The sequence below is a fragment of the Rhodomicrobium lacus genome, from assembly GCF_003992725.1.
GTDB classification, from domain to species: Bacteria; Pseudomonadota; Alphaproteobacteria; order Rhizobiales; family Rhodomicrobiaceae; genus Rhodomicrobium; species Rhodomicrobium lacus.
Window position 1 is genome coordinate 1,080,032 of record NZ_RZNF01000012.1, and the last position, 112,442, is coordinate 1,192,473.

Annotated in this window: 111 protein-coding genes and 1 other RNA gene (2 of these 112 running past the window's edge); 40 read left to right on the top strand and 72 right to left on the bottom strand. The window is 62.1% G+C overall.

The window, feature by feature from the left end:
* From lepA to EK416_RS14465, 7 genes are all read left to right on the top strand, one after another.
* On the top strand, positions 1-522 hold the final stretch of the coding sequence (gene lepA / locus EK416_RS14435; protein WP_127079799.1) for a translation elongation factor 4. It extends 1,290 nt beyond the left edge of the window; the window shows 522 of its 1,812 coding nt (coding positions 1,291-1,812); the start codon falls outside the window, past its left edge; it ends in the stop codon at positions 520-522.
* A 257-nt stretch (positions 523-779) separates the two neighbouring features.
* Positions 780-1,946, top strand: a complete 1,167-nt coding sequence (locus tag EK416_RS14440; RefSeq protein ID WP_127078681.1) for a glycosyltransferase — start codon at positions 780-782, stop codon at positions 1,944-1,946.
* A complete protein-coding gene (hpnC, locus tag EK416_RS14445; protein ID WP_127078682.1) occupies positions 1,943-2,824 on the top strand; it encodes a squalene synthase HpnC in 882 nt (293 codons plus the stop codon). Before EK416_RS14440 ends, hpnC begins: the two co-directional genes overlap by 4 nt.
* Positions 2,821-3,675 carry a presqualene diphosphate synthase HpnD gene (hpnD, locus tag EK416_RS14450; RefSeq protein WP_127078684.1) on the top strand — a complete coding sequence of 285 codons (855 nt, stop codon included), beginning with the start codon at positions 2,821-2,823 and terminating at the stop codon, positions 3,673-3,675. The genes hpnC and hpnD overlap by 4 nt, the downstream gene beginning before the upstream one ends.
* A gap of 157 nt (positions 3,676-3,832) precedes the next feature.
* Positions 3,833-5,158: a hydroxysqualene dehydroxylase HpnE gene (hpnE, locus tag EK416_RS14455; protein WP_127078686.1), complete on the top strand. Its 1,326-nt coding sequence runs from the start codon at positions 3,833-3,835 to the stop codon at positions 5,156-5,158.
* Between the two features lie 3 nt (positions 5,159-5,161).
* Positions 5,162-7,201: a squalene--hopene cyclase gene (gene shc, locus EK416_RS14460; protein WP_127078688.1), complete on the top strand. Its 2,040-nt coding sequence runs from the start codon at positions 5,162-5,164 to the stop codon at positions 7,199-7,201.
* Between the two features lie 420 nt (positions 7,202-7,621).
* Positions 7,622-8,329, top strand: coding sequence for a phosphorylase (locus tag EK416_RS14465; protein WP_127078690.1), 708 nt, complete (start codon positions 7,622-7,624; stop codon positions 8,327-8,329).
* Between the two features lie 240 nt (positions 8,330-8,569).
* Here the strand turns inward: EK416_RS14465 and hpnH are convergent, their stop codons facing one another.
* The 6 genes from hpnH to apbC form a co-directional block, all read right to left on the bottom strand.
* On the bottom strand, positions 8,570-9,712 hold the full coding sequence (hpnH, locus tag EK416_RS14470; RefSeq protein ID WP_127078692.1) for an adenosyl-hopene transferase HpnH: 1,143 nt from the start codon (positions 9,710-9,712) through the stop codon (positions 8,570-8,572).
* 91 nt (positions 9,713-9,803) lie between these two features.
* A complete protein-coding gene (ispH, locus tag EK416_RS14475) occupies positions 9,804-10,760 on the bottom strand; it encodes a 4-hydroxy-3-methylbut-2-enyl diphosphate reductase (protein WP_181952144.1) in 957 nt (318 codons plus the stop codon).
* Between the two features lie 490 nt (positions 10,761-11,250).
* Positions 11,251-11,832, bottom strand: coding sequence for a L,D-transpeptidase (locus EK416_RS18120; protein ID WP_127078694.1), 582 nt, complete (start codon positions 11,830-11,832; stop codon positions 11,251-11,253).
* A gap of 279 nt (positions 11,833-12,111) precedes the next feature.
* On the bottom strand, positions 12,112-12,666 hold the full coding sequence (locus tag EK416_RS14485) for an SspB family protein (protein ID WP_127078696.1): 555 nt from the start codon (positions 12,664-12,666) through the stop codon (positions 12,112-12,114).
* 38 nt (positions 12,667-12,704) lie between these two features.
* Positions 12,705-13,082, bottom strand: a transfer-messenger RNA (tmRNA) gene (ssrA, locus tag EK416_RS14490).
* Positions 13,083-13,153: 71 nt separating this feature from the next.
* Positions 13,154-14,245: an iron-sulfur cluster carrier protein ApbC gene (gene apbC / locus EK416_RS14495; RefSeq protein WP_127078698.1), complete on the bottom strand. Its 1,092-nt coding sequence runs from the start codon at positions 14,243-14,245 to the stop codon at positions 13,154-13,156.
* Positions 14,246-14,499: 254 nt separating this feature from the next.
* Between apbC and EK416_RS14500 the strand changes: the two genes are divergently transcribed.
* The gene (locus tag EK416_RS14500) at positions 14,500-16,359 is read left to right on the top strand and encodes an MFS transporter (protein ID WP_127078700.1); all 1,860 of its coding nucleotides are present in this window, start codon (positions 14,500-14,502) and stop codon (positions 16,357-16,359) included.
* 290 nt (positions 16,360-16,649) lie between these two features.
* Here EK416_RS14500 and frdD read toward each other — a convergent pair whose 3' ends face one another.
* From frdD to rpsL, 35 genes are all read right to left on the bottom strand, one after another.
* Positions 16,650-17,021, bottom strand: coding sequence for a fumarate reductase subunit FrdD (gene frdD / locus EK416_RS14505; RefSeq protein ID WP_127078702.1), 372 nt, complete (start codon positions 17,019-17,021; stop codon positions 16,650-16,652).
* Positions 17,021-17,419: a fumarate reductase subunit C gene (locus tag EK416_RS14510; protein ID WP_127078704.1), complete on the bottom strand. Its 399-nt coding sequence runs from the start codon at positions 17,417-17,419 to the stop codon at positions 17,021-17,023. Before EK416_RS14510 ends, frdD begins: the two co-directional genes overlap by 1 nt.
* A complete protein-coding gene (locus EK416_RS14515) occupies positions 17,416-18,171 on the bottom strand; it encodes a succinate dehydrogenase/fumarate reductase iron-sulfur subunit (protein WP_127078706.1) in 756 nt (251 codons plus the stop codon). Before EK416_RS14515 ends, EK416_RS14510 begins: the two co-directional genes overlap by 4 nt.
* Positions 18,164-19,951 (bottom strand): fumarate reductase (quinol) flavoprotein subunit, encoded by a 1,788-nt coding sequence (frdA, locus tag EK416_RS14520; RefSeq protein ID WP_127078708.1) that lies wholly within the window; start codon positions 19,949-19,951, stop codon positions 18,164-18,166. The genes EK416_RS14515 and frdA overlap by 8 nt, the downstream gene beginning before the upstream one ends.
* Before the next feature lie 425 nt (positions 19,952-20,376).
* Positions 20,377-20,799 carry a 50S ribosomal protein L17 gene (gene rplQ, locus EK416_RS14525; protein WP_127078710.1) on the bottom strand — a complete coding sequence of 141 codons (423 nt, stop codon included), beginning with the start codon at positions 20,797-20,799 and terminating at the stop codon, positions 20,377-20,379.
* Between the two features lie 57 nt (positions 20,800-20,856).
* Positions 20,857-21,873 (bottom strand): DNA-directed RNA polymerase subunit alpha, encoded by a 1,017-nt coding sequence (locus EK416_RS14530; RefSeq protein WP_127078712.1) that lies wholly within the window; start codon positions 21,871-21,873, stop codon positions 20,857-20,859.
* A gap of 157 nt (positions 21,874-22,030) precedes the next feature.
* The gene (gene rpsK, locus EK416_RS14535) at positions 22,031-22,420 is read right to left on the bottom strand and encodes a 30S ribosomal protein S11 (RefSeq protein WP_013420576.1); all 390 of its coding nucleotides are present in this window, start codon (positions 22,418-22,420) and stop codon (positions 22,031-22,033) included.
* A 90-nt stretch (positions 22,421-22,510) separates the two neighbouring features.
* Entirely contained in the window at positions 22,511-22,879 is a 369-nt protein-coding gene (rpsM, locus tag EK416_RS14540) for a 30S ribosomal protein S13 (protein WP_127078714.1), read from the bottom strand.
* A 206-nt stretch (positions 22,880-23,085) separates the two neighbouring features.
* On the bottom strand, positions 23,086-23,742 hold the full coding sequence (locus EK416_RS14545) for an adenylate kinase (RefSeq protein ID WP_127078716.1): 657 nt from the start codon (positions 23,740-23,742) through the stop codon (positions 23,086-23,088).
* Positions 23,739-25,061, bottom strand: a complete 1,323-nt coding sequence (gene secY, locus EK416_RS14550; protein ID WP_127078718.1) for a preprotein translocase subunit SecY — start codon at positions 25,059-25,061, stop codon at positions 23,739-23,741. The genes EK416_RS14545 and secY overlap by 4 nt, the downstream gene beginning before the upstream one ends.
* A gap of 138 nt (positions 25,062-25,199) precedes the next feature.
* Positions 25,200-25,751 carry a 50S ribosomal protein L15 gene (gene rplO / locus EK416_RS14555; protein ID WP_127078720.1) on the bottom strand — a complete coding sequence of 184 codons (552 nt, stop codon included), beginning with the start codon at positions 25,749-25,751 and terminating at the stop codon, positions 25,200-25,202.
* 33 nt (positions 25,752-25,784) lie between these two features.
* Entirely contained in the window at positions 25,785-26,006 is a 222-nt protein-coding gene (gene rpmD / locus EK416_RS14560) for a 50S ribosomal protein L30 (protein WP_127078722.1), read from the bottom strand.
* A gap of 11 nt (positions 26,007-26,017) precedes the next feature.
* Positions 26,018-26,599, bottom strand: a complete 582-nt coding sequence (gene rpsE / locus EK416_RS14565; protein ID WP_127078724.1) for a 30S ribosomal protein S5 — start codon at positions 26,597-26,599, stop codon at positions 26,018-26,020.
* Positions 26,600-26,646: 47 nt separating this feature from the next.
* The gene (gene rplR / locus EK416_RS14570) at positions 26,647-27,009 is read right to left on the bottom strand and encodes a 50S ribosomal protein L18 (RefSeq protein ID WP_127078726.1); all 363 of its coding nucleotides are present in this window, start codon (positions 27,007-27,009) and stop codon (positions 26,647-26,649) included.
* Between the two features lie 9 nt (positions 27,010-27,018).
* Positions 27,019-27,552 carry a 50S ribosomal protein L6 gene (gene rplF, locus EK416_RS14575; protein ID WP_127078728.1) on the bottom strand — a complete coding sequence of 178 codons (534 nt, stop codon included), beginning with the start codon at positions 27,550-27,552 and terminating at the stop codon, positions 27,019-27,021.
* A gap of 101 nt (positions 27,553-27,653) precedes the next feature.
* Positions 27,654-28,052 (bottom strand): 30S ribosomal protein S8, encoded by a 399-nt coding sequence (rpsH, locus tag EK416_RS14580; RefSeq protein ID WP_013420567.1) that lies wholly within the window; start codon positions 28,050-28,052, stop codon positions 27,654-27,656.
* Between the two features lie 13 nt (positions 28,053-28,065).
* A complete protein-coding gene (gene rpsN / locus EK416_RS14585) occupies positions 28,066-28,371 on the bottom strand; it encodes a 30S ribosomal protein S14 (RefSeq protein WP_127078730.1) in 306 nt (101 codons plus the stop codon).
* A gap of 17 nt (positions 28,372-28,388) precedes the next feature.
* Positions 28,389-28,961, bottom strand: coding sequence for a 50S ribosomal protein L5 (gene rplE, locus EK416_RS14590; protein ID WP_127078732.1), 573 nt, complete (start codon positions 28,959-28,961; stop codon positions 28,389-28,391).
* Positions 28,954-29,280: a 50S ribosomal protein L24 gene (gene rplX / locus EK416_RS14595; RefSeq protein ID WP_127078734.1), complete on the bottom strand. Its 327-nt coding sequence runs from the start codon at positions 29,278-29,280 to the stop codon at positions 28,954-28,956. The genes rplE and rplX overlap by 8 nt, the downstream gene beginning before the upstream one ends.
* Positions 29,280-29,648: a 50S ribosomal protein L14 gene (gene rplN / locus EK416_RS14600; protein WP_037232763.1), complete on the bottom strand. Its 369-nt coding sequence runs from the start codon at positions 29,646-29,648 to the stop codon at positions 29,280-29,282. Before rplN ends, rplX begins: the two co-directional genes overlap by 1 nt.
* Positions 29,649-29,697: 49 nt before the next feature.
* Positions 29,698-29,952 carry a 30S ribosomal protein S17 gene (gene rpsQ / locus EK416_RS14605; protein ID WP_127078736.1) on the bottom strand — a complete coding sequence of 85 codons (255 nt, stop codon included), beginning with the start codon at positions 29,950-29,952 and terminating at the stop codon, positions 29,698-29,700.
* A gap of 11 nt (positions 29,953-29,963) precedes the next feature.
* A complete protein-coding gene (gene rpmC, locus EK416_RS14610; protein WP_013420561.1) occupies positions 29,964-30,167 on the bottom strand; it encodes a 50S ribosomal protein L29 in 204 nt (67 codons plus the stop codon).
* Positions 30,168-30,174: 7 nt separating this feature from the next.
* The gene (rplP, locus tag EK416_RS14615) at positions 30,175-30,606 is read right to left on the bottom strand and encodes a 50S ribosomal protein L16 (protein ID WP_127078738.1); all 432 of its coding nucleotides are present in this window, start codon (positions 30,604-30,606) and stop codon (positions 30,175-30,177) included.
* Between the two features lie 59 nt (positions 30,607-30,665).
* On the bottom strand, positions 30,666-31,430 hold the full coding sequence (rpsC, locus tag EK416_RS14620) for a 30S ribosomal protein S3 (RefSeq protein WP_127078740.1): 765 nt from the start codon (positions 31,428-31,430) through the stop codon (positions 30,666-30,668).
* The gene (gene rplV, locus EK416_RS14625) at positions 31,430-31,810 is read right to left on the bottom strand and encodes a 50S ribosomal protein L22 (protein ID WP_013420558.1); all 381 of its coding nucleotides are present in this window, start codon (positions 31,808-31,810) and stop codon (positions 31,430-31,432) included. The genes rpsC and rplV overlap by 1 nt, the downstream gene beginning before the upstream one ends.
* A 2-nt stretch (positions 31,811-31,812) precedes the next feature.
* Complete coding sequence (gene rpsS / locus EK416_RS14630; RefSeq protein ID WP_127078742.1) at positions 31,813-32,091, bottom strand: 30S ribosomal protein S19; 279 nt, start codon at positions 32,089-32,091, stop codon at positions 31,813-31,815.
* A gap of 8 nt (positions 32,092-32,099) precedes the next feature.
* The gene (gene rplB, locus EK416_RS14635) at positions 32,100-32,933 is read right to left on the bottom strand and encodes a 50S ribosomal protein L2 (protein ID WP_127078745.1); all 834 of its coding nucleotides are present in this window, start codon (positions 32,931-32,933) and stop codon (positions 32,100-32,102) included.
* A gap of 28 nt (positions 32,934-32,961) precedes the next feature.
* Positions 32,962-33,255, bottom strand: a complete 294-nt coding sequence (locus EK416_RS14640; protein WP_127078747.1) for a 50S ribosomal protein L23 — start codon at positions 33,253-33,255, stop codon at positions 32,962-32,964.
* On the bottom strand, positions 33,252-33,872 hold the full coding sequence (gene rplD / locus EK416_RS14645; RefSeq protein ID WP_127078749.1) for a 50S ribosomal protein L4: 621 nt from the start codon (positions 33,870-33,872) through the stop codon (positions 33,252-33,254). Before rplD ends, EK416_RS14640 begins: the two co-directional genes overlap by 4 nt.
* The gene (gene rplC, locus EK416_RS14650; RefSeq protein ID WP_127078751.1) at positions 33,873-34,583 is read right to left on the bottom strand and encodes a 50S ribosomal protein L3; all 711 of its coding nucleotides are present in this window, start codon (positions 34,581-34,583) and stop codon (positions 33,873-33,875) included. It abuts the gene before it with no gap.
* A 160-nt stretch (positions 34,584-34,743) separates the two neighbouring features.
* Positions 34,744-35,052: a 30S ribosomal protein S10 gene (gene rpsJ, locus EK416_RS14655; RefSeq protein ID WP_013420552.1), complete on the bottom strand. Its 309-nt coding sequence runs from the start codon at positions 35,050-35,052 to the stop codon at positions 34,744-34,746.
* Positions 35,053-35,116: 64 nt separating this feature from the next.
* Entirely contained in the window at positions 35,117-36,307 is a 1,191-nt protein-coding gene (gene tuf, locus EK416_RS14660) for an elongation factor Tu (protein WP_127078753.1), read from the bottom strand.
* Positions 36,308-36,382: 75 nt separating this feature from the next.
* Positions 36,383-38,458, bottom strand: a complete 2,076-nt coding sequence (fusA, locus tag EK416_RS14665) for an elongation factor G (RefSeq protein ID WP_127078755.1) — start codon at positions 38,456-38,458, stop codon at positions 36,383-36,385.
* Positions 38,459-38,485: 27 nt separating this feature from the next.
* Complete coding sequence (gene rpsG / locus EK416_RS14670; RefSeq protein ID WP_127078757.1) at positions 38,486-38,956, bottom strand: 30S ribosomal protein S7; 471 nt, start codon at positions 38,954-38,956, stop codon at positions 38,486-38,488.
* Between the two features lie 18 nt (positions 38,957-38,974).
* Entirely contained in the window at positions 38,975-39,346 is a 372-nt protein-coding gene (gene rpsL, locus EK416_RS14675; protein ID WP_013420548.1) for a 30S ribosomal protein S12, read from the bottom strand.
* Between the two features lie 404 nt (positions 39,347-39,750).
* Between rpsL and EK416_RS14680 the strand changes: the two genes are divergently transcribed.
* Positions 39,751-39,969 (top strand): hypothetical protein, encoded by a 219-nt coding sequence (locus EK416_RS14680; protein WP_127078759.1) that lies wholly within the window; start codon positions 39,751-39,753, stop codon positions 39,967-39,969.
* On the opposite strand, the gene EK416_RS14685 is transcribed toward EK416_RS14680, so the two are convergent.
* Entirely contained in the window at positions 39,951-40,622 is a 672-nt protein-coding gene (locus tag EK416_RS14685; protein WP_127078761.1) for a phosphatase PAP2 family protein, read from the bottom strand. The two genes, EK416_RS14680 and EK416_RS14685, sit on opposite strands and share 19 nt — an antisense overlap.
* Positions 40,610-41,452 carry a DUF1345 domain-containing protein gene (locus EK416_RS14690; RefSeq protein WP_127078763.1) on the bottom strand — a complete coding sequence of 281 codons (843 nt, stop codon included), beginning with the start codon at positions 41,450-41,452 and terminating at the stop codon, positions 40,610-40,612. The genes EK416_RS14685 and EK416_RS14690 overlap by 13 nt, the downstream gene beginning before the upstream one ends.
* A 177-nt stretch (positions 41,453-41,629) precedes the next feature.
* On the opposite strand from EK416_RS14690, the gene EK416_RS14695 reads away from it, so the two are divergent.
* The 3 genes from EK416_RS14695 to EK416_RS14705 all read left to right on the top strand — a co-directional run bounded on the left by EK416_RS14695 (position 41,630) and on the right by EK416_RS14705 (position 44,041).
* Complete coding sequence (locus EK416_RS14695; protein WP_127078765.1) at positions 41,630-42,469, top strand: SDR family NAD(P)-dependent oxidoreductase; 840 nt, start codon at positions 41,630-41,632, stop codon at positions 42,467-42,469.
* Positions 42,466-43,254, top strand: a complete 789-nt coding sequence (gene kdsB, locus EK416_RS14700) for a 3-deoxy-manno-octulosonate cytidylyltransferase (RefSeq protein ID WP_127078767.1) — start codon at positions 42,466-42,468, stop codon at positions 43,252-43,254. Before EK416_RS14695 ends, kdsB begins: the two co-directional genes overlap by 4 nt.
* 139 nt (positions 43,255-43,393) lie before the next feature.
* Entirely contained in the window at positions 43,394-44,041 is a 648-nt protein-coding gene (locus EK416_RS14705) for a histidine phosphatase family protein (RefSeq protein WP_245434102.1), read from the top strand.
* Here EK416_RS14705 and yddG read toward each other — a convergent pair.
* The 7 genes from yddG to EK416_RS14740 form a co-directional block, all read right to left on the bottom strand.
* Positions 44,038-44,970: an aromatic amino acid exporter YddG gene (gene yddG / locus EK416_RS14710; RefSeq protein WP_127078771.1), complete on the bottom strand. Its 933-nt coding sequence runs from the start codon at positions 44,968-44,970 to the stop codon at positions 44,038-44,040. The two genes, EK416_RS14705 and yddG, sit on opposite strands and share 4 nt — an antisense overlap.
* A 253-nt stretch (positions 44,971-45,223) precedes the next feature.
* Entirely contained in the window at positions 45,224-45,886 is a 663-nt protein-coding gene (locus tag EK416_RS14715; protein WP_127078773.1) for a ParB-like protein, read from the bottom strand.
* 301 nt (positions 45,887-46,187) lie between these two features.
* Positions 46,188-47,861, bottom strand: a complete 1,674-nt coding sequence (locus EK416_RS14720; protein WP_127078775.1) for an acyl-CoA dehydrogenase family protein — start codon at positions 47,859-47,861, stop codon at positions 46,188-46,190.
* A gap of 410 nt (positions 47,862-48,271) precedes the next feature.
* Positions 48,272-50,143 (bottom strand): hypothetical protein, encoded by a 1,872-nt coding sequence (locus EK416_RS14725; RefSeq protein WP_127078777.1) that lies wholly within the window; start codon positions 50,141-50,143, stop codon positions 48,272-48,274.
* A 53-nt stretch (positions 50,144-50,196) separates the two neighbouring features.
* Positions 50,197-51,504, bottom strand: a complete 1,308-nt coding sequence (gene ccrA, locus EK416_RS14730; protein WP_127078780.1) for a crotonyl-CoA carboxylase/reductase — start codon at positions 51,502-51,504, stop codon at positions 50,197-50,199.
* A 452-nt stretch (positions 51,505-51,956) separates the two neighbouring features.
* Entirely contained in the window at positions 51,957-53,537 is a 1,581-nt protein-coding gene (serA, locus tag EK416_RS14735) for a phosphoglycerate dehydrogenase (protein ID WP_127078782.1), read from the bottom strand.
* 135 nt (positions 53,538-53,672) lie between these two features.
* The gene (locus tag EK416_RS14740; RefSeq protein WP_127078784.1) at positions 53,673-54,833 is read right to left on the bottom strand and encodes a phosphoserine transaminase; all 1,161 of its coding nucleotides are present in this window, start codon (positions 54,831-54,833) and stop codon (positions 53,673-53,675) included.
* A gap of 333 nt (positions 54,834-55,166) precedes the next feature.
* On the opposite strand from EK416_RS14740, the gene EK416_RS14745 reads away from it, so the two are divergent.
* Together EK416_RS14745 and EK416_RS14750 are read left to right on the top strand one after the other, a co-directional pair.
* On the top strand, positions 55,167-55,535 hold the full coding sequence (locus tag EK416_RS14745; protein ID WP_127078786.1) for a PepSY domain-containing protein: 369 nt from the start codon (positions 55,167-55,169) through the stop codon (positions 55,533-55,535).
* A 336-nt stretch (positions 55,536-55,871) separates the two neighbouring features.
* Positions 55,872-56,804: an alpha/beta hydrolase gene (locus tag EK416_RS14750; RefSeq protein ID WP_127078788.1), complete on the top strand. Its 933-nt coding sequence runs from the start codon at positions 55,872-55,874 to the stop codon at positions 56,802-56,804.
* Here EK416_RS14750 and EK416_RS14755 read toward each other — a convergent pair.
* The 6 genes from EK416_RS14755 to EK416_RS14780 all read right to left on the bottom strand — a co-directional run bounded on the left by EK416_RS14755 (position 56,801) and on the right by EK416_RS14780 (position 63,685).
* Positions 56,801-57,403, bottom strand: a complete 603-nt coding sequence (locus tag EK416_RS14755) for a cysteine hydrolase family protein (RefSeq protein ID WP_127078790.1) — start codon at positions 57,401-57,403, stop codon at positions 56,801-56,803. The two genes, EK416_RS14750 and EK416_RS14755, sit on opposite strands and share 4 nt — an antisense overlap.
* A 182-nt stretch (positions 57,404-57,585) precedes the next feature.
* Positions 57,586-58,092, bottom strand: a complete 507-nt coding sequence (locus EK416_RS14760) for a CYTH domain-containing protein (RefSeq protein WP_127078792.1) — start codon at positions 58,090-58,092, stop codon at positions 57,586-57,588.
* A 69-nt stretch (positions 58,093-58,161) separates the two neighbouring features.
* Positions 58,162-59,715: a SpoVR family protein gene (locus EK416_RS14765; RefSeq protein WP_127078794.1), complete on the bottom strand. Its 1,554-nt coding sequence runs from the start codon at positions 59,713-59,715 to the stop codon at positions 58,162-58,164.
* Entirely contained in the window at positions 59,715-61,013 is a 1,299-nt protein-coding gene (locus EK416_RS14770; RefSeq protein ID WP_127078796.1) for a YeaH/YhbH family protein, read from the bottom strand. Before EK416_RS14770 ends, EK416_RS14765 begins: the two co-directional genes overlap by 1 nt.
* A gap of 10 nt (positions 61,014-61,023) precedes the next feature.
* A complete protein-coding gene (locus tag EK416_RS14775; protein ID WP_127078798.1) occupies positions 61,024-62,964 on the bottom strand; it encodes a PrkA family serine protein kinase in 1,941 nt (646 codons plus the stop codon).
* Positions 62,965-63,472: 508 nt separating this feature from the next.
* Positions 63,473-63,685 (bottom strand): cold-shock protein, encoded by a 213-nt coding sequence (locus EK416_RS14780; protein WP_127078800.1) that lies wholly within the window; start codon positions 63,683-63,685, stop codon positions 63,473-63,475.
* A 654-nt stretch (positions 63,686-64,339) separates the two neighbouring features.
* Here EK416_RS14780 and EK416_RS14790 point away from each other — a divergent pair.
* Positions 64,340-64,966, top strand: a complete 627-nt coding sequence (locus tag EK416_RS14790) for a DUF2076 domain-containing protein (RefSeq protein WP_127078804.1) — start codon at positions 64,340-64,342, stop codon at positions 64,964-64,966.
* A gap of 72 nt (positions 64,967-65,038) precedes the next feature.
* On the opposite strand, the gene EK416_RS14795 is transcribed toward EK416_RS14790, so the two are convergent.
* Positions 65,039-65,338, bottom strand: coding sequence for a 4a-hydroxytetrahydrobiopterin dehydratase (locus tag EK416_RS14795; RefSeq protein WP_127078806.1), 300 nt, complete (start codon positions 65,336-65,338; stop codon positions 65,039-65,041).
* Between the two features lie 385 nt (positions 65,339-65,723).
* Between EK416_RS14795 and hisC the strand changes: the two genes are divergently transcribed.
* From hisC to rlmH, 7 genes are all read left to right on the top strand, one after another.
* Positions 65,724-66,824, top strand: coding sequence for a histidinol-phosphate transaminase (gene hisC / locus EK416_RS14800; protein ID WP_127078808.1), 1,101 nt, complete (start codon positions 65,724-65,726; stop codon positions 66,822-66,824).
* Complete coding sequence (locus EK416_RS14805) at positions 66,821-67,753, top strand: prephenate/arogenate dehydrogenase family protein (RefSeq protein WP_127078810.1); 933 nt, start codon at positions 66,821-66,823, stop codon at positions 67,751-67,753. The genes hisC and EK416_RS14805 overlap by 4 nt, the downstream gene beginning before the upstream one ends.
* A 91-nt stretch (positions 67,754-67,844) precedes the next feature.
* On the top strand, positions 67,845-68,459 hold the full coding sequence (locus EK416_RS14810; protein WP_281023885.1) for a gamma-glutamylcyclotransferase: 615 nt from the start codon (positions 67,845-67,847) through the stop codon (positions 68,457-68,459).
* 20 nt (positions 68,460-68,479) lie between these two features.
* Positions 68,480-69,187 carry a class I SAM-dependent methyltransferase gene (locus tag EK416_RS14815; protein ID WP_127078812.1) on the top strand — a complete coding sequence of 236 codons (708 nt, stop codon included), beginning with the start codon at positions 68,480-68,482 and terminating at the stop codon, positions 69,185-69,187.
* A 67-nt stretch (positions 69,188-69,254) separates the two neighbouring features.
* Complete coding sequence (locus tag EK416_RS14820) at positions 69,255-69,947, top strand: TetR family transcriptional regulator (protein ID WP_164730043.1); 693 nt, start codon at positions 69,255-69,257, stop codon at positions 69,945-69,947.
* 247 nt (positions 69,948-70,194) lie between these two features.
* The gene (gene rsfS, locus EK416_RS14825) at positions 70,195-70,509 is read left to right on the top strand and encodes a ribosome silencing factor (protein WP_425376127.1); all 315 of its coding nucleotides are present in this window, start codon (positions 70,195-70,197) and stop codon (positions 70,507-70,509) included.
* A gap of 36 nt (positions 70,510-70,545) precedes the next feature.
* On the top strand, positions 70,546-71,022 hold the full coding sequence (gene rlmH / locus EK416_RS14830; RefSeq protein WP_127078816.1) for a 23S rRNA (pseudouridine(1915)-N(3))-methyltransferase RlmH: 477 nt from the start codon (positions 70,546-70,548) through the stop codon (positions 71,020-71,022).
* A 48-nt stretch (positions 71,023-71,070) separates the two neighbouring features.
* On the opposite strand, the gene EK416_RS14835 is transcribed toward rlmH, so the two are convergent.
* The gene (locus EK416_RS14835) at positions 71,071-72,171 is read right to left on the bottom strand and encodes a glycosyltransferase family 4 protein (protein WP_127078818.1); all 1,101 of its coding nucleotides are present in this window, start codon (positions 72,169-72,171) and stop codon (positions 71,071-71,073) included.
* A 227-nt stretch (positions 72,172-72,398) separates the two neighbouring features.
* Here EK416_RS14835 and EK416_RS14840 point away from each other — a divergent pair, with 227 nt between their 5' ends.
* The 7 genes from EK416_RS14840 (at position 72,399) to ispG (ending at position 79,258) form a co-directional block, all read left to right on the top strand.
* The gene (locus EK416_RS14840) at positions 72,399-72,902 is read left to right on the top strand and encodes a Fur family transcriptional regulator (protein ID WP_164730044.1); all 504 of its coding nucleotides are present in this window, start codon (positions 72,399-72,401) and stop codon (positions 72,900-72,902) included.
* Complete coding sequence (locus EK416_RS14845) at positions 72,896-73,723, top strand: ATP-binding cassette domain-containing protein (RefSeq protein ID WP_127078821.1); 828 nt, start codon at positions 72,896-72,898, stop codon at positions 73,721-73,723. Before EK416_RS14840 ends, EK416_RS14845 begins: the two co-directional genes overlap by 7 nt.
* A gap of 21 nt (positions 73,724-73,744) precedes the next feature.
* Positions 73,745-74,542: a metal ABC transporter permease gene (locus EK416_RS14850; RefSeq protein WP_127078823.1), complete on the top strand. Its 798-nt coding sequence runs from the start codon at positions 73,745-73,747 to the stop codon at positions 74,540-74,542.
* A 102-nt stretch (positions 74,543-74,644) separates the two neighbouring features.
* Positions 74,645-75,664, top strand: coding sequence for a glycosyltransferase family 4 protein (locus EK416_RS14855; RefSeq protein ID WP_127078825.1), 1,020 nt, complete (start codon positions 74,645-74,647; stop codon positions 75,662-75,664).
* Positions 75,645-75,812, top strand: coding sequence for a hypothetical protein (locus EK416_RS17775; protein ID WP_164729955.1), 168 nt, complete (start codon positions 75,645-75,647; stop codon positions 75,810-75,812). The genes EK416_RS14855 and EK416_RS17775 overlap by 20 nt, the downstream gene beginning before the upstream one ends.
* Positions 75,813-76,018: 206 nt before the next feature.
* Entirely contained in the window at positions 76,019-77,779 is a 1,761-nt protein-coding gene (locus EK416_RS14860) for an AIPR family protein (protein WP_127078827.1), read from the top strand.
* A 213-nt stretch (positions 77,780-77,992) separates the two neighbouring features.
* Positions 77,993-79,258 (top strand): flavodoxin-dependent (E)-4-hydroxy-3-methylbut-2-enyl-diphosphate synthase, encoded by a 1,266-nt coding sequence (ispG, locus tag EK416_RS14865; RefSeq protein ID WP_127078829.1) that lies wholly within the window; start codon positions 77,993-77,995, stop codon positions 79,256-79,258.
* A 207-nt stretch (positions 79,259-79,465) separates the two neighbouring features.
* Here the strand turns inward: ispG and EK416_RS14870 are convergent, their stop codons facing one another.
* Positions 79,466-79,894 carry a type II toxin-antitoxin system PemK/MazF family toxin gene (locus EK416_RS14870; RefSeq protein WP_127078831.1) on the bottom strand — a complete coding sequence of 143 codons (429 nt, stop codon included), beginning with the start codon at positions 79,892-79,894 and terminating at the stop codon, positions 79,466-79,468.
* A gap of 246 nt (positions 79,895-80,140) precedes the next feature.
* On the opposite strand from EK416_RS14870, the gene EK416_RS14875 reads away from it, so the two are divergent.
* Complete coding sequence (locus tag EK416_RS14875; RefSeq protein WP_127078833.1) at positions 80,141-80,473, top strand: hypothetical protein; 333 nt, start codon at positions 80,141-80,143, stop codon at positions 80,471-80,473.
* Between the two features lie 106 nt (positions 80,474-80,579).
* Here the strand turns inward: EK416_RS14875 and EK416_RS14880 are convergent, their stop codons facing one another.
* Positions 80,580-83,705, bottom strand: coding sequence for an Rne/Rng family ribonuclease (locus EK416_RS14880; protein ID WP_127078835.1), 3,126 nt, complete (start codon positions 83,703-83,705; stop codon positions 80,580-80,582).
* A 629-nt stretch (positions 83,706-84,334) separates the two neighbouring features.
* Between EK416_RS14880 and EK416_RS14885 the strand changes: the two genes are divergently transcribed.
* From EK416_RS14885 to EK416_RS14900, 4 genes are all read left to right on the top strand, one after another.
* Positions 84,335-85,570 carry an N-acetylmuramoyl-L-alanine amidase gene (locus tag EK416_RS14885; RefSeq protein WP_164730045.1) on the top strand — a complete coding sequence of 412 codons (1,236 nt, stop codon included), beginning with the start codon at positions 84,335-84,337 and terminating at the stop codon, positions 85,568-85,570.
* 215 nt (positions 85,571-85,785) lie between these two features.
* Positions 85,786-88,539, top strand: a complete 2,754-nt coding sequence (locus tag EK416_RS14890) for a penicillin-binding protein 1A (protein WP_127079805.1) — start codon at positions 85,786-85,788, stop codon at positions 88,537-88,539.
* 355 nt (positions 88,540-88,894) lie between these two features.
* Positions 88,895-90,026 (top strand): peptide chain release factor 2 gene (prfB, locus tag EK416_RS14895; RefSeq protein WP_127078839.1). Its coding sequence is split into 2 segments (ribosomal slippage): positions 88,895-88,963 and positions 88,965-90,026, totalling 1,131 coding nucleotides; the frame shifts between segments, so codons are not numbered across the junction.
* On the top strand, positions 90,026-90,697 hold the full coding sequence (locus EK416_RS14900; RefSeq protein ID WP_127078841.1) for an HAD family hydrolase: 672 nt from the start codon (positions 90,026-90,028) through the stop codon (positions 90,695-90,697). Before prfB ends, EK416_RS14900 begins: the two co-directional genes overlap by 1 nt.
* Here the strand turns inward: EK416_RS14900 and pyrF are convergent.
* Positions 90,692-91,408: an orotidine-5'-phosphate decarboxylase gene (pyrF, locus tag EK416_RS14905; protein ID WP_127078843.1), complete on the bottom strand. Its 717-nt coding sequence runs from the start codon at positions 91,406-91,408 to the stop codon at positions 90,692-90,694. The genes EK416_RS14900 and pyrF overlap by 6 nt on opposite strands.
* A 220-nt stretch (positions 91,409-91,628) precedes the next feature.
* On the opposite strand from pyrF, the gene EK416_RS14910 reads away from it, so the two are divergent.
* Both EK416_RS14910 and EK416_RS14915 read left to right on the top strand, forming a co-directional pair.
* Positions 91,629-92,786: an acyl-CoA dehydrogenase family protein gene (locus EK416_RS14910; protein ID WP_127078845.1), complete on the top strand. Its 1,158-nt coding sequence runs from the start codon at positions 91,629-91,631 to the stop codon at positions 92,784-92,786.
* A gap of 2 nt (positions 92,787-92,788) precedes the next feature.
* Complete coding sequence (locus EK416_RS14915) at positions 92,789-93,586, top strand: enoyl-CoA hydratase/isomerase family protein (RefSeq protein ID WP_127078847.1); 798 nt, start codon at positions 92,789-92,791, stop codon at positions 93,584-93,586.
* Positions 93,587-93,592: 6 nt separating this feature from the next.
* On the opposite strand, the gene EK416_RS14920 is transcribed toward EK416_RS14915, so the two are convergent.
* The 5 genes from EK416_RS14920 to EK416_RS14940 form a co-directional block, all read right to left on the bottom strand.
* A complete protein-coding gene (locus tag EK416_RS14920) occupies positions 93,593-95,380 on the bottom strand; it encodes an aminopeptidase P family protein (protein ID WP_127078849.1) in 1,788 nt (595 codons plus the stop codon).
* Between the two features lie 108 nt (positions 95,381-95,488).
* Positions 95,489-96,364, bottom strand: coding sequence for a 50S ribosomal protein L11 methyltransferase (locus EK416_RS14925; protein WP_127078851.1), 876 nt, complete (start codon positions 96,362-96,364; stop codon positions 95,489-95,491).
* Between the two features lie 156 nt (positions 96,365-96,520).
* Positions 96,521-97,876 (bottom strand): TMEM143 family protein, encoded by a 1,356-nt coding sequence (locus EK416_RS14930; RefSeq protein ID WP_164730046.1) that lies wholly within the window; start codon positions 97,874-97,876, stop codon positions 96,521-96,523.
* Positions 97,877-97,954: 78 nt separating this feature from the next.
* Positions 97,955-98,557 (bottom strand): hypothetical protein, encoded by a 603-nt coding sequence (locus EK416_RS14935; protein WP_127078855.1) that lies wholly within the window; start codon positions 98,555-98,557, stop codon positions 97,955-97,957.
* Positions 98,558-98,632: 75 nt separating this feature from the next.
* Positions 98,633-100,390, bottom strand: a complete 1,758-nt coding sequence (locus EK416_RS14940) for a beta strand repeat-containing protein (RefSeq protein ID WP_127078857.1) — start codon at positions 100,388-100,390, stop codon at positions 98,633-98,635.
* Positions 100,391-100,686: 296 nt separating this feature from the next.
* Here EK416_RS14940 and EK416_RS14945 point away from each other — a divergent pair, with 296 nt between their 5' ends.
* The gene (locus tag EK416_RS14945) at positions 100,687-103,020 is read left to right on the top strand and encodes a Tex family protein (protein WP_127078859.1); all 2,334 of its coding nucleotides are present in this window, start codon (positions 100,687-100,689) and stop codon (positions 103,018-103,020) included.
* A gap of 105 nt (positions 103,021-103,125) precedes the next feature.
* On the opposite strand, the gene EK416_RS14950 is transcribed toward EK416_RS14945, so the two are convergent.
* Positions 103,126-104,121, bottom strand: a complete 996-nt coding sequence (locus tag EK416_RS14950; RefSeq protein WP_164730047.1) for a response regulator — start codon at positions 104,119-104,121, stop codon at positions 103,126-103,128.
* Between the two features lie 133 nt (positions 104,122-104,254).
* Between EK416_RS14950 and EK416_RS14955 the strand changes: the two genes are divergently transcribed.
* Positions 104,255-105,667: a sensor histidine kinase gene (locus EK416_RS14955; protein ID WP_164730048.1), complete on the top strand. Its 1,413-nt coding sequence runs from the start codon at positions 104,255-104,257 to the stop codon at positions 105,665-105,667.
* On the opposite strand, the gene cqsA is transcribed toward EK416_RS14955, so the two are convergent.
* Both cqsA and EK416_RS14965 read right to left on the bottom strand, forming a co-directional pair.
* The gene (gene cqsA / locus EK416_RS14960; protein ID WP_127078865.1) at positions 105,625-106,884 is read right to left on the bottom strand and encodes an alpha-hydroxyketone-type quorum-sensing autoinducer synthase; all 1,260 of its coding nucleotides are present in this window, start codon (positions 106,882-106,884) and stop codon (positions 105,625-105,627) included. The two genes, EK416_RS14955 and cqsA, sit on opposite strands and share 43 nt — an antisense overlap.
* A 437-nt stretch (positions 106,885-107,321) precedes the next feature.
* Positions 107,322-108,224 carry a DMT family transporter gene (locus tag EK416_RS14965; protein WP_127078867.1) on the bottom strand — a complete coding sequence of 301 codons (903 nt, stop codon included), beginning with the start codon at positions 108,222-108,224 and terminating at the stop codon, positions 107,322-107,324.
* Between the two features lie 136 nt (positions 108,225-108,360).
* On the opposite strand from EK416_RS14965, the gene EK416_RS14970 reads away from it, so the two are divergent.
* Positions 108,361-109,293, top strand: a complete 933-nt coding sequence (locus tag EK416_RS14970) for a LysR substrate-binding domain-containing protein (RefSeq protein WP_127078869.1) — start codon at positions 108,361-108,363, stop codon at positions 109,291-109,293.
* Positions 109,294-109,330: 37 nt separating this feature from the next.
* Here EK416_RS14970 and EK416_RS14975 read toward each other — a convergent pair whose 3' ends face one another.
* The 3 genes from EK416_RS14975 to EK416_RS14985 are packed head-to-tail and all read right to left on the bottom strand — an operon-like array spanning position 109,331 to position 111,208.
* Positions 109,331-109,642 carry a hypothetical protein gene (locus tag EK416_RS14975; protein WP_127078871.1) on the bottom strand — a complete coding sequence of 104 codons (312 nt, stop codon included), beginning with the start codon at positions 109,640-109,642 and terminating at the stop codon, positions 109,331-109,333.
* A complete protein-coding gene (locus EK416_RS14980) occupies positions 109,629-110,267 on the bottom strand; it encodes a nucleotidyltransferase domain-containing protein (protein ID WP_127078873.1) in 639 nt (212 codons plus the stop codon). The genes EK416_RS14975 and EK416_RS14980 overlap by 14 nt, the downstream gene beginning before the upstream one ends.
* Positions 110,264-111,208 (bottom strand): pentapeptide repeat-containing protein, encoded by a 945-nt coding sequence (locus EK416_RS14985; RefSeq protein WP_164730049.1) that lies wholly within the window; start codon positions 111,206-111,208, stop codon positions 110,264-110,266. Before EK416_RS14985 ends, EK416_RS14980 begins: the two co-directional genes overlap by 4 nt.
* Before the next feature lie 251 nt (positions 111,209-111,459).
* Here EK416_RS14985 and EK416_RS14990 point away from each other — a divergent pair, with 251 nt between their 5' ends.
* Positions 111,460-112,442: the 5' portion of a YcjX family GTP-binding protein gene (locus EK416_RS14990; protein ID WP_127078877.1), read on the top strand. It continues 487 nt past the right edge of the window; 983 of the gene's 1,470 nt are visible here — the first part of the coding sequence; it begins with the start codon at positions 111,460-111,462; the stop codon falls past the right edge of the window.

Sequence of the window (112,442 nt, forward strand, 5' to 3'; positions counted from 1 at the left end):
CGGCGCGGGCGCCAGATCGACCTGTCCTATGCCGGCAACCGCGCCATGGTGGTCTACGAACTGCCGCTCAACGAGGTAGTTTTCGACTTCTACGACCGGTTGAAATCCGTATCGCGCGGCTATGCGAGCTTCGATTATCAGCTCATCGAATACCGCGAGGGCGACCTCGTGAAGATGTCGATCCTCGTCAACGCCGAACCGGTGGACGCGCTTTCGATCATCGTGCATCGCGGTCGCGCGGAGATGCGCGGGCGCATGATGTGCGAGAAGCTGAAAGAGCTGATCCCCCGCCATCTGTTCCAGATCCCGATCCAGGCTGCCATCGGCGCGAAGATCATCGCGCGCGAAACGCTCTCGGCACTCCGCAAGGACGTGACCGCGAAGTGCTATGGCGGCGACGTCAGCCGCAAGCGCAAGCTGCTCGACAAGCAGAAAGAGGGCAAGAAGAAGATGCGGCAATTCGGCCGCGTCGAGATCCCCCAAGAGGCCTTCATCGCCGCGCTGAAGATGGACGCGAACTAGCCCTGTTGCGTGCACAAGCAAGGGGTATTCGTATAATTTCCGTGCTCAAATAAAGAATTACGGCATCTCCCGCGCGCAGAATGGAAGGTGGGCCTGAAACCCATCCGGGGGACCGGGGACTTGTCCTGCCGAGAAGACGAACAAAAACAATAGACTCCAAGGTCCTTTCTCTTCTATTCGAAGCGACAGGGTACTTAGGGCGGATGCTGGTTGCAGTGGGGCACCGCGGCCGGCATCGATAAAGCAAGAGTCTGGGCATGACGGTCGAGTTGACTTTGGGCGGCGTCGCGCTTGCGGCGTGGGTGTTTCTGTTGGCTGCTCGCGGGGGGTTCTGGCGAGCCAACGTTCGGGAAGAAAGCGAGCGCGCAATCGCGCCGGCGACATGGCCCTCGGTGACGGCAGTCATCCCGGCACGGAACGAGGCCGACGTCATCGACCGGTGCATCTCGTCGCTCCTGGCGCAGGATTACCCCGCGCGGCTCGACGTGGTTCTCGTGGACGATCAGAGCGATGACGGCACGTCCAAAGTCGCGCGCAAGGCCGCCGAAGCGCTCGGCGCCAGCGACCGCCTCACGATCATCTCAGGCCAACCCTTGCCGCGCGGCTGGACAGGCAAGCTCTGGGCCGTCAACCAGGGCATCGCCGAAGCCTCGTCGCGTCCGGTTCCCTCGCGCTACCTGCTCCTCACCGACGCCGACATCGCCTACGATCAGGGCGTGGTGCGCCGCCTTGTGGCCCGGTCGGAGGGGCGCGGCCTCGTGCTCAACTCGCTGATGGTCAAACTCCGTTGCGAGAGCTTCGCCGAGCGGATGCTGATCCCCGCCTTCGTCTTCTTCTTCCAGATGCTCTACCCATTCTCGTGGGTGAATCGCCGCGACCATCCGATGGCGGCGGCGGCGGGGGGCTGCATGCTCGCTCGCCGCGACGCGCTTGAAGCGGCGGGCGGCATCCGGGCCATCCGCTCCTCGCTGATCGACGATTGCGCGCTGGGCCGCGCCATGAAACGCAAGGGACCGGTCTGGCTCGGCCTCACCGACAGTGTCCACAGCCTGCGCCCCTACCCTCATTTCGAGGATATCCGCAAGATGGTGGCGCGCTCTGCCTACGATCAGCTCAATTATTCGCCCCTGTTGCTCGCCGGCACCGTCATCGGAATGATGCTGACCTATCTTATTCCGCTCTGGCTCGCTGTTTTCGGCACAGGTTTAGCGCAAGCAGCTGGCGCGATAAGCTTTGTCTTGATGACGGCGGCTTTCTGGCCGATTGTCCGCTTCTACAGGCTTTCGCCGTTGTGGTCGGCTGCGCTGCCTGCCATCGCGGTTCTCTACATTACGTTCACGGTCGACTCCGCGCTCCAGCAGTGGCGCGGCAAGGGCGGCCTTTGGAAGGGGCGCGTTCAAGCGCAGCGCGCGGAGGCATCATGACGGCGGGTCCGGTCTGGGAAGCAGGCGAGAAGACGCATCGGGACGAAAACTTCCCGGTCGCGTCGCATCTCGTGTCGAAGCGGCATCGCGCGCCGATCATGGCGTTCTACCGTTTCGCGCGCGCCGCCGACGACGTCGCCGACGATCCGAACCTTTCCGAAGACGAGAAAGTGTTCACGCTCGACGCGTTCGAGGCGACGCTGCTCGGACAGACCGACGCCATCGCGCACGCCTTGCCCCTGCGGGCCGCACTCGCCGAGCGTGGGCTGTCGCCGCAGCATGCCCAGGATCTCCTGATCGCGTTCCGCCGGGACGCGCGCAAGACCCGCTACACCGACTGGAACGACCTCATCGACTATTGCCGCTATTCCGCCATGCCGGTCGGGCGCTTCGTGCTCGACGTCCACGGCGAAAGCCGCGACACCTGGCCCGCGAACGACGCACTGTGCGCCGCGCTTCAGATCAACAACCACCTTCAGGATTGCGGCGCGGACTACCGGCGCCTCGACCGCGTTTACATCCCGCTCGACCTGCTCGAAGCGCGCGGCATCCCCGTAGAGGCCCTCGCCGCGCCCAAAGCCTCGCCCGCGCTGCTCGACGTCATTCATGACCTGGCAGCGAAAACGGAAGCGCTTCTCGGCTCGTCGCAGCTTTCGCGCGGCATCCGCGATACGCGGCTCAGCCTCGAAGTCGCCGGTATCGAGCGGCTCGCTCGGAAGATCGTGCATCTCCTCAAGGAACGCGACCCGTTGAGCGAGCGCGTCCATCTGTCGAAGGCCGCATCTGCGTCGAATCTGATTGCGGCGGCGGGCCTTGAGCTTGCGCGGCGGCTTTTCACACCCGGCGCGGCTCAGCCTGCGTTGCGAGGTGGCAAATGACCGCCGAAGTTCTTGACGACCTCCAGCACCCCGAGGACGAAGCGTCGAAGCGCGCGCTCGGCAGCTCGTTCTACGCCGCGATGCGCATCATGCCGCCCGGCCAGCGCGAGGCGATGTTTGAAATCTACTCCTTCTGCCGCGCGGTGGACGACATCGCCGACGACATCGAGGGAGATGCCGAAGCCCGCCTGCGCAAGCTCGATCTCTGGCGGCGCGACATCGATGCCGTATACCGGGGCGAGCGCGTGCGCGGGCTTTCCGGCCTCGCCGTCGCCGTGCGCGATTTCGGGCTTGAGCGAGAGGACTTCCGCGCCGTGATCGACGGCATGGAAACCGACGTGCGCGGGCCGGTGCGGGCACCGAGTTTCGACGAACTCGACCTGTACTGCGACCGCGTGGCGAGCGCCGTGGGCCGTCTGTCGGTAAAGGTATTCCGCATGCCGGATCACGAAGGCCGGGAGCTTTCCGAACATCTCGGCCGCGCGCTCCAGCTGACCAACATCCTGCGCGACCTCGACGACGACGCCGCCATCAACCGGCTCTATCTGCCGCACGAGTTTCTCGTCGACGAAGGCATCGAAAGCATCGACCCCGACACGGTGCTCGCGCATCCGGCTCTGGAGCATGTCTGCAACCGCATCGTGAAGCTCGCGCGCTGGCACTTCGCGGAAGCCGACCGCATCATGAAGGCGCACCCGCGCCGCATGGTGCGCACGCCGCGCGTGATGTCGGAGGCCTACAAGGCCATCCTCTCCGGCCTCGTCAAGCGCGGCTTCAAGCCGCCCCGCACGCGCGTCAAGCTTTCCAAGCCGCGCATAGTGTACATCGTCCTGCGCCACTGCGTCGTCTGATGGAGCGATTTTGACATTTTAGGGCCGTTTGCACCCAGCTCCCGCCCCAATGTCAGCCCCACTGGAAGAATTGGCATCAGGTGCGTCCTTGCGATTCCGACATTTGCTCGCGAGGACGCCTCAATCGGCTGCAAATGTCGGAATCGGACCACGAGCGATGGATCAGGCCGACTCGACACAGACCCGCCCTGAAAGCGGGGCCGCGCAAGGTTTGCCCGAAGCGCCAGCCGCCAGAAGCAGCGGCGCGCCGCTGACGCATGTCGTCGGCGCGGGGCTGGCGGGCCTGTCCGCAGCCGTTCGCCTCGCGGAGCGGGGTCATCCCGTGGCGGTTTATGAAGCGGGCATTCACGCTGGCGGCCGCTGCCGCTCCTATTACGATGCGACGCTCGATCAGGTGATCGACAACGGCAACCACCTGCTGCTGTCCGGCAACGACTCCGCCTTCCGCTATCTCTCGCTGATCGGCGGCGCGGACAAGATGCACGCTCCGGCGAAGGCGGAATTTCCGTTTGCCGATCTCGTCACGGGCGAACGCTGGACGCTCAGCATCAATGACGGCCGGCTGCCGCTCTGGCTGTTCGACAGGGCGCGGCGCGTGCCGGGCACCAGCCCGCTCGACTATCTCGGCGCGGCGCGGCTGATGTGGGCCGGAGCAGACAAAACTGTAACTGATGTCATCGCGCCCAAAGGCACGCTTTATGAGCGGCTCTGGCTGCCGCTGATGATCGCCGCGCTGAACACCGATCCGGCCGAGGCGTCGGCAAGGCTCGCGGGCACGATCATGCGCGAGACGCTGGCGAAGGGCGGCGAAGCCTGCCGTCCGATGGTGGCGGAGGGGTTGTCCGCGGCGTTCATCGATCCGGCGCTCGACTATCTGCGCGCGCGCGGTCACAACGTGACATTCGGTCGGCGGCTGAAACGCCTCGCCTTCGCGGAGGGCCGCGCGACCTCTCTCGACTTCGGAGACGGCGAAATTCCGGTGGCGGACGGCGAAACGGTCATCCTCGCCGTGCCGCAGTGGATCGCGCCGACGCTCGTCCCCGGCCTCAAAGCGCCGACCGAGGTTCGCTCAATTCTGAATGCGCATTTTCGCGTCGCGCCGCCGCCCGGCTTCCCGCCGCTGCTGGGCGTGGTGCGGGGCACGATCGAATGGATCTTTGCATTCGAGAACAGAGTCTCTATTACCATCAGTGGCGCGGATCGGCTCGTTGACCGCCCGCGCGAAGACCTCGCCGCCGATCTGTGGCGGGAGGTCGTTACAATTACGGGGCTTCCGGCTGAACTGCCCCCGTGGCAGATCGTCAAGGAAAAGCGTGCTACGTTCGCCGCCACTCCCGCCCAGGATGCCATGCGACCGGATGCGACAACGCAGTGGCGCAATCTTTTCCTCGCGGGCGATTGGACGCAGACCGGCCTTCCCGCGACCATTGAGGGGGCGATCCGCTCCGGCGAGCGCGCCGCCCTGCTGACGATGAGGGTTTAGAGTATGATGGATATGACCGGCCGCAACGGCCTCGATTTCGCCGAAGGCAGCGCCGAGCGCTTCGACTTCGACCGCACCCGCTTCGATCGTACCCACGCCAGCATTGCCGACCGCGCCTTCCTCGAAGAACGCATCAATGCCGCGTCGACGGCGCTCCTGTCCTATCAGCGCGAAGATGGCCACTGGTGCTTCGAGTTCGAGGCGGACGCCACGATCCCGGCTGAATATGTGCTGCTGGTGCATTATCTCGGCGAAGAGCCGAACCTTGAGCGCGAAGCGAAGATCGCCAACTACCTTCGCCGCATCCAGGGCGAGCACGGCGGCTGGCCGCTCTTCCACAAGGGCGCGTTCGACATGAGCGCCAGCGTGAAGGCCTACTTCGCGCTGAAGATGATCGGCGACGATATCAACGCGCCGCACATGGTGCGCGCCCGCGAGGCGATCCTGTCGCGCGGCGGCGCCGAAATGGCGAACGTGTTCACGCGCATCCTGCTCGCGTTGTTCGGCGTCGTCACGTGGCGCGCGGTGCCGGTGATGCCCGTCGAGATCATGCATCTGCCGCGCTGGTTCCCCTTCCACATGTCGAAGGTGTCCTATTGGGCGCGCACGGTGATGGTGCCGCTGTTCGTGCTCGGCGCGAAGAAGCCGGTCGCAAAGAATCCGCGCGGCATTTCGGTAGACGAGCTTTTTCATGCAAACCCGAAGAAGGTCGGGCCCCGCCCGCGCGCCGAAGGCCAGAGCCGCTCGTGGTACACGTTCTTCGCGGCTGTTGACGCCTGCCTGCGCGTGGTCGATCCGATGCTGCCGAAGCGCTCGCGCAAGAGCGCCATCGACAAGGCCGTCGCCTTCGTGAAGGAGCGGCTCAACGGCGAGGACGGGCTCGGCGCGATCTTCCCGGCCATGGCGAACAGCGTGATGATGTACGAGGCGCTTGGCGTGCCGGAAAGCGACCCGGACCGCGCCATCGCCCGCTATTCCATCGAGAAGTTGCTCTTCGAGACGGAGAACGAAATCTATTGCCAGCCCTGCGTCTCGCCGGTCTGGGACACCGGGCTTGCCTCGCATGCCCTGTTGGAGACGGGCGGCGAGGCAGAGCGCGAGGCCGCTGAACGTGGACTTGCGTGGCTGAAGCCGCTTCAGGTGCTCGACGTGAAAGGCGACTGGGCCGACCAGAAGCCGGACGTGCGGCCCGGTGGCTGGGCCTTTCAGTACGCCAATCCGCATTATCCCGATGTCGACGACACGGCGGTGGTGGCGATGGCGCTCGACCGCGCGGCGAACCTGCCCGACAGCCGCAACGATAACGGTGAATCCATCGCGCGCGCCAAGGAGTGGGTTTCCGGCCTTCAGAGCAGAAACGGCGGCTGGGGTGCGTTCGACGCGGACAACACGTATTACTACCTGAACAATATCCCGTTTTCGGATCACGGCGCATTGCTCGACCCGCCGACGGTGGATGTCAGCGCGCGCTGCGTTTCGATGCTGGCGCAGCTCGGCGAGAAGCCCGAAACCAATCCGGTCATGAAGCGCGGCATCGATTACATCATTTCCGAGCAGGAGAAGGACGGCTCGTGGTTCGGCCGCTGGGGCAGCAACTATATCTACGGCACGTGGTCGGCGCTGTGCGCGTTGAACGCGTCAGGCGTTGCGCACGATTCCGCTGCGATGCGCCGGGCGGTGGCCTGGCTCGTGTCGATCCAGAACGAGGATGGCGGCTGGGGCGAGGACGGCTCCAGCTACAAGCTCGACTACAAGGGCTATGAGAAGTCTCCCAGCACGCCGTCGCAAACGTCGTGGGCGCTCCTCGGTCTGATGGCGGCGGGCGAGGTCGACAATCCGGCTGTGAAGCGCGGCATTGCGTGGCTCGTCGCGAACCAGGACGAGGCGGGCACCTGGAAGGAAGATCGGCACAATGCACCCGGCTTCCCGCGCGTGTTCTATCTGATCTACCACGGCTACTCGAAATACTTCCCGCTATGGGCGCTGGCGCGCTATCGCAACCTCACGAGCGGCAACCGCGCGCCCGTGATGCACGGGATGTAGAGAACGGCGGCGCTGCCCAGCCGCGCGGCTGGGGCGCGTGCTGGGGCGCGCCGCGTTGTGCATCCTTTGGCGTGAGCGCAAGAGCGCGTGTCAAAAGAGCGGGAAAGGTCGGCGCGACTTGCCGGGGCGTGCGTTCGAGCCGCCGCAATCGCCGCCAATCGATAAACGCAAGCGCAAAAATTTCCCGCGAGCCTTAACCTCGTCTTCAAGGTTTCTTGCCCTCGCGCGCCCGCTCGGCTAACTTTGCCCAATCGACGTTTGTCGCGGTGGGACGATCGGCTTGCCGCCGCGTGGTAGGCGTTAACGGCGCCCATCCTGCGAAGCTCGCGCGGTGGCGCAACGCTTCGATGAGAAGGTTGCCGCAGTTCGCAATGCAAGAATGATCCGGCGCGGCAACTGCGCCCTTCTTGGGAACACTCCATGAAAATGCTGGCCGACAGGCCCGTCATTGTGGCGACCGGAATGGACTTCGAAGCGCGCCTCGCCGAAAAACACGGCGGCGCGCGCGCCGTTTACGGACAGAACCGCCCCAGACTTTTCCGCGAATTGCACACGCATGCTCGGGCCGGAGCGCGTGGCATTCTGAGCTTCGGCACGGCTGGCGGGCTTCTGCCTGCTCTGAAACCGGGCGACATCGTCGTCGCGACGACCGTGCTGACGGCGGAAGGCGTTTTCGACACGGACGCACGCTGGACGCAGTCGCTCCTGAGAGCGCTCCCGCATGCCTACGCCATGCCGGTTTACGGATCGGAAGCCCCTGTCGTGTCGGCGCTCGAAAAGGAGACGCTCGCATCGAGCACGGGCGCGGCAGCCGTGGACATGGAATCGCAGGTAGCCGCCGCGGTCGCCGCGGATCACGCTCTGCCTTTCGCCGTTCTTCGGGTGGTGATCGATCCCGCCGAGCGCGCGGTTCCGGTGAGCGCGATCGCGGGCGTCCGGGAAGACGGAACGACGGATGTCGGCGCGGTTCTGCGCTCGCTTCTGCGTCATCCGGGCGACATTCCCGGCATCATTCGCCTCGCGGGCGACAGCCAGAAGGCCAGGCAAGCGCTGGCCGACTGCCGGAAGACGCTGGGCCCGCTGTTTGGCCTGCTCGACCCGGTGGAAGTGCCGCAACCCATCGAGTAAGCCGTCGCCATTGCGACTGCCCTGCGCTATCCGGCGCGCTTCGCCGTCGCTCCGCAGGCAGCCGACTGCCGCATGTGAGAAGGGCGACCGCGCGCATCATGCGGGGAGCCGACGCGCGACCGCCGGAGAGCGGTCATCCGGTCATCGCACCTCGCCTGTGGGCTCGGGTAGGTCGGAAAGTGACACTGGCCTTCGCGCAAGCTGTCTTCGCCCCGCGGCATGGCCGCGAGGCAATCGACGTTATTCGGCCGCCGAAAGACGCTGCGGCTTCTCGTCTTCATCCGCGATGCGCTTCAGTTCCTGCTCCACGTGGAGTGAGTGCACGTAGGCAGCGGGGCGCTGGTCTGCCAGCGAGATTTCCGGCGCGAACGGCCCTTCCGTGCGGATGCCCGTCCACATGAGCTTCAGCATGCGTAACGGGTTCGCGATGCTGGCATGCGCCGCCGTCGGCTCGTATCCGCAATGCGCCATGCAGTTCGCGCACTTCTCGTAGCGGCCCGTGCCGTAGGAGTCCCAGTTCGTGGTCTCCATCAACTCGGTGTAGGTCCGGGCGTAACCCTCGCCGATGAGATAGCACGGCTTCTGCCAGCCGAAGATGTTGCGCGTCGGCATGCCCCACGGCGAGCAATGAAATTCCTGATTGCCCGCGAGGAAGTCGAGGAACAGCGGCGAATGCGTGAACGTCCAGCGCTTGCCCTTCCCGAGCGCGAAGACCTTGCGGAACAATTCCTTGGTCTTGCGACGGTTCAGGAAGTGCTCCTGATCGGGCGCGCGTTCGTAGGCATAGCCGGGCGAGATCGAGACGCCGACGCCGAGATCCTTGCAGAAGTCGAGGAAGCGCGCGAGTTCCTTCGGGTCGTAGCCGTCGAACACCGTGGAATTGATGTTGACCTCGAAGCCCTTCGCCTTCGCCAGGCGGATTGCATTGAACGCGCGATCGAACACGCCCTTCTGGCAAACGGACGCGTCGTGATGCTCGCGCAGGCCATCGAGGTGGACCGAGAAGAAGAAATAGGGCGACGGCTCGAACAGGTGCAGCTTCTTCTCAAGCAGCATCGCGTTCGTGCAGAGCGAGACGAAGCGCTTCTGCGCGATGAGCCCTTTCACGATCTGATCGATCTCGCGGTGGATCAGCGGTTCGCCGCCCGGGATCGCCACCATGGGGGCGCCGCATTCTTCGGCGGCGTCGAGACATTCCTGCACCGACAGCCGACGGTTCAGGATCTGATCGGGATAGTCTATCTTTCCGCAGCCCGCGCAGGCAAGGTTGCAGCGAAAAAGGGGCTCCAGCATCAGCACGAGCGGGTAATGTTTCCGGCCCTTGAGTGTCTGCTTGAGAAGATAAGCCCCAATCCGTCTTTCCTTGAAAAACGGCAATACCATCGTACGCTGCTCCCACTCATCGTCGCGCGACCGCGCGTTTGGCATATTGTTATTGATCGAGAGACCGGCTTAGCCTCGATCACCTGGAATCTCAAACGGCGTGTAACTGAACGGGGAGGCGGAACTCCACGTTTTCTTCAACGCCTGGTAAATTTGTCACGTCGACCGGGCCAAGCTTGCGCAGGGCTTCGATCACATCCTGCACCATCGCTTCGGGTGCAGAGGCTCCCGCAGTGAGGCCGACGATTTGTGCACCGCGCACCCAATCGGGCTTCAGCTCGCTGCCATCCGCGAGAAGATAGCTCGGCACACCAGCTTCCTCGCCGATCTCGCGCAGACGATTAGAATTCGAACTGTTCTTCGCGCCGACAACGAGGATGACATCCGCGATCTTCGACAACTCCCGCACCGCCGTCTGGCGATTTTGAGTGGCATAGCAGATGTCGTTCGTTCCCGGGCCGACGACATCCGCGAAACGCCGCTTGATGGCGTTTATGATGCCCCGCGTGTCGTCGATGCTCAGCGTCGTCTGGGTGATGTAGGCAACCGGAGTATCGGGCGAGATGGGCAATGCTGCGACATCGTCTTCCGTCTGCACAAGATGGACTGGGCCGGGAATCTGGCCCATTGTACCCTCGACCTCCGGATGTCCGGCGTGGCCGACGAGAATGAGAGTGCGCCCCTGCCCGAGATATCGTTTTCCTTGCAGGTGAACCTTGGTAACAAGCGGGCAAGTTGCGTCGATAACGGGAAGGCCGCGTTCCTCGGCGGAGATTTCGACGTCCTTGGCGACGCCGTGCGCACTGAAAATGGTCACCGCACCTTCCGGGATCTCGTCGATCTCATCCACGAAACGGGCGCCTTTGGCCTTCAGGTCGTCGACCACGTGCTTGTTATGAACGATCTCATGCCGGACGAATACCGGGGCATCGTATTTCTCAAGAGCACGTTCGACGATCGATATCGCCCGGACGACGCCGGCACAAAACCCCCGCGGTTGAACCAGAACGACTTGTATGCTGCCAGCGTCGCGAGCGAGTTTCTGCATCCCGGTCACCCCGTATCGATGACGTGGCCCATTTTCCACGCAAACCACTATAATTGCCTCTCGCCAAACAAGCCGCTTGCACTCATCGTTCCGAAGCCGGCCCAATAAACGGCAGTTCGATTGACACTTTTTGACAGTGCCTGTCCAGCTATCAAGATCAAACGCCTCTTTTCTCGGGACGCATCTCGAAACTGTGTTTCCCCAGTGACACGCCGTCTCTTGGCTAGCACTTGCCGGGCCAAGAGATGTTGCCTGAATGACACACCGATGATGGGTGCGAGCTTTGATTATGCCCGAGCTGCCCTGATGAAAGTCTAAACCCCCTGCCCATGTCAGACGAAGCCCCAGCGTGATGTTCACTCACTGAACAACGGCGAAAATTTGCCCGGCCAACAAGGCGAATACGGGGCATGCGGTCTTCGCAGAGCCCGCGAAATAAAAAAGGCCGGGGCAAACCGGCCTTTCATACCAGCATCGTGTCTCGCTTGAACTACATCGTCCGCATGCGATCCCAGGTCACAACCACCTTAGCGCCAACTTTCGCGCGACGGTAGAGATCGGCGGCGTCCTCATTATACATGCGGATGCAGCCATGAGACACCTGCTGACCGATCAGCCAAGGTGCGTCCGTGCCGTGGATACGGTACAGGGAGTCGCCGAGATAGAGCGCGCGGGTGCCGAGCGGATTGCGCGGATCGCCACCGGGGACGTAAGCCGGAAGCTTGGGATTCTCCTTGCGCATGTCGGCGGTAGGCGTCCAAGTCGGGTTTTCGCGCTTCTGGCTGACATAGCTCACGCCAGACCATTTGGCTTCGGCCTTCGGAATCGCAATCGGATAGCTGTAAGCGACAGTCTTCGACTCGATGTAGTAGAGGCGGCGATCGCCAAAGCTGACGATGATATCGCCAACATTGTAGTTGCCCTGAACCCTGACGACCTGACGGCCCTGCGGGCTCATCGGACCGAAAAGATCACTGAAAAAGCTGTCGAGAAACCCGGCTGCGTTAACGTTCGACGTGGCGACTGTCAGTGCAAGGCTGGCAATCGCAAATTGCTTCATGAGGCGTGACATTCAAATCCCTCCGGCGTCTCACCAATCTCAAGTTCAACGAAGAAGCCTCAGCTTGCTCTCTGAACGGAGAAGCAGAGCCGCGGGTTCCCCATCGCTAACGGCTTTTCGAAGGCCACAACTTTCGTTTGTGAGAACATACTCAACGCGGGACTTTGCGTCAGCCCCTAAACCGCCGCCTTCTTGCCGCTTTGCGCGATCGATGTTGCGAAGATGACACGTATCGATGACTGGCAAATTAATGTGAGCGGACAGTCAATCGGATGTTTCAACTGTAGCCGATCACTTTTTGCGGAACTTGTCCAGACTTACAACTTCCGCCGTCTTCCGGTGGGTTTCTGCGGTGTCGTCGTCACCCTCATTCGCCTCTCGGACTATCTCCGGTTGCGAATTGTCGTGATGCGGGACGGCCTGAACCTCCGGTTCTCCGAGCGGCGCAGGAACCAGGGAAAGACCTTCCTCAGCCTTGGCCAGCTCACCCTCGGACGCACGCAGACCGAGCGCGAAATGAACGCTCGGGTCCTGGAAGATCCTCACCGCACTGAACGGAATAACCAGCCGCTCGGGGATATTGTTGAAGGAAAGACGCACCTCGAAGCGATCCTCGGTCACAGCGAGATCCCAGAACTGGTGCTGGAGGACGATCGTCATCTCGCTCGGATACTGATCCTTGAGACGCTTGGAAAGACCGACGCCGGGAGAGCGCGTGTCGAACGTGATGTAGAAGTGGTGATCGCCGGGAATGCCGCGCTTCAGAACACGCAGAAGAACGGACCGGACGACCCCGCGCAGGGCTTCTAGCACGAGATCGTCGTACGGAATGGTATCTTCGGGCATGTTCTGCTTCTACACGATGGGCCAACGGCCATGAAGGAAGTGGCGGGCTTCTGTTGCCCGGCGCCGCCAGCCGCGCCTGACAGCAGCTACGCCGTCAGGACTTTAGGTCGGTGCAGTTACGCCGCAATCGCGACGGGACGAGCACCAGCATAGTTGTCATTCGCAACTATCATTTTGGCCCAATACGGCGGTACCATGCCGAGCGAAAGACTACCTTTTACACCCTCGTCGATCCTATTTCGCCCCCATCAAAAACCGTCGCCCTTACAGCTTGGGCTTCGCCTTTCGACGGCTTTTGGTGGAGGCGCCGGGTACCGCCCCCGGGTCCGATAGGCTTATTACGATATCCGTTTATCGCCATAGCTGGCGAACCAGCAAAAGGTAATATAGAGAGTCTCCAGCCCGTTGGAAAGACGGCGGTGCGAGAATGTCTCCATGCGCAGCATGTATGTCACGCCGGCGCCGCAGATTGCCGCCCGATGGCCGTCTACTCGATCACGATTTTCGGGCCCTGAACCGTGGCGGCGCCGGAAAGGGCGCTCCAGACCGAAGAGGCGATCTCGCGGTAGAGCTTCGCATGCAGCGACGCGGGGTCCGAAACGACGATGGGCTGGCCCGAGTCGGATGTCTCGCGCACGGCCATATGGAGCGGAACCCCGCCCAGGAAGGGCACGCCCAGCCTCAGTGCCTCGTCTTTAGCGCCGCCATGGCCGAAAATGTCCGACCGCTCCCCGCATTTCGGGCAAACGAAATAGCTCATGTTCTCGACGATGCCGAGCACGGGCACGTTCACGCGCTTGAACATCTCAAGGCCCTTGCGCGCATCGATCAGCGCCAGATCCTGCGGCGTCGAAACGACGACCGCGCCCGAGAGCGAAGCCTTCTGCGCCATGGTGAGTTGCGCGTCGCCGGTGCCCGGCGGCATGTCGACCACGAGCACGTCGAGTTCGCCCCATGCAACATCGTTCAGCATCTGCGTCAGCGCCGAAATCACCATCGGGCCGCGCCAGATCATCGGCGTTTCTTCCTCGACGAGGAAGCCGATCGACATCGTTTCAAGACCGTATTTCTCGATCGGAGCGAGGATATTGTCGCCGATCAGATCCGGCTTTTCCCGAATCGCGAGAAGCCTCGGCACCGACGGACCGTAAACATCCGCGTCCAGAAGCCCAACCTTCAGGCCGTTCGCGACAAAGCCGAGCGCGATGTTGACCGCCGTCGTCGATTTGCCGACCCCACCCTTGCCCGAAGCCACCGCGATGATGTGACGGACGCCGCCGATCCCGCGCCCGATGGCCGCGTCGGCCTGCTTCGCGGCCTCGCCTTCTTTCGCATCGGCCGTGAGAACCACCGTCGCGCCCGCCACGCCCGGCAATCCGCGGACCGTGTCTTCCGCCTCGCGCCGCACGGTTTCGTAGGCGCGCGCGTCTCTCGGCGGCACGCTCAGCGCAAAATACACCTTCCCCTTCACGATGGCGATCTCGGAGAGGATGCCTGCCGAGACGAGATCCACGCCCCCTGGCGTTCGCACGCTCCTGAGGGCAGAGAGGATATTTTCTTTTGTCGGGATATCGGGCATCGGGAGGAACCGTAGGGCTTAGGTGTGAGAATGGATTTTGTCTTAATCTAGGATGCGCAGGGTCGACGGGAAAGCGCCTTTACTCAAAACTCCCGGCAGAAGAGCACGAGGCAGCTCCGCCGAGTTTGTTCGCGGCGCGAAAAGCGCGGCCTTCACCAAACGTTCACTCACACAAAGTCGGCGTTCGACTTAAATTGTTTGACGTACTCCTCATATAAGATGGGCGCATCGTGTCGAGTTCTGGCGGGGAAATCATGGCGCTTCCGGCTCAGCGTGACAGCTCCTATTCACCCCTGATGATCCTGCTCCTCGCGGGGCTTTCCATCCTTGCCTGGATTTCGACCTATTCAGGCATGCTCTACCTGATCGAAGCGGGTTCCGGCGAGATCGGGCTCGGGGCGAAGGTCGCCATCGCCTTCGCCGTCCTCATGCTTCAGGGCATGATTATCTATATCCTCGACGCACTTTTCTCAGGCCAGCTTCGCCTTTCCCTCTACCCGCTCTACATCCTCGGCTATGTCGTCCTGTTCCTGATATCGGTGGCCTTCGCCTTCGGCTTTTACTGGCGTTTTCTCGAAGCGGGTGCGCAGACGTCGCAGGCAGCCGGCGCGTCGGTCTATCAGGTGCAGCGGTCGCTTCAGAACGGCCAGAGCCGCCTCGAACTGTTGCAGACGGCGCTGTCGACGCTCGCCACCGTTTCTTCCCAGAAGGCGCAGATCGAGCGGACGGCGGGCGGGACATGCCCCGCGAGCCGCGCGGGCGACGGACCGCGCCGCCGCTTGCGCGAAAGCGACGCGCAGCGCTTCCAATTTGCCAATGATCTGATCGCGTCGCGAACCAGCGCCGTAAAGTCCGACATCGCGGATCTCAACACGGACCTTCAGCGCATTCTGAAGAAAGATCCGGCGACCATCGATCCGCAAACCGGCACGCGCACCGCTTTCATCGAGGGTCTCGACCGCAAGCTTGGCCTCGTGACGGAGCGCTTCAACGCTCTCAGAACCGATCCGCAGCTTCGTCAGCTCCGCGATGAGCTGCAAGCTCGCGGCAGGCAGACATCGTTTACGGACGAGCGCGGCTTGGCTTTTTCTTGTCCGGACGGCCAGCTCCAGACAGCGCTGAACGGTGTCGTGCGTTCTATCGACGAGCTTCCGCAGTTGCAAAAGCCGGAGCTTCGCTCGGTGGAGGGCTCCGAGGCCGTGACCGAAGCGTTCCGCCGGCTGTCGAACACAGCGACGGGGCTCGTCCTGCATGGCAAGGCCCCACCGTCGCCGGAGCGCATCCGTACCGAGCAGGCCGCGAACCCGACGGCTACCGTCAGTCAGGACGAGGCGGGGCTCAGCGACCGCGACTACATCCCGCTTCTGATCGCGATCTTCGTGGACGTCTGCATTCTGCTCGTTTCGATCAACCGTCCGTTCGGCCCGTTTTTCAATCTCGGTCAGGATCTGGCGCGGGCGCAGGCGCGCGGGCCGATGCGCGGCGTCCTCAACACGTTCTATCGCGTGTTCCAGGATCAGTTCGAGGCGCAGACGCCGCCGACGCCCGCCGAGCTTGTCGCACCGCTTCAGGACGTCGTCTTCGATCATGGCGGACAATATTACGCGGCGGTGCCCCTCGATTTCCGCGAGGAAAACTACGACCTGTGGGCGCGCGCGCGTGTCAACGCTCCAAGCTTCGAATCATCGCGCGCGCTGGAGCGCTCTCGCTATCTCGCGGCCGTCTTCGCGATCCTCGAAGGCGAAAAGCTGGTGCGCCTGCTGGGCGTCGAGCGGCGCAGCCGTTTTCGCCGCGATGAGGTGGACGGTCTCGATGAGGAGGCGGTGCGCCGGAAGCTCGACCGGCAGGGCAGCATGTATGCACAGGCCGACGCCTTCCGAATCTACCGCTTCCGCCCCGGCAAATGGGCGGAACTGCTGATCCAGGCGGTTGGCAGCATCTCGGGGCGAGGAGCGGCGCAAGGCGGTCTTCCGCTTTCGCTCAGGCGGCTGCCCGCCGATGCCGCATCCGGCGCCGAGCAGAAGGCGCTTCCCGAGACGAACGAACCCGCCGCCCTTCCCGGCAGCGATGTGGAGCCGCCCCGCCGTCTCCCCGATCGTTCGCGAGTCGAGTAGCGGCGGAGCGCGATGCGCCCGTTTGGGTGCGATCGGGCGCAACGCAGCTCTGATCGAATTTTAGGCAATTGGCCAGCGGACCAGTCGCCGCATGCAAACGCAAGCGACGGGACCGGCATGCGACGCACGCGGATCGCCTGCGGATCACATCCGCCGCCGACCTTCAATAAAGGACCGTTCTGCCGATCTGATTGCGATCAATCAGATCGGAACGCGTTCAAGAGCGGCTCATGACTATGAAATCGGCAACGCGCTCACCACAACAGTGAGGCCGATTGCAAATCCCCGCTCTAAAACCCGATGGCGAGGAGAAGCCCCGCCGTCACGGCCGTTACCAAAGCTGCAACGCCGTAGGTCAGAAGCCGCCGCCCCGTGTCGCTGAACACATGCATATCCTTCAGCGTGAGGTAAAGCCGCTCGGCCGCGTGCCAGAAGAACAGCGAGATCACCGCCCAGATCACGGCCTTGCCGAGCCAGTTTTGCGTGAACGCAAGCGCGTTTTCGTAACTCAGCGCCTCGGGCGCAACGCCGATGCCTTGCGGCGCGAGGAAGCCTGTCACGAGGATCAGGCCGACGCCAAACAGCGCCGACAGCGTGCCGCCTGCGCCGAACAGAAGCCAGAAGATCGGCGCGTTGCTGCGCTTTTCGGGGGCGTGCGGCATCAGAACGGCCTCCACAGAACGAATGCGACGAGCGCCGTCGAGCAGACGATGGCGACGGATGTCCCGATCAGCGTGATGAGCCTTTGCGGCACGGGCGAGCCTCCGACGACAAGCTTCGGCATCGTCTTCGGCAGAATCTGGAACCACGTTCGCAAGTGCCAGATCATGGCAACGAGCAACACGGCATGCAGCACGAGCGATGCGGGCGAAGCGAGCCAGCCGCGCCAGATCTCCCAGGCCGCGGGGCCCTGCAACAGCGCGACGAGACCGGAGAGCAGCACGGCGGCATAGATCGCGATGGTCACGCCCGAAAGCTCGCGGATGGTGTAATGCCGGAATGGCCGGCGCGCCCACCAGTCGCGAGGCATGGGGCGCACATAAGGGCGGCGGTCGCTCATTTCGCGTCCCTTTTCTTCAAGAAGCGCAGGAAGTAATCGAGCGCCGTGTTCATCTTGTTCTGGTTGACGGCGTGCATCGGGTCCACGGCCTTCGGGCAGACATCGCTGCATGCGCCGACCGCCGTGCAACCCCAGACGCCGTCTTCCCCGTGCACCGCATCGATGCGCAGCGCGCTCCCGTCGTCGCGCGAATCGCCGTTGTAGCGCTGGAGGATCGCCATCGCGGCCGGACCGACGAATTTCGGGTTCTCGCCATATTGCGGGCAAGCCGCGTAGCAGAGCATGCAGTTGATGCAGGCGCTGAAGTTTTCATACGCTTCAAGCTGAGCGGGCGTCTGATTATAGGGCCCCTCCGAAACCGGCTTCGGGTGCTTGGGAATGAGCCAGGGCGTGACGCTCTCGATCTTCTTCACGAAGTCGTCGACCGTCACAACGAGGTCGCGTTCGATGGGGAAATGAGCAAGCGGCTCGACCGTGACAGGCCCCGGCGCGAGGTCGCGCAGCAGCGTATGACAGGCCAGTTTCGGCTCGCCGTTTATCATCATGCCGCAGCTTCCGCAGATCGCCATGCGGCATGACCAGCGGAATGTCAGGCTGCCGTCGACGGTGTCCTTGATCCACTGAAGCCCCTGCAACACCGACATGTCGCGCGTGTACGGCACGGTGAAGCTCTGATGATGAGGCTTCTCGTCCGTCTCCGGATTGTAGCGCAGCACGCTCAGCTCGATGGTTTTATCCGCGCGCTCAGTCATGCTTGTGCGCCTTCGCTTCTTCGAGTTTGACGCCCGCTTCGCCGTAAGCGCGCTGGCCCGGCGGCGACTTGGTGATGGTCACTGGCGCATAGGTGGTTTCCGGCGCGGCACCATCGCGATAATGCGCGAGGCTGTGCGCGAGGTAATGCTCGTCGTCGCGGTTTTCGTAGCCGTCGAGCCGCTGATGCGCGCCGCGCGACTCCTTGCGCTCCAGCGCCGAGTACGCGATGGCCTCCGCCACGTCGAGCTGAAAGCCGAGTTCGATGGCGGTGGTCCAGTCGGTGTTCCAGACGCGCGTGTGGTCGTCGAGCACGACATCCGCATAGCGCTTTTTCAGGTCGGCGAGCGTATCGCAGGTTTGGCGCGTCTCGTCGCCGAGCCGATAGATGCCGCAGCCTCGCTCCATCGCGGACGCCATCTCGTCGCGCAGCGCGGCGTGTCGCTCACCTTTGCCCTTCCGGTTCAGAAGCGCGAGCGCCCGGTCTTCCGCCGCGCGCGCCTGATCGAGAAGACGGCCACGGTCGCCGTTCGATGAGCCTTGCGCAAACGTCGCCGCCTGCTCGCCCGCGAGTCGTCCGAACACCGAAAGTTCCGCGAGCGAGTTGGAGCCGAGCCGGTTCGCGCCGTGAATACCGACGCTGGAGCACTCTCCGGCCGCGTAAAGGCCGGGGAGCGGCGCAGCGGTTCGGCCATCCACGAGAATGCCGCCCATCGTGTAATGTATGGCGGGTCGAACCGGGATCGGCTGCTCCGCCGCGTCGACGCCCATGTAATCCTTCGCAAGGTCGTAGATTTGCGGCAGTCGTTCGAGGATCTTGTCGCGGCCGAGATGCGTCAGGTCGAGCAGCACGGCGTCGCCATGCGGCGTCTCGATGGTGCGCCCCTTGCGCTCCTCATGCCAGAACGCCTGGCTGACACGGTCGCGCGGGCCAAGCTCCATGAACTTGTTGCGCGGCTCGGGCAAAGCCGGGCCGAGGCCGTAATCCTGCAAGTAGCGATAGCCGTCCTTGTTGCGCAGGAAGCCCCCTTCGCCGCGCGCCCCCTCCGTGAAGAGCACGCCGCTACCCGGCATACAGGTCGGGTGGTACTGCATGAACTCCATGTCGCGCAGGGGCACGCCGTGCCGGAATGCCAGCGCCATGCCGTCGCCGGTGACGATGCCGCCATTGGTGTTCTGCGGGTAGACGCGGCCCGCGCCTCCCGTCGCGATGATGACGGCGCGCGCGGTGACGGCGGTGAATTCGCCGGTGGAGAGGTTGAGCAGCACCGCGCCCTGTGCGCGGCCATCGTCCACCAGAAGGTCCGTACAGAAAAACTCGTCCAGCCGTTTGATGGACGGGTACTTCATGGATGTCTGATACAGCGTATGAAGGATGTGGAAGCCGGTGCGATCGGCGGCGAACCAGGTGCGCGCGATCTTCATCCCGCCGAACCGCCGCACCGCGATATCGCCATCCGGCTTGCGGCTCCAGGGGCAGCCCCAATGTTCGAGCTGGATCATCTCCGGCGTGCAGTGCTCGACGAAATACTCAACCACGTCCTGTTCGCAGAGCCAGTCGCCGCCTGAAACGGTGTCGTCGAAATGAGCCTGAAGACTGTCGGTATCCTGCAGCACGCCAGCCGAGCCGCCTTCCGCGGCGACGGTGTGGCTTCGCATCGGATAGACCTTCGACACCAGCGCAATCGACAAACCCGGCGCGGCTTCGGCGGCTGCGATTGCCGCACGCAGGCCGGCTCCCCCCGCGCCCAGTATCAGTATATCGGCTTCGATGTGCTCCACTCGGAGTTCTCCCTCCCGCGCGAGACTGTTTCCTGCCCCAGCTTCTCTTCACAAGATAATGATTGGCGGGCGAATTCGCTCGCCGCGCCGATGGCCGCGCCGAAGATAACCGATCCGTGATGAAAGATCGTGGGCTCTGTGTCGCCAAAATGTATCTGATTTTGCGAAAGTGGCACGAAGTCCGCACACGGATCGCCGGAGCGCCTCGACGGTTACGCACCCCCGCCTCGCTCGGTCGGGACGCGCGTCCGGCACGCTCGGAACGTGCCATGGCTGCACCCATTTCCCGGGCGCCCGCCTGCCTGCTGTGTAAAGGCGCGAAACAAAAAAGCCGCGCTTCACAGCGCGGCCCGGAATTCCTTTTGATCGAGGTGCGTTCGCGCCAGCCCGATTGCGTCGAGCTTCCGCGACAAGCCGCGCGAAGCTTACGCCGCTTCGGCTTCGTCCTCGGCGTCCTGAACGGGACCGGAGTCCAGTCCCTTGGCGTTGACGTCGCGATCCACAAGCTCAATGACCGCGAGCGGGGCATTGTCGCCATAGCGGAAGCCCGCCTTGAGAACGCGTGTATAGCCGCCCGGACGGTCCGCGTAGCGCGGAGCGAGCGTCGCGAACAGCTTCGCTACCTGCGTCTCGTCGCGAAGCCGCGAGGCAGCCACGCGGCGGGCATGAAGGTCGCCGCGCTTCGCAAGCGTGATAAGCGCTTCCACGACGCCGCGCAGATCCTTCGCCTTCGGCAGGGTAGTCACGATCTGCTCATGCTTGATGAGAGCAGCCGCCATATTGGCGAACATGGCCTGACGGTGGCTCGCCGTACGATTGAATTTACGACCGGATCTACGGTGACGCATTGTCTCGTCCTCAAAACTTCGCCGCGCCGGACTGCGCCCCGCGGTCTGATTGGTCTGTTAGTAATGGTCCTCGAAGCGCTTCGCCAGTTCTTCGATGTTCTCCGGCGGCCAGTTCGGGACTTCCATGCCGAGATGCAGCCCCATGCCGGCAAGCACCTCTTTGATTTCGTTCAGAGACTTACGCCCGAAATTCGGCGTGCGCAACATCTCCGCTTCGGTCTTCTGGATGAGATCGCCGATGTAGACGATATTGTCGTTCTTCAGGCAGTTCGCCGAACGCACCGAAAGCTCGAGTTCGTCGACCTTCTTGAGCAACGCCGCGTTGAATTCGAGTTGCGGGATACGCTCCTCGGCGACTTCCTTGCGCGGCTCTTCGAAATTCACGAAGATCGACAGCTGATCCTGGATGATGCGTGCCGCTAGCGCCACCGCGTCTTCCGGAGAAACGGCGCCGTTTGTTTCGACGTCGAGCGTCAGCTTGTCATAGTCGAGGATCTGGCCTTCGCGCGTGTTGGCGATGCGGTACGAGACCTTCTTGACCGGACTGTAAAGGCTGTCGACCGGGATAAGGCCGATCGGCGCGTCGTCGGGGCGATTGCGCTCGGCGGGCACGTAGCCCTTGCCGATGGCCGCAGTCAGCTCCATCCGGACCGTTGCGCCCTCGTCGAGCGTGCAGAGAACGAGATCGGGATTAAGGATTTCAACGTCCGGACCGGCATCGATGTCGCGCGCGCGAGCCACGCCGGGCCCCTCCTTGCGCAGCACCATCCGCTTGACGCCCTCGGAGTGGATGCGAAGGGCAATCTCCTTGACGTTCAGCACGATGTCCGTGACATCCTCGCGAACGCCCGGGATGGACGAAAATTCGTGCAGCACGCCGTCGATGTGAATGGTCGTGACCGCGCCGCCCTGAAGCGACGACAGCAGAACGCGGCGCAGCGCGTTACCGAGCGTCAGGCCGAAACCGCGCTCAAGCGGCTCCGCGACGATGGAAGCCACGTATTTCGGATTCGCCCCGGGGATCACGTTGATCTTGCCCGGCTTGATGAGATCCTGCCAATTCTTGTTAAGCACGTTTCATTCCTTATACGGCGGCATCAGGCGCGAGGTTCCCCGCGCCCGCTCAACTCAGGCGAGACCTGCCCTAGCCTCGCGTCGCGCGCGCCAAAGCGGCGGCGCGACGGAAATCGAAAATACGGTCGCCCTGCCCGGATGACCGGAACGGCGATCTTTATACGCGGCGACGCTTGCGCGGGCGGCACCCGTTGTGCGGGATCGGCGTCACGTCGCGGATCGACGTCACCTGGAACCCGCAAGCCTGGAGCGCACGAAGGGCCGACTCACGTCCCGAACCGGGGCCGCTGACCTCGATCTCGATGGTACGCATGCCGTGTTCCTGAGCCTTGCGGCCCGCGTCTTCGGCGGCCACCTGCGCTGCGTAGGGCGTCGACTTGCGCGAACCCTTGAATCCCATCGCGCCCGACGACGACCACGAAATCGCATTGCCTTGCGCGTCCGTGATCGTGATCATCGTGTTGTTGAAGCTCGCATTCACATGCGCAACGCCCGATGCAATATTTTTCTTCTCGCGGCGTTTGACGCGCGCTTTTTCCTTCGCCATCGTCCCAGTCCCAAAAAATCGAAGCTACAGCGCGATCCACAGATCCGGCGAAACGCCGAGCGCGGACCGCGCCACCTTCAAAGCCAGCCCTTACTTCTTTTTACCGGCGATGGGCTTGGCCGGACCTTTCCGCGTGCGCGCGTTCGTATGCGTCCGCTGACCGCGCACCGGCAGGCCGCGACGATGCCGAAGGCCGCGATAGCAGCCCAAATCCATCAGCCGCTTGATGTTCATCGCAACTTCGCGACGCAGATCGCCCTCGACGACGTAATCGCGGTCGATGACCTCACGGATTTGCAGGATCTCCGCGTCGCTCAGCTCGTTGACCCGGCGTTCCACCGGGATGCTGACCTTGTCACAGATTTCCTTCGCGAATTTCGGGCCGATGCCATGAATGTAGCGAAGGCCGATTTCAACGCGCTTATTGGAAGGGATGTTCACACCCGCGATACGTGCCACGTGGTCCTCGTCGTGTTGCTAAGTTCGAGCGGGTGTCCGCTCATACCGAAAATAAGACAACGGCGCCTGTGAGGCAAAAACCTCCAGACCACCGCAGATCATGAGCCAAGGGCGCCAATATAGTCACCCTTTGCTAATAAGTCCAGACGCGAATGCGCAAGAAAGTCTGCGAACGATCTTGCGCCCCGAATTGATGCGCGAAGGCATCAGCCCGCCGCCCCCAGGATGTCATTCATCTGACGCGTCACCGTTTCGATGGGCGCGTCGCCATTCACCGTCTTGAGCTTTCCCTGCGCCTTGTAGAAGTCGACCAGCGGCTTCGTCTGGGTGTGGTAGACCTCAAGACGCTCCTTCACCGTTTCCGGCTTGTCGTCAGAGCGCCGCTTGAACGCCGTGCCGCCGCAACGGTCGCAGGTGTTCTCGATTTTCGGCAAACGAAAGAAGTCGTTGTAGACCTCGCCGCAGCTCCCGCAGGTGAAGCGCCCCGCGATGCGCTTGACAAGCAGGTCGTCCGGCACATCCACGAGGATCACGGCGCCGATAGTCTTGCCGTGCTTCGTGAGAAACGCGTCGAGTTCCTCGGCCTGCTGATTCGTCCGCGGGAAACCGTCGAGAATGAAGCCCGGCTTGTCGGCGGGAAAGTTCTCAAGTGTCTCGAAGACGACGCCCATCACGACCTCGTCCGGTACAAGCTGGCCGCTCTCCATATAGGATTTCGCCAGCTTGCCGACTTCGGTGCCGTTCGCCACGGCCGCCCGAAGCATGTCTCCCGACGACAGCTGCTTGAGGCCGAAATTATCCTCCAGATACTTCGACTGCGTGCCTTTGCCAGAACCGGGAGGGCCAAGCAAAATGATGTTCATCGACGTTTCGCTCCCCTAAGCTTCGCCTTCTTGATGAGGCCCTCGTATTGATGTGCCAGCAGATGGCTCTGCACCTGCGCAACCGTATCCATCGTAACACTGACCACAATGAGAAGCGAAGTGCCGCCAAAGTAGAACGGCGCCTGCATCTGATAGGACAGGATTTCAGGCAGGATGCACACCGCCGAGACATAGGCCGCGCCGACGAGCGTGATGCGAGTCATCACATAGTCGATGTATTCCGCCGTTCGCTGGCCGGGACGGATGCCGGGGATGAACCCGCCATACTTCTTGAGGTTCTCGGCCGTATCCTTCGGATTGATGACGATCGGCGTGTAGAAGAAGCAGAAGAAGACGATCAAAGCCACATAGAACAGGATGTGCAACGGCTGCCCCGGCCCGAACAAGGTAAGCACCTGGTTCAGCGTCTCGGAGGACTTCCCGACGATCTGCTCGATCGTCGCGGGCAGATAAAGCAGCGTGGACGCGAAGATGGGCGGGATCACGCCGGAGGCATTCAGCTTCAGCGGCAGATGCGAGCTGTCGCCCTGGAACATGCGGTTGCCGACTTGCCGCTTCGGATACTGGATCGTCAGCCGACGCTGCGCCCGTTCGAAGAAGACGACCACCGTAATGACCGCGACCATCATCACGAACAGCCCCAGGATGACCGCCGGAGAAAGCACGCCGCTGCGGCCCTGTTCGAGGATGCGATAGAGCGCCGTGGGCATTTCGGCCACGATACCGGCAAAGATGATCAGCGACGCACCATTGCCGATGCCACGCGCCGTAATCTGTTCGCCGAGCCACACGAGGAACATCGTGCCGCCGACGAGCGAGACGACGGTCGTCAGCTGGAAGAACCAGCCGGGTTCGAGCGCCGAGCTGTTGAGCCCCTGCGCGGTGAGCGTCGCCTGTACCGTCGCAATCACGACCGTAAGGTATCGCGTATACTGGTTGATCTGCTTGCGGCCGGACTCGCCTTCCTTCTTCAGCGCTTCAAGCGTCGGAATAACCGACGTCAGCAGCTGAATGATAATCGATGCCGTGATGTACGGCATGATGTTCAGGAGGAAGATCGCGGAACGGGAAAGAGCGCCGCCCGAAAACACATTCAGCATCCCGAAAACAGTGTTCGGGGCGCTTTCGAACAGTTTCGCGAGAAGCGCTGTATCGATACCGGGCAGCGGAATGAACGTGCCGAGCCGATAGATCAGCAGGGCGCCGAGCGTGAACAAAAGCCGCTGCTTGAGTTCACCGGCCTTTGCAAACGTCGAAAATTTGAGGTTAGCGGCGAGTTGTTCCGCTGCGGAAACCATGACTGCGACTCCGGTTGCGGCGCTTGGGGCGCGGGGGCGCCCGGAGCGTCTGCGCGAGTTTAGCTCGTTAATTCGTCACTGTTTAAGCTCACAGAGCCGTGCGAACGATCCGGTGTCGTGGAACGTAGCGCGGCCAAATCAGTCTGCCTTGGGAGCGCGGGCTTCGCGCTTGGCCAGCGCCTCGCGGCGACGCACGGCACGCTTGCCGTCACCGGCGAGACGATCTTCGCGCGGCAGGGTGATTTCCACCGATCCGCCCGCAGCTTCGACCGCCTTCACCGCCGCTTCGGAAGCCTTGGCGACCTTGAAGGTCAGCTTCGACTTCACTTCGCCGCGCGCAAGAAGCCGAACGCCATCGCGCTCGCGACGAAGCGCGCCGCTCTGGACGAGTGCCTCGGCGTCGATCACCTTCGAGGCGTCGAGCTTCCCGGCGTCGATGGCTTCCTGAACGCGGTCGAGGTTGATGTGCGCGAATTCGAGGCGGAACGGGTTGTTGAAGCCCCGCTTCGGCAGACGCATGTGGATGGGCATCTGGCCGCCTTCAAAGCCCTTGATGGCCACGCCCGAGCGCGCCTTCTGACCCTTGACGCCGCGGCCGCCCGTCTTGCCCTTGCCGGAGCCGATGCCGCGACCGACGCGGATGCGGTCCTTCGTGGCGCCAGGATTATCTCTCAACTCGTTCAGCTTCATAATTCCGTCTCCGGTCGGCGCGTTGCGCTTCCCTTATCGCTTTTTTGCGTCCACCGGCACACCGTTTTCTTCAACGATGCGCACGAGATGCGAAACCTTGTTGATCATGCCGCGGATGGCCGGATTATCGGCCACGACCTTGCGGCGGTGCATCTTGTTCAGGCCGAGGCCCACCAGCGTCTCGCGCTGGTCGAACGGCCTGCGGATCGGGCTGCCGATCTGCTCGATGGTGAGCGTCTTCTTCGCTTCCGCCATGATCGCCTCCCTTACGCCTCAGCCTGAGCGGAGGCCTGGCCTTCCGCGCCGTCGCGACGACGGGTGACGATCTCGCTCACCTTCTTGCCGCGACGCGCCGCGACACCGCGCGGGCTGTCTTCATGCTTCAGCGCATCGAACGTCGCGCGAACCATGTTGTACGGGTTCGACGTGCCGATCGACTTCGCCACGACGTCCTGCACGCCGAGCGTCTCGAAGACGGCGCGCATCGGGCCGCCCGCGATGATGCCGGTGCCGGGAGGCGCCGCACGGAGGAACACCTTGCCCGCGCCGTGATGACCGTGCACGTCGTGATGCAACGTGCGGCCTTCGCGCAGCGGAACGCGGATGAGGTTGCGCTTCGCGGAGTCGGTCGCCTTCTTGATGGCATCCGGCACTTCGCGCGCCTTGCCATGCCCGAAGCCGACCCGGCCCTTCTGGTCGCCAACGACGACGAGTGCTGCAAAACCGAAGCGACGACCGCCCTTCACCACCTTGGCGACGCGGTTGATATGAACGAGCTTGTCCACGAATTCGCTGTCGCGATCATCGCGGTCCCGTTCCTTGCCTCTTTCACGTGGATCACGAGCCACGAGCGTACCCTTTCATTTGTCTCAGACCGGAAGGCCCGAGGCGTATATTAGAAGTTCAACCCAGCTTCGCGAGCGGCGTCTGCGAGCGCCTTTACGCGGCCGTGATACATGTAGCCGCCACGATCGAAGACGACATCCTTGATGCCGGCCTTGATCGCGCGTTCGGCGACGAGCTTGCCAACGGCCGCAGCCGCAGCGACATCGGTGCCTTTCGACAGGCTGCTCTTGAACTCGGCGTCGAGGCTCGAAGCCGAAGCAAGTGTGTGCCCCTTGGTGTCGTCGATGATCTGAGCGTAGATATTCTTCGACGAACGGAACACGGACAGGCGAGGACGGTCGCCCTGCGCCCGGCGCAGGCTGCGACGAACGCGAGCCTTGCGGCGATCGTAACTGGAGAGCGGAGAGGCCATCGTTCGTCCCTACTTCTTCTTGCCTTCTTTGCGCTGAATGTACTCGCCCTGATAGCGAACGCCCTTGCCCTTGTAAGGCTCGGGACCGCGGAAACCGCGAATTTCAGCCGCTACCTGGCCGACCTTGTCTTTCTCGATGCCGGTGATGGTAATCTCGGTCGGCTTCGGGACGGCGATGCTGATGCCCTCCGGCACGGGATACAGCACATCGTGGCTGTAGCCGAGCTGAAGCTTCAGCGCCTTGCCGTCAAGCGCGGCACGATAACCGACGCCCGTGATTTCGAGCGTACGGGTGAAACCATTCGTCGTGCCGACCACGAGGTTTTCCACGAGCGAGCGCGACATGCCCCACATAGAGCGGGCACGCTTGGAGTCGGTTCTGGGCTTGACGGAAATAGCACCGTCTTCCAGCTTCACCTCGACGTCATCGACGAGCGTGAGCGAAAGCTGACCTTTCGGCCCCTTCACCGTCACTGTCTGTCCTTCAACCGTCGCCGTCACGTTCTTCGGGACGGGGACCGGCTTCTTGCCAATTCGGGACATCGTCCAAAACCTTCTTCTTCTTCCTGCTGCTCCGGCCAAGACCGCCTATCAGGGTCTCGCCGGCCGTTCAGAAAACTTCGCTGTCGTGCTCCAGCCTTCGCTTAGAACACGCTGCACAAAATTTCGCCGCCGACATTCTCGGCCCGGGCTCGCGTATCCGACATCACGCCTTTCGGTGTGGAGAGGATCGCAACGCCGAGACCATTCGCGATGGTCGGCAAATCCTGCACGCTCGAATAGACGCGGCGGCCAGGGGTCGAAACGCGCTTGATATCACGAATGACGGGAGCGCCATCATAATATTTCAGCTCGATCTCGAATTCTGTCTTGCCGCCGCCGTATTCGATTTCGGCGTAGCCGCGGATATAGCCTTCTTCCCGAAGAACGTCGAGGACGCGCGCGCGCAGCTTCGACGCAGGGGTCGAGACTTTGGGCCTGCTACGCATCTGCGCATTGCGAATCCGCGTCAGCATATCGCCCAGTGGATCGGAAACCGTCATTGCTCTGTGATCCCTACCAGCTCGACTTCACCAAACCGGGGATAAGTCCCTGATTGCCCAGTTCACGCAGCGAAATACGCGACATCTTCAGCTTGCGGTAGAAGCCGCGCGGACGTCCCGTCACCTCGCAGCGATTGCGGATGCGGGTCGGCGAACCGTTCCGCGGAAGCTGCGCAAGCTTGAGGCGGGCCGCGAAGCGCTCCTCGATCGGCAGATTCTTGTCGTTCGCAATCGCCTTCAGCTCCAAGCGCTTCTCCGCATCGCGCGCTGCTATGCGCCGACGCTTGTTGTTGCGCTCGATCATGCCTGTCTTAGCCATAGTGCTCCTCCCTCGCCCTACTGCCGGAACGGGAAGTTGAATTGTTTCAGGAGTGCGCGAGCCTCGTCGTCCGTCTCGGCCGTGGTGCACACGATGATGTCCATGCCCCAGATCTGCTCGACCTTGTCGTAGTCGATTTCCGGGAAAATGATGTGCTCCTTGACGCCAAGCGCATAGTTGCCGCGCCCGTCGAAGCTCTTCGCATTCAGGCCGCGAAAGTCCTTGACGCGGGGCAGCGCGATGGTGACGAGCCTGTCGAGGAACTCGTACATGCGCGCCTTGCGAAGCGTGACCTTGACGCCGATCGCCATGTTTTCGCGCAGCTTGAAGCCCGCAATGGACTTGCGCGACTTCGTCATCACCGGCTTCTGGCCCGCGATGAGCGTCATGTCGCGCAGCGCCTGCTCGACCTTCTTGCGGTCTGCCGTCGCCTCGCCGATGCCCATGTTGAGCACGACCTTGGTAATCTCCGGAACCCGCATCGGGTTGGAGTACTTGAACTGTTCCATCAGGGCCGGACGCGCGACCTCGACGTAGCGTGTCTTGAGCCGGGGCACGTACCCGTTCGTGGCTTCCGCTTGCTTAGTCATCGATCGTCTCGCCCGAGCGCTTGGCGACCCGCACCTTGCGCCCGTCTTCCAGGATTTTGAAACCGACGCGCGTAGCCGATCCGTCCTTCGGATCTTCCAGCGCGATATTCGAGATGTGGATCGGCGCTTCCTTGGCGACGATACCGCCTTCCTGCGCTGCCGACTGCTTCTGGTGACGCTGCACGACGTTCACGCCCTGGACGACGGCGCGATTTTCGGTCGGAAACACCTTCACGACCTCGCCGCGCTTGCCCTTGTCGCGCCCGGCCAGAACGACGACCTTGTCGCCCTTTTTGATTTTCAGCTTAGGCTGCGTCATTACAGCACCTCAGGCGCAAGCGAGATGATTTTCATATGCTGCTTGGCGCGGAGTTCGCGCGGCACCGGTCCGAAGATGCGCGTACCGATCGGCTCGCGCTGATTGTTGATGAGAACGGCGGCGTTCGAGTCGAAACGGATCACGCTGCCGTCGGGACGGCGCACCGGAAACGACGTGCGCACGATCACCGCCTTCATCACCTGGCCCTTTTTCACGCGGCCCTTCGGGATGGCTTCCTTCACGCTGACGACGATGACGTCGCCGATCGTGGCTGTCCGACGCATCGAGCCGCCGAGCACCTTGATGCACATGACCCGGCGCGCGCCGCTGTTGTCGGCGACATCCAGATTAGTTTGCATCTGTATCATTGCAGTTCACCTTTCAGACGAGGAAGCTCTTGGCCTGCCCCGCGTTCAATCACTCAGACGATGGCCCGGATGTCGCCGGATCGAGGACGACCCACCGCTTGTTCTTCGAAATCGGAGCACTTTCCTGAATGCGAACCACGTCGCCCTCATGGAAGGTGTTGTTCTCGTCATGCGCGTGATACTTCTTCGTCAGGCGCACTGTCTTCTTCAGAACCGGGTGCGTCAGACGGCGCTCGACCTGCACGACAACGGTCTTGTCGTTCTTGTCCGAGACCACCACACCCTGCAAAACGCGCTTCGGCATTTTCTTCTTCCTTAACTTTGCGCTTCGGCGACGCGCTTCTCGCGCTCGACCGTCTTGATTCGCGCAATGGTGCGCCGAACGTCTCTGACGCGCGCCGTGTTGTTCAACTGCGACGACGCCTTCTGAAAGCGAAGGTTGAACTGCTCGCGCTTGAGCTTGATGAGTTCGTCTTCAAGCTGGTCCAGCGTGAATTTGCGAATGTCTTCGAGTTTCATGGCCGCCTTATTCCTTCACAGCCGCGATTTCGCCGAGACGCACAACCACGCGGGTGCGGATCGGCAGCTTCGCCGCGCCGAGACGCAGAGCCTCGCGAGCGGTTTCCTCGCCGACACCATCGATCTCGAACATGATCTTGCCCGGCTTGACGCGCGCCGCCCAGAATTCCGGCGAGCCCTTGCCCTTACCCATACGAACTTCGGTCGGCTTCTTAGAAACCGGCAGGTCCGGGAACACGCGGATCCAGACACGCCCCGCGCGCTTCATCTGGCGGGTGATCGCGCGGCGAGCCGCCTCGATCTGCCGTGCCGTCACGCGTTCCGGTTCCAGAGCCTTCAGGCCGTAGCTGCCAAAGTTAAGCGAGGTGCCGCCTTTGGCATTGCCATTCATCCGGCCTTTGAAAGCCTTCCTGAACTTTGTTTTCTTCGGTTGCAGCATCGCTCACACCATGATCCAAAGCCGCGCCAACAAGGCTGCGGGTCTTATGTCTTTTCCGTTTAGCGGTCGCGATCGCGTCCGCCGCGTTCCCGATCACCGCGGTCACGACGCGGTCCGCGCCCTTCCGGACGACCACCGCCCGGACCGCCGCTCTCCTGGCTTTCCATGGACCGACGCTCCTGAGCCATCGGATCGTGTTCAAGGATCTCGCCCTTGAAGATCCAGACCTTCACGCCGATCACGCCATAAGCGGTCTCCGCCACGGCCGTACCGTAGTCGATGTCGGCGCGCAGCGTATGCAGCGGAACGCGGCCGTCGAGATACCATTCCATGCGCGCGATTTCAGCGCCGCCGAGGCGACCCGAAACGTAGATGCGCACGCCTTGAGCGCCGAGCCGAAGCGCCGACTGCGTCGCGCGCTTCATGGCGCGGCGGAACGCAACGCGGCGTTCGAGCTGCTGGGCGATGCCCTCCGCAGCGAGCGTCGCGTCAAGCTCGGGCTTCCGAACTTCGACGATGTTCAGATACACCTCGGACGTGGTGAACTTCGCAAGCTGGCCGCGAAGCTTCTCGATATCCGCGCCCTTCTTGCCGATCAGGATGCCCGGGCGAGCCGTATGCACCGTCACGCGGCACTTCTTGTGCGGGCGCTCGATGACGACCTTCGAAATGCCCGCCTGACGGCGCTGCTTCATGATGAACTCGCGGATGCGGAAGTCTTCGTGCAGAAGCTTGCCGTATTCGCCCTTGTCCGCATACCACCGGCTGTCCCAGGTGCGGTTAATGCCGAGCCGCAGCCCGATCGGGTTGACTTTCTGCCCCATTAGGCCTGCTCCTGAACTTCTCTCACAACCACGGTGAGTTGCGAAAACGGCTTCTCGATGCGCCCCATACGGCCGCGGGCGCGGGCATGAAAGCGCTTCAGCACGAGGTTCTTGCCCACATAGGCTTCGGCGACGATGAGCTGATCGACGTCGAGATTGTGGTTGTTCTCAGCATTCGCGATGGCCGACTGAAGCGTCTTCTTCACGTCCTGCGCGATGCGCTTGCGCGAGAAGGTGAGGTCTGCGAGAGCCTTGTCCACCTTCTTGCCGCGAATGAGTTGGGCGACGAGGTTCAGCTTCTGCGGGCTCACGCGAAGCGAACGCGCGACCGCCTGAGCTTCGTTATCCTTGATCCGCCGCTCTGTTTTCGGTTTCGACATGGCTACCTCTTCTTCGCCTTCTTGTCGGCGGAGTGGCCGTAATAGGTGCGCGTGGGCGCGAACTCGCCGAACTTGTGGCCGACCATGTCCTCGGAGACGAGCACCGGGATATGCTTCTGGCCATTGTGAACGGCGAAGGTCAGGCCGACAAACTGCGGCAGGATCGTCGAACGCCGGCTCCAGATCTTGATCGGCGCGTTGGATTTCTTATCGCGGGCGGCATCCGCCTTGGCGATCACATAGCCGTCGACAAACGGCCCTTTCCAGACTGAGCGTGTCATCGCGGCCTCTACTTCTTCTTCACGTGGCGGGCGCGGACGATAAACTTATCCGTGCGAATGTTCTTACGGGTACGATTGCCCTTGGTGCCCTTGCCCCACGGGGTGACGGGATGACGGCCACCGGAGGTGCGGCCTTCACCACCGCCGTGCGGATGGTCAATCGGGTTCATGGCGACGCCGCGAACGCTCGGGCGCTTGCCGAGCCAGCGGTTGCGGCCCGCCTTGCCCAAATTCTGGTTCGAATTGTCGGGATTCGAGACGGCACCGACGGTCGCCATGCAATCCGCCTGAACCATGCGCATCTCGCCGGAGTTGAGGCGAAGGATCGCCATGCCCTGGTCGCGGCCGACGAGCTGAGCGTAGCACCCGGCGGAGCGCGCGATCTGGCCACCCTTGCCGAGCTTCAGCTCGACATTGTGGATGATCGTGCCGATCGGCATGTTGGCCAGCGGCATCGCGTTGCCGGGCTTCACGTCGACCTTCTTGCCGGAAACGACCTTGTCGCCGACATTCAGGCGCTGCGGCGCCAGGATGTAGGCCAGCTCGCCGTCTTCGTACTTGATCAGCGCGATGAACGCCGTGCGGTTCGGATCGTATTCGAGCCGCTCGACCGTCGCAACGACGTCGAACTTGCGCCGCTTGAAGTCCACGATGCGATAGTTACGCTTGTGGCCGCCGCCGCGACGCCGCGAAGTGATGCGACCGTGCACGTTCCGACCGGCGCTCTCGGCGCGCCCCTCGGTCAGCGCCTTCACCGGCTTGCCCTTCCACAGCTGGGAACGGTCGACCAGGACGAGCTGGCGAAGACCCGGCGTTATGGGGTTGAATGTCTTTAATGCCATGGCGAATGCGCCCTTACCGAAGTCTGCCTTACAGCGTTGTCGTAATGTCGATCGATTGGCCCTCTTTCAGGGTCACGATCGCTTTCTTGAAATCGCTCTGCTGGCCCTTGACGCCCTTGAACCGCTTCACCTTGCCCTTGCGGATCAGGGTGTTGACGGCAACGACGTTGACATTGAAGAGGCGCTCGATGGCCTCCTTGATGTCCGGCTTCGTCGCGTCGATCGCCACCTTGAACACCACCTGATTGTTCTCGGAAACCAGCGTGGACTTCTCGGTGATGATCGGCGAGCGGATCACGTCGTAGAGTTCTTCTTCCCTCATTTGAACCGCTCCTCCAGCGCTTCGAGCGCCGCGCGGGTCAGCACGAGCTTATCCCGACGCAAGATGTCGTACACGTTGATGCCCTGAACCGGCAGCACATCCACGTTCGGGATGTTGCGCGCGGCGAGCGCGAAATTGTCCTGCAGCGCGGCGCCATCGATGATGAGCGCGTTCGACAGGCCGAGACCGGCGAACTTGCCGCGAAGCTGCGCGGTCTTCGGCTCGGCGACTTCCGCCTTGTCGAGAACGACGAGCGCATCCGCCTTCGCCTTGGTCGAAAGCGCGTGCTTCAGAGCGAGCGCGCGGACCTTCTTCGGCAGATCGTGCGCGTGGCTGCGCGGAACCGGACCTGCGGAGCGACCGCCACCGCGGAACTGCGGCGGCTTGTCGTTGCCGTGACGGGCCTGACCTGTGCCCTTCTGCTTGTAGATCTTCTTGTTCGGACCGTTCACTTCGCTGCGCGCCTTGGCCTTGTGCGTACCGGCCTGGCGCTTCGACAGCTGATAACGGACCATGCGTTGCAGGATGTCCGCGCGAGGCTCCAGCGCAAACACTGCGTCGTCCAATTCCACGCTTCCCGCATTGGAAGCGTCAAGGGTGATGACTTCCGCCTTCATTTATGCCCCCGCTCCCGCAGCCGCGGTGTCGTTGTTGGCTTTGCGGAACGCACCCGGCTTGGGGGCGTCCTTCGGAAGAGGCTTCTTCACGGCGTCCTTCACGAGCACCCAGCCGCCCTTTGCGCCGGGAACGGCGCCGCGGATGAGCAGAAGGCCGCGCTCGACGTCCGTCTTCACCACCTGCAGATTCTGCGTGGTGACGCGGTCGACGCCCATGTGGCCTGCCATCTTCTTGCCCGCGAAGGTCTTGCCCGGATCCTGACGGTTACCGGTCGAACCATGAGAGCGGTGCGAGATCGAAACACCGTGAGTCGCGCGCAAGCCGCCAAAGTTCCAGCGCTTCATCGCGCCTGCGAAGCCCTTGCCGATGCTCGTGCCGATCACGTCCACGAACTGACCTTCCAGAAAATGATCTGCCGTCAGCTCCGCGCCGATCTCGATGACATTTTCCGGCGTCACGCGGAACTCGACCACCTTCGCCTTCGGCTCAACCTGAGCCTTTGCGAAATGGCCGCGCTCAGCGCGCGTCACGTTCTTGACCTTCCGCGACCCCGCGCCGACCTGAATCGCCGTGTAACCGTTCGCTTCCTGCGTCCGGTGCGCGATCACCTGGCATTGATCGAGCTTCAACACCGTTACGGGCACATGCTCGCCCGCTTCGGTGAAGATTCGCGTCATGCCAACCTTCTGTGCCAACAATCCCGATCGCATCGGTCTGCCTCAGTTTCCTTCGCCGCTATCGAAGCGGCTGAATCCTTTGTTCAACTCCCGCCATCCGCTCCTGCGGCCGGCGCATCCAACGTGCCGCGCGGGCCCGGCCCGAATTCCCCGCAAACGGGGCGCAGCGTCATAAAACCTTCAGCGACACGCGCTAAAGCTTGATCTCAACATCCACGCCCGCCGCGAGGTCGAGCTTCATGAGCGCATCAACCGTCTGCGGAGTCGGATCGACGATGTCGATCAGGCGCTTGTGGGTGCGCATCTCGAACTGCTCGCGGCTCTTCTTGTCGATGTGCGGCGAGCGGTTCACCGTGTACCGCTCGATGCGTGTCGGGAGCGGGATCGGCCCGTGCACATCCGCGCCCGTCCGCTTCGCGGTATTGACAATCTCCTTCGTGGAGGCGTCGAGCACGCGGTGGTCGAACGCCTTCAGCCGGATGCGAATGGTTTGGCCTGCCATATCAAACTCCCAATAGAAGAGGCGCTCCGTTTTTGGAGCGCCCGCTCCGTCGTCCCCGTATTATTTACTTAATGATGCTGGCAACCACGCCGGCGCCGACTGTACGGCCGCCTTCGCGGATAGCAAAGCGAAGCTTTTCTTCCATGGCGATCGGCACGATCAGCTCGACTTCCATCGAGACGTTATCGCCCGGCATGACCATTTCCGTACCTTCCGGCAGCTTCACCACGCCCGTCACGTCGGTCGTGCGGAAGTAGAACTGCGGACGGTAGTTGGTGAAGAACGGCGTATGACGACCGCCTTCTTCCTTCGTGAGGATGTAGGCCTCGGCCTTGAACTGCGTGTGCGGCGTCACCGAACCGGGCTTGCAGAGAACCTGACCGCGCTCGACGGCTTCACGGTCGATGCCACGGAGCAGACAGCCCACGTTGTCGCCGGCCTCGCCCTGATCGAGCAGCTTGCGGAACATTTCGACGCCCGTGACGATCGACTTGACGGTCGGCTTGATGCCGACGATCTCGATTTCCTCACCGACCTTGATCACGCCGCGCTCGATACGGCCCGTCACCACCGTGCCGCGACCCGAGATCGAGAACACGTCTTCGATCGGCATCAGGAAGGGCTGGTCACGCGGACGCTCCGGCAGCGGAATGAACGCGTCAACTTCTTCCATGAGCTTGAGAATGGCTTCGCGGCCCAGCGCACCGGCATCGCCATCGAGCGCGGCCTTGGCCGAACCCTTGACGATCGGAATGTCGTCGCCCGGGAAGTCGTACTTCGACAGCAGCTCGCGGATTTCGAGTTCAACGAGTTCCAGCAGCTCCGGGTCGTCCAGCAGGTCGACCTTGTTCATGAACACGACGAGCGCCGGGACGCCGACCTGACGGGCGAGCAGGATGTGCTCGCGGGTCTGCGGCATCGGGCCGTCGGCGGCGGAAACGACGAGGATAGCGCCGTCCATCTGAGCCGCGCCGGTGATCATGTTCTTGACGTAGTCGGCGTGGCCGGGGCAGTCGACGTGCGCGTAATGGCGGTTAGCGGTCTCATATTCGACGTGGGACGTCGAAATCGTGATGCCGCGTGCCTTCTCTTCCGGCGCCTTGTCGATCTGGTCGTAAGCCGTAAACGTCGCGCCGCCGGTCTCAGCCAGCACCTTCGTGATCGCGGCCGTCAGCGACGTCTTGCCATGGTCCACGTGACCGATGGTGCCGATGTTCAGGTGCGGCTTGCTGCGCGAGAATTTTGCCTTGGCCATGTGGCTCTCCGTTCTTCCTCTTTCATCCCGACCTAGAGACTAGCCCGGTATAAAGCTCCTACTTTGTTTGCCTTCTCAGGCGAATTTCGCCTGAACCTCTTCTGCCACGTTCTGCGGAACCTGCGCATAGTGGTCAAACTGCATGGTAAACTGCGCACGCCCCTGGCTCATCGAGCGAAGAGTGTTCACATAACCGAACATGTTCGCGAGCGGAACCATGGCGTTGATCACCGTGGCGTTGCCGCGCATTTCCTGGCCGAGGATCTGGCCACGGCGGCCGGTCAGGTCGCCGATGACGCCGCCGACGTAATCTTCCGGCGAAACGACCTCGACCTTCATGATCGGCTCGAGCAGCTTCGGACCGGCCTTCTGGGCACCTTCGCGGAAGGCGGCGCGCGACGCGATTTCGAACGCGAGAACGCTCGAGTCCACTTCGTGATACGCGCCGTCGATCAGCGACACCTTGATGTCGAGCATCGGGAAGCCCGCGAGAATGCCGTTGTCCAGCACGCTCTTGACGCCCTTTTCGACGCCCGGAATGTATTCCTTCGGAACCGAACCGCCGACGATCTTCGATTCGAAAGCGAAGCCCGCACCCTGTTCCTGCGGCTCGATCACGAGCTTGACGCGAGCGAACTGGCCAGTACCGCCGGTCTGCTTCTTGTGGGTATAGTCGATTTCCTGCTTCCGCGTGATCGTCTCGCGGTAGGCCACCTGCGGCGCGCCGACGGTCGCCTCCACCTTGAATTCGCGACGCATACGGTCGACGATGATTTCGAGGTGAAGCTCGCCCATGCCCTTGATGATCGTCTGGCCGCTTTCGACATCGCTCGAAACACGGAAAGACGGATCTTCCTGAGCGAGGCGGTTCAGCGCCATGCCCATCTTTTCCTGATCGGCCTTCGTCTTCGGCTCCACCGCAACCTCGATCACAGGTTCCGGGAACTCCATGCGCTCCAGGATCACCGGCTTCAGCGGATCGCACAGCGTGTCGCCCGTGATCACATCCTTCAGCGACGCGATGGCGACGATGTCACCCGCATACGCTTCCTTGATGTCTTCGCGGCTGTTCGCGTGCATGAGAAGCATGCGACCGATACGCTCTTTCTTGTCCTTGACCGTGTTGATGAGCTGCATGCCCGTCTCGACACGGCCCGAATAGATGCGGCAGAACGTGAGCGAGCCGACGAACGGGTCGTTCATGATCTTGAACGCGAGCATGGAGAGCGGCTCTTCGTCGGACGACTTGCGAACGGTTTCCTCGCCCGTCTTGACGTCGATCGCCTTGATCGGCGGAATGTCCACCGGCGACGGGAGGTAGTCGAGCACGCCGTCCAGAAGGGGCTGCACACCCTTGTTCTTGAACGCGGAACCGCAGAACACCGGATAGAAGGCGCTCGAAATGGTGCCGCGACGAATCAATTCCTTCAGCTTCGCCTCGTCCGGCTCATTGCCTTCGAGATAAGCTTCCATGGCTTCGTCATCGAGTTCGACAGCCAACTCCACGAGCTTGTGGCGATAATCCGCAGCCTTCTCCACGAGATCTGCCGGGATATCGGCGTCGCGGAAGCTCGCGCCGAGGACGTCTTCGTCCCAGATCACGGCCTTCTGGCGGATGAGGTCGACAATACCCTTGAAGTCGCTTTCCGAACCGATCGGGAGCTGCAGAACCAGCGGCTTCGCGCCGAGACGGTCGATCACAGACTGCACGCAGGCGTAGAAATCGGCGCCGATCTTGTCCATCTTGTTGACGAAGATCATGCGCGGGACGTTGTACTTGTCGCCCTGGCGCCAGACGGTCTCCGTCTGCGGCTCGACACCCTGGTTGGCATCGAGAAGCGCGACGGCGCCGTCGAGCACGCGAAGGCTGCGCTCGACTTCGATGGTGAAGTCCACGTGGCCTGGCGTATCGATGATATTGATACGCTTGCCCTTCCAGTAAGCGGTCGTCGCGGCCGAAGTGATCGTGATGCCGCGCTCCTGCTCCTGCTCCATCCAGTCCATCGTCGCGGCGCCATCGTGCACCTCGCCGATCTTGTGGCTCTTTCCCGTGTAATACAGGATGCGCTCAGTCGTGGTCGTCTTACCGGCATCGATGTGAGCCATGATGCCGATATTGCGATAGTCTTCGATGGGAGTTTGACGCGCCATGACCAAGCCTTTGCCGTCTCTAATTCTTTACCAACGGTAATGCGAGAACGCGCGATTGGCTTCCGCCATCTTGTGCGTGTCTTCGCGTTTCTTTACTGCGGTGCCGCGGTTGTTTGCGGCATCCAGCAACTCGCCGGAGAGCCGCTCTTCCATCGTGTTCTCGTTGCGCCCGCGCGCCGCGTTGATGATCCAGCGGATCGCCAGCGCCTGACGGCGGTCGTTTCTGACTTCGACCGGCACCTGATAGGTCGCGCCGCCGACACGGCGGGAGCGAACCTCGATGGCCGGCTTCACGTTGTTCAGCGCCTCATGGAACAACTCGATTCCATCGCGCTTCGCCTTCTGTTCGATGCGGCCCAGCGCGCCGTAGACAATGCTTTCGGCCGCAGACTTCTTGCCCTCGAACATGAGGCTGTTCATGAATTTCGTGATAACCACGTCACCGTATTTCGGGTCCGGGATGATCTCGCGCTTATCAGCTCTGTGCCGACGTGACATTGCTTCAAATCCTCAGTCTTACTTCGGCCGCTTCGCGCCATACTTAGAACGGCGCTGCCTGCGCTTCGCCACGCCCTGCGTGTCGAGCACGCCGCGGATGATGTGATAGCGAACGCCCGGCAAGTCCTTCACGCGGCCACCGCGGATAAGCACCACGGAGTGCTCCTGAAGGTTATGGCCTTCGCCAGGAATATAGCTCGTCACTTCGAAGCCGTTCGTCAGACGGACACGCGCCACTTTACGCAGAGCGGAGTTCGGCTTCTTCGGCGTCGTCGTATAGACGCGCGTGCAGACGCCACGCTTCTGCGGGCATTCCGTCATCGCCGGCACTTTGTTTCGCTTGACCGGCGCGACGCGCGGCTTGCGGATCAATTGCTGTATCGTTGGCATCAACGCTTCCAAATCAAACGGCGTAGGGACCGGGGACGGAAATTTCCGCCTTCCAGTCCGATGAAGACGAATGAGACTTCGGAGGCGTTGCCTCTTGGTCTCGGGAATAAGGTTGTCCGGTGTCTTCGCGGCAGTGTTTAAGCGAAAGCACGCTTTAGCGCGCGAAAACTGCTTACGACCTGCCACCAGAGTGTGCGCAAAATAGGGGCGTGGGCTTAGGCCGTCAAGCTCAAATTTGGTTTATTTTCGGCAGTTTGCTCATCTTTCATTTCGTGTTGCCGCGAAGAGCGGATTTCGCACCCGCGTTAATGCCATTTCTAAAAAGCCAAGCTTCGGAAACATGCTCGGCGGAACAGCCGGCGGTCCCGTGCATTCCGGTTGCATCGGAAAGGAGAGATTGCGCCATGACCGAGGTGCCTCCCGCAAAGGCTCATCCCCACCATCACAAACACCGCCACGGTGTGGAAAATGCCTCGCTTCGGTTCGAGAGCGAAGAGCCGCCGCTCCGCAAACGCCGAGGCTTCGGAAGGCCGCACGCGCTCGTCGTCATCGGCACCGCGCTTTCGCTCGCGGCGCTTCTGGGCTTCGTCCTGATTCCATATGTTTACAAGGCGTTCGGCTGAGACTTGCCGATGCCGGCCGCGGCAAGTCCCGTCACGAAGCCGAGCACCGCCCCCGCGACAATGTCCGAAAACCAGTGATAGGTCGCGCCGAGAAGGCCGATGCCGACAAGCGCGGTTGCGATCACGCCCACGAAGCGCAGCTTCGGCCAGAGCCTCCAGAGCGCCCCCGCAAGGGCCGCGACAACGGTGGTGTGGCCCGACGGGAAGGAGGCAAAGCCCCGGCTGTCGGTCAGCGGGAAGAAGCCGTAGACGCCATTCACGAACCAGGACGGGTTGTTATTGACCCACGTCTCGGGCCAGGTGCGGCCGAACAGGATTTTCAGTTGCACGGCCAGCGCCGCCGAGACCACGATGGCAAGCGAAAGACGCAGCATCTCGTCCTCTCGTGCGGTCAGCGAGCCGCCGCGCAAATAATTCCGTGTTGCGATCAGCGCGAGGATGAGCGCCGCGGCGGGCGCGAGCGGCTTCGCGATGAAGGTCAACGCCACGAAAATCGGATCGCCGTAGAAATGCGGCCGGAGCAACCCCGCGATTTGTCGATCGATAAAGAAAAAACTGAAGACGACAATCGCTGCCACCGCGCCGAGACCCGCGACGAAGCGGATCAGGCACGCCCGTCGCCTTGCCTGAAGTTCAACCGTCACCGCATCCATGCAGACTCCTTATCCGCCAGACTCGCCGCTATATTGACGGTCAGCGCTAATACGGCCGTGTTGAAGAAAAATGACACGACCGCGTGCAGCGTCACGAGGCGCCGCAGCGCATGCGATTTGACAAGCGTGTCCGACGTCTGCGAGGCCGCGCCGATGGACGTCGCGAAGTAGAGGAAATCCCAGTAATCAGGCTTCTCGCAGCCGGGAAATTCGAGGCCTCGCCCTGCATCGCTGCCCGGATCGGGGCGATAGAAGGCATGGGCGTAATGCAGCGCGAACGCGATCTGCGTGACGCTCCACGATATGACGATGGTGAACAGCGCAAGCGCTGCAAGCGCGAATTTTTCATTCGCGCTCTTGTCGGCAAGCTTGGCTTCGAGACCGACCGCCGCGATGGCGGCGAAACTCGCGGCTATGGCAAGCAGGATGATGATGAGAATGACCAGACGGCTGTCGTCTCGGCGTGCAGCGCGCTTTTCAATCTTCGTCGCGTCGCTCGTGAAATCGAGGGAGAACGCCAGCAGGAGATAGGTCAGGCCGCCGAGATCCCATGTGATGGCGGCGCGCACGGCAATCGCGATGCGGTCCGGAAGAAGGGCGTAGGCCAAGAGTCCGACAAAAACGGCGCTATAGAACCTCGGCCTGATCAGAAGCGAGTGCCAGAACGAAACCGGGTGATACCACCCGCGAGCACGGGCAAGGCGGACTCCCGCCTGCTTCGTCTTCTCGGCCGGATTTTTTCCGCCGTCTTCGGGCGATTCTTCTGCGCCAGTCCGGGCGCCCTCACGCCGGAGCGCCCTTCGTCTGGAACGCGCGCTGGAAGACGTCATCGCTCGCCGCCTCATGGCTGTTTCCCGGCAACGCATATCATGAGTGCGCGTTTCCAGCATCAGCATCGAATAAGGAAAGCAGAGCCTTTCCTTCGCTGGCCACGTTCAGGGCGGTTGCCGCTTGCTTCGCTTTTCGGCACTGTCGGCCCCGACGGTGGGACAAAATGGGGGAGCGACATGGAAAATGTGCGGGGCCGCACGGTCCTGGTTACGGGCGCATCGGCGGGCATCGGCAAGGCGTTCGCCAAGGTCTTCGCGGCCAAGGGCTGGAACGTGATCCTGACCGCGCGCCGCCTCGACCGGCTGGAAGCGCTCGCCGCCGAGATCGAGACGAAATACAAGGTCGGCGCAATCGCCATCGAGCAGGATCTCGCAGCCCCCGACAGCGTGGAAAAGCTCGTCGCCGCGATCAGCGACCGGCGCGTGCTGACGGTGGACGGCCTCGTGAACAACGCGGGCTACAGCGTTCCGGGCCATTACGCGAAGACCGCTTGGGCCGATCAGGACCGCTTCCTTCGCGTGATGGTCACGGTGCCGTGCGAACTCGCGCATGTTCTGCTTCCGCCCATGGTGCAACGGCGCTTCGGACGCATCATCAACGTGGCGTCCTTGGCGGGGCTGATTCCCGGCGCGGCGGGCCACACGCTTTACGGCGCGTCGAAGGCTTTCCTCATTCGCTTCTCGGAATCGCTGCTTCTCGAAAATCGCGGCGCCAACGTACTCACGACCGCGCTGTGCCCCGGCTTCACTTACACCGAACTTCACGATGTGATCGGAACGCGCGACAAGGTGTCGAAATACGGCAAGGCGTGGTGGTCCACGGCGGCTGAGGTGGCGGTCGCCGGGTACGACGGCGTGATGGAGGGAAAGCCCGTGGTCGTCGTCGGCCGCCGGGCGAAGCAGATTTCCGCGCTCATGAAAGTCTTGCCCGAGAGCGTCGCGCTTGGCATGGTTGGCCGTCAGTCGAAGACCTTCCGCTCGGAGGAACCGGGCACTTCAGGTAACGAGCCATCATGACCGCCGCAATCGTCATCCCGGCGCGATACGCGTCCTCGCGTTTCCCCGGCAAACCGCTGTGCCTCCTTTCCGGCACCTCCATGCTTGAACGCGTCTGGCGCATCGCGTCGAGCGTGAAGCAGGCGTCGCGCGTGGTCATCGCCACCGACGATGAACGCATTCGCGAGCATGCGCTGGCCTTCGGCGCGGAGGTTGCGCTTACCTCGCCCGACTGCGCGAACGGCACGGAGCGCGTGCATGAGGCGGTGGGACGCGCCCATATCCGCGAGGACATCATCCTCAACCTTCAGGGCGATGCGCCGCTGACGCCGCCATGGGTGCTGGAAGCCATGATCGACGAGATGATCATCGATCCAGCGCCCGAGATCGTGACGCCCGCCGTGCGCCTCTACGGGCCGACGCTTGCGGAATTCCTCGCCCACAAGAAGGAGCGCCCGGCCAGCGGCACGACCGTTACCTTCAATCTGCGCCGCAACGCGCTCTACTTCTCGAAAACAGTGATCCCGCATATCCGCAACGAGGGGCACGCCTTCGTCTACCGGCATATCGGTCTGTACGGCTATCGCAAGGCCGCGCTCTCGCGCTATGTCTCGCTCGCGCCAACGCCGCTCGAACAGACCGAAGGGCTGGAGCAGCTCCGCGCGCTTGAGAACGGCATGACCGTGCGCATCGCCGTGGTGGACTATCGCGGGCGCACGCATTCTTCCATCGATGCGCCGGGCGACGTCCCTGTCGCCGAAGCGATCATCGCGCGCGAGGGCGAACTGCTGCCCGCGCTTCGCTAGGTCGGAGAGGAAGGCCGGGTCGGCGGGCCGCAGTCGATTCCACCGCTCCCGGCTTTCCCAAAAGCGCAGCTCCTGCTACTTTCGGACCGCTGCGCCGCTTCGGCGGTCTTGCGTTGCAGACATCCAGAGGGCATGCGTGATGCTTCTAATTCTCGCTCGGCATGGCAACACCTTTGAAGCGGGCGAAAAGCCCGTGTGGGTTGGCGCGCGCACCGATCTTCCGCTCACGCCAAGAGGCCGCGAGCAGGCCGCCGCCCTCGGTGAGGCGCTGAAACCGTTCGTGCCGCGCATTCGCCGCATAGCCACCGGGCCGCTCGCACGCACGCGCGAACATGCGGAAATCGCCGCAGCGATTGCCGGTTTGACCGTGCCCGTTACCATCGACGACCGCCTACGCGAGATCGACTACGGCGACTGGGAAGGCAAAAGCTCCGAAGAAATCGAGGCTTCGGGCGGCGCCGCGGATCTTGCGGCGTGGAACGAGCGCGGCGTCTGGCCGATTTCCGCCGGGTGGTTGCCCTGCACCTATGCCATCGACGCGAGGGCATCGGCGCTTGCCAGTGAAGCCGCGCGCGATGCGGCGGCGGGCGACGCAGCGCTGTTCGTCACCAGCAACGGCGTCCTGCGCTATTTCCTCAAGCTCGTGCCGGGCGCGTTCGAGGCCGCCGTCAACGACGGCAGCCTCAAGGTCGCGACGGGCAACGTCAGCGCGCTTCGGTTCGACGGCGATGGCTGGCGCATCGTGCTTTGGAACACGAAGCCTCACGAACTCGGCGCTTTGATTTAATCCAGCGCAGAGGCCGATGCTGGCGCGCGCCGCATCCCGCGCATCGTGCGCAGCGCATCGCGGCTGGCCAGAATCGCGCCTCCGGTAATGAGAAGAGCCGCAACCCAGAGCGCGGGCTTCGACGGGCCGAGCCCTGTTGCGGTCAGAAGCGCCGTCGACAACAGCGGCGAGAAATAGGCGAGAACGCCGAGCGTGCGCAGGTCGCCATGCTTGCAGCCGTAGTCCCACACATAGAAGGCGAGACCGATCGGTCCTGCTCCGAGGGCGAGGATGGCGAAAAGCTGCGTGCCCGGCGCGGGCATCACGAAATCTTCGAGCGCGAGGTGCGCTCCCCACGCCAGCACCGCCGTGCCGAGGCAATAGATGGAGACGGCCGCGCTCGGTACACCGCGAAACAGCCGTGTCAGCACCGAATAGCTCGACCATGTCAGTGCCGCCGTCGCGGCCATCGCGTAGCCGAACGCGTTGCCGCCAAGCGACAGCGCCGCGCCGCCGGTGATGGCGAGCGCTGCCCCGGCGAACGCCATCGACACGCCGGAGATATGCCAGACGGTGAGCTTTCCCGCCGAAGCGCGCGCGGGCAGCATCGTGGAAAACATCACGATCAGCACCGGCCAGAGATAATTGACGAGGCTTGCTTCCACGGCGGGCGCGTTCTGCATCGCGAGGAAAAACGCGAAATGATCGACGAAGAACGCCGCCACGCCGAGCGCGACCGGCTTCCAGCCGAGCGAACCGAGGCCCCGCCGCGCGGACGCGTTGGCCGCCAGCCAGACGAAACCCGCCAGCGAGCCGATGGTGAAGGTGAGCGCGACGAGTTCAAGCGGCGGGATCGCGCCCGCAAGCACGGTCAGCGTCGGGAGCAACGCCCAGAGCGGAATGGCAAGAAGGCCGATGGCGGTAGCTTTTCCGCCGCTCGTCATGTGCATTGGAGGGAGTGTCCTGAGATCGATGCGCGGACATACCGCCTGCGCGTGACCGAGGCAATGAAAACCCGCCCGGAATATCCTGCCAAGTCACGCCCAATAAACAAGTCACGCCCAATAAACAAGGCGCTGGCCGTTCGAGCCCGGGAATCCTTACAGAGCGCATCGTTCGAAGAATCCGGGTGACGTGTCTGCGCCGGAGACTTTGACTGCGGGGTCCGCCGCACGCCCCGCGCTAAAGATCTTCTGAATGCTCTCAGGCAGGCGTCGGCGCCGAAGGAACGCGGGCAATCGACACGCCGCCGTTCGCGTGCCAGCCCGGCAACTCTCGTGCCTCGCCCCGGCTCGCGAGTTCCAGAGCGGGGGCAAGCGCCGTCTCGAACTGCGTTTCCACCCTGGTGCGCGCGATCCGCCGCCGCAAGAAGTCGGCCCATAGAAACTCGCTGAACGGCGTACGGTCCTTCGAATAGCCGCCCCCGCGCCGCAACGCGCCCGCGAGGCTGCGGAAAGGATCGTCCGCCATGTCGTCGATCCGGAGCGGGAGGTCGTCATACTCGCGACGGCGCCCTTCATCGTCGAAGGGGTGCACAAGGCCAAGATCGTCCATCACCTCGAAGAAGGTGCCGCTGTCTATGTCGCGGAAGTCCAGAACCGTCTTCACCGCCACCTTCTCTGCGCCGGACAGCAGAAGCGCCGCGAGCAAATGGTGACGGTCGATGGCATAAAGCCGCCCTTTCGGCCCTTTCACCACGGGAACGGCGTGATCGGCGAGATATCGACGGCGCTCGTCCCGCGCCATCGTCTCAAGCTCGTTTGCGCGCCGTTCGACTTCGCGTCGCCCGATAGTCATTTGCGTAGGCCGGAGACCGGCGATTGAAACAGTGTGAAGGACGGGTGCGCGAACGGTTTGAAGGAGCATGCACACTCTCGATGGACGAAGCCGCCTAGCATAAGCCTTACGCTGGAAGCGGCAAAAAAGGTATGGCGGTTTTGTCAACACAGTCATATGGCTTGACGCTGGCCACGCGGTTAAGCAAGCGCTCGCTGCGTTACAGGATCATGACAGCGAGCGGAACCGCGCTCTTCCGGCGCAGCCGAGGTATCGCCTCAACCCGGGGCGCGTGACGCTGCGACCATCGCCGCGAACTGAAAAACCCCGGTAGCGAGACGCCCCGGGGTTCCGATAGCAAGGTTATGGCTCCGTTCGGCGGCCCCCGCCGTCAGTTCCGCTGTTCGAGAAGACGCCGCGCGATCACCTGCGCCTGAATTTCCGCCGCGCCCTCGAAGATGTTGAGAATACGCGCATCGCACAGAACGCGGCTCACCGGATATTCGAGCGCGAAGCCGTTGCCGCCGTGGATCTGCAGCGCGTTGTCCGCCGCCGCCCACGCCACGCGCGCGCCGAGCAGCTTAGCCATGCCCGCTTCGAGATCGCAGCGACGGCCGCCATCCTTCTCGCGCGCGGCGAAATAAGTGAGCTGGCGCGCGATCATCGTTTCGGCGGCCATCATGGCGATCTTGTCGGAGACGCGCGGGAAGTTGATGAGCGTCTTGCCGAATTGCACACGCTCCGTCGCGTAGCGCAACGCGAGGTCCATCGCCGATTGCGCCACGCCGACCGCACGGGCCGCCGTCTGCACGCGCGCGGATTCGAACGTCTGCATGAGCTGTTTGAAGCCCTGGCCTTCCTCGCCGCCGAGCAGGCCGGACACCGGCACCTCGAATTCGTCGAACGAAAGCTCGTATTCCTTCATGCCGCGATAGCCGAGCACCTCGATTTCGCCGCCCGACATACCGACGGCCGGGAATGGATTTTCGTCCGTGCCGCGCGGCTTCTCCGCGAGGAACATCGAAAGGCCCCTGTAGCCGGGCTCCGCCGGGTTGGTACGCGTCAGCACCGTCATGAGGTCCGCGCGAACGGGATGCGTGATCCACGTCTTCTGGCCGGTGATCTTGTACACGTCGCCATCGCGCACTGCGCGCGTCTTGAGCGAGGCGAGGTCCGAACCGGTGTTCGGTTCGGTGAAGACCGCCGTCGGCAGGACTTCGCCGCTCGCCAGCTTCGGCAGCCACTCTTCCTTCTGTTCCTGCGTGCCGCCGCCGAGGATCAGTTCCGCCGCGATCTCAGACCGCGTGCCGAGCGAGCCGACGCCGATATAGCCGCGCGACAGTTCCTCGGAGACGACGCACATCGCCTCCTTGCCGAGACCGAGGCCGCCGAATTCCTCCGGGATGGTGAGGCCGAACACGCCAAGCTCGTTCATTTTCTCGATGGTTTCGAGCGGGATGTATTCGTTCTTGAGATGCCATTCATGCGCGAAGGGCTTCACCTCGGCGTCCACGAAGCGGCGCATCTCCTCGCGCATGGCTTCGAGTGTTTCGTCGAGGCCGCCGTCGCCGAAGTGCCCCGTGCCCTGCGCGTGCTCCACGAGTTCGACGAGCCGCGCGCGCGCCTGACGAGAGTTGGCCTTGATAAGCGCCGCAACGGCGGGCGTCGCGAAAGCATCGCGGTCCGCCGGTTCCAGGTCGAGATCGTGAAAGCGGATGATTTCGGTCTGGCTCATCGGGATGCCGCCGAGGATCTGCGCCGCGTATTCGCCGACGCCGATCTGGGTCAGGAGCGCTTCCGTCTCGCCGAAACGGCCTTCGTCGGTGAGGCGGTGGGCGTAGGCCGCCATCTGCCGCAGGGCCTGGGCATAGGTCGCCAGCCACGCAAGACCGTGGGCGGCGTGCTGCTCGCGCTCGATCAGCGCGTTGGACAGCTTGCCGTCCTCCGTGACGCGGGCGCGGATATTGTCGGTGGCACGGGCAAGCAAGCGGTCGGCGTTGGCGGCGGCCTCGTCGCAGAGCTGAAGCAAGTCCGGAGCCACAACGGGAGTGGAAGACTGGCTCATCGGCCTTATCCTTTCATGCGGTTCTTGGAATTTAGACCACACATTGGCGCGTTTTCGCAGATGCACAATTGCGCTTAAGTTTATACCCGCGATGCCAGTTCGCGGAGAATTGCCTTCGGGCAGGCGGACGCTTGGGATGATTTGGGGCGGGAAACCGTCAGGCCCGGCTTTCGAGGCGCCTTTGCGGGCGGCACGAAATGGCGTTCGCCGCAATCGGCCCGGCGCACGAGCGCGGTGGGGCGAGCGGCAAATCGACATGACTTACGGGTGCCATGCCGCTTGAGGCATCGGCCTTTCAAAGAATCGAAGGCGCGCCCCCGGACGCGCTCGATGCATCCGAACGGGGCATGCACGGCGGAAGCGGAACCCGGTGAAGCGCTGAGCTTCACCGGGGGTGTGCCTGGCGGCGCCTATTTCTTTTTGCCGAAGACCATGTCGAGCCACAGGCTGAAGAACGTCTTCTGCTCTTGTGGCTTCTGCCGCTCGGCGGGCTTCGCGGGCGCAGGCTCATCCGGCTGCGCGGGCGCCGGCTCCTGCGGCTGCGCCGCCTCGTAAACGGGAACGGGTTGCGCTTCCGCCACGGCTTCGGGCTGATACGGCGCGGCTTCCTGCGGCTGGGCCGGGGCAGCCTCTTCGGACGGCTGGGTGGCTTCGAATACGGGCACCGGCTGTGCCTCCACCGGCGTTTCGTGCGCGCCGTACTCCTGTATCGGCCCGGAAGTAACATCAGCGGGCGAGCCGAGATCGTGCGTTGCCTCGACCACGTCGCGCGCCGAAATCACATCTACAGGCGCGGGCTCGGCGACCTCCGACAAAGCGCTTTCCGCCCGCTCCGCAGGCGCGATTTCAGGAGCGACCTCGACCGCCGCAGGCTCCGCCTCTTCGGCCACCGCAGCAGCGGTCGTCTCCGCAGGCTCGACCGGCGACGCCTGGGGTTCGGTCGCTTCTTCGGACGAAGTGCTTTCAAGGCGCTCGGCGATATCTTCGACGCGCGCATGAACCTCGCCCAACGCGTCGCCCCCGCCGCCCTGTAGAACGCCCTCTATGCTCGGATCGGCGGCGGTTCCATCAACCGGAGCCGCGTCCGATTCCGCAGCGGGAGCAGGCGCTTCGCCTTGCGGCTCGTTGTCCTGCGTGATCGCGACGTTGTCGTGAAGGTAGGCCGGCGCGTCCTGATTTTGGACAGTCTCGATGCCGTGAGCCGCCGCAACATCATCGACACGCCCTTTCGCCTCGGCAGCGAGATCGTCGAAGCTGACACCGCGCGGCTCCGTGGCGGAATCGTCAAGCACGGGTTTGGCTTCTTCAGCCGCAGCGACGTTTTCGCGAAGATGGGCGGGTGCGTCATGATGATGGACGGTTTCGACACCGTAGCTTTTCGCCACCTCCTCGACACGCGCTGTCGCCTCTCCCGCGAGATCGTCGAAGGAAACAGCCCGCGGCTCCGTGGCGCTCGTATCGAGGGCAGGCGCGGGTGCGGAAGCCTCGTCGGATGAGCCTTCGGATTCGGAAGCGGCAGGCCGTTCCGTCGCTTCCACAGGACCGCCGATCACCGGCTCCGCGGGAGCGCTGTCGGGCATCGAGGGAGCGTCGGCTTCGTCGATGACGCTTTCGGAATGCGCAGCCGCCACGTTTTCGTGGAGATGCGCGGGCGCCTCGTGATGATGGACAGTCTGAATGCCGTAGCTTTTCGCCACGTCCTCGACCCGCGCCTTCGAAGCGGCGGAAAGGGCATCGAAGCTCGGGCCCTCGGGAAGCGGCTGCCAGCTTGCGACGGCGACGTCATCGGCTGGAACCCGCGCGACGGGAGCGGCTGACGATTCGGCATCGTCGCTCGCTGCTTCAGGCTGCGATTCGGGTGCGGACTCGACGGCACCGGCTTCCGCCGGGTCATTTTCCGCCGACGCGGAAACATCTTCTTCGACGCCTTCTTCTCTGACCTTCTCGGAGGGCACAGCCTCAGTCGCCTCAAGGACAGGCGCGGATGCAGCGGGCGTGTCGCCGGACGCAGGCAGGAAAGCGCGCACGGCATCGAGCTTCTTCGAGGCAAGATAAAAGGGGTTGCCGTGCAGATCGAGTTCGATCGCAACGCGCGTGAGTTCGAGCGCCGACGCAAAGCTCGACGGCGCGCTTTCGCTGGCATTCGCGATATCCGCGCCCACCGCGTCGGCAAGATCGTTGATGGCGCGCCCGGCCGCGTCGGCCTGCGCTCCAAGCTCGGCGTAAGCAGCCGCGTTAAGGCTGCTCAACGCCTTTTGTAGGTCGTCGGATGCTCGCGTCATGTCTGGCTCCAGTTCTTTTTCCGTGGACTCGGAGTCAGAACGAAGCCGGGTCGTCAACCGAACCGCGCTTTGGATGCCTCGATCGCATCCTCGAATGTACGCAAACCCGTATGCGGAGCGCTGACGAGTACCGCCATATTACCCGGCCGATGCTCGTTCTTCCACATGCGCATATGCGCTTTCGGTATGTCGGTCCACGGAAAAACTTCACTCATGCACGGGTCAATTCGCCGCTCAATCATGAGTTTGTTAGCCTGGCTCGCCTGCAACAGATTGGCGAAGTGCGATCCCTGCAAGCGCTTCTGGTGCATCCAGAGATAACGCGCGTCGAGCGTGAGATTATAGCCCGTCGTGCCCGCGCAGATCACCACCATGCCGCCGCGCTTCACGACGAACACGGACACCGGAATCGTGGATTCGCCCGGGTGCTCGAAGACGAAATCGACGTTGTTACCCTTGCCGGTATGCTCCCAGATCGCTGCGCCGAACTTCCTGACTTCCTTGAACCACTCCGCATATTCGGGCGTGTTCACCTTGGGCATCTGGCCCCAGCACTTGAAGTCCTTGCGGTTGATCGTTCCTTTTGCACCGAGTTGCATGACGAAGTCGCGCTTGTCGTCCTCGGACACCACACCGATGGCGTTCGCGCCGGACGCCGCGCAGAGCTGCACCGCGAACGAGCCGAGGCCGCCCGAAGCGCCCCAGACGAGTACATTATGACCGGGGCGCAGCACGTGAGGGCGATGGCCGAACAGCATGCGGTAGGCGGTCGCGAGCGTCAGGGTGTAGCACGCGCTTTCTTCCCAGGTGAGGTGCTTCGGGCGCGCCATGAGCTGGCGATCCTGAACGCGCGCGAACTGCGCGAAGCTGCCGTCCGGCGTTTCATAGCCCCAGATGCGCTGGGACGGCGAGAACATCGGGTCTCCGCCGTTACACTCCTCGTCGTCGCCGTCGTCCTGGTTGCAGTGCACAACGACTTCGTCGCCGACCTTCCAGCGCTTCACCTTAGAGCCCACGGCCCAGACGATGCCCGACGCATCGGAACCGGCGACATGGAACGGCGCCTTGTGGACGTCGAACGTGGAAATCGGGGTTCCGAGCGCGGCCCACACGCCATTATAGTTCACACCCGCGGCCATCACGAGAATGAGCACGTCGTGGCTGTCGAGCTTCCAGGTCGGCACGACTTCCATCTGCATGGCATCTTCCGGCGGCCCGTGGCGCTCGCGGCGGATCGCCCATGCGTACATCTTTTCGGGGACATGGCCGAGCGGCGGGATTTCGCCGACCTCATACAGGTCCTTCAGGCCCTCCCCTGAGGTGGAGGACGCGGATTGCTTGAATGCAATCACCTCACTCATATTCTGCTCCTTGCAGCGGCAACCCGAAGGTTTTCTGTCCTTGGTTGCAGCGCAGCATGATCCTTTTGTGTGCAGGGCAATATTGGCAAAAAGTCGAGTCTGAGCGGGAAAAGTTCGCGTCTTTGCCCCGCAAACACAAACGAGTCGAAGCCAGGACTCGTTCCTCGAACAAGCTCGGCCTTGAGGATACCAAACGAAATAAAAGGGGTTGCAGTCCTGATGCGCAGGTCTTCCGCGCTTGCCGAACGTTTGGCTGCCCTTTTTGGGGTCGGGGGGAAAAACGGGTGCAAAAAAAATCCCGCGAACGTCGTTCGCGGGACAGCTATCTGAAGAAGATGCGAGCGCAGTAACGAGCGCTGGCTTACAGCGTCGTGCGGTAAATCGGACGCTGCAAGTCGTGCTTGTCGATCAGCTTCTCCGCGTCAAATCGAGCCCGATCTGACGCGGATCATCTAGAAGCTGAGGCGCGCGGCGCGCACGACGTGCGGCAACGCCAGCGCCTTCTCGATGGTCGCATCGCTCACCGGCTCGTCGACGGTGACGAGCGCCATCGCCTTGCCGCCCTGCGCTTCGCGGCCGAGGTTGAACGTCGCAATGTTGACACCCTCATTGCCGAGCAGCGTGCCGAGCGCGCCGATGTGGCCCGGCTTGTCGGCGTTCACCGTGAACAGCATGTTTGGCGCGAACTCGGCGTCCATGGGAACGTGATTGATCTGGATGACGCGCGGCTTGCCATCGGAGAACACCGTTCCGGCGATGGAAATTTCCTGCTTCTCGGTCTTCAGCGTCACGCGGATATAGGTTTCGTAGGCGCCTTCCTGACCGCGCTTCGTTTCCTCGACCTTGATGCCGCGTTCCTTCGCGACCGCCGGACCCGACACCATGTTGACGTGCAGGAAGTGGCGCAGAACGCCCGAGATCGCCGCGGAGGTCAGCGCGCGCGTGTTCATGTCGGCAACATCGCCCGCATATTCGAGGCGGATGAAGTTCGGCGCGGCTTCGGTGAGCTGGCCGGCAAAAGAGCCGAGCAGTTCGGCGAGCTTCACGAACGGCTTCAGCTTCGGCGCTTCTTCCGCCGTGATCGACGGGAAGTTGACGGCATTAGAAATCGCGCCGGTGAGAAGGTAATCCGCCATCTGCTCGGCCACCTGAAGCGCGACGTTCTCCTGCGCTTCCGACGTGCTCGCGCCGAGATGCGGCGTGGCGATCACGTTCGGCAGATTGAACAGCACGTTCTCTTTCGCGGGTTCCACCTCGAACACGTCGAGCGCCGCACCGGCCACATGACCCGCCTTGATGGCATCCGCCAGCGCCTGTTCGACGATGAGGCCGCCACGGGCGCAATTGATGATGCGCACGCCCTTCTTCATCGTGTCGATGGACTCGGCGTTGATGATGTTCTTCGTCTTTTCCGTCAGCGGCGTGTGCAGCGTGATGAAGTCCGCGCGGCGGAACAGTTCCTCAAGCGTGACGCGCTCGACGCCGAGGTCGAGCGCGCGCTCTTCCGTCAGGAAGGGGTCGAACGCGATGACCTTCATGCGAAGGCCCTGCGCGCGATCCGCAACGATGGAGCCGATATTGCCGCAGCCGATGATGCCGAGTGTCTTGGACGTGATTTCGACGCCCATGAACTTCGACTTTTCCCACTTGCCCGCGTGCGTGGAGCGGTCCGCTTCCGGGATCTGGCGGGCGAGCGCCGTCAGCAGCGAAATGGCATGCTCTGCGGTGGTGATGGAGTTGCCGAACGGCGTGTTCATGACGATGACGCCGCGCGCGGTGGCGGCGGGCACGTCCACGTTATCGACGCCGATGCCCGCGCGGCCCACCACTTTCAGACGTTCGGCGGCGGCGAGCACCTTTTCGGTGACCTTCGTCGCGGAGCGGATGGCGAGACCGTCGTAATTGCCGATGATTTCGGCGAGTTGGTCCTTGTCGAGGCCGATCTTGGTATCGACTTCGATGCCGCGATTCTTGAAGATTTCAGCGGCGGCGGGAGAAAGCTTGTCAGCGACAAGCACGCGAGGCGCAGTCATGGTGTGTCTCCTGAAAACGTCCAGAGACAGAAACGGTGTGTCATCGCGGGATTGACCCGTCAATCCAGGTCGCGGGCTCTGGAGGTTCCGCCGCTGGATGGCCGGGTCGAGCCCGGCCATGACAGAGGATGAACCTTAAGCGGCGACCTTGGCCTTCGCGTTGGCGAAAGCCCAGTCGAGCCACGGCAGGAGCGCTTCGAGGTCCGACGCCTCGACGGTCGCGCCCGCCCAGATGCGAAGCCCGGCAGGCGCATCGCGATAAGCACCGATGTCGAGCGCAGCGCCTTCCTTTTCGAGCGTGGAGGCGATGTCCTTGGCGACGGCGGCCTGAGCCTCCGGGGTCGCGATCTCGGGATCGACGATCTTGAGGCACACGCTGGTGTTGGAGCGCGTGGACGGCACGGTGGCGAGGAAGTCGACCCACGGCGTCTTCTCGACCCAGTCGGCGAGCACCTTGAAGTTCGCGTTGGAGCGCGCCTGAAGCGCCTTGAGGCCGCCGAGACTTTCCGCCCAGTTCAGCGCGTCGAGATAGTCTTCGACGCAGAGCATGGACGGCGTGTTGATGGTGGAGCCTTCGAAGATCTCGCGGTTGAGCTTGCCGCCCTTCGTCATGCGGAATAGCTTCGGCATCGGCCACACCGGCGTGTAGCTTTCGAGGCGTTCGACGGCGCGCGGAGACAGGATCAGAATGCCGTGCTGCCCTTCGCCGCCAAGCACCTTCTGCCAGGAGAAGGTGACGACATCGAGCTTCGACCAGTCGAGATCCTGCGCGAATGCCGCCGAAGTGGCGTCGCAGAATGTGAGACCTTCGCGATTGTCGGGAATGAAGTCGCCGCTCGGAACGCGGACGCCCGATGTGGTGCCGTTCCAGGTGAAGACGACGTCGTTGCGGAAATCGGCCTGGCCGAGGTCGGGAAGCTCGCCATAGGGCGCGTCGAACACGCGCACATCCTTCAGCTTGAGCTGCTTCGTGATGTCCGTGACCCAGTCCTTGCCGAAGCTTTCCCAGGCGAACACGTCAATGCCACGGGCGCCGAGAGCCGACCACATGGCCATTTCAAACGCGCCGGTATCGGAAGCGGCGACGATGCCGATGAGATAATCCTGCGGCACACCGAGGATTGCGCGCGTCTTGTCGATCGCGAGCTTCAGCTTGGCCTTGCCGGGCTTCGAGCGGTGCGACCGACCCAGTTCCGCGGTCTTGAGGTTTTCGAGGGAATAGCCGGGGCGCTTGGCGCAAGGGCCGGAGGAGAAATGCGCGACATTGGGGCGCGCGGCAGGCTTGGTGGCCGTCATAGCGGTCTACCCTTTCAGATAGTTGCTTCCCGGTGGGGGGAAGTGTCCCGCGACGACGCATAAGCGCGCGTTTGTATTGTGTCAACAGAAATGGGTTTGCCATTATTAACTTGGACAGCAGGTAATGCTAGAGAATTGGGAAAACGGGAAACTTTCACAAGCCTGCGCTGTTCTGCCTTACCGCGCGGCCGCGAACCAGAAGACTTGCCAGGCAGTACAGATTTTTGCAGGCATGCCTTTCTTCGCGCCGTGTTTTTTTGAGTATCAGTCGCTCAATTTCGGAACTCGTTGTTCCAATTTCGGCGATATATCAACGGTCAAAGGAAACGAAGAATGCGTAACCCGTTCCGATCTGCTGCCGTAGCTTTTTCCGTCGCAACATCAGCAGCCTTGCTTGCTTCGCCCAACGCCTTCGCAAAGGACGATGACTCCCGGCGGGAGATCCATCAGGGCATCAAGCAGGGAGACATCAAGTCGCTCTCCGACATCCTCGTGATCTCGAAAGACAAGGTCGTCGGCGAGGTGATCGAAGCCGAAATCGACCGCAAGGGCGGCAAGTGGCTCTACGAACTCGAAGTGATCGATCCCGAGGGGTTGAAGTCCAAGGTGAAGGTCGACGCCAAGACCGGCGATGTAGTGGAAGGCGCCCGGAAGGCCCAGCGCGAGGAGCGCAGGGAAGAACGCCGCGAGGAGCGCCGCTAGTGGTCCGATTCCGACATTTGCATCCGCTTGCAGCACGCTTGCGAGCAAATGTGGAATCGAAAGGACCACTAGCAACATGATGATTCTAGTGGAGCTTTTGAATTTTGACATTTGAGCGAGAGCGCGCAGCCACCGGGACTCAAATGTGAAATTCGCTCCACTAGCGTCGCGCGTTGAATCGGCATCGATCTGACGCCGACAGGCTGATCGACAAACACATCTACAGCGTCGTGCGGCGTGCGATTTTGCGGCACGACGCTGTAGAAACCGATTTCCCTTCGTGCTCGCCGAACAGCAATCCGGTAATATCGGAGCGGCCAACGCGGGGGCAATTCGATGAAATGGATATCGCTATGCGCGGCAGCGGCGCTGGCGCTTCTGACGGCAGATGCGTCGGCGTGGTCCGAGCGCGGCGTCGCGCTCGGCGAACTTCATGGCACGATAATCCTGCCTGAAGGAAAACCGTCAACCGCCGTTCTCATCCTGCCGGGTTCCGGCCCGGTCGACCGCAACGGCAACATCCCCGGCATGCCGAACAACAGCCTCAAAATGGTGGCGACAGGTCTGGCGGATCAGGGGATCGCGTCGCTGCGCATCGACAAGCGCGGCGTGGCCGAAAGCCGCGCCGCTGCCCCGCGAGAGGAAGACTTGCGCTTCGATACATATGTCGAAGATGCGGTCCGCTGGATCGGTCTTCTTCGCTCGCAGGATGGAATTTCGTCAGTGGCGGTGCTCGGCCATAGCGAGGGGGCGCTGGTGGCGACGCTTGCGGCACAGCGCGCCGACGTTTCGGCGCTCGTTCTGATCGCCGGACCGGGCGTCCCGTTTGCAGAACTGCTCGACCGGCAGTTGGCAAAGGCAGGCACTCCGGAGGCCCTTCGCGCCGCGTCGCGGACGATCTCGGCAAAACTCCAGCGCGGCGAGGGTGTTGAAGCCGTTCCGCCGGAGCTTTTCGCGCTCTATCGACCGAGCGTGCAACCCTACCTCATCTCGCTTCTCCGCCTCGATCCGGTGGCCGAACTCGCCAAGGCGCGATGCCGCGTCCTCATCGTGCAAGGCACGACAGACGTCCAGATCGAGACCGCCGACGCCGAGCGCCTTGCGAAGGCCCGGCCGGATGCGAAGATGGCGATTATCGAGGGGATGAACCACGTTCTGAAAGATTCGCCGCCGGATCGGGCGGCGAACATCAAAACATATGCCGAACCCGACAGGCCGCTCTCGGCGCGGCTCATCCCCGTCATCGCCGAATTCCTGAGCGGGCGTTAAGCGCCAAGCTCCGCAAGAAACGCATCATGCGTGAGCGGGCGCGAGAACAGCGCGAAGTCCTTCGTCGTCGCGACGCGCTGCTCTTCCTCGCTCAGCGCCGCCGTGCAGTCGGTGAGAGTGACGACATGGAACCCGCGCTCATAAGCCGAGCGCATGGTGCTTTCCACGCAGCAATTGGTGAGGAAGCCCGCAAGCACGACGTTCGTCACGCCGCGCTGGCGCAACACGAAATCGAGATTGGTGCTGGCGAAGCAGTCGAGGCCGCGCTTGCCCTCGATGACGATATCGCCCGGCTGCGGCGTCAGTTCCTCGATGATTTCCGCGCCCCAGGTGCCCTTGCGAAAGGCTTGCCCCGCCACGATGCCGGCGAGAATGCCGTAAGGGTTCGACGGGATTTCCGGATATCCTTCCGCGAAGCTGATCGCGGCATGCATGATGGTCGCGCCGCGGGCCCGCGCCTCTTCGACGGTCGCGAGCGTATTGGCAAGCATGTTCGTGCTCTCCATCACGCCCTTGACGCCCTCGTAATTCGCGCCGCCCGGTTTCACGAAGTCGTTCTGATATTCGATGAGCACGAGCGCTGTGGTTCTCGGGTCCATGCTGGTCCTCCCTTGGTATTCGCGAATGCTGTCCATCGAGAATGACCGGGAGATGAAAATCCGACAAGGCGCCGTCATCGCCACGGAAGGAATGGGCGCCGTCTCATCGCGGCACTTAAGTTTTTGCCGGATCGCACTTTTCTCCGCTCGACTGATATCAGCGTGGATTGTCCGACGCCCGATCAAATTTCCGGATTTGAGGAGCTTTCCCACGCCGGAAGCGCTCCCCACCGCGAAAATGGCCGCTTGCAGAGGCTCGCATTCGAATAGCGAGGGTCGCCGCTGACGTCTGCTCCGATCCATGACGGCAGCGGAAAGCGGTGATCTTCGTGCGGCAGTTCGATTTCGGCAACCACGAGACCTTCGTTGTCGCCGTGAAACACGTCGATTTCCAGGATCAGGCCGTGCCAGGGCAGAAGATGCCGCCGCTTTTCGATGACCGAGCCTTCGCGAAGCGCCATGAGAGCCGCCGCGTGATCGAGGGGGATGTCATATTCGAATTCCTGGCGCCGGATGCCCACGCCAGCGGATTTGAGTGTGAGGGTCGCTTTATTTTCGCGGGTGCGTATGCGAAGCGAAAGCTTGCCGGTGTTCGCCAGATAGGCTTGACGGATCATTGAACCGCCGTCGGCTTCCGCCCGCCAGCCATCGTTGACGACAAGAAATTTTCGCTCGATTTCGAAAGGCATGATTTTTCGGCAGGTGCATCAAGGTTGGGTGCGTTTCCGGGCACCTTAACGCCCCTGCCTGAAAACTCGCTAAACGAACGGATGCACCGGCTCCGCCGTGTGCCTGGTGGAGATGTCGCCCTTGTCGTTTGCTTCCGTCAGATGAACCTCGTAGCCCCACAAATTGGCGAGGTGCTGCAGCACGCGCTCGGCGTCCTCCTCCTCCAGCATGACCCCGTCGACCACATTATGGCGCAGTTCGAGGCGTCGGTCGCCTTCAAGGTCCACGTCCACGATCTGGATGTCGGGATCGTGGCGCGAGACGTCGTAATGCCGCGCCAGCGCACGGCGAACACGCATATAGCCGCGCTCGTCGTGGATGGCGTCGACTGAAAGGTCCTTTTCGCTGGCGTCGTCCGTCACAAGGAAGAGGCCCATCTTGCGGATGACGGCAGGGCTGAGGAACTGCGAGACGAAGCTCTCGTCGCGATAGTTCGCCCAGATGTCCTTCAGCGTCTCGATCGGATCGCCATTTCCGGCGATGTCCGGGAACCATGCGCGGTCTTCCGCGGTCGGGTCCACGCACATGCGCTCGATATCCTTCATCATCGTGAAGCCGAGCGCATACGGATTCAGGCCGTAATAGCGGCGGTCGTCGAAGTCCGGCTGCGCAACGACGTTCGTGTGCGAGTGCAGGAATTCGAGGTAGGCCCCCTCCGTGATGCGACCGCGATCATAGAGCCGCTGCATGATCTCGTAGTGGGTGTAGGTTGCGCAGCCCTCGTTCATCATCTTCGTCTGGCGCTGCGGATAGAAATATTGGGAGATGAGCCGGACGATACGGATCACTTCACGCTGCCACGGCTTCAGGCGGGGCGCCGTCTTTTCAAGGAAGTAAAGCACGTTCTCCTCGGGCAGACCGAGAAGCGCGCGGCGACGGTCGCGCTCGGTGGCGCGTTTCTTCGCCTTGCCGCCGGGCGTTTCCGGCACCGTTCTCCAGAGATCGTTGAACAGCCGTTCGCCGTGCTCGCGCCGCTCGCGTTCGCGTTTCTGCTCGGAGCGCAGATCCATCTGCCGCTTGCCGGGATAGCGGTGAATGCCCTGATTTTGCAGAGCGTGCGCAGCGTCGAGCACGCGCTCGACCTCGGCCTGACCGTATTTGTCCTCGCAATCCGCGATGAAATTCTTCGCGAACGCCAGATAATCGAGGATGCCGTCGGCGTCGGTCCACTGCTTGAAAACGTAATTGTTCTTGAAAAAGTGGTTGTGCCCGTATGCCGCGTGCGCCAGCACCAGCGTCTGCATGGTGGCGGTGTTCTCTTCGAGGAGATACACGACACACGGGTTGGAGTTGATGACGATTTCGTAGGCGAGGCCCTGCCAGCCCTTGCGGTAGAGGGTTTCGTTGCGCACGAACTGCTTGCCGAAGGACCAGTGTCTGTAGAAAAGCGGCATGCCGGTGGAGGCGTAGGCGTCGAGCATCTGCTCGGTCGTGATGACTTCGATCCGCGGCCGATAGATATCGAGCTTGAGTTCGTCGCCTATCTCCGCCACCCCGTCATAGATGCGCGACAGAGTGTCGAAATCCCAGTCGCTATCCTTGTACAGAAGCGGACCGTCCCTGCCTGCCGTTACCGTCGTCATCAGGCCCCCGTGGTTGCTGCGTTGCTCTTCCGTTCAAACAACTCCCGGAAGACAGGATAGATGTCGCGGCGGTCGCGAACTTTTCGCATCGCCATGGGCAGTTTCGGCGAGAGGATCATATCATAGGCCCGCCAGAGCGTGCTCGGCGGCTCGACCGAGCGGCGGCGCTCCTCCGGCTCGCGGCCAACCTCGATATAAGCGTAATACTGGCAAAGCGGCAGGATCGACGTCTTGAGGAGCGATACCGTCTTTTCGTTGTCGATCGGCAGATTGTCGCCATCCGAAGCCTGTGCGGCGTAGATGTTCCAGACGCCCGGCGGGAAACGGTCGTGCACCACCCTGATCATTTCTTCGAGCGCGGTCGACACAACGGTGCCGCCCGTCTCGCGGGCGTGGAAGAACGTGTCCTCGTCAACCTCTTTCGCCTCGTGGGTATGGCGGATGAACACCACCTCCACGTAGCGATAACGACGGCTGAGGAACAGGTAGAGAAGGCTGTAGAAGCGCTTCGCAAGATCCTTCAGATGCTCGTCCATGGAGCCGGACACATCCATCAGGCAGAACATGACCGCCTGGGCGACGGGTTTCGGCTCCATCTCGAAACGGCGATAGCGCACATCGACGGGATCGATGAATGGAATCGCGATGGACCGCTTCGCCTGCCTTTTCAACGCTTCGCGGATTTCGAGGATTTTGTCCTCGTTGCCGCCTTCCGTTTCAAGCTGCTTGAGCTGCGCTTCGAGTTCGGCGATCTCCTCTACCTTGGGACGCCTCAGCGCTATCCGGCGGGCGAGGCTCTTGCGCATCGTCTGCTGGATCGAGAGCGACGCCGGCGGGCCGGATGACCGGTATCCCGCGCGGCGCGGTTGCTCCTTGCCTTCGCCCATGACCTGACGCTTGGCGAGATCGGGAAGTTCCAGGTCTTCAAGGAAGAGGTCGATGAACTCCTCATCCGAAAGCGCGAAGCGAAATTCGTCCTCGCCGCTTCCGTCCGCGCTGGCGCCGCCCTTGCCGCCGCCCGAGGGCGGCCGCTCGATGCTGTCGCCCTCGATATAGGACTTGTTACCCGGCAGAAGATATTCGCGACTGCCACCCTTGCTGCTTCGGCGCAGCGAAGGCTCGTGCACACCGTCCACGGGGACGACGATTTCGCCGCCCTTGCCCGTGTCCGTGATCTTGCGGTCCTTCGAGGCTTCCCGCACCGCGTGCCGGACAAGCGCCCGAGCGCGGCGGATGAACCGCTGCCTGTTGCCTATACTCTTGCCGCTCGCATCGCGACGCCGATCAATGATGTACACGTTTCGTAGCCTAGCCCGCCTGTCTAACGCGCATGTACCATTCCACCAGTCTGCGAACCTGACGCTCGGTGTAGCCTCGCGCCACCATCCGCTCGACGAACTCGCTGTGCTTCTTCTCGGTTTCGCCGTCCTTCTTCGAACCGAAGCTGATCACAGGAAGCAGGTCTTCCACCTGGCTGAACATGCGCCGCTCGATGACTTCCCGAATCTTCTCGTAACTCGTCCAACTCGGGTTCTTGCCACCGCGCTGCGCTCGCGCCCTCAGTGTAAACTTGACGACCTCGTTGCGGAAGTCCTTCGGGTTCGCGATGCCGGCCGGCTTCTCGATCTTCGAAAGCTCCTGATTGAGAAGCTCGCGATTCAGGAGTTGCCCGGTGTCGGCGTCCTTGAAATCCTGATCCTCGATCCAGGCATCGGCATAGGCAACATACCTGTCGAACAGGTTCTGGCCGTAGTCGTGATAGGATTCGAGATAGGCTTTCTGGATCTCGTTCCCGATGAACTCAGCATAACGGGGACCGAGTTCCGTCTTTATGAACTCGATATACGAGCTTTCGATGTCATCGGGGTATTGCTCGCGGCGGATGGCCTGTTCCAGCACATACATGAGATGCACCGGATCGGCGCCCACTTCCTGCGTATCGTGGTTGTAGGTGGCCGACAGCGTCTTGAACGCGAAGCGCGTCGAGATGCCGTCCATGCCTTCGTCCACGCCCGCATGATCGCGGTATTCCTGCATGGTGCGCGCCTTCGGATCGACCTCTTTCAGGCTTTCACCGTCATAGACGCGCATCTTCGCGTAAAGGCTCGAATTCTCGTGCGGCTTGAGACGCGACAGCACCGAGAAGCGCGCCAGCATTCCGAGCGTACCGGGCGCGCATGGCGCATTTGCCAGTTCCGACGACCGGATGAGCTTGTCGTAGATCTTTTCTTCTTCTTGGACACGCAGGCAGTACGGAACCTTGATCACGTAGATACGGTCGATAAAGGCTTCGTTCGTCTTGTTGTTCTTGAAGCTGCGCCACTCGGCTTCGTTCGAGTGCGCCATGATGATGCCGTTGAACGGGATCGAGCCGATGTTTTCGGAGCCGACATAATTGCCGTCCTGCGTCGCCGTCAGGAGCGGATGCAGCATCTTGATCGGCGCCTTGAACATTTCGACGAATTCGAGCACGCCCTGGTTCGCGCGGTTCAGACCGCCGGAATAGGAATAGGCATCCGGATCGTTCTGGGCGAGCAGTTCGAGGCGGCGGATGTCCACCTTGCCCACGAGAGAGGAAACGTCCTGATTGTTCTCGTCGCCCGGCTCGGTCTTCGCGATACCGATCTGGCGAAGCCGCGACGGCGTGATCTTCGCGACCTTGAACTTGGTGATGTCGCCGCCGAATTCGTCGAGCCGCTTCAGGCACCATGGGCTCATAAGGCCAGTAAGGCGGCGCTTCGGAATGCCGTATTCAGCCTCGATTCGGTCGCCCATCGCTTCGCGGTCGAACAGGCAGAGCGGGCTTTCGAAGATCGGGGACAACTCGTCGCCGGCCTTCAGAACGTAGATCGGCTTCTGCTCCATCAGCGCCTTGATGCGCTCGGCGAGCGAAGACTTGCCGCCGCCGACCGGCCCGAGCAGATAGAGGATCTGCTTGCGCTCCTCAAGGCCCTGAGCACCCTGACGGAAAAAGGCGACGATCCGCTCGATCGTCTCTTCCATGCCGTAGAACTCGGCGAAAGCCGGATAAACCCGGATGGTCCGGTTCATGAATATGCGGCCGAGACGGGAATCCTTCGAAGTGTCCACCATCTCCGGCTCGCCGATGGCGGCGAGCAGCCTCTCATGCGGAGAGGCGTACATGAGCGGATCCGTCTTGCACCCCTTAAGATACTCCGCCAGACTCATAACGGTTTCGCGTCTTGCCTCGAAACCGCGCGCATAGGTGTCAAACAAATCAGTCGACATCGCGACCCCGCTGATCTTCGTTGGAGATAAGTCTTGGAGTGAGCGTGAGGAACCCCATGCCCCTTCTCTCTGCCCCAAGAGGGCCAGGGTAAATGGACCCGGCAAGGCTGCTCGGCGGACACTTCATCGCCACGAGCTCGGTCGAGAGTGCCCAGATTTTATGTCGGACGTGAGATTGCCAATGGAAGGGGGTCCAGCCGCATGGAGAAGAATTAAACGTCTGATTTGGAGATTGATCCAATGCTGAACCCGTTGCCCAATCCGGAACTGATGATGTCCCCTATGCAAACAGGATGCCGAAACCCGCGCATCCCCGCCCGACGCTTAAATAATAAGCATCGGCAGGGCGATTGAAAAGCACTACCTTCGGAAGAGATGGAATAAGGCACGCACGCCGGGTCAAAACCAACACTGTGGTTAAGGCATGCTGGCGCTGCGAAACCTAAGCGCAGCAGAAATGGAATAAAAAAGAGCGCGGTTTCCCGCGCTCCTCAAAAAATACTGGTCTTTAAGCGACCTGCAGATTACCCGCCGAGGTCTTGCCGGTGCGGCGGTCCGTCTGGATTTCAAAAGAAACCTTCTGGCCCTCGACGAGGCCGCGGAGACCGGCGCGCTCCAGAGCGCTGACGTGAACGAAAACGTCCTTGCCGCCGTCATCAGGCTGAATGAAACCATAGCCCTTTTGGCTGTTGTACCATTTCACGACGCCCACGTTGCTCATGGGTATGTCCTTTCGCTAGATAGAAATCTGCCACGCAGCCGAGCCACGCGACGGGTAGTCGATGGATGGAGAGGTAGGAACACGTGGCCTAGCGCGAAAGGCGAGGCGAAACGGCCCAAATCGTCCGGCCAAATCGATACGGCGAATATAGGAAAACACACGGCCGGAAGCAACCGCTATCGCGCGCTTTTTCCGGCGTGTCCTCAAATAATTACAATTGACATTGATAAATATCGCTTCACAACGACGAAAAGAACAGTCACGAAAATGTAATAATTCTCAATCCAGGTTGTAGTCCATCAAAATTACCTTGGCGAAATTTTTCCAGCGTTAGGATCTCCGGTAGACGCCTCTGCCCGAAAGAGGCTTCATTAAGATGCGAATGCCTCAAAATGAGGCGTTGCGCACATGCGTGAACTGCCACCCTACGTATCGTTTCGGCGATAAAGTCCAGTTCCTGCCAGCGCCGGAAATCCGCCCGAACTTCTTCATCAATTTTTCGTGGTTTTGCCATCTTTCAAGGCGCCTTTGAACTCCTATCTGACACCTGAATCGCCTCTCAAATCAGGGAGGCGGCGCGAAGCGACGGAAAGGGGTTCCGCAAGGGGAGCCCTTCTCGTCGACCGCTTCGCACCAAAACCGGAGGCACTCTCGATGACACCCGAAGAACAGCGTCTTCTTGGCGAACTTGCCCAGCGCGTGCGCAGCGTTCCCGCGCAACAGAAAGACCATGAGGCGGACGAGTTCCTGCGCCGTCTGGTTCAGGAGCGTCCGGACACGGTCTATATCCTCGCGCAGACGGTAATCATGCAGGAGTTTGCGCTGAAGAACGCGGAAGCGCAGATGCAGGATTTACAGCGTCAGGTGGCCGAGGCGTCCGCGCCGCGCCAGTCCGGCGGCTTCCTTGGCGGCCTTTTCGGCGGTGGCGCGCAGCCACAACCGCAACCCTCGCGCAACCCCTGGGGCGCTCCCCGGCAGCAGGGGTACGGCCAGCAGCCCTATGGCTATCAAGGTGGCCCCGCGGTCCAGCCGCAGCAGCAGGGCGGCTTCCTTCGCAACGCTGCCACGACGGCAGTCGGCGTAGCAGGCGGCGCGCTGCTCTTTTCGGGCATCAGCTCGATGTTCGGACATGACAGCGCAGTCACGCAGGCGGCGGCGGCGGCTAATCCCGAAGCGGCAGCGGACGCTGGCGAAAGCTTCCCGCAGTCAGACTACGCCGACAACAGCGGCGGCGGCGACGACAGCTGGGGCTTCGGCGACGACGGCGGCGACTTCGCCTGATCCATCGCTTTTTCAACGGTCACCTGCGGCGCGGCGTCCCTTCGGGCGCCGCGTTTTTTATCGACAGCCCCGTCATCGCTCCTCGCCACGCCACGAGGCGATTTCCTCTATCTTTTTCGCCAGCGCGAAATCCTTTTCCGTGACGCCACCCGCGTCATGCGTCTGCAGGCGAAGCTCAAGCGAGCCATAGGTCAGCAGCAAGTCGGGATGATGCTGCGCGGCCTCGGCGAGCCAGCCGATGGCGTTGGCGAGTGCCAGGGTGGAGCCCCACTTTTTTGTCACGTACACACGCCGGATATAATCATGCGCGTAGGTCCAGCCCGGCAGCTCCGCCTCAAGCCGCGCCGCGATTGTTTTTTCATCATAGCTCATGCGATCACCTCGAAATTACCTTCGGCGACACTCTTCGCCGCACCCTGCTTGCGGGCGTCCCTGTCCCGGTGCTAGCCTTACAAATGTCCGGTTCACCCGGATTAAACCACCTGTCAGAGACAGGCGGGATGCCCGAAACGGCAATGGCCTCGGGCACTTAGAAGCTCTGCGAGAGCACGGCCTCCCCATGCGGAGGCCGTTTCGTTTGAATGATAGCTCATCCCGGCTGCACCTTGTATCTCGACGCCGTTTTTGATCGGCGCGGCGCCTGTTTCCCCCGCGGCCATCGCAACGTTTTGAAGCGGGCCTGCCACCACATATTGTCGCCTGCCGCAAGTTGGGTCTATAAGCGCGCATCACAACGCCCCTTCCAAGGAGAAAACAGGTGGTTCGCGGAGAGGCTCCAAGCCCCCGGTCCGGCGTGCTCGCCATCGATCCGTATGTTCCGGGTCGGTCGAAGCTCGCGGGCGCAGGTCCGGTCATCAAGCTGTCGTCGAATGAAACGCCGCTCGGCCCTTCGCCGCATGCGGTCGAAGCTTACCGCGCCGCAGCGAGCCATCTCGACCGCTATCCCGATGGCGCATGCACGGCGCTTCGCGAGGCCATCGGCGCTTCCTACGGGCTGAACCCGGCGCAGATCATCTGCGGCAACGGCTCGGACGAGCTGTTCCACATTCTGGCGCAGGCCTATCTCGGCCCCGGCGACGAAGCGATCTACACCGAACACGGCTTTCTCGTGTACCGAATCGCGATTCTCGCGGCGGGCGCGCAGCCGGTCGTCGCGCCTGAGGAAAACCTTACCGCGAGCGTCGATTCGATCCTCGAACGCGTCACGTCCCGCACGAAAGCCGTTTTCATCGCGAACCCGAACAACCCGACCGGCACTTATCTGCCGCATCAGGAGATCCGCCGCCTGCGCGCCGCTTTGCCGGAAAGCGTGCTGCTCGTGCTCGACGGAGCGTATGCCGAATATGTGAACCGCAACGATTACGAAGCGGGCATCGAGATGGTGGCGACCACGTCGAACACCATCATGACGCGAACGTTCTCGAAGATATTCGGTCTTGCGTCCGCTCGCGTCGGCTGGGCCTATGCGCCCGCCGCTATCGTGGATGCGTTGAACCGCATCCGCAGCCCGTTCAACCTCGCGCAGCCCTCAATGGAAGCGGCCATCGCCGCGCTCGCCGACAAGGCCCGCCTCGAAGCCGCCAAGGCGCATAACGAAACCTGGCGCGATATCGTCACGCTTCAGTTTCGCAAGATGGGCTTCGACGTGCGCGCCAGCGCGGGCAATTTCGTGCTCATCCCGTTCGGCTCCGAGCCGGGGCGCACCGCGCAGGACGCCGATGCGTTCCTGAACGAGCGGCGCATCATCCTGCGTCAGGTCGGCGCTTACGGGCTTCCGCATGCCTTGCGCATGACAATCGGGCTGGAGGAAGAGAACCTCGCGGTGCTCGCCGCGCTGCATGAGTTCACCGAACGATGACGGACGCGCCCATGTTCGAGCGTGTCGCGCTGATCGGCGTGGGCCTCATCGGCTCATCGCTGAGCCATGCGATGCGCCGCGCCCGTCTCGCGCGCACGATCACGGCTTCCGCCCGCACCGAAGCCACGCGCGAGACCGTGAAGCGCCTGCGCCTCGCGGACGACGTCTTCGCGCATGCGGCCGACGCGGTGAAGGGCGCGGATCTCGTGATCCTCTGCACGCCGGTCGGCACGTTCGAGGCGCTGGCGCAGGAAATCGCCCCCCATCTGAAGCAGGGCGCAATCCTCTCCGACGCGGGTTCCGTCAAGCAGGCGGTGGTCGACGCGGTCGCCCCGCATCTGCCGCCGCATGTGCATTTCATCCCCGGCCATCCCATCGCGGGCACCGAGTTTTCCGGCCCGGAATCGGGTTTTGCCGAGCTGTTCGACGGGCGCTGGACCATTCTCACGCCGCTGCCGGACGCCGACGAAACCGCCATTGCGAAGCTCAAGGCGTTCTGGGAAGCGTGCGGCGCGCTTGTCGAACTCATGGAGCCGAAGCATCACGACCTCGTGCTCGCCATCACCTCGCACCTTCCGCATCTGATCGCCTACAACATCGTGGGCACGGTGGCGGACCTCGAAGAAGAAAAAAAGAGCGAAGTCATCAAGTTTTCGGCGTCCGGCTTCCGCGACTTTACCCGCATCGCGGCATCGGACCCCACGATGTGGCGCGACATCTTCATGAACAACAAGGAAGCCGTGCTCGAAATTCTCGGCCGCTTCACGGAAGATCTTGCGGCCATGCAGCGTCACATCCGCTGGGGCGAGGGCGACGAACTGTTCGAGAAGTTCACGCGGACCCGCGCCATCCGCCGCAGCATCATCGACGCGGGGCAGGAAAGCCCTGCCCCGAACTTCGGCCGCACGCCCCCGGCGAAGAAAGGGTAGCCGCGGAACGACCCGAGCGGAAATCTTTGCGTCGCGCGGCACGGCGGTGTAAGAGGCGCGGCGCGGGCATCCCGCCCGACGGATCGAGATTTTGGACCTCTGGATTTTCGGTTACGGCTCGCTGATGTGGCGGCCCGGCTTCGTTTACGAGGAATCCTCGCGCGCGCTGCTCGAAGGCGCCCATCGCGAACTCTGCTGCTATTCCTTCATTCACCGTGGAACGAGATCGGCGCCGGGCCTTGTGCTCGGTCTCGACAAGGGCGGCCGGTGCGAAGGCATGGCCTTCAGGGTTCCGCCCCGCCTCGATCTGGACACGCGCCACTATCTGAAGCGCCGCGAGAACATGAACAACGTCTACGCCGCGGTGAAACGTCCCGTGAGACTGATCGACGGAAGCGGCCGCACGGTGCTCGCGCTGTGCTTCATCATGGACCGCCATCACCGGCAATATACCGGGTTGCTGCCACTCGAACGGCAGGCGGCGATCGTGCGGCGCAGCGTCGGGCGTTCCGGGCCGAACATCGATTACGTCGTGAATACGGTGCAGCATCTGCGGCAGCTCGGCGTTCACGATGCGCGGCTCGAACCGCTGATGGCCAGGCTCGGCCACAGCCCCACGAAGGATGGGGCGTGCAACACATTCCTGCGCCGAGCACCTGTCACGGACTTCGCGTTGTCCGTCGCGCTGAAAAAAGTTAGCGACTGATCGACGAAAAGAGGACGGCGATGGACGCACGAGATAACGGTTGGGATGCCTCGGCGCTTGCGTGGATCGCGGACATGGGCGAGCGAGGGGACTATTCGCGGGAGCATGTCCTCGATGCGCCGATGATGGCTCGCATCCGTGGGCGCCGCTTAAAAAATGCGCTCGACATTGGAGGCGGCGAAGGTCGTTTTTGCCGGATGCTGAAGTCAGAGGGCATCGAAACAACAGGTATCGAACCGAGTGCCGCTCTGAGGGAGGCGGCGCAGTCTCGCGATCCGAGTGGACGTTATCTCGACGCCAGGGCCGAGGAATTACCGTTTGAGGATCGGAGCTTCGATCTCGTCGTTTCCTATCTGACGCTGATCGACATCGACGGGATCGAGGCGGCCATCGCCGAAATGGCAAGAGTTTTGAAACCGCGCGGCTCATTGCTCATTGCAAATCTCAACAGCTTCAGCACGGCTGGAGGCTGGCGCACGCTTGACGACGGAACGTCTCGCTATGCAATGGACCGCTATTTGGAAGAGCGCGACGAGTGGGTGAACTGGCGCGGTATCGCCGTGCGAAACTGGCATCGCCCCATGAGCCGGTACATGCAGCTTCTTTTGGCAAGCGGCCTGCGTCTCGTCCATTTCGATGAGCCCGCGCCGATCGCTGGCGATCCCGCACGCATGGAGCGCTATATCAGGGCGCCGTGGCTTCACATCATGGAGTGGCAAAAGGACTGACCGGCGTTGAAGGTTGCAGGATGCAAGGCGATATCAGCCTATTATGAACCGCTCACGAGGCGCGACCATGCTTGACGGATATACTCATCGCGACCGCATCATCAAGGCGGCGCTTAAGCTTGCCGAAACACGCGGCTGGCGCGATCTGAGCCTTGGCGAGATCGCGGCAGAGGCGCAGATCCCCCTGATCGAATTTCGCAAGGAATTTCAGAGCAAGGCGCAGATCCTCGCCGCCTTCGTGCGTGCGGTCGATCTGGCCGTGCTCGAAAAGTTTCCCGCCCCCGGCCCGGACGCCGCGCGCGACCGGCTTTTCGACGTGCTCCTGACCCGGTTCGAGGTGATGCAGCCGTACAAGCTCGCCATCCGGCGCATCAGCGAGGACGCGACGCCCGGCGAAGCGCTCCAGCAATTTCGCCCCGCGCTGAAGTCCCAATACTGGATGCTGGCGGCGGCGGGCCTGTCCGGCGAGGGCGGCACGGGGCTGGTGCGCGTGCAGGGGCTGCTCGGCATTTACGGGCGCGTGTTCCGCGTCTGGATCGACGACGACGATCTTGGTCTCGCCAAGACCATGGCGGCGCTCGACAAGCGCTTGCGGCGGGGCGAGTCCATCATGCACGGCTTCGAGCGCTTTCGCGATGGCGCGGAAAGTCTGCTGAGGGGTTTCGGCGTGAGACGGAAGCGAAAGGCGGAGCCTCAACCGGAGTCTTCACCGGCGGCAGAGAGCGGCATTCCGCCCGCCGCGCCCGTGCAAACCGCCTGATGGGGCGCTGCGACACGGATCCGAACTGTGAAGGTCATGCTCGCGGCTGCGATTTCCCGAGACTGTCTTGAAAATTCGACAAATCTAATGCACATTACGGACTCGGAATGCCCTGCAATCTGACCGGAGCATTTGTAGAAGGGTTTTGAAGCTGACGCCAAACGCGCAGAAACAGGAGTTCGCAGAACTCCGCCCGCGCCACGCCAATAGCGCCGTCGCGGTTCCCGCATCCCTCGCCCATCTTGTCGTGGACGCGCTTGAGGACGCCAAGGCTGTCGACATCGTCACGATCGATGTCGAGGGCAAGACTTCCATCGCGGATTACATGATCGTGGCATCGGGGCGTTCACAGCGTCACGTGGGCGCCATCGCCGATCAACTCATCGAAAAGTTGAAGGAAGCGGGCGTCCGCGATACACGTGTCGAAGGGATGCCTCTCTGCGACTGGGTTCTTATCGATGCGGGCGACGTTATCGTGCACGTTTTCCGTCCGGAAGCGCGCGAATTCTACAACATCGAGAAGATGTGGACGTCGGACCGGCCGAAGCGCGACGCGGACTAGCACAGCCTTCGGGCTCTCACATCGGCGGGCGGCCGGATGAAGATATCCATTCTGGCCGTCGGACGGCTCAAAAGCGGTGCTGAGCAAACGCAGTTCAACCGCTATTTCGATCTGTTCAATGCGTCGGCGCGCAACCTCGCCATGGGGCCGATGGCGGTTTTCGAAACGTCCGAAGGGCGAAGCGAAAGCGCGGCCGAACGCAAGGAAGCCGAAGCGCACGAGCTTCTCAAGCGCGTGAGTGGGGCACGCCTCGTCGCCCTGGACGAGGGCGGCCAGTCTCTTACCTCCTATGAATTCACGGCGATGGTGTCGCGTCTGCGCGACGAGGCGCTTGATGTGGCCTTCGCCATCGGCGGGCCTGACGGACACGGCGAGGCGCTGAAAAACGCCGCCCATTTCAAGCTTTCGCTCGGCAAGATGACGCTGCCCCACGGGCTCGTGCGTATCGTACTGGCTGAACAGCTCTACCGCGCCATGACGATCCTTCAGGGCCACCCTTATCACCGCGCGTGAGAAGCGGAAGGCGACACGGATCGCGCCGCCTCTCTCCAAGCGCTGGTTTTACATCCGGAATTCCATGCCGAGATTGTGCCCGTTGACGCGGCGCGGGTGATCGCTCTCGTGGTGCGTGATCCCGATGAGCGACTGATACATCCTGATGTAATTCTTCGCCATGCGCTCCGCGGTGAAACGCGCCTCGAACGCACCGCGAACGCCCGCGCGGTCGAGACCGGGGAGGCGCGAAATCGCTCTCAGGGCTTCATCGATGCTATCGACCACGTAACCGCTTACGCCATCGTCCACGACTTCCGGCACCGAGCCGCAGCGGAATGCGATCACCGGAGTGCCGCAGGCCATCGCCTCGATCATGACAAGGCCGAAAGGCTCGGGCCAATCGATCGGGAACAGCAAGGCCGTCGCATTTCCGAGAAACGCAGCCTTCTGCTCCTCGTTGATCTCGCCGATATACTCGACATGCGGTGTCGCCTTCACCATCGGCTCGATCTTCTGTTTCCAGTACTCATAGTCATGCTTGTCGACCTTCGCCGCGATCTTCAGCGGCATGCCGGAACGCGCGGCGATTTCGATTGCGCGGTCGGGTCGCTTCTCCGGCGATATGCGGCCGAGAAACGCGAGATAACCGCCCTTCGGCTCGGGTGAAAAAGCAAGCAGATCGCGCGGCAGCCCATGATAGACGTTGCCTGCCCAGCGCACGCAGGACGGCACCGGAGTCCGTTGGTCATAGGAAATCGAAGAAAGCGGCACATTTCGAAAAGCTGAATAGAACGGCCGCAGATCGGGAAGGTCTAGACGGCCATGAAGGGTAGTCACTGTCTTGTCGGCGAAGGAAGAAATCATCGGAAATTGCAGAAGATCGATATGAAAGTGAAGAATATCGAACTCGTCCGCACGTTGCCTTACATGTTCGAGCATCGCCATTTGATGCGGCAGGGGATCTTGCACATTTGGGTTGAGACGAAGCCCCATCTCAGAGCATGCCACGAGTTCTGCTGATGTCTTGGAATCGCCGCTGGCGAAAAGCGTTACATCGTGACCCTGCCGGACAAGTTCTTCTGTCATATAAGACACAATTCGTTCAGTCCCGCCGTAAAGCTTCGGCGGGCAGCTTTCGGCGAGAGGCGCAATTTGTGCGATTTTCATTACGTAAGACTTTCCTGAATTCGTGATTTCGCGCTTTAACATTGGCAACACGCGGCCTGGGAAATGGGTCCAGCTGCGTTTGTGCTGGCGCACACAAAAGTGTCAATCCGCCGAAATGGCGCAAAAACAGGCAATTGCTTCACCGACGCAGACAGCCGACGTCGCGGAACGCCGCAGAGGGCTCGCATGACATTGCGTCTTTAACGTTATAACGTTACATGTTTCACATGAGCACGCCTTTTCCCGCCTTTCCGCCGCACGATCACGACCATGGCGTCTGCCTGCACACGGCGCTCAGCCGCGCCAGGGCGCGTTGTCAGGAGCAAGGCATCAAGTGGACGGCGTTGCGCGAGCAGGTTTTCGTCGAGGTGGCAACGAGCCACAAGCCGGTGAGCGCCTACGACCTCATCGATGTTCTGGCGAAAAACGGCAAGCGTGTCGCCCCTGTTTCGATTTATCGAATTCTGGAGGTGCTTCAGTCTGCGGGCCTCGTGCATCGCCTCGAAAGCCGCAATGCCTTTTTTGCCTGCATGGCGGATCACGAATGCGCGGCCCACACGATCACGCTTGTCTGCGAAGCGTGCAACCGCGTCATCGAGACAGCCGCACCGGATGCCTTTCACGCCATCGGCACGGCAGCCGAAGCGACCGGCTTCCTGATACGGCAGACCGTTGTGGAAGCGAGCGGCCTCTGCTCCGACTGCGCGAAAAAGGGAGCGTCCACGTGCTGACGCGCGCCACCGATGTTGCGCGGGATCACGCGCTCCCCACCTCCAGCTCGGCGCTGCTTCAGGCGGATGATGTCTCGATCTCCTTCCACGGAAAGCCGGTGCTTGAGAACGTCAGCATCGCCTTGCATGAAGGCGAAATCGTCACGCTCATCGGTCCGAACGGTGCGGGCAAGACCACGCTCGCGCGCGTGTTGCTGGGTCTGGCCGCGCCGACTTCCGGCCACGTACTTCGCCGCACCGGGCTCACCGTGGGCTACGTGCCCCAGCGCTTCCCCGTCGAGCGGATCATGCCGCTGTCCGTGCGGCGCTTCATGCATTTGAACACCGGCGTCTCGAAGGAACGCGCGCTGGAATGTCTGGCCGAGACGGGCGCGGCCTCGCTAACCGACGCGCAGATGACCGACCTTTCGGGCGGCGAATTCCAGCGCGTGCTTCTGGCCCGCGCCCTGGCCCGCGCGCCCGATTTGCTCGTACTGGACGAACCGGCGCGCGCGGTCGATTTCGCAGGCGCTGCGCAACTCTACGACCTCATCGCCGCGATCCGCGCCCGTCGTCGCTGCGGCGTGCTTCTCATTTCGCACGATCTGCATGTCGTGCTCGGCGCCAGCGACCGCGTCGTGTGCCTCAACCGTCATATCTGCTGCGAGGGCGTGCCGCAGCATGTGGCCGCGCATCCTGAATATATGCGTCTGTTCGGCCCGGAAGCCGCCGCCAGCCTCGGCATCTACGGGCACCGGCATGATCACTCGCATTCGCTTTCCGGCGACGTCTGCGGCGGGAACCACAACGCACCGCCAGAAGCCGCTCCTCCCCCAGCGTAACCCTCTTTCGGAACGAGACCCATGCTCGATGATTTCGTGGCGCGTGCCGTGCTCGCCGGTCTCGGCGCGGCTGTGTTGGCCGCACCGCTCGGCTGCTTCGTCGTATGGCGGCGCATGGCCTATTTCGGCGAGACGGTTGCCTATTCGGGCCTGCTCGGCGTGGCGCTGGGCTTCCTTCTCGGCGTGGACCTGACGCTCGGCGTGATCGTGACCGCCATCGCCATGGCGCTGCTTTTGTCCGGCCTGCAAACGCAACGCGCAATTCCTTACGACACGCTGCTCGGCATCCTCGCGCATGTCGCGCTGGCCTCCGGCCTGATCGCGGCAAACTTCGTGAGCGGCGCGCGGCTCGACCTGATGGGCTACCTGTTCGGCGACATCCTCGCCGTGTCGAAGGAAGACGTCTTCTGGATCTGGGGCGGCGCGGCGGCGGTGCTCGCGGCGCTGACGCTGCTATGGCGGCCGTTGCTCGCGCTGACCGTGCATGAGGAACTCGCCGCCGCCGAGGGGGTGCGCGTGCGGCGCACCGAAACCGCGTTCATCCTGCTTATCGCTGTGACGGTGGCGCTCGCCATGAAGGTGATCGGCATCCTGCTCATCACCTCACTGATGATCTTCCCGGCGGCGGTGGCACGGCCCTTCGCGAAGACGCCCGAACAGATGGCGGCGCTGGCGGCGCTGGCGGCGGCGGCATCGGTGGCAGGTGGGCTGCTTCTTTCGTTGAGGCTCGACACGGCGGCAGGACCGTCCATCGTGCTCGCGCTCGCCGCGCTGTTCTTCGTCGCAGCCGTGCCAGCGTTAGCTTTGCGGGGGCGTTGATCCCCGTCCAAGCGTCGGCTTGACAAGGCCACATGGCCGTGAAAAGCCACCCGCAGCCTGATCGATGTTTACGCTGCCCACGCTAGCGGGAAGGAGCGTTTGATGTTTGAATTTGCTTTCATCCATATCCGCAGCGCGCAACTGGCTCCTTACGATGGAAGAGACTTCGAAAGGGGTGCCGTGAGTGGCACCGAAGCCGTTACCATGCGGCTTGCCGAAGTCCTCGTACAGCGCGGTCACCGGGCTTCGATCTACAACAACCGATGCACCTGCGACGAAATCAACGGAGTGACGTATCTCCCGCTGGAAGAAACCGCCGCCATCGGTCCCGCCACCATTGCCATCAGCAACAACAGCATCACCGCGCTTGACGGCCTGTCCGCCAGACGCCGCGTCATCTGGGGCCACCTCGATCTCCGCCTCGCGCGCCTTCGCAAGCGACGCGAGTTGCTGACCGTTCTGCGCGTGCGCCCGCACCTTGTCGTGCCGAGCCGTTATTCCGCGCGGAGAACGCACGCCATCATCCCTTTCCGCTCCCGCACGGTGATCGAGCACGGCGTGGAGGAGGCGTTCCTGAAATTCGAGCCGCTTGCGGAGCCGCCCGCTCCTATCGCGATCTTCGCGTCTCAGCCGAAACGCAATCTGAACTTCGTTATCGAAGCGTGGCGCCGCCGCGTTCACCCGCGTCTGCCGTCGGCGCGGCTGCACGTTTACATGCCCACACGCGATCAACTCCCCGGAACCGGCAATGACTGGGCTAACATCGGCATCGAGATCAAGGGCAGCGTGAGCAAAAGTGAGCTTGCGGAGAATTTCCGTGCCGCGCGGGTGATGATTTACCCCGGACATAAGGAAGAAACGTTCTGCAACGCCGCCGCGGAAGCCATCGCGACGGGCCTTCCCGTGGTGACGATGGACATCGGCGCCTTGCCGGAGCGGGTACGCGACGGCGTGGACGGGTTCGTTGCCAACTCGGTCGAGGACATGGGCGACCGCGCGCTCAAGATTCTGTCGGATGACGCGGAATGGGCGAGGCTGCACAGGGCCGGCATTCATGTGTCCAGAGAGAGGAGCTGGGACGTCCGGGCGTCCGAATGGGAGCGTGCCGCAGCGCGTTGGTGATGGCGAAGCTCCCGCCTTTACGGGTCTCGATCTATGCGGCGCCGCGCGGCTGAAGCTCGACACGGCGGGGGGGCCGTCCATCGTGCTCGCGCTGGCCGCGCTGTTCTTCGTCGCAGCCGCGCCCGCGCTGGCGCTGCGGGGGCGGTGATCTGTTTCTTAAATTTGCTCGATTGAGGTGCGCAGCTGCTCGCCCCGAGCAGCGACTTCAGGAGCAATTTGGATTAGCCGCCAGATGGATGCCGCGGATGATTCTGTGACCGCGCCGATACGCTGTGGATGATTAGATTAGGGTGCCAACCCATTTTCATTCGGGTATAATAAGCTATTTTTTGATTCGCAAAGTCGGAACGGGGCATGTATTCTTTCATCAAAAGCCAAATCTCCTCGAATTTTTTCCAACAGAGATTTTCCAATGATGGGCAACGGTTTGTGGCCTGGTACCTCCGCAATATCCTATTCCGCGACATGAATGAAACGCGGGATGACATAACGGATGGCGGTAAGGATAAGCAGATCGACGCCATCGTTATCGACGACGACCGTTCGCTGGTTCGCATAATCCAGGGCAAGTTCATTCAAGGCGGGTCTATTGACGCTGAACCGCTGCGAGAGGTTCTATCGGCATGGCTGCGAATTAAAGACCTAGCGCGCCTTCAGAATGATGGTAATGCAAAGCTGCAGCGAAAGCTCTCCGAAGTCGCAACAGCTCTGGATGATGAGTATGAGATCTCCTTTGAGTTGATCACGACCGGCACGTTCACGGAAGCCGCGCTGCAAGACCTAGAAGCGTTTCAGCAAGAACTAGCGAAGCTTAGCGAGAACGAACAGTTCGATGCGACAATCCATGTAATTGATGCGGAGGAGCTGCGACGGCGTTACGATTATGCGATCGAGACTGATAATCCCAGCATCAATTTCGATTTAAAATTGTCGGAAAGCCGTTACATGTTTCATGAAATCGCCGGAACGCCAGTCTTCATCGCGATTTTACCTCTTAGAGAGTGTATTAAATTTCCAGGCATTAAGGATGGTACGCTTTTTCAAAAGAATGTCCGCCAAAGTCTCGGCACCAGCAACGCTGTGAACAAGGGCATTCGATCAACCATCATTGGTGACAAACGCTCTGATTTCTTCTTTTTCCACAATGGTATAACGGCCCTCTGCAATCAGATGCAGCTTGAGGGTGATACGCTCAAGCTGAGGGGGCTGAGCGTCGTCAATGGATGCCAGTCCCTCAATACGATTTTATCCTGCAGTGAAACGGTCAAGAAACTTGATGACGCTTGCATACTTTTTCGTTTTTACGAGATACCGCAAAGAGACCGCGCCGACAAAATTTCAATCTACACCAATTCTCAAAGCGCGGTTAAGGCAAGAGACCTTCGTAGCAACGACAAACGTGTGTTGGCCCTGAAGAAAGCCTATGAGCTGCGGTATCCGTCAGGATTTTTTATAACAAAACGCGGTCAAAGTGCGCCCTCCGATAAGAACAAAAGCGAGGTCGTTGATCTTTCCGGCTTTGCCAAGAATCTCATCGCTTGGCATTCGCAGCGCCCTAACCTGTCCTATGGTGAGACCAAAATATTCGATAAACATTTCGATACGCTATTCAAGAATAAGGACTATTCACCTGAAAATGTGTACGCTCTCAACGCGTGGATGGCAGAGGTGCAAAAAACCTGGGTTGAGTCAAATCCGCTTAATTTTAACGAAACATTGCTTGCCATGAAGGCATATGCGCCTTTTCATCACCTTTATGCAGTCGAAATGTGCTTTTCTATCTCAAATAGTCTGTCGGAAAAGGTGGCTAGTCCAAGTAAAGCTTACGCGGCGGCTAGCAGGACCGCGATGGTTGATGAGATTGTAAAAGTGGCGGGGATCAGTCTCAATATGGCCCTCGAAGCGGCAGCGAATGAGCTGCAGCCCGCCCGCCGGGTCTTTAGCCCGCAGAACTGGATCAAGACCAAGGCTTGCCTAGCTGGAATCAACGGGGCCATCAGAAATTATCTCAGCATGCTGCCAATGATGCCCGGTGGTCCCGATATCAAAAAGCGCTTAAATGAGGCGACAATGCTCAACCCCGCTGATTTCGAGTACCGCTGGTCAGCGGATTAGCCCGCCTCCCTCAATTAGAAAGCGTGGCACTTCAGCTTGACTTCTAGTTTCATAATAACGCCTTTTCTCGAAAAGACCGTCGAGACGATCCTTAACCCCTGGCGCGGTATCAAAACCTCACCACACCCCCGCGCCAATTCGAACGCTGGCATTCGCGCGGGTTTTCTCCTATTAGAACGTCTAAAAGAGAACCGGCGATCCGGAGAAGGACCCATGAGCGACACGCGTGAACCGAGGCACATGACAACCGCAGTCAAGGTTGGGGGCGTGACCGTGGGCGGAGGCGCGCCGGTTGTCGTGCAATCCATGACCAACACCGCCACGTCGGATGTCGACGGCACCGTCGCGCAGGTCGCAGCCCTCGTCCGGGCGGGGTCCGAACTCGTACGCGTCACCGTGGACCGCGACGAAGCCGCCGCCGCCGTGCCGCATATCCGCGAACGCCTCCTCGCCCAGGGCATCGACGTGCCGCTCGTGGGCGACTTCCACTATATCGGCCACCGGCTCCTCGCCGATCATCCCGCCTGCGCCGAGGCGCTTTCGAAATACCGCATCAACCCCGGCAATGTGGGCTTCCGCGACAGCCGCGACGACCGCTTTGCCAAGATCATCGAAATCGCGCTCAAATACGACAAGCCCGTGCGCATCGGCGTGAACTGGGGCAGCCTCGACCAGGATCTACTCACCGCGATGATGGACGAGAACTCCCGCGCCGCGAAGCCGAAGGACGCGCGCGTGGTCATGCACGAAGCCATCGTCACCTCGGCGCTGAAAAGCGCGGCGCTGGCCGAGAGCCTCGGCATGGGCAAGGACAAGATCATCCTCTCGGCGAAAACCAGCTCGATTCAGGATCTCATCAGCGTCTATACGCTGCTCGCCTCGCGCTGCGACAACGCGCTGCATCTCGGGCTGACGGAAGCGGGCATGGGGTCGAAGGGCATCGTCGCGTCGGCGGCGGCGCTCGGCATCCTGCTTCAGAAGGGCATCGGCGATACGATCCGCGTTTCGCTGACGCCGGAGCCGGGCGGCGCGCGCACGAAGGAAGTCGAGGTTGCGCAGCAGATTCTGCAGACGATGGGCTTCCGCACCTTCGTGCCGATCGTGGCGGCGTGCCCCGGCTGCGGTCGCACCACCTCGACGCTGTTCCAGGAACTCGGCCAGAACATCCAGAAGCATCTGATCGAGAACATGGCCGAGTGGCGCAAGACCTATCCGGGCGTGGAAACGCTGAATGTGGCGGTCATGGGCTGCGTGGTGAACGGACCGGGCGAGTCGAAGCACGCCGACATCGGCATTTCACTGCCGGGCACGGGCGAGAGCCCGGCCGCGCCGGTGTTCGTCGATGGCGTGCGGGTCGCGACGCTGCGCGGCCCGTCGATGGCCGACGACTTCATGGCGATGGTGCAGGATTACATCGAGAAGCGTTTCGGCCAGGGCGCGCCCAAAGGCGAGCGGATCACGCTCAAGGCCGCAGAGTAGTCACGACGACGTGATGCGCCCCGCCTGCCGGATCGGGCGGGGGCTGCATTTCCAAACCGGCGACGCAAATCGCAAACAAAAACCCCGCTCGCGCGGGGTTTTCTAACGTCGCAACATGACTTGTTATCGTCCAACGCTGCGACGGCCTCTTTCGAGGTCTTAGACGCGGATCGCCTAGGCGAGCGCCGCTAACCTATGAAATCTATGTCAAGGCAAGTGTTTTGTCAATGTGGACAAACCCAAGCCACTCAATACACATTCCCGCACTTTCCTCATCTCGGCATCGCCTAATGCATCATAGTAATAGAGTCTTTTGCCAGACTCCGCTTTCCCCACGCGGATGAAATCAAGACGATGAAAGCTGACTGTATTCAGCATATCTCCCTTCACCCAGACCCCGTCACTATTGAATCCATCCGGGAGGCGGGGCCGAATATCGATCTGACAATGGTATGAAAGCTTTGGAAATGGTTCCGTATTACTAAGCGCAACCACGGTGCAAAGTCCGGGTCGGGCTGCGATCTTTGGACTGAGGACAACAACCGGCCGCCTTTTGACCATCTCTGGCTTTCGAAAGCCGCTATTAAAATCACACAATAAAATGGCCCCTGTGCGGGGATGCTCCTTAATTGGCATCAATGGCCTTTGTTTAGCGCGTCGCGCGCGTTACCCGCAAAAGGGCGTCATAATTGCAGCCTGCATGAAAACTTCTCTGTACTCAGATGAATTGAGTTTTTCAAGGGCCTGCAGACATCGAGCAAAAGCACCTCTCACAAAATCGCCGCAAGCCTGAACGCAGTCTGAACGCACGGTTCCGGGGCCGTTCAGGCGGCATCGCTTAAGGTTCTTTCATAAGGTCAAGCAAACCTTGTGGAGGCCAACATGAAGACCCGTATCGCGCTTTTCGCTCTTTCGCTCATCGCCCTGCCGATCACCGCCGCGCAGACCGCATCCGCCGAGCCCTACGGCGCGCAGATCGCCAGCGACCGGGCGCACATCGCGCACCATCGCCACCAGATCCAGAAGGACAAGCAGGAGCGCGCCTATTATGCCGGGCGGCAGGCGCAGGCCGCGCGCGACGGCAATTACGGCGCGGCGCGCTACTTCGGCTACAAGAAGCGGCAGGAGCAGGCGCAGATTCACGAACAGCGGCAGAAGCTGCGGCGCGACCGCGCGGAGCTTCGCCACGACCGCTATTGGCGCAATCACTACTAATCGCGCCGTGACCGCAGCTCATTGCGAGCAAGGTCCGAGATGGCCGGGAGAAATCCCGGCCATCTTGTTGTCTTCTATCGGCGATCGCCGGCGGCGCCGTAAATTCTCAGCTTACGCTGCGCTGCCACCAGCCCTTTTTCGGCGGACCGGTGCGCACGGGCTTCGGCTTGGGTTCCGGTGCGGGCGGCGGAAGGATGGCGATCTCGGCCTCGGGCTTCGCCTGCTCCGCGACCGGGGCTTCGTCTGTCTTCGCCTGCGCGGCTTCGGCCTCGTCTGCTTTCGGCGTCTGAGGCGCGGCAGCGTCCGTGGTCGGCTCGGGCTTCGCTTCTGCTTCGACGGCAGGCTGAACGCTCGAAACCTCGGCCACGGGCTCCGGTTCGACCGGGGCCTCGCCAGCGGTCGCGTGGTCGTCACCGGAGGCGGCCTGAGCGGGCTGCGGCTCGATTTCAACCTTTGCCGGGGCTTCGGCGGGCTCGGCCACGGTGGATTGATCCGGCTGCGGCACAGCTTCGGCGACGGCCTCCGCCCTAACGGGCTCCACCGCTCCCGATTGCCCCACGGGAAGCCCATGCTCGAAGTCGATTTCGGGCTGCTCGCCAAGTCCGGGGATCTCGCCGGGCTGGCCGGCGAAGTCCTCACGGTGACGCCGGCCACCGCGACGGCCTCGGCGCCGGTTGCGGCGGAACTGGCCTTCCTGACGTCCTTCGGCGCTTTCCCGGATATCCTCGCCATTGGCGGCGGCAACGGCTTGCGCCCCTGCTTCAGTCACGCCGCTGTCCGTATCGTCGTCATCTTCATCGTCGTCGTCGGAGCCATTGGACTGCGCGACGGCATGGCCGTTCGGAAGCGATTCATCAGAGGCGGACTCTCCCCGGCCGCGCCGACGGCGGCGCTTGCGTCGGGATGAGCGCTTCTCGCCTTCGCCTTCAGCCGCGGGAGCCGAGGCCGACGGCACCGCCGCCGCTTCCTCGTCATCTTCCGCCTGCGCGAGCGAGGCGGTTTCCATGTGAACGACGCGCGTGTCGCCCACGACCGGCGGCACGGCTTCGGCACCACGTTCGAGCACGAAATGCGCCCCATGCGCCTTGTCGTCCGGCTGAAGGACGATCGTCACGCCGTAGCGAAGTTCGATATCGCGGAGGTAGGAGCGCTTGTTGTTGAGGATGTAAAGCGCGGCTTCGGTCGACGCGGTCAAGGTGATGTTGGCCGGGCCCTGCGTCCGCAGGTGATCCTCGATCGAACGCAGGATCATCAGCGCAACGGACTCCGTCGAACGGATATGGCCGACGCCCTGGCAGACCGGGCACGGCACTGTCGATACTTCGACAACGCCTTGGCGCAGCCGCTGACGCGACATTTCCAGAAGGCCGAAATGGCTGATATGACCGACCTGAATGCGGGCGCGGTCGTGGCGCAGGCTTTCCTTCAGCCTGCGTTCGACGGAGCGGTTGTTGCGCCGCTCGTCCATGTCGATGAAGTCGATGACGATGAGGCCCGCGAGATCGCGCAGGCGCACCTGGCGAGCGACTTCCTCGGCGGCTTCGAGGTTCGTCTTCAGCGCCGTGTCTTCGATGGAGTATTCGCGCGTCGACCGGCCGGAGTTCACGTCGATGGCGACGAGCGCTTCGGTCTGGTTCAGCACGATGTAGCCGCCGGACTTCAGCGTGACCACCGGGCTGAACATCTGGTTCAACTGACGCTCGACCTCATACTTGGTGAAGATCGGCTCGGGTTCCTTGTAAAGCAGCACGTTCTTCGCATGGCTCGGCATGAGCATGCGCATGAATTCGCGCGCCTCGCGGTGAGCGGCATCGCCCGCCACGAGAATTTCGTCGATGTCCTTGTTGTAGAGATCGCGGATCGAGCGCTTGATGAGGTCGCCTTCCTCGTAGACGAGGCAAGGCGCGGTGCTCCTCAGCGTGAGGTCGCGGACGTTCTCCCACAGGCGCAGCAGATATTCGAAGTCGCGCTTGATTTCGGCCTTCGTCCGCGAGGCACCGGCCGTGCGGATGATGAGCCCCATGCCTTCCGGCACTTCGAGTTCCTGCGCGATTTCCTTCAGACGCTTGCGGTCGGCCGGAACGGTGATCTTGCGCGAAATGCCGCCGCCGCTGGCCGTGTTCGGCATGAGCACGGTATAGCGGCCCGCGAGCGACAGGTAGGTGGTCAGCGCCGCGCCCTTCGAGCCGCGCTCTTCCTTCACGACCTGGATCAGAACGATCTGGTTGCGCTTGATGACTTCCTGAATCTTGTAGTGACGCCACCGGCGCTTGTGACGCTGCGGCAGTTCTTCGAGCGCGTCTTCGGAGCCGACAACCTCGACCGGCGCGGGCGTCGCACTCTCCGGCACGGAGATGATACCGCCGTCGTCCGATGAGCCGCTGTCATCGTCGCCGGAGTCGTCATTGGCAGAGCGGTGTTTTGCCTTCGGCTGTTCGTCGCCTGCGTCCTCGGCGTCGTCCGTGCCGTCGTCGTCGGCGTCGTCCGATTCGTCGTCCTCCGCCTCGTCGCCGTCAGCCTCGTCATCTTCGGAATCAGAGGCGCCTTCCACATCGTCGGGATGGCTCGGAATTTCGTCGCGCGCCTCCTCGCCGCGCGCGATGGCGGCCGTGAACTCTTCGTACAGCGTGGGCGGAAGCACGGCGTCGAGCGCGATCGCCCCGCCATTACCGGGTGCGTCGCCACCGTTTTCTTCGGACTCCGATGCACGCGCGCCGGCCTCGGCCTGTTCGACCGGCGCCGTTTCAGGCGCGGCATCGACCGCCGCTGCAAATTCCGCGCGAACGTCTTCATTCGAAGCTTCGACAGCCGCCGCCGCATCGGGCTGGCTATCGCCGCTTTCGACTTCGGCGAAAGCCTGCAAGCCGTTTTCGGCCTCCGGCTTCCTGTCAGAGGATTGGCGATCTGGACGGCTTTCGCCCGCGTCGCGGTAACGCCCCTGCCGATCCGCGGCCTCTTCTTTCATGAGCTGTTCGCGAACAGCGACCGGGATCTGATAATAATCCGGATGGATTTCCGCAAAGGCGAGAAAGCCGTGGCGATTGCCGCCGTAGTTCACGAACGCCGCTTGAAGCGAAGGCTCGATACGGGCGACCTTGGCCAGATAGATGTTGCCTCGAAGCTGCTTCCGCGACGCCGACTCGTAGTCAAATTCCTCGACGCGATTGCCGCGCGTCACCACCACCCGTGTCTCTTCCGGGTGGGTGGCATCGATTAACATCTTGTTTGCCATTGCAAATGCTTCCCGGCACGCCCGCGCCGAAGCGTGGCCTCGCGATCATGGAGACATGATCGAGCGGACCCGTCGGACGGACGCGCTGTTTGTTGATCGCGCTCTCGCCGCTTCGAACCAGCGCAATGCTGGGAGCGCCGTCTTTTCCATTCTGGAGAAAGAGGGTCGACAGGCTCTGGATGCCGGACACGGCATTTTTCATATCAAGCAAGTCGGAGCGCGAGGTTGACATTGTGGTTTGAGTCTCGGTTCGCCGACGGGCCCGTTTCTTCCTCGAAACGATGCGGCGAGACCACGATTCCGTGGCGATTGATTGTTCAGGGATTCAACATCCCGGCTGCTTTGCCTTCGACACTCGCGGTGCTGCCCGATCCATATTGAATCGATGCCCGTGGACGATTGCCAAATTCACCCCCTGATCCTGCTAGGCGGATTAGCAAAGCGGAAGTCAGCCTAATCGATCAGGATTGACATATCTCTAATACGTTGTGTTTGGCTTCGCCGCAAGCAAGACGTAAGCGACGTTCAACGAAATGGTGAAATCGCGGGATGTCTCGCCTTTCCCGAAGGCGCCGAAGTGGACGCGGACGAGCCCATGCTGTAGGACGGGATGCAAGGGGCATCGAACCATGAAAACCGGCCTGAGACCTTCATCGGCTTTCGCGGCGTGCTGCGCTTTCCTCGTCCTCCTTTTCATGAGCGCCGCGCATGCCGAGGACATCGTGGTGAGCGCCCAAATTGGCGGCGACAGCCAGCGCACGCGCTTCGTCGCCTTCATATCCAAAGCGGTCGAGTTCCGCATCTTCACCATGGCCGATCCTTACCGGATCGTGATCGACATGCCGGAGAGCGACATTCAGGTGCCCGCCGGCAAGGGGCGAGGGCTTATCTTCTCATCCCGGTCGGGCCTCCTCGCGCCGGGCAAGTCGCGCATCGTGATCGACCTCGCCGAACCGGCGCTCATAGAGAAGTCCGAGCTGTTGCCGCCCGAGAACGATCTTCCGGCCCGACTCGTGATCGACCTCGCCCGCACAACCCACAGATCGTTCCTCGCCTCCGCGAAGGCTCCACCGCCCCCGCCAAAGGTGGAGGAGGCGCAAAGCGGCGCCTTGAAGCCGGACGCCGGAGACAAGCGGCCGATCATCGTGATCGATCCCGGACACGGGGGCATCGATGCGGGAGCCATCGGCCGAGCCTCGAATACACCTGAAAAGGACGTCACCTTCGACTTCGGCAAGAAGCTTGCCGCGAAGCTCGAAGCCACGGCTCGCTATCGCATCCTCCTGACGCGAACGTCGGACGTGTTCGTTTCCCTCGACGATCGCGCGGCAATGGCCGTCAAGGCGAAGGCTGACCTTCTCATCTCGATCCATGCCGATGCGCTCGATCCGAAGCGTCTGGGCGTGAAGGCGCTGAAGGAGGTTCGCGGCGGTACGATCTACACCCTGTCGGAGGAAGCCTCCGACGAGCAGGCGAGCGTCATCGCGCAGAACGAGAACAAGGCCGACGTTCAGGCCGGCGTGGCAAGCGAGCAGACCGCGCCGATCCTTTCCGAGGACATCGCGTCTATCCTCAACGATCTCGAAAACCGGTTCAAAAAAAACCGCTCGACCGCCATCGCGCATTACCTCATCGACCACATGAAGGAAAAGATGAAGTTCAACATCCGGCCACAGCGCTCCGCAAACTTCCGCGTGCTGAAAGCGCATGGCGTGCCCGCGATCCTTATCGAACTCGGTTATCTCAGCAATGAAGACGACGAGAAGCTCCTTATCTCGGAAGACTGGCGTACAGCGATCTCTTCGGTTCTCGGAGAGGCGGTCAACGCATTCATGGCGGAACGGCAGGCGCATATTCCCTTGTAGGAAAGCGGACCGGCACCGCTACGCACCGTAGCGCCCTCCTGCGTTAACCTGCGGTTGTGCAGGATATGATGTTGTGGTTTAGCCGGGCGGTTCGAGGATTGTATGCTGTCACAATTTGGGCATGCCGTTATGCTCGTGATGGCAGCGCCTGAATCCCTCCGGTCGCTTTGTTTGGTCTGATCGTGGAAACGGCCGAATAATCAAGCGTGGAACTGATGCAAAGCAAGTCGCCTGTACTGCCGCCTCCCGTGAAGAAAAAGCGCCACAGGAGTCTCTTCCTGAGCTTTCTCGGGTTTGCGTTCACCGCAGGTGTTTTCATATTCATCGCCGCCTCGGCGGGAGCGGCTTATTTCCTCTGGACGATTTCGCAAGATCTTCCGGATTACGACAAGCTTGCGAATTACAAGCCGCCGGTCATTACGCGCGTGCACGCCGGCGACGGTCGCCTGATCGCGGAGTTCGCGAAGGAGCGGCGTATCTACGTGCCCGTTCAGGTCATGCCCAAGCCGCTTATCAACGCGTTTCTCGCGGCCGAAGACCAGAGCTTCTGGGAGCATGGCGGCCTCGATTTTCGCGGCATCCTGCGCGCCGTCTACAACAACCTGACGAAGAACAAGAAGGAAGGCGCGTCCACCATTACCCAGCAGGTGGCCAAGAACTTCCTGCTGACGAGCGAGCGATCCTATCTCCGCAAGGCTAAGGAAGCGATCCTCGCCGTCCGCATCGAGCGCGCCTACACAAAGGAGCGCATCCTCGATCTTTACCTTAACCAGATCTATCTCGGCGGCGGTTCCTATGGCGTCGCAGCGGCGGGCCTCCGCTACTTCGGCAAGGAACTGAACGAGCTTCAGTTGCACGAGGTCGCCTATCTCGCCGCGCTGCCGAAAGAGCCGACGAAGCTTCAGCTCACCACCGCGCGGCCCGGCAGCAAGGCGTTTCAGGACGCGCTCCTGCGCCGCAACGACATCCTGAACAACATGGCCCGCTTCGGCTTCATCAAGCAGGAAGAAGCCGATCAGGCCAAGAAGCAGCCGCTCGAAATGGTGGCCCGCACCGTGGGCCCGTCGACCTTCGCCGCCGAGTACTTCGCCGAAGAAGTTCGCCGCACGCTCGCAGACATGTACGGCCTCGAAGACACCGATGACAATTCGAGCGTCTATGCGGGCGGCTACTCCGTGCGCTCCACCCTCGATCCGGGTCTCCAGATGATGGCGCGCTCCGCCCTGCGCGCCGGGCTCGTCAGCTTCGACCGCAAGCGCGGCTGGCGCGGACCGGTCACGAAAATCGATCTCGCCCTCGCCAGCGATTGGGGAGCAAAGCTCGCCGAGGTGCCCGCGCTGTCGGACGTCGATCCCTGGCGGCTCGGCGTCGTTCTGCAAACCGCGAAGGACAAGGCCGTCATCGGTCTGCAACCGGGGCGCATGCCGAACAACACGCTGGAAACGGAGCGCAAGACCGTCGAGCTTGGGGTCGATGGTGCGAAATGGGCGTTGGAGCGGGTCAGAACCAGAACGAAAGGCCCCGTCGGCGTAAGCGATATCCTCAATGTCGGCGATGTCGTCTATGTTTCCCCGCCGAACGAAATCGACCTCATGAAGGAGCGAGAGCGCAATCCGAAACTCGCGGAAGGCAAGACCGCGCTGCCCGCATGGTCGCTGATGCAGGTGCCGCAGGTTGGCGGCGCGACCGTCGTGATGGACCCGCATACCGGCCGCGTGCTCGCCATGGTCGGCGGCTTCAGCTTTTCCGAAAGCCAGTTCAACCGCGCGCTGCAAGCGCGGCGGCAGCCCGGTTCATCGTTCAAGCCGATCGTTTACGCCGCCGCCCTCGATAACGGCTACACGCCCGCGTCCGTGGTGAACGACGCCGCGTTCTCGGTCGATCAGGGCAACGGACAGGGCGAATGGAAGCCATCGAACTACGACAAGCAGGTGCACGGCCTACAGCCGCTCCGGATCGGTATCGAGAAGTCGCGAAACCTGATGACCGTGCGGCTCGCGCAGGATCTCGGCATGCCGATCGTGAGCGAATATGCGCGCCGTTTCGGCGTCTATGACGACCTTCCGCCATTGCTTTCGATGGCGCTCGGCGCGGGCGAAACGTCGCTCATCCGGCTGACGACCGCCTATTGCATGTTCGTGAACGGCGGCAAGAAGATCAATTACACCTTTATCGACCGCATTCAGAACCGCATGGGCCAGACGATCTGGCGGCACGATAACCGCTCCTGCGACAAGTGTAACGCGGACTCGTGGAGTGGCCAGGACGAACCGCAGCTTGCCGACGAACGCGCACAAATCATCGACCCGATGACGGCCTATCAGATCACTTCGATGCTCGAAGGCGTCGTCGTGCGTGGCACCGGCTCCGTCGTCTGGAAGCGCGTGCAGAAGCCGCTTGGCGGAAAGACCGGCACGACGAACGACGAGAAGGACGCGTGGTTCATCGGCTTCTCGCCCGACATCGCCATGGGCATCTTCATCGGATACGACAACCCGCAGCCGATGGGCCACGGCGAAACCGGCGGCGAGTTGGCCGCGCCGATCTTTGCCGATTTCTTCAAGATGGCGCTGAAGGACAAGCCCGCGGTTCCGTTCCGCACGCCGGCGGACATACGGCAGGTTCGCGTCAACAAGCGGACCGGCCAGCGCACGGATCCAGCCGACCCCGACGCGATCACGGAATACTTCAAGCCGGGCACCGAGCCGCCGGAAGGCTACGCGACCGCCTCGGCCTCCTATCCCGCGGCAGGCGATCCGCAACCAGGCTATGGCGGCGGCCAGCCAGGAGGATACGGCCAACAGGGAGGCTATCCGAGCGAAAGCAGCGGAGGCTGGCGACAGCCGCCTCAGCCGCAATCCGGCGGATGGGGCCAGCCGCAACCGACGCCTCCTGCCCAGCCGGGCACCGTGGGCGGCTATCCGCCTCCCTACGGCCGGACCGCGCCCAGCCCCGGAGGCTTGTACTAGGGGTCCGATTCCGACATTTGCATCCGTCTGCAGCACGCTTGCGAGCAAATGTCGGAACATCATGAGTCTAGTGGAGCTTTTGAATTTGACATTTGAGTCCCGGTGGCTGCGAGCTCTCGCTCAAATGTCAAATTCGCTCCACTAGCCGTTTGCTATCCTATCTGCGTCCGGCGCACTTCTCTGGACGCGGACAGGGTCGGCATTTTGGGCTGGAACTCAGCGCTGCCCGGTGCAATTGTCGGAACTTATTCTCACGGCTTGCGAGCGCGCATAGCACTGGCGCCTTTACAGTTTTGAAATAACCGGGATCGGATGCCAAGGCGGCACTTCGGCTCCTCACAGACGGAACTTCTCCATGCGCCCTGAAACACAAGCCATCGTCGACGAAATCAAGCAGTCCCTCTCGCTCCTGCGGAGGTATCTTTGACTGGGATAAAGCGAAAGCCCGCCTTGCCAGCCTGAACGGGATCGTCGAAGACCCGACGCTGTGGGACAATCCGCAGCGCGCGCAGAAGCTCTTGCGCGAGCGGCAGCACCTCGACACCGCGCTCACCGCCTATTCGCAGCTCGCCGCGCGCCTCGACGACGCGGTCGGCCTCATCGAACTCGGCGAGGAGGAAGGCGACGAGGAAGTGGTCAAGGAAGCCGAGGCTTCACTCGCGGCGCTGCAAACCGAAGTGCAGAAGCGCGAAGTCGAAGCTCTGCTTTCGGGCGAAGCGGACGGCAACGACACCTTCCTCGAAGTCCATGCAGGCGCGGGCGGCACCGAGAGCCAGGACTGGACGGAAATGCTGCTGCGCATGTACATGCGCTGGGCCGAGGAGCAGGGCTACAAGGTCGAACTGATCGAAAGCGCGGCGGGCGAAGAAGCCGGGCTCAAATCCGCGACGATTCAGGTGAAGGGCTCCAACGCCTTCGGCTGGCTCAAGACCGAGTCCGGCGTGCATCGCCTCGTGCGCATCTCGCCCTACGACTCCAACGCGCGCCGCCATACGAGCTTCGCGTCGGTCTGGGTCTATCCGGTCGTGGATGACACCATCGACATCGCGGTGAACGAAAGCGACTGCCGCATCGACACCTATCGCGCGAGCGGCGCAGGCGGCCAGCACGTCAACACCACCGACAGCGCGGTGCGCATCACACACGTGCCCACCGGCATCGTGGTGCAGTGCCAGATGGAGCGTTCGCAGCACAAGAACCGCGCCACCGCGTGGAACATGCTGAAAGCGCGCCTCTACGAGATGGAACTGAAGAAGCGCGAGGATGCCGCGCATGCCGCCGCCGCGTCGAAGACCGACATCGGCTGGGGCCATCAGATCCGCTCCTATGTGCTTCAGCCCTATCAGATGGTTAAGGATCTGCGCACCGGCATCGTGAACACGAACCCGGCTGGCGTGCTCGATGGCGACCTGACCGCGTTCATCGAAGCGGCGTTGGCGCAGCGCGTCCATGGCGGCGGCCCCGTCAAGGTCGAGGATCTGGATTAGTGGCGGCGCAATCCACGCCGCGCCTCCTCATCTTCGACTTCGACGGCGTCATCGCCGACAGCGAGGTGCTCGCCTGCGAGGCGCTTGCCGCCTATGCGGGCGACCTCGGCGCGCCCATGACATGGCAGGAGGCCGCGAAGCTGTTCGTCGGCAAGCGCGCGTCCGACGAGGTGGCCACCATGGAGGCGCTCGCTGGCCGCCCGCTGCCGGACTTCCTGCCCGAGCTTGAGCGCCGCACCTTCGCGCTGTTCGAGCGCTCGCTGCGCCCCATACCCGGCGTTGCCGATTTCATCGCGCGCCATGCGGACATGCGGCGCTGCATCGCGTCGTCGAGTTCGCCGCGCCGCATCGCCCTGTGCCTGCGCGTGATGGGCCTCGCCGACCGCTTTCCGTGCGGCATCTACAGCGCCGAGACCGTAGCGCGCGGCAAGCCGTTCCCCGATATTTTCCTGAAGGCGGCAAGCGAGGAAGGCGTGGAGCCTTGCGACGCGCTTGTGATCGAGGACAGCGCCAGCGGCGTGCGCGCGGCGCTTGCCGCTGGCATGCGCGTGATCGGGCTTCTCGCCGCATCGCATCTGCCGCCGGACCATGGGGCGGCTCTCGTCGCGGCGGGCGCGACCTTCATCGCCCGCGACTACGACGAAGTTTCCAGCATCGTGGACGCGCTATGAAGCGCCCGCGATCTCCGCGACGATGGCACGGGCGGCAGCATTCGGATCGGCGGCGCGGGTGATCGGGCGGCCGACGACGATATAATCCGCGCCCGCGGCGATGGCTTCGGCAGGTGTCGCCGTGCGCGCCTGATCGTCGCCCGCCACGCTCGCGCTTGCCGGGCGAATGCCGGGGGTCACGACCGCAAGCCGCGAGCCGAAGGCGTCTTTCAGCGCGCGCGCCTCCAGCGCCGATGAGACGATGCCGTGAAAGCCCGCCTCGGCCGCAAAGCCCGCGCGGGTGAGCACGAGGTCGCTGGCGGATAGCGTTATCCCCTGATCGGCGAGACTTTCCGGCCGGGCGTTCGTAAGCAGGCTGATGCCGAGCAGCTTGAGCGGCGACCCCGCCGCTCCGCGCACTGCCGCCGCGACGGTCGCGTCGTCCTGCGCGTGCACGGTGAGAAACGCCGCGCCGAGCGCAGCAACGCGCGCTGTCGCGCGCTCGACCGTGGCGGCGATGTCGTAAAGTTTGGCGTCGACGAAGACGCTCGCGCCGGCGCCCGCAAGCCGCTTCACGAGCGCCACGCCGTCCGCCGTCATCAGAAGCTCAAGGCCGATTTTCGCCACCGCATGCGGCAGGGCAAGCCTGTGCCAGAAAGCTGCGGCTTCTTCCGCATACGGGAAATCCAGCGCTACGATCAGTTTCTTTTCGGCTTCGGTCTCGAACGACATCGGCATCCTCGCTTCGTTTTTCGCCAGCGTGCCGGAAAGGCGCGCACGAACCAAACGATTTCGAGCCCGATCATGGCAGCGATGAACGAAAGATGGAGGGCCGTTGCCTGCCACGACACCGCGCACTGCCCATCTCAAGTGCGATTCCTTTTTTTGAAGGACCGTGTCATCCTGAGGAAAAGGTGCTCGCCACCGTGAGAATAAAAAGGGGGAAACCGCGATGCTTCTGACGCCGCAGCATGAGCAGTTGCGCGACCAGGTGGAGCGCTTCGTAAAGAACGAGATCAACCCGTTCGTGGATGAATGGGAGCGCGCGGAGGAGTTCCCCTCGCACGAACTCTTCCGAAAACTTGGCGCGCTCGGGGTTCTCGGAACGAAATACGACGAAGCCTATGGCGGCCTCGGGCTCGACTTCTCCTATTCGGCGACGGTCGCTGAAGCGCTCGGCACCTGCGATTGCGGCGGCGTGCCAATGGCCATCGGCGTGCATTCCGACATGGCGACGCCGGCACTGCATCGCTTCGGCAGCGACGAGTTGAAGCGCGCATGGCTTGCGCCAAGTATCGCGGGCGAGATGGTGTCCTGCCTCGGCGTGTCGGAACCGGGCGCGGGTTCGGATGTCGCGTCGATCAAGACGACGGCGCGGAAAGACGGCAGCGACTACGTCATCAACGGCTCGAAGATGTGGATCACCAACGGCATGAAAGCCGACTGGTGCTGTCTGCTCGCGAACACCTCCGACGACAAGCCGCATCGCAACAAGTCGCTCATCGTCGTGCCGATGGACGCAAAGGGCATCGCGCGGCAGAAGATCCGCAAGCTCGGCATGTTCTCGTCCGACACGGCGCAGCTTTTCTTCGACGATGTGCGCGTGCCGCAAACGAACGTCATCGGCGCGGAAGGCATGGGCTTCACCTTCCAGATGCTGCAATTCCAGGAGGAACGGCTCTGGGGCGCGGCGAACTCGCTCACGATGCTCGACCGGCTCATCGACGCCACCATCGACTACACGCGCCAGCGCAAGGCTTTCGGCAAGTCCATACTCGACAATCAGGTGGTGCATTTCCGGCTCGCGGAACTGCGAACGGAGGTGGAAGCGCTGCGCTCGCTGACGTGGCGCGCGGTGGAGGAATATGTCTCCGGCCGCGACGTGACGAAGCTCGCCTCGATGGCGAAGCTGAAATGCGGGCGGCTCATTCGCGAGGTGACGGATGCGTGCCTGCAGTACTGGGGCGGCATGGGCTTCACCTGGGACAATCCGCTGAGCCGCGCGATGCGCGACGGTCGGCTTGTATCCATCGGCGGAGGCGCGGACGAGGTGATGCTCGGCATCATCTGCAAGCTCGAAGGCACGCTGCCAAGCGGGAAGAAGGACTGAGGATGGCCGACGCTCCGACGACGCTCGCAATCGACCGCAAAGGCGGCGTGCTCACGATCCGGCTCAACCGCCCGGAAGTTCGCAACGCCATGTCGCAGGTTATGCTCGCCGAATTGCTCGCCGCGCTCGCGGACGCGGAAGCGACAGGCGCGCGCGTGGTCGTGCTGCGCGGCTCGGGCGGCCATTTCTGCGCGGGCGCCGATCTCCGCGACATGGCGGCGGCGCGCATGGCTCCCGTCGGCGAAACGGACCCGGTGGCGGCCTCGAACGCCGCGTTCGGTCATGTATGCGCCGCCTATGCCCGCTCGCCTTTGGCCGTCGTGGCGGTGCTGGAAGGCAGCGTCATGGGCGGCGGCTTCGGCCTCGCCTGCACGGCGGATGTGGCGCTTGCCTCGCGCGACGTGGATTTCCGATTGCCGGAAACGTCGCTCGGCGTGATCCCCGCGCAGATCGCCCCGTTTCTCGTGGAGCGGCTCGGTTATGGGCAAGCGAAGCGGCTGGCGGTGACAGGCGCGCGCTTCGGCGCCGATGAGGCGTATCGCATCGGACTCGTGCATCGCGCCTGCGACACGGGTGCGGACCTTGACGCGGCACTCGCCGAAACGCTTCGTCAGATCCTCGCCTGCGCGCCGGGCGCGGTGGCCGAGACCAAAGCGCTCCTGCGGCGCGCGCGGTTCGAGGACGCGGGCGCGCTCGTGAACCATGCGGCCACCGTTTTCGCGAAGGCGGCGCGCGGCCCGGAAGGCGCGGAAGGGCTCGCCGCCTTCATCGAAAAGCGCAAGCCGAACTGGGCGGAGTAAAGACCGCTAAACCTCGGCTGTCGCCGCGTCGAGCCATGCGCGATCCGCGTCATCGAGATGCGGGGAAAGCGCTTGGCGCACGCGGGCGTGATACGCATTGAGCCATTCGCGCTCGGCGGGCGACAGCAACGCCGCATCGATAAGCCGCCGGTCGAACGGCGCGAGCGTCAGCGTCTCGAAACCTTGCATTTCCGTTTCGCCGCCGTCGATCCCCTGCGGCTGCGTCACAGCCACGAGATTTTCCAGCCGGATGCCGTAATGCCCCTCGCGGTAATAGCCCGGCTCGTTCGACAGGATCATCCCCGGCTCAAGCGCCACAGTTCCGCGCGGCGAGATATTCGCCGGGCCTTCGTGCACCGAAAGGAAGCTGCCGACCCCGTGGCCGGTGCCGTGGCCATAGTCCAGCCCCGCATCCCAAAGCGCGCGCCGTGCGAAACTGTCGATGCCCGCGCCCGTGGTTTTCGCCGGGAAGCGCGCCGCCGCGATACCGATATGGCCCTTCAGCACGAGCGTGTAATGGCGGCGCGCGTCCGCGCTCGGCTCGCCGATGGCCACGGTGCGCGTGATGTCGGTCGTGCCGTCGCGATACTGGGCGCCGGAATCGGTCAGATAAAGCGTGCCCGGCAGAAGCGGCTTGTTCGTCTCGGGCGTGGCGCGATAATGCACGATGGCGCCGTTCGCCCCCGCGCCGGAAATCGTGTCGAAGCTGAGGTCTACGAGCTTGCCCGTGTCGCGGCGAAACGCTTCGAGCCTGTCCGATGCGGCGCGTTCATCGACCGAGCCTTGCGGCGCGTGCGCATCGAGCCATGCGAGGAAGCGCGCGACCGCCACACCGTCGCGCAGATGCGCCGCGCGCGCGCCTTCCAGCTCGGTTGCGTTTTTGGCTGCCTTGAAGCGGATGGTTGGGTCGTCGCCCTCAATGGCCTTCGCGCCCGCTACTTTCAGAATGTCGCCCACGTGAAGCGTCGTGTGGGCGGGATCGGCGATGACCTTAGCCGCCGCTCCCACGAGGCGCGGAAGGAGCTTCCAGAGGTCGCCGAGCGGATGCAACGCGGCCAGCGCTTCGAGGGCCGTCCGGTTCTCATCCGTCACGTGACCCGGCGAGACGAACAGTGTCGGCTTGCCTTGAAGCGGCACATAGGCGCGAACAAGCGCAACCGGCGTATGGGAGACATCGCCGCCGCGAATGTTGAACAGCCATGCCACCGCGTCCGGCGCGCTCACGATGAGCCCCGTCGCCTTCCGCGCGGCGATTTCCTTTTGCACGCGCTCAAGCTTCGACGCCGCGCTTTCGCCCGCGAACGCCTCGTCGTGGAAAACGATGGGTGCGAAGGACGGCGCGGGGCGATCCTCCCACAGCGCATCGATGGGGTTTGTCTTGATGGCGCGAAGCTCGAAACCGGCCTTTTCGGCCTCGGCCTTCAGCGGCTTGAAGCTCGCCTGCGTGAACAGCGACGGATCGTACCCGATCACGGCGCCCTCGCCCGCATGCTCGCCGAGCCACTTCGCAGGCGTCGTCTTCGGGAAAAGCTCGACCGCGTAAAGCGCCGTATCCACCTGCGCCTTCGCCTGAAGCGTATAGCGGCTGTCGACGATCAGCGCGGCCCTGTCGGCGAGCACCACCGCCGTTCCGGCCGAGCCGGTGAAGCCCGTTAGCCAGGCGAGGCGATCCCAACACGCGGGCACGGCCTCGTTCTGGAACTCGTCGCCTTTCGGGACGATGAACCCGCTGAGCTTCTCGGCGACGAGACCTGCGCGCAGCGCGGCGAGGCGGCTTTCGTGGGTGTGCGGCATGTGGATGACCCTGACCTTGGTGGGTGGCCATTATTGGGGAATGGGCGGCGAAGTCGCATTATACGAAAGTTGAAGACATGCGCCAAGCCGCTTTGCCAACCGGGCGTTCTAACCCACCCGCCGCAGCGTGAGCGTCGCCCAGCCTTCGAGGTCGCGGCGGCGCACGAGCACGAAGCCCGTGGCGCGATAGCGCGCCACGATCTCGCGGGCCTGCCCCGAGAGCAGCCCTGACAGGATCACCGCACCGCCGATGCGGGTCAGTTCGCGGATGCGCGGCGCGAGCTTCAACAGCGGCTTCGCGAGAATGTTCGCGACGACGACGTCGAACGGCGCCAGGGCATAGGCGTCGCGCGGCTCGTAGCCATCGCCGGTGAACAGCGCGATATCGGCGCCCGCGCCATTGATGCGCACGTTTTCGCGCGCGACTTCCACCGCGATCGGATCGACATCCACGGCCACGACATGCGGCACATGCGCCAGCGCCTTCGCCACGCCGATGGCGAGCACGCCCGAGCCGGTGCCGAGGTCGAGCACGCGATGCACGCCAAGGGGCGAAAGCCGCTCCAGCGCGAGCAGACAGCCTTTCGTGGTGCCGTGATGGGCTGTCCCGAAGGCGCGGCCCGCGTCGATCTCGATGGCCCATTGTGAGGCGATGCGCGCGCGGTCGTGGCTGCCGTGGACGATGAATCGGCCCGCGTGAACGGGCGGCAGCGCGCGCTGCGTCTCGCTCACCCAGTCGGCGTCGGGGATGGCTTCGACCGAGGCTGCGGGCGGTTCGATGCCCGCCTCCGCGAGCGCCGCCGTCGCCGCATCGCCCAGCGCGCCGTCGTCATAGATTTCGACCGACCAGCGCTTCCCGTCCTCGCTCTCAAGCGCAACGACGGGCGTTTCCTCGAAGGCGGGCAGTTCGCCGAGGATTTCGCTTGCGGCAACGGCCTCGCTCTCGGAGACGAAATTCAACACTGTCTTGTGGGTCAATCGCATGGGAAACCTGTTCGGATGGTTGGCGGCCTGCCGCGTCCTTCAGAAACGGGGAGCACCATTCGCCGACGCTTTCAAGCGTCTCTACCTTCCGCGCCCGCCAACAGCATCGAGCCGCAAACAGGACGTGGGTGCACGACGCATTTGATGCAGGCTGATCTAAGCCGATGTGGGGACGGCCCGCCAGAGGGTTTCAAGATGCTCGCGCGCGTCTTCCAGATCGCGGATGCGCGGCGCTCCCGAGTCGTCGGCCACCAGCAGCCCGAGCTTGCGCAAATGGCGGCAGCCGTCTTCGATGTCGAAGTCGCAATTAAGGGAGAACTCGGTCTTCAGAAACCTTTCCGCCTCGGCCTTCGTGGCCTCAAGGCCGAGCTGACCGTAGCGCAGGAGAAGGGCGTAGGTCAGGACGGCCTCCTTGATGTCCTCTTCTTCCGCGTCGTCGTTCAGCGCGGCAAGAACGCTCTGATTGCTGGCGATGTTGTGGAAGTAAAGGCTCTGCGCGAGCTTCGCCATGTATCGCGTGCGCGTGTTGAGGAAGCTCGTAAAGCTGCGGATGATCGCACCCACGGCGCCTGCAATGGTGAAGATGACGAAGAAGACGCTGATCGCGACCGCTGCCAGGAATTTGAGCACGGCCATCGTGATTGCGAAGAGCGTGCTGCCGCCGGAGCCGACCCAGAGCCACAGCTTGTCCAGAAGATTGAACTTGATCTTCGCGTTAGGAAACAGGATTTCGATGTCGCTTTTGGGGATGAGCCGGAAAACCTTGAGGTGCAGCGTCTTGTCCGAAACGCCTTGCAGCATCTTCTGGTTACGGATCTTCCGGACGCGCTTTTCGGCCTTCCGGCGAGAGACTTTATCGACACGCATGATCTCTGCGATGCGCGTCTCCTCCGGTTTCAGCTTCAAGCCGATGAACAGACGCCGGTAGGCCTCCACTTCGACCTCGCGCTCGACGAGCCACGCCGTCTTCCACGAGGTTGCCTTGACCTTGACCCGGACATCGCCACGATAAAAGAGGAGATGAAAGTCGAATTCCTTCAGGTCGACTTCAGCGGCGAAGCCCTGATGATATTCCTTGCCGAGAATGGCTTCCAGTTCGTCCTGATCGATCTGAATGTAATTGGCCGCCGTCGCCGTCTCGACGATCTTCTTCCTGAGCTTGTCCAGTTGCTGCCTGATGGCCTCCGGACTCGGCTCGCTGGTATTGACGGTTTCATCGTCGGGATTGAATGGGTCGTAGAGTTCGACGAGCGTGTCGAGCGACCGCGCCGATTCGACCTGCCTCAGCGCGCAGATATGCTGGAAAACGTCACCGGCAAGCACGCGCTGGCCCGTGTCGAACAGCTTGTCGAGCGCGCGTTTGATGACGTCGCGGCGTTCCACGGAGATGAACTTTTCGGCCACCACCGACGGGATGGCCTGCCCCGGCACGGTGTCGATGCCCGTTTCGGTCTCGATCTGAACGGGCGGAGCCTTCGTCGCCATGCGATCCGCCTCCAGTTGCCCGTCCATCCGCTGCCCTCCGGTTGCAACCATTTGTTTACCCTTTTTCACGGTCGTCAGCAATACGACCGGGGAAACCGCGAACGATCAATTGGCTGGACGGGTCGGAGGCGCTTTCCCGGCGGAGCTTGCCGGCTTGGCCGGTTCGGCCGCTTTCGAATTGGAGGCTTGCGGGTTCTCGACCACGGCGGCTGACGGAGCCACAGCATCCACGATGATCCCTTCAATGCGCCAGACGTTGCCTATTTTCAGGAACAGGAGGTCGTATTGGATCTGAAGCGGCTTGGTCGGGAAATCGCCGACGAGGCGAAGCTGGTTCTGCGGCGTGAGTTCGGGGTTCCTGGACAGATTAGGAGTGAGAACGAGCGCGGCGCTGAGGTTTACGCCGCGGTTCCGCAGGTTGGAGAAGATCGCCGTGAGCTGGGCCTGATCGAAGCGCTCGCGGAATACCGGCGAACCGAGGTCGCGAAGCACGGAATAATTGCCTGTCTGGTTCGCGTGTTGAAGCGCCGCGATGGTCGACTTGATGAGGATGACCACTTCGAGCGTATCGATCGTCATCTTGGGCTGCTCGGCCTTTACGGGCGGCTTTGCGGCGGGCGCGGGGGCCTTGGTCTGCGCCGATGCGGCCGCGACAAAACCTGTGAGGCACGCAAGGCTCAGGCAGAGACGAAACAGGCTCACTCGCATGAGTTCCCTCACAAACATAAAAAGGTTGCCGCAACGCGCGGCAACCTTAAACGGCTTTCGATCTTTGAAATCAACCTACCAGGTGAATTGCACGCCCGCGCGACCGCCGACATTGCTGCGCTCGGTGCTGACGCCCACGCCGCCGGTCAGCGAAACGCGCTCGCCCGCGCCGAGAAGGTTGTTGCCGAGCACGCCCTGCAGGCCGACGCCGAACGCATTCGCGCCCTCGAAATTGCCCCAGTTCACGGACACGCCGAACTTTTCACCGGCGATGAGATCGGGCGTCTGGATCGCCAGCGCGATGGCAACGCCGTCGCGCACGTCCTTGATGCGGTTGTTCAGGACCGCGTCGTTGTAATCGACGTAGGCCTTGTTGGCAGCGTCGGTGCCGACGACCGGCCCCGCGACGCCATGGACGATGTTGTCGCCGAGGTCAACGTAGGTTCCGTTCGTGGCCGTGAACTTGCCATTCACATTCAATTGGCCATTGACGTTGGAAAACCCGTTGACGTTAGAGACGCCGTTCACGTTTGACACGCCGTTGACGTTCGCAAAGCCGTTGACGTTATCGATGCCATTAGTGTTCGAGACGCCGTTCACGTTCACGAAACCGTTGGTGTTCGAGGCGCCGTTCACCGTCAGAAGTCCGTTAACGCTGGAAACACCATTCACATTCGACCAACCGTTGGTGTTCGAAACGCCGTTGACGTTCGACAGGCCGTTCACATTCGCAACGCCGTTCACGTTGTCAAAGCCGTTCGTGTTCGAAACGCCGTTGACGTTCGACAGGCCATTCACATTCGCAACGCCGTTCACATTGTCAAAGCCGTTCGTGTTCGACACGCCGTTCACGTTCGACAGACCGTTCACGTTGGCGACGCCGTTCACGTTGCTGAGGCCGTTGGTGTTCGAAACGCCGTTGACGTTCGAAAGGCCGTTCACATTCGCAATGCCGTTCACATTGTCAAAGCCGTTCGTGTTCGACACGCCGTTCACGTTCGACAGACCGTTCACGTTGGCGACGCCGTTCACGTTGCTGAGGCCGTTGGTGTTCGAAACGCCGTTGACGTTCGAAAGGCCGTTCACATTCGCAATGCCGTTCACGTTGTCAAAGCCGTTGGTGTTCGAAACGCCGTTGACGTTCGACAGGCCGTTCACATTCGCAACGCCGTTCACATTGTCAAAGCCGTTCGTGTTCGACACGCCGTTCACGTTCGACAGACCGTTCACGTTGGCGACGCCGTTCACGTTGCTGAGGCCGTTGGTGTTCGAAACGCCGTTGACGTTCGAAAGGCCGTTCACATTCGCAATGCCGTTCACATTGTCAAAGCCGTTCGTGTTCGAGACGCCGTTCACGTTCGACAGACCGTTCACGTTGGCGACGCCGTTCACGTTGCTGAGGCCGTTGGTGTTCGAAACGCCGTTGACGTTCGAAAGGCCGTTCACATTCGCAATGCCGTTCACGTTGTCAAAGCCGTTCGTGTTCGACACGCCGTTGACGTTCGCGAGCCCTGTCGTCTGAGTGCCGCCGTCAAAAGTTGCAACATCGCCAACCTTCAAGGTGCCGGTGGTTGCGATGCCACTGCCTTTGATTGAGGTTGTCTCGACATTGCCGCCGCTTCCGCTGCTGAAGGTCAGGCCGGTAACCTTATCGGTACCACCACCGGAGAGCACATAAAGCTCTTCATTCGAGTTCGTTCCGACGGTACCAACCGACCACGACGGCACGTTAACGCCATCCACCTTTACGCCATCCGCAAGCGCGGCACCGCTTAACAAAGCGGCCATGCTGACGCCAGCTACCAATGCGGTGAAACCACTTTTGTAAATCATTGGGATGCCCCTCCCTGAAAAAACTCGAGAATATGGATGTCGACTCGAAACGTCCCAATCCAACCCAGAGACGACCTTGCGAAATAAGTCAGCCTTACGCAAGGTCGACAAAACGCCTTGCGATTGAATCAGTCATCATGATGCAATGCCGCAACATCCCTTCGGGTGAGGCGCGAACCCGGATCGCCGCCATTGCGATCTCGTCATTTGAACCGGACGCGCCGCGTTCTGTATGATCGGGCGATTCGCGCCGGCCCCTTCCCGCGCCGGCCCCCATCAGCGGAAGAGCGAGACACATGAAGTCCATCGAACAGCGGATTGCGGAAGAACTTGGCGTGCGCCCGGCGCAGGTGCAGGCGGCGGTCGATCTCCTCGACGGCGGCTCGACGGTGCCGTTCATCGCGCGCTACCGCAAGGAAGCGACCGGCATGCTCGACGACGCGCAACTCCGCACGCTGGAAGAACGGCTGCGCTATCTGCGCGAGATGGAAGACCGCCGCAAGGCCATCCTCGACAGCGTCCGGGAGCAGGGCAAGCTCGACGATGCGCTCGAAGCGCAGATCATGGCGGCAGATTCGAAGGCGCGGCTCGAAGACATCTACCTGCCTTACAAGCCGAAGCGACGCACCAAGGCCCAGATCGCGAAGGAGGCGGGGCTTGAGCCTTTGGCCGACGCGCTGCTGACCGATCCATCGAAGCTGCCGGACGCCATCGCGGCCACGTTCGTCAACGCCGAGAAAGGCGTGGCGGACGTGGCTGCGGCACTCGACGGCGCGCGCGCGATCCTCGTGGAGCGCTTCGCGGAAGACGCGGACCTGATCGGCGGCCTGCGCGAAGAGATGTGGGGGCGCGGACGCCTCGCAGCCAAGGCGAAGGACGACAAGAAGGACACGCCCGAAGCCGCGAAGTTCGCGGATTACTTCGACAAGGCCGAGCCGCTCGCCAAGATGCCGTCGCATCGCATCCTCGCGATGTTCCGCGGCGAGAAGGAAGGCTTCCTCGAACTGAATTTCGAGCCGGAAGATCCGGCGCAGGCCGCGCCCTCCGGCCCGTCGCTCTACGAGGCGCGCATCGCGCGACGCTTCAACATCGCCGACAAGGGGCGCCCCGCCGACAAGTGGCTTAACGACACGGTGCGCTGGGCGTGGCGCACGCGCATTCAGGGCCATCTGTCCGTGGATCTTCGCATGCGGCTCTGGCAGGCGGCGGAGGACGAGGCGGTGAAGGTGTTCGCCGGAAATCTGCGCGACCTGCTTCTCGCCGCGCCCGCCGGAACGCGCGCCACAATGGGCCTCGATCCGGGATTTCGCACGGGCGTGAAGGTGGCCGTCGTGGATTCGACCGGCAAGGTTGCCGCGACGGCCACGATCTATCCGCACGAGCCGAAACGGCAATGGACGGAGTCGCTCGCGATCCTCGGCCGCCTCTGCAAGGAGCACAAGGTCGACCTGATCGCCATCGGCAACGGCACCGCCTCGCGCGAGACGGACAAGCTCGCGGGCGAACTCGTGGCGCTCGCGCCCGAACTGAAGCTCACCAAGGTGATGGTGTCGGAGGCGGGCGCGTCCGTCTATTCCGCCAGCGCCTATGCGAGCGCGGAATTGCCCGACCTCGATGTGTCGCTTCGCGGCGCCGTGTCCATCGCGCGCCGCCTGCAGGACCCCCTTGCCGAACTCGTGAAAATCGACCCGAAGTCCATCGGCGTCGGCCAGTATCAGCACGACCTGTCGGAAACGAAGCTGTCGCGCTCGCTCGACGCTGTGGTGGAAGACTGCGTGAACGGCGTGGGCGTGGATCTCAACACGGCGTCGGTGCCGCTTCTCGCGCGCGTGTCGGGCATCAGCGAGAGCCTTGCGAAGAACATCGTTGCTTATCGCGATCAGAAGGGCGCGTTCAAGCGCCGCGCCGAGCTTCAGGAGGTGCCGCGCCTTGGCCCGAAAGCGTTCGAGCAGGCGGCGGGCTTCCTGCGCATTCCGAATGGCGACGACCCGCTGGACGCGTCGTCCGTACACCCTGAATCCTATCCGGTGGTGCGCAAGATCGTGTCGGTGGCGAAGGTGGACATCAAGACGCTCATCGGCAACGCGCCGGTGCTGCGCGGACTTCAGCCGAAGCAGTTCGCGGATGAGAAATTCGGCCTGCCGACCGTGACCGACATCCTTCGCGAGCTTGAGAAGCCCGGCCGCGACCCGCGCCCCGCCTTCAAGACCGCGACCTTCCAGGAAGGCGTGGAGAAAATCTCCGACCTGAAGCCCGGAATGGTGCTTGAAGGCGTGGTGACGAATGTGGCCGCGTTCGGCGCATTCATCGACATCGGCGTGCATCAGGACGGGCTGGCGCATGTCTCCGCGCTGTCGAAGACCTTCGTGAAAGACCCGCGCGACGTGGTGAAGCCGGGCGACGTCGTGCGCGTGAAGGTGCTGGAGGTGGATGCGCCGAGGAAGCGCATTTCTCTGACGCTGCGCCTCGACGATCCGATCGGCGCCGAGACCGCGCGCCCGCAGGGCGGCGGGCAGCGCCCCCCCGCGCCGAAGAAGATGACCGCCGCGCCGAAGGGCGGGCGGCCAGAAGCGGGCGGCGGCGCGTTCGCGGATGCCTTCCGCAAGGCCGGACTTGCCGGGCGGAAGTAGCGAATTCCGGCGTCATCGCGACGGATCGAAGACTGGTCCGGGCGGTGACGCCAACGAAAGGCCCGACGCCACAATCGGCCTCGATCGAGCCCCCTTGGCGGGAAATCAAGTCTGGCAGGCGCGCCTTGTTTGCGACCGGCGATACTGTCTCAACGAAACGGCCGACAAGCCGGGTGCCTGATCCCGCTGTATCGCCACTTTCCAGGACGTATTTCCCCTGATCTCCTCGCATGGCAAAAGGTACTTCTGCCAGTCGGACGCGTGCTTTTTTTGATAGAACCCGGTTGGCGTCGGGCAAGTGAGTATCTTTTCGCCGGTGCACAATTCTTTCACCAGCGCGCTCGGGGCGCCGACATCGATTGCGATCTCAAGCTGGGCGCGCATCCGATCCCGGCTGTTGATCCACGCGACGGTGACCTGACCCGTTTCGTCGACCAGCATCAGGCCCGGCGGCGATGGCAGGAGATAATGCTCGACCGCACCGATGCGCTCGGCGAACTTGCGGTACCAGTTCGCAATTGCCGGATCGTCGAGAAACGCCGTGTCCTCAAGCTTTGCGATAGGGTCCAGCGGCGCGGTGATGTCCTTGAAGTAGCGATGCTGAAGCTCTCCGATGATACGCCTCAGCTTCTCGGGCAGGTCTGGGTCTTGCTTGACCAAAAACAAGTTGATCAAGCCTTCGTTGAAGGCGGCGACCGCCGTCGAATCCCCGGTCTTGCCGGTAAGCAGCACCTTCTTGACCGGCAGGTGCTTGATCTTCCGGAGAAGTTCGACGCCTGTCATGCTCGGCATGGCAAAATCGACCACCACAACGGAAACACGTGAAAAGCGTGCGGGATCTCGGGCCATTGCGGCGATGCGCGACGCGGGCAGGCGAATGACGGGATCGGCAATCTCCCCTTCGTCGACAGGGGCACGATTGGCTTCTTCGATCGTCAAGCCCGTCCGCTCCGCATCCTTCAGGAGGCGTTCGATGGCTTGCTCCAGACGATGCTCGGTTGCACACAACGTAACATCGGCATAATTGTAGTCGAAGCTGTCGAGATAGAGCCGATCATCATCGATGACCAGGCATGTCGTCGGGTGGTAGAGCGGCAGCAAGGTGCTCATGAGTCCGGTCCTGATCCTGATGCCACGGCGCTCGCAATGTATTTTGCGCTGCTTGGAATAGGTCTTTATAATTTCCGCTCGCTATATCGTGCAAGTGAAAGTTCATGCGGTGCGACCTGATATTATGATTAAACGCCTGAGGGGGCGGGCATTGCTCGTCAAATTGCGCTACCTTGTGCGCCGTCTCCGTGTCGCGTATGTCGAGCATCATGCTGTCGCAGCGTACAAATTGCCCGCCACCGGGTTGCTCGGTGCTATTGCCTTCCCTTTTTATTATTTTATGTGGACGTATGTTTTTCCTCAACCTTACGAGAGCTTGCCGTTGAGGGCAGCAGGGGTGGCGCTTTGCATACCAATGGCTCTCCGGAGCTATTGGCCGCATCGCTTTATATCATATTACCTCGCCTATTGTTATTGGGCAATATTATTGGCGGGACCTGCATTCTTCACGCTGATGTTGCTCTTGAACGGCGTCAACAGCGTCTGGTTGATGTCGTACACCGCGATAATCGTATTCACGTTTTTGCTTTACGATCTTGCCAACGGTGTCTTTGTCTCCATTGTAGGCGCGCTGATCGGGCTGATCGGCTACTGGCTAATGTCAGGAGGAACTGAAGTCCCCACCGAATATCTGCTCGTCCTGCCTGTTTACGGCTTCATCCTGAGCGCGGTGGTCTTCCTCTCTCACAATGAACGAGTCATCTCTCGTGACAAGCTCATAGCGGCACGCGCTCTTGCGAGCAGCATCGCGCATGAAATGCGCACGCCACTTCTCGGCATCCGGCTCGACGCAAACAAGACCAGCGACCACCTCGGGCGGCTGAGCGCGGTCAATCAATGGGCGAAAGAGCGCGGCTGCGACGACAGCCTGAGTGATCGCGAGATCGCTGCACTGAGCGGCGCTCTGCAACGCATCGATAAACACGCCGTCGCCGCAAACCTTGTCATCGATATGCTTCTCACGAACCTGAAGGATGAAAGCTATTCACAAGAACGCATGAAATTCTACGCCGTCGCCAGCACCATCGACGAGGCGATCAACCGCTTTCAGTTCCGTCCCGGGGAACGCGAAATGATCAATATCAGCATCTGCGACAATTTCACGTATCGCGGTGTCGAGGTGCTGATGGTCCACGTCATCATCAACCTCATCAAGAATGCGCTCCGCGAGATCGCGTCAACAGGTGAAGGACAGATCTTCATAGAAACAAAAACGACGCCTGCCGGTCATCTGCTTTCGATCAGCGACAACGGCCGCGGTCTCGACCCATCGATATTGCCTTATATCTTCGTACCGTTCGTGACCGGCCACGCTGAAACCGGCGGCACCGGCATCGGCTTATCCTTCTGCCGCCGCGTCGTCGAAGGTTTCGACGGCAGCATCTTCTGTTTATCTGAGCCCGGCAAAGGCACCACCTTCGAAATCAGGCTTCCCATCGTCGAAGCAAAAGCACTGGACGCGGCATATGCCGCGTCCAGCTTGTCACGCTGCGGTCAGGCCGCGAGTGCGACGGAAGGACGGGCCCCGCGAGCCTGACGGCCCCGACGCCGTGTAGACGGCCACGATGCCAGCCCCACTTCATCCCTGATTTCCGCGCACACTTCCAATACGCGATCAAGCTCTCCTTGGGTGAGGCTGCAATTCACCGTGAAGCGGATGATGCAGCGCTTCGTGGGCGTGGCCGGCGGCAGGAAGATCGCACCGAAGACATCGCGCTTTTCCAAAGCATCGCGCAGCTTGACGGTCGGGAGGATCTCTCCCGCTTCAAGCGCTATGATCTGGGACTTCGACAGATCGACGTTGTAACCCAGGTCGTCGAGGCCCTGGATGAGGTAACGATGATTGCTGTGAAGGAGACGCTGCCGCGAGGGTTCGTTGGCAAAAATGTCGAGGGCGGCATTATAGCCAGCCACCTCATGCGCCAGCACCTGGGTGCTGAAGATGACCGGTAGCGATTCGTAGCGCAGGAACTCGGCGTTGCGCTGCGAGCATATGACCAGGCCGCCGCGACTCGCCACGGCCTTGGACAAGCCAACAGTCCGAAAGTGAACGCGGTGGCTGAGACCGCGAGCCGCGACAAGACCGGCGCCGTCGGGTCCGTGCGTGCCGAAGGAATGCGTCTCGTCGACGATCAGCGCGCAGCCGCGCCGTTCGGCGACCTCGACGATGTCATCGAGCACGGCAATGTTGCCATCAATGCTGTAGAGAGCATCGATCGCGATGACGCCGGGGCCGACCTTTCTGATCAGGCGATCCAGATGCTCAGGATCGTTGTGGCGGAACGGCGTGGGCGTGGCCCCCGCGCTCTTCACCCCTTCCCAGAGCGACAAGTGCGCCTTGATGTCGAGATACACGGGCGTTTCCGGCCGGCAGATCGACTGGATCAGGCCGACATTGGCGCAATAGCCCGAATTCGCGAGAACCGCGGCTTCCGCCCCCATCAGCCGCGCCACGCGCTGTTCGAAGGCATTGAGACCGTCCGTTTCATGATGAACGAACGTTCGCGATACCGAGTCACCGTGACCGGCGGCTTGCAAGGCTCGGATTTCCGCCTCGATCACGCGGCGGTCGGAGGCGATGGACAGGTAGTCGTTGCTGCGCAGCTTGATCGCAGACCGCCCGGGGCTCATGCCCTTCAGCGGATGCACACCCTTCCAGGTCTCGCCGACCCGGTCTCGATAGTAGCATTCAACCCGATCGAACAAGAACTTGGGGTCCGACGGAAGCCGCGTTTGATGGAGATGAACCGTCATGTGTATGTTCCTTGTAAGCGTTACAGACAAGGAACAGAATAGCACTAAGCTGAGGTCAGGATTCGGCGGTCAATTCACATACCGACAACATCCCATGACATATCAACCGGCGTATAATTTTCTTGACTGATCGAGAAAAAATCGGTTCGGCTTGGTCGATGGTCTACCACGGTAATTTATTCCTAACTATTGCAGGGGCTTCAGAAAAAAATCACTGCGCGAACGAGTATGAAGCCGGTTGTGCAACTTCCCGGATCGACGTTCATCGGGGCTTCGCGCCGTTTCCGCCGATCTCGCGCGGCTATTAGCGGCCTCGGTGTCCACGCGGCTTCCGGCTCCGGCGCGTCCGCGCTTTTCTTTAACTCGCAAATTCGCTCTCGCTCTTTTGTATTACTTCAATTCCAGGATGGGAGCGGTTCGCTCGCCCCGGAATTGCTTCAGGAAGCGCCCGTCTTCGCCAAAGCCGGCGGCGCAGCGGGAGCAGCGCTCCGTGTCGTCAGCAGCAACCCCGCTCCGATAATCGCGGCGCCGACGAAGGCGCGCGGTTCGAGCGGCGAGCCAAGCGCGATATTCGACAGGATCACCACCCAAAACGGGTTCAGCAGGTGATAGGACGCCGCGCTCGCCGCTCCGCTCCAGCGGATGAGGAGAAGCCAGAGCACCGTCCCGCCGATGCTCACGATGACGGTGAGATAGAGGATCGCAAGCGCCGCGGAGATCGTGAAGGTCGGCGTCGGCACGCCTTTCACGGCAAGCACGGGCAGGAGCGCGAGCGCGCCCGCCGTCGATTGCCAGAAATTGAGCGGGAGCACGGGAAGACCCGTCGCACGTCCGCGAAACATCACGGTGGCAATCGCGAAAGCGGTCGTGCCGCCGACCGCGAGCGCGACGCCGACGGCATCGCCCGTACTGATGTCGAAGCCGATGATGACGATCACGCCCGCAAAGCCGATCAGCACGCCCAGCGTCTTGATCGGGTCGAACCGCTCCTGCCTGAGCGCCACAGCGAAAAGGATCGCGAGGAACGGGGCGCAACTCACGATCACGCCCACCACGGCGGCCGAAGTGAAGGCAAGGGCGGAGAAATTCAGGCCGAGATAGACCGCGTTGTTCAGCAGACCGAAGATGAGCCCCGTCTTCACGATGCGGGTGTTCCACGCCACCCCGTTCACGAGGCAGAACGGCGCCATGATCGCGGCGCTTAGCGCGAAGCGGATCACCAGCGTCAGAACGGGGTCTACATCCCGCACGGCGATCTTGCCGGCCACGAAGGCGGAACTCCAGATCAGGCTGAAAAGGAGCACGAAGGCGATGAGGGCAGGGCGCGATATCTGTGTCATGAGCGAAGGATCGCAGGCCAATCGCTCATTGCAAAATTAATAATGACGACGCAATAATAAGCGCAATTGATATGCGCTCGCGGCGGTTGGCCTTGCTTGAGCCAAGCGCATCGGGAAACAGCGAAGGAATCGCACCTTGGCCAATATCGCCGATACCGCGGCAACCCTTACCGACCGCCGCATCACGCTCGAACAGCTGCGCGCCTTCGTGATGGTGGCGGAAGGCGGCAGCTTTGCCGGTGCGAGCCTCGATCTCGGGCGCACGCAATCCGCCGTGACGCAAAGCCTGAAGAAGCTGGAGCAGATCCTCGATTGCGTGCTTCTGGAGCGTCGCCAGGGGCATTTCGCCGGGCTTACGCTTGAGGGCGCGCGGTTCCTGCCGATGGCAAAGGAAATTCTCGCCCGCCTCTCCGACGCGGTCGGCTCGTTTCAGCGTCCGCCGCTGGCCGGGCGCATCAGGCTTGGCGTGCCCGACGATTTCGACGTGCTGGACATCCACGGCGTCCTCTCGCGCTGCCTCGACATGAACCCGGACCTTCGCATCGAGGTGACGTCCGCCATGTCCGCCGCCGTCGTCGACATGTTCAACGCGGGCGAAATCGACGTCGCGCTGCTCAACCGCGCGCGCGGCGAAAGCCCGAATGTCGGCGGCGCGCCGCGAAAGGTGCTGCGCAGCGAGCCGCTGTTCTGGGTCGGGCGCGAGAAGACGCCGCTCGGCCAGTTTTCAACGGTGCCGCTGGTCGGCTTCCCCGACGGCTGCACCTACCGCAAGACGATGGTGCTCGCGATGCAGCGCGCGGGCAAGCCGTGCTACCTCGCCTACACAAGCTCGTCTTACGAGAACATCCGCAAGGCGGTTTCGGCGGGCCTCGGCATCGCGGTGCTGCCGCGCGGCTCGGTCGGTCGCGACCACGCGGTCCTCGGCGCGGAGGAGGGCTTTCCGCCGCTGCCGGAAGCGGAACTCGTCATGGTCGCGAACGCGCGCGACGAGCTTTACCGCAAGTTCGCGGCCTTCCTCGAACGCTCGCCGAGCGTCGCCGACGCGGTACGGCGGCGCGCTGTGGCTTGAGGGGGCGGCGCATGTTATGCGTATTTGGCTTGCATCACTAATTACTGCGCCTACTCATCACCTCTAATCGAAGTCGTGCGAGGATCTCAGTCATATTGAACGAGAGAGACGCGTATTCGGGAGACACTTGCTCTTGGCTGGAGCTTGCTAAGAAAAGCAACGCCTCCCCGGCCTGCCTAGCAAGTTTCACGACTTCATCGCCCGGCTCCAACCGGTTAGCGTTTGCCCATCGCTGAATAGCCGCCTCCGAAAGGGCAAAAAGCACTTCGTTTGGCCAGATGAGACGGTTGATTTCTTTTAGAACAGCGCGCTGTGCGTCCATCCTATTAGCGAAGCTATCGTTGATCATTCTCTCGATCTTTCAGGCGAGACATCCAATTTTCTAGAGCTGGAAGCGCTTTAAGAGCCTCAGATATTTCCGCTTGATCCAGCGGCGCTCCATATCCTCGAGTACTTAAGAGGCGCGCGCGTTCGAGAATACGATATATATTTAACTCTATAGGAGGATGATCACCCATCAAATCCAAGGCCACGCCTCTCGAAAAATTGGGGCACCCGCGTCCCAACAAGTAACAGCTGGAAAAATTTCGCAGGGCGAGAAATACGGCGGATAAATCAAAAACGATACTCCGGCTATCTTTTTCAGCAGAGTTCCTCGCCTGCCTAAATATCTCCAAAAAACGTTCGCAATCTTTATGGGTGTTATTGTAGGTAGCGGGAGAGCCAAGCGTGAAGAAAAAATCACGATCGTCACTGCCATAGATGAGCTTCGCTTCGAGGTGAAGATGCCAAGCGAAGGGGTTTCCATCCGCCCAAATTCGCGCGATTTTGGCGTGGGAATAAATAGAAAACATCGCCCGCGACAGTTGATTTGCACTGCCTGTGGTTACGGCGAGCAAATCAACATCCGATCCGGGTAATATTTCGCCACGGCAGATCGACCCAAATGCATAAACGTGCAGCATCTCATTCATCGACGATTGAAGCGTTTGACGAGTATCGACATGAATAGGCCAAAAAATGTGAGCCTGAGAACGGTGATAGCAGTGAGCCACTCTAAGGAAATGTATGAGGGTGCGCCCACGCCAAAGAAGATCTGCGGGGCGCGCCAAAGGGCGTCAAAAAGGACGTTCAAAGACAGCTGCATTGCGGCAGTTGCAAGGTCCAAGATCGCAATAGCTACGATAAGGACGAGGACCGCCCTCAAAAGAGCAGAAAGGCTTTCACCATTGCCCCAGAGATAGTCTAGAAATTTGAATTTCGCCCAGAGCGAAAACTGTTTAACGCGAATAAATACACTTTTGTACTTTTTACGATAATAATAATCGTTTGAACTCCAAGATTTGTAGAGATGGATTTCAGCGGCATCAAGTTCGACGCGCATCGCTCGGTTGACGGCTGCGGCATCGCCAATTTGCTGAAAATTAGTGCGCAGGCTTCTAGCAAAGCGCATCTTATGATTTTCGTAAGCCGGGCAATTATCGTCTAAAATTGTATCATCAATGATTGTACGCTCGAACGTCGCGTAGTCGAAGATGCAGCCAATAAATCTAGCGCCATGCAAATTCGTCGAAGAAAACCTAGATCCTGTAAAATTACAGCTATCAAACTGACAGTCACGTAAATAGCACAAATCGAAGGTCGTGTTGGAAAAGTTTATCTTTCTAAATTTCTTTTTAATCGCCACGAATCTAATCAATTGAAGGTTCGACCAATCGTCGTCACCTATATCGTTTCGTAAGGCCTTATCTTTGTATTCGATGCGTTGACTTTCGCCCAGAAATGCAGAAAGTTTTGTAGCTCGCTCACCCAGCAGATCCGCCGCAGCCGGCCCCGACACAAATTTAGATGGCGCATCAGGTTTCCAAAAGCGTGCATCATGCACGCTGACCTCTTCTTCGGTTTGGTCAGGCATGTCCATTCCTGTAGGCAAGGCTAAGTTGTCAAAATCGACGGCATATAAAAAGCTAAGGCTATTCATATCTCAGCCGATTCGGGCGAGTCTGCACGGCAGAATCAAAGGCTGTCTAAAACTAACTTGTGGCAAATTCAGACATCAGCTTTCCGCCACTGCCACCCCCCGAGCGAAACGCCGCAAGCGGCGTTATTCCCCTCCGCCGCGTCTCCTGTTAAAACAGCCGCTTCATCTCCCGAATTGCGAGAGGAATGGCCTTGCTGGAACGCTGGTCGAGTTCAGCGCTGGAAACGTGGGCGCGCGCGCAGGACACCGCCGCCCAGATGTTCGCGCCGTCCGTGCGGCTCGGCGTGACCGGGCTGTCGCGCTCCGGCAAGACGGTGTTCATCACCTCGCTCGTGCATAATCTCATGGCGGGCAACGCGCTCCCGTTCTTCGAGCCGCTGGCGCAGAAGCGCATCCTGCGCACCTATCTCGAACCGCAGCCGGACGACGCGGTGCCGCGCTTCGATTACGAGGGCAATCTCGCGAAGCTCACCGCCGCCGAGCCGGAATGGCCGGAGGGCACGCGGCAGATCAGCGAACTTCGCCTCACCTTCGAATATGCCCCCGGCGCGATGATGCGGCGCGCGCTCGGCGCAACGCGGCTGATGCATCTCGACATCGTGGATTATCCCGGCGAATGGCTGCTCGACCTGCCGCTGCTCGACCTCACTTTCGAGGAATGGTCGCGGCAATCCATCGCCATGGCGCGCGAGGCGAGCCGCGAACCGGCGGCGAAGGAGTGGCTCGCCTTCCTCGGCAACACGAACCCGCTTCAGAAGAAGAACGAGCAGACGGCGAAACAGGGCGCGGAGATTTTCACGCAATATCTGCGCAAATGCCGCGACGACGCGCTGTCCTTCTCCAGCCTCACGCCGGGCCGCTTCCTCATGCCGGGCGATCTTGCGGGCTCGCCCGCCTTCACCTTCTTCCCGCTCGAAGCGCCGGACGGCTCGACGCCGCCCGACAACAGCCTTTGGGCGATGATGGCGCGGCGCTTCCGCTCCTACAAGCGGCACGTCATCCAGCCGTTCTACCGCGATCACTTCGCGCGGCTCGACCGCCAGATCGTGCTGGCCGACGTGCTGACGGTGGTCAACGCGGGCGCGGATGCCGTCGCCGACCTCGAACGCGCGATGACCGACATCCTCGGCTGCTTCCGTCACGGCCAGAACCCGTGGCATGCCATGTT

Excerpts from the sequence above, each read along its gene's own strand:
- EK416_RS14440 (WP_127078681.1), top strand. The coding sequence starts at position 780 with ATGACGGTCGAGTTGACTTTGGGCGGCGTCGCGCTTGCGGCGTGGGTG.
- hpnC (WP_127078682.1), top strand. The coding sequence starts at position 1,943 with ATGACGGCGGGTCCGGTCTGGGAAGCAGGCGAGAAGACGCATCGGGAC.
- hpnD (WP_127078684.1), top strand. The coding sequence starts at position 2,821 with ATGACCGCCGAAGTTCTTGACGACCTCCAGCACCCCGAGGACGAAGCG.
- hpnE (WP_127078686.1), top strand. The coding sequence starts at position 3,833 with ATGGATCAGGCCGACTCGACACAGACCCGCCCTGAAAGCGGGGCCGCG.
- shc (WP_127078688.1), top strand. The coding sequence starts at position 5,162 with ATGATGGATATGACCGGCCGCAACGGCCTCGATTTCGCCGAAGGCAGC.
- EK416_RS14465 (WP_127078690.1), top strand. The coding sequence starts at position 7,622 with ATGAAAATGCTGGCCGACAGGCCCGTCATTGTGGCGACCGGAATGGAC.
- hpnH (WP_127078692.1), bottom strand. The coding sequence starts at position 9,712 with ATGGTATTGCCGTTTTTCAAGGAAAGACGGATTGGGGCTTATCTTCTC.
- ispH (WP_181952144.1), bottom strand. The coding sequence starts at position 10,760 with ATGCAGAAACTCGCTCGCGACGCTGGCAGCATACAAGTCGTTCTGGTT.
- EK416_RS18120 (WP_127078694.1), bottom strand. The coding sequence starts at position 11,832 with ATGTCACGCCTCATGAAGCAATTTGCGATTGCCAGCCTTGCACTGACA.
- EK416_RS14485 (WP_127078696.1), bottom strand. The coding sequence starts at position 12,666 with ATGCCCGAAGATACCATTCCGTACGACGATCTCGTGCTAGAAGCCCTG.
- apbC (WP_127078698.1), bottom strand. The coding sequence starts at position 14,245 with ATGCCCGATATCCCGACAAAAGAAAATATCCTCTCTGCCCTCAGGAGC.
- EK416_RS14500 (WP_127078700.1), top strand. The coding sequence starts at position 14,500 with ATGGCGCTTCCGGCTCAGCGTGACAGCTCCTATTCACCCCTGATGATC.
- frdD (WP_127078702.1), bottom strand. The coding sequence starts at position 17,021 with ATGCCGCACGCCCCCGAAAAGCGCAGCAACGCGCCGATCTTCTGGCTT.
- EK416_RS14510 (WP_127078704.1), bottom strand. The coding sequence starts at position 17,419 with ATGAGCGACCGCCGCCCTTATGTGCGCCCCATGCCTCGCGACTGGTGG.
- EK416_RS14515 (WP_127078706.1), bottom strand. The coding sequence starts at position 18,171 with ATGACTGAGCGCGCGGATAAAACCATCGAGCTGAGCGTGCTGCGCTAC.
- rplQ (WP_127078710.1), bottom strand. The coding sequence starts at position 20,799 with ATGCGTCACCGTAGATCCGGTCGTAAATTCAATCGTACGGCGAGCCAC.
- rpsK (WP_013420576.1), bottom strand. The coding sequence starts at position 22,420 with ATGGCGAAGGAAAAAGCGCGCGTCAAACGCCGCGAGAAGAAAAATATT.
- EK416_RS14545 (WP_127078716.1), bottom strand. The coding sequence starts at position 23,742 with ATGAACATCATTTTGCTTGGCCCTCCCGGTTCTGGCAAAGGCACGCAG.
- secY (WP_127078718.1), bottom strand. The coding sequence starts at position 25,061 with ATGGTTTCCGCAGCGGAACAACTCGCCGCTAACCTCAAATTTTCGACG.
- rplO (WP_127078720.1), bottom strand. The coding sequence starts at position 25,751 with ATGAAGCTGAACGAGTTGAGAGATAATCCTGGCGCCACGAAGGACCGC.
- rpmD (WP_127078722.1), bottom strand. The coding sequence starts at position 26,006 with ATGGCGGAAGCGAAGAAGACGCTCACCATCGAGCAGATCGGCAGCCCG.
- rplR (WP_127078726.1), bottom strand. The coding sequence starts at position 27,009 with ATGGCCTCTCCGCTCTCCAGTTACGATCGCCGCAAGGCTCGCGTTCGT.
- rplF (WP_127078728.1), bottom strand. The coding sequence starts at position 27,552 with ATGTCCCGAATTGGCAAGAAGCCGGTCCCCGTCCCGAAGAACGTGACG.
- rpsH (WP_013420567.1), bottom strand. The coding sequence starts at position 28,052 with ATGACGGTTTCCGATCCACTGGGCGATATGCTGACGCGGATTCGCAAT.
- rpsN (WP_127078730.1), bottom strand. The coding sequence starts at position 28,371 with ATGGCTAAGACAGGCATGATCGAGCGCAACAACAAGCGTCGGCGCATA.
- rplE (WP_127078732.1), bottom strand. The coding sequence starts at position 28,961 with ATGACTAAGCAAGCGGAAGCCACGAACGGGTACGTGCCCCGGCTCAAG.
- rplX (WP_127078734.1), bottom strand. The coding sequence starts at position 29,280 with ATGACGCAGCCTAAGCTGAAAATCAAAAAGGGCGACAAGGTCGTCGTT.
- rplN (WP_037232763.1), bottom strand. The coding sequence starts at position 29,648 with ATGATACAGATGCAAACTAATCTGGATGTCGCCGACAACAGCGGCGCG.
- rpsQ (WP_127078736.1), bottom strand. The coding sequence starts at position 29,952 with ATGCCGAAGCGCGTTTTGCAGGGTGTGGTGGTCTCGGACAAGAACGAC.
- rpmC (WP_013420561.1), bottom strand. The coding sequence starts at position 30,167 with ATGAAACTCGAAGACATTCGCAAATTCACGCTGGACCAGCTTGAAGAC.
- rplP (WP_127078738.1), bottom strand. The coding sequence starts at position 30,606 with ATGCTGCAACCGAAGAAAACAAAGTTCAGGAAGGCTTTCAAAGGCCGG.
- rpsC (WP_127078740.1), bottom strand. The coding sequence starts at position 31,430 with ATGGGGCAGAAAGTCAACCCGATCGGGCTGCGGCTCGGCATTAACCGC.
- rplV (WP_013420558.1), bottom strand. The coding sequence starts at position 31,810 with ATGTCGAAACCGAAAACAGAGCGGCGGATCAAGGATAACGAAGCTCAG.
- rpsS (WP_127078742.1), bottom strand. The coding sequence starts at position 32,091 with ATGACACGCTCAGTCTGGAAAGGGCCGTTTGTCGACGGCTATGTGATC.
- rplB (WP_127078745.1), bottom strand. The coding sequence starts at position 32,933 with ATGGCATTAAAGACATTCAACCCCATAACGCCGGGTCTTCGCCAGCTC.
- EK416_RS14640 (WP_127078747.1), bottom strand. The coding sequence starts at position 33,255 with ATGAGGGAAGAAGAACTCTACGACGTGATCCGCTCGCCGATCATCACC.
- rplD (WP_127078749.1), bottom strand. The coding sequence starts at position 33,872 with ATGAAGGCGGAAGTCATCACCCTTGACGCTTCCAATGCGGGAAGCGTG.
- rplC (WP_127078751.1), bottom strand. The coding sequence starts at position 34,583 with ATGCGATCGGGATTGTTGGCACAGAAGGTTGGCATGACGCGAATCTTC.
- rpsJ (WP_013420552.1), bottom strand. The coding sequence starts at position 35,052 with ATGGCAGGCCAAACCATTCGCATCCGGCTGAAGGCGTTCGACCACCGC.
- tuf (WP_127078753.1), bottom strand. The coding sequence starts at position 36,307 with ATGGCCAAGGCAAAATTCTCGCGCAGCAAGCCGCACCTGAACATCGGC.
- fusA (WP_127078755.1), bottom strand. The coding sequence starts at position 38,458 with ATGGCGCGTCAAACTCCCATCGAAGACTATCGCAATATCGGCATCATG.
- rpsG (WP_127078757.1), bottom strand. The coding sequence starts at position 38,956 with ATGTCACGTCGGCACAGAGCTGATAAGCGCGAGATCATCCCGGACCCG.
- rpsL (WP_013420548.1), bottom strand. The coding sequence starts at position 39,346 with ATGCCAACGATACAGCAATTGATCCGCAAGCCGCGCGTCGCGCCGGTC.
- EK416_RS14680 (WP_127078759.1), top strand. The coding sequence starts at position 39,751 with ATGACCGAGGTGCCTCCCGCAAAGGCTCATCCCCACCATCACAAACAC.
- EK416_RS14685 (WP_127078761.1), bottom strand. The coding sequence starts at position 40,622 with ATGGATGCGGTGACGGTTGAACTTCAGGCAAGGCGACGGGCGTGCCTG.
- EK416_RS14690 (WP_127078763.1), bottom strand. The coding sequence starts at position 41,452 with ATGACGTCTTCCAGCGCGCGTTCCAGACGAAGGGCGCTCCGGCGTGAG.
- EK416_RS14695 (WP_127078765.1), top strand. The coding sequence starts at position 41,630 with ATGGAAAATGTGCGGGGCCGCACGGTCCTGGTTACGGGCGCATCGGCG.
- kdsB (WP_127078767.1), top strand. The coding sequence starts at position 42,466 with ATGACCGCCGCAATCGTCATCCCGGCGCGATACGCGTCCTCGCGTTTC.
- EK416_RS14705 (WP_245434102.1), top strand. The coding sequence starts at position 43,394 with ATGCTTCTAATTCTCGCTCGGCATGGCAACACCTTTGAAGCGGGCGAA.
- yddG (WP_127078771.1), bottom strand. The coding sequence starts at position 44,970 with ATGCACATGACGAGCGGCGGAAAAGCTACCGCCATCGGCCTTCTTGCC.
- EK416_RS14715 (WP_127078773.1), bottom strand. The coding sequence starts at position 45,886 with ATGCTCCTTCAAACCGTTCGCGCACCCGTCCTTCACACTGTTTCAATC.
- EK416_RS14720 (WP_127078775.1), bottom strand. The coding sequence starts at position 47,861 with ATGAGCCAGTCTTCCACTCCCGTTGTGGCTCCGGACTTGCTTCAGCTC.
- EK416_RS14725 (WP_127078777.1), bottom strand. The coding sequence starts at position 50,143 with ATGACGCGAGCATCCGACGACCTACAAAAGGCGTTGAGCAGCCTTAAC.
- ccrA (WP_127078780.1), bottom strand. The coding sequence starts at position 51,504 with ATGAGTGAGGTGATTGCATTCAAGCAATCCGCGTCCTCCACCTCAGGG.
- serA (WP_127078782.1), bottom strand. The coding sequence starts at position 53,537 with ATGACTGCGCCTCGCGTGCTTGTCGCTGACAAGCTTTCTCCCGCCGCC.
- EK416_RS14740 (WP_127078784.1), bottom strand. The coding sequence starts at position 54,833 with ATGACGGCCACCAAGCCTGCCGCGCGCCCCAATGTCGCGCATTTCTCC.
- EK416_RS14745 (WP_127078786.1), top strand. The coding sequence starts at position 55,167 with ATGCGTAACCCGTTCCGATCTGCTGCCGTAGCTTTTTCCGTCGCAACA.
- EK416_RS14750 (WP_127078788.1), top strand. The coding sequence starts at position 55,872 with ATGAAATGGATATCGCTATGCGCGGCAGCGGCGCTGGCGCTTCTGACG.
- EK416_RS14755 (WP_127078790.1), bottom strand. The coding sequence starts at position 57,403 with ATGGACCCGAGAACCACAGCGCTCGTGCTCATCGAATATCAGAACGAC.
- EK416_RS14760 (WP_127078792.1), bottom strand. The coding sequence starts at position 58,092 with ATGCCTTTCGAAATCGAGCGAAAATTTCTTGTCGTCAACGATGGCTGG.
- EK416_RS14765 (WP_127078794.1), bottom strand. The coding sequence starts at position 59,715 with ATGACGACGGTAACGGCAGGCAGGGACGGTCCGCTTCTGTACAAGGAT.
- EK416_RS14775 (WP_127078798.1), bottom strand. The coding sequence starts at position 62,964 with ATGTCGACTGATTTGTTTGACACCTATGCGCGCGGTTTCGAGGCAAGA.
- EK416_RS14780 (WP_127078800.1), bottom strand. The coding sequence starts at position 63,685 with ATGAGCAACGTGGGCGTCGTGAAATGGTACAACAGCCAAAAGGGCTAT.
- EK416_RS14790 (WP_127078804.1), top strand. The coding sequence starts at position 64,340 with ATGACACCCGAAGAACAGCGTCTTCTTGGCGAACTTGCCCAGCGCGTG.
- EK416_RS14795 (WP_127078806.1), bottom strand. The coding sequence starts at position 65,338 with ATGAGCTATGATGAAAAAACAATCGCGGCGCGGCTTGAGGCGGAGCTG.
- EK416_RS14805 (WP_127078810.1), top strand. The coding sequence starts at position 66,821 with ATGACGGACGCGCCCATGTTCGAGCGTGTCGCGCTGATCGGCGTGGGC.
- EK416_RS14815 (WP_127078812.1), top strand. The coding sequence starts at position 68,480 with ATGGACGCACGAGATAACGGTTGGGATGCCTCGGCGCTTGCGTGGATC.
- EK416_RS14820 (WP_164730043.1), top strand. The coding sequence starts at position 69,255 with ATGCTTGACGGATATACTCATCGCGACCGCATCATCAAGGCGGCGCTT.
- rlmH (WP_127078816.1), top strand. The coding sequence starts at position 70,546 with ATGAAGATATCCATTCTGGCCGTCGGACGGCTCAAAAGCGGTGCTGAG.
- EK416_RS14835 (WP_127078818.1), bottom strand. The coding sequence starts at position 72,171 with ATGAAAATCGCACAAATTGCGCCTCTCGCCGAAAGCTGCCCGCCGAAG.
- EK416_RS14840 (WP_164730044.1), top strand. The coding sequence starts at position 72,399 with ATGAGCACGCCTTTTCCCGCCTTTCCGCCGCACGATCACGACCATGGC.
- EK416_RS14850 (WP_127078823.1), top strand. The coding sequence starts at position 73,745 with ATGCTCGATGATTTCGTGGCGCGTGCCGTGCTCGCCGGTCTCGGCGCG.
- EK416_RS14855 (WP_127078825.1), top strand. The coding sequence starts at position 74,645 with ATGTTTGAATTTGCTTTCATCCATATCCGCAGCGCGCAACTGGCTCCT.
- EK416_RS14860 (WP_127078827.1), top strand. The coding sequence starts at position 76,019 with ATGTATTCTTTCATCAAAAGCCAAATCTCCTCGAATTTTTTCCAACAG.
- ispG (WP_127078829.1), top strand. The coding sequence starts at position 77,993 with ATGAGCGACACGCGTGAACCGAGGCACATGACAACCGCAGTCAAGGTT.
- EK416_RS14870 (WP_127078831.1), bottom strand. The coding sequence starts at position 79,894 with ATGCCAATTAAGGAGCATCCCCGCACAGGGGCCATTTTATTGTGTGAT.
- EK416_RS14875 (WP_127078833.1), top strand. The coding sequence starts at position 80,141 with ATGAAGACCCGTATCGCGCTTTTCGCTCTTTCGCTCATCGCCCTGCCG.
- EK416_RS14880 (WP_127078835.1), bottom strand. The coding sequence starts at position 83,705 with ATGGCAAACAAGATGTTAATCGATGCCACCCACCCGGAAGAGACACGG.
- EK416_RS14885 (WP_164730045.1), top strand. The coding sequence starts at position 84,335 with ATGAAAACCGGCCTGAGACCTTCATCGGCTTTCGCGGCGTGCTGCGCT.
- EK416_RS14890 (WP_127079805.1), top strand. The coding sequence starts at position 85,786 with ATGCAAAGCAAGTCGCCTGTACTGCCGCCTCCCGTGAAGAAAAAGCGC.
- pyrF (WP_127078843.1), bottom strand. The coding sequence starts at position 91,408 with ATGTCGTTCGAGACCGAAGCCGAAAAGAAACTGATCGTAGCGCTGGAT.
- EK416_RS14910 (WP_127078845.1), top strand. The coding sequence starts at position 91,629 with ATGCTTCTGACGCCGCAGCATGAGCAGTTGCGCGACCAGGTGGAGCGC.
- EK416_RS14915 (WP_127078847.1), top strand. The coding sequence starts at position 92,789 with ATGGCCGACGCTCCGACGACGCTCGCAATCGACCGCAAAGGCGGCGTG.
- EK416_RS14920 (WP_127078849.1), bottom strand. The coding sequence starts at position 95,380 with ATGCCGCACACCCACGAAAGCCGCCTCGCCGCGCTGCGCGCAGGTCTC.
- EK416_RS14925 (WP_127078851.1), bottom strand. The coding sequence starts at position 96,364 with ATGCGATTGACCCACAAGACAGTGTTGAATTTCGTCTCCGAGAGCGAG.
- EK416_RS14930 (WP_164730046.1), bottom strand. The coding sequence starts at position 97,876 with ATGGACGGGCAACTGGAGGCGGATCGCATGGCGACGAAGGCTCCGCCC.
- EK416_RS14935 (WP_127078855.1), bottom strand. The coding sequence starts at position 98,557 with ATGCGAGTGAGCCTGTTTCGTCTCTGCCTGAGCCTTGCGTGCCTCACA.
- EK416_RS14940 (WP_127078857.1), bottom strand. The coding sequence starts at position 100,390 with ATGATTTACAAAAGTGGTTTCACCGCATTGGTAGCTGGCGTCAGCATG.
- EK416_RS14945 (WP_127078859.1), top strand. The coding sequence starts at position 100,687 with ATGAAGTCCATCGAACAGCGGATTGCGGAAGAACTTGGCGTGCGCCCG.
- EK416_RS14955 (WP_164730048.1), top strand. The coding sequence starts at position 104,255 with ATGATTAAACGCCTGAGGGGGCGGGCATTGCTCGTCAAATTGCGCTAC.
- cqsA (WP_127078865.1), bottom strand. The coding sequence starts at position 106,884 with ATGACGGTTCATCTCCATCAAACGCGGCTTCCGTCGGACCCCAAGTTC.
- EK416_RS14965 (WP_127078867.1), bottom strand. The coding sequence starts at position 108,224 with ATGACACAGATATCGCGCCCTGCCCTCATCGCCTTCGTGCTCCTTTTC.
- EK416_RS14975 (WP_127078871.1), bottom strand. The coding sequence starts at position 109,642 with ATGATCAACGATAGCTTCGCTAATAGGATGGACGCACAGCGCGCTGTT.
- EK416_RS14980 (WP_127078873.1), bottom strand. The coding sequence starts at position 110,267 with ATGAATGAGATGCTGCACGTTTATGCATTTGGGTCGATCTGCCGTGGC.
- EK416_RS14985 (WP_164730049.1), bottom strand. The coding sequence starts at position 111,208 with ATGCCTGACCAAACCGAAGAAGAGGTCAGCGTGCATGATGCACGCTTT.